106 protein-coding genes and 1 pseudogene (1 of these 107 only partly in view) are annotated in these 109,887 nt (G+C 72.5%); 42 read left to right on the top strand and 65 right to left on the bottom strand.

Features of this window, described 5'->3' with window-relative positions; translation table 11 throughout:
* From ACFOY6_RS03315 to ACFOY6_RS03305, 3 genes are all read right to left on the bottom strand, one after another.
* A protein-coding gene (locus ACFOY6_RS03315) for an acyltransferase family protein (protein ID WP_379648934.1) crosses the window boundary here: on the bottom strand, positions 1-998 show its 5' portion. The gene continues 199 nt to the left of window position 1, outside the view; 998 of the gene's 1,197 nt are visible here — the first part of the coding sequence; it begins with the start codon at positions 996-998; the stop codon falls past the left edge of the window.
* Between the two features lie 151 nt (positions 999-1,149).
* Positions 1,150-2,001 (bottom strand): universal stress protein, encoded by an 852-nt coding sequence (locus ACFOY6_RS03310; protein WP_379641323.1) that lies wholly within the window; start codon positions 1,999-2,001, stop codon positions 1,150-1,152.
* 12 nt (positions 2,002-2,013) lie between these two features.
* A complete protein-coding gene (locus ACFOY6_RS03305) occupies positions 2,014-3,495 on the bottom strand; it encodes a SulP family inorganic anion transporter (RefSeq protein ID WP_379641320.1) in 1,482 nt (493 codons plus the stop codon).
* Positions 3,496-3,910: 415 nt separating this feature from the next.
* On the opposite strand from ACFOY6_RS03305, the pseudogene ACFOY6_RS03300 reads away from it, so the two are divergent.
* Positions 3,911-4,112, top strand: a pseudogene (locus ACFOY6_RS03300) (GTP-binding protein); the annotation flags it as partial.
* Positions 4,113-4,200: 88 nt separating this feature from the next.
* Here the strand turns inward: ACFOY6_RS03300 and ACFOY6_RS03295 are convergent.
* From ACFOY6_RS03295 to ACFOY6_RS03260, 8 genes are all read right to left on the bottom strand, one after another.
* Positions 4,201-6,636: a recombinase gene (locus tag ACFOY6_RS03295; RefSeq protein WP_379648932.1), complete on the bottom strand. Its 2,436-nt coding sequence runs from the start codon at positions 6,634-6,636 to the stop codon at positions 4,201-4,203.
* 211 nt (positions 6,637-6,847) lie between these two features.
* Entirely contained in the window at positions 6,848-7,732 is an 885-nt protein-coding gene (locus ACFOY6_RS03290; protein ID WP_109517592.1) for an ABC transporter permease, read from the bottom strand.
* Positions 7,732-8,664 (bottom strand): ABC transporter permease, encoded by a 933-nt coding sequence (locus ACFOY6_RS03285; protein WP_109517591.1) that lies wholly within the window; start codon positions 8,662-8,664, stop codon positions 7,732-7,734. Before ACFOY6_RS03285 ends, ACFOY6_RS03290 begins: the two co-directional genes overlap by 1 nt.
* Positions 8,665-9,666 carry an ABC transporter ATP-binding protein gene (locus ACFOY6_RS03280; RefSeq protein WP_109517590.1) on the bottom strand — a complete coding sequence of 334 codons (1,002 nt, stop codon included), beginning with the start codon at positions 9,664-9,666 and terminating at the stop codon, positions 8,665-8,667.
* Positions 9,663-10,655, bottom strand: coding sequence for an ABC transporter ATP-binding protein (locus ACFOY6_RS03275; RefSeq protein ID WP_379648928.1), 993 nt, complete (start codon positions 10,653-10,655; stop codon positions 9,663-9,665). Before ACFOY6_RS03275 ends, ACFOY6_RS03280 begins: the two co-directional genes overlap by 4 nt.
* A 4-nt stretch (positions 10,656-10,659) precedes the next feature.
* Entirely contained in the window at positions 10,660-12,297 is a 1,638-nt protein-coding gene (locus ACFOY6_RS03270) for an ABC transporter substrate-binding protein (protein ID WP_379641308.1), read from the bottom strand.
* On the bottom strand, positions 12,294-13,826 hold the full coding sequence (pehA, locus tag ACFOY6_RS03265; RefSeq protein ID WP_379648926.1) for a phosphoric/sulfuric ester hydrolase PehA: 1,533 nt from the start codon (positions 13,824-13,826) through the stop codon (positions 12,294-12,296). Before pehA ends, ACFOY6_RS03270 begins: the two co-directional genes overlap by 4 nt.
* 149 nt (positions 13,827-13,975) lie before the next feature.
* Positions 13,976-16,168 (bottom strand): amylo-alpha-1,6-glucosidase, encoded by a 2,193-nt coding sequence (locus ACFOY6_RS03260; protein ID WP_379648924.1) that lies wholly within the window; start codon positions 16,166-16,168, stop codon positions 13,976-13,978.
* A 496-nt stretch (positions 16,169-16,664) separates the two neighbouring features.
* Here ACFOY6_RS03260 and ACFOY6_RS03255 point away from each other — a divergent pair, with 496 nt between their 5' ends.
* Together ACFOY6_RS03255 and ACFOY6_RS03250 are read left to right on the top strand one after the other, a co-directional pair.
* Positions 16,665-18,425 carry a glycosyltransferase gene (locus ACFOY6_RS03255; protein WP_379648922.1) on the top strand — a complete coding sequence of 587 codons (1,761 nt, stop codon included), beginning with the start codon at positions 16,665-16,667 and terminating at the stop codon, positions 18,423-18,425.
* A 5-nt stretch (positions 18,426-18,430) separates the two neighbouring features.
* Entirely contained in the window at positions 18,431-19,405 is a 975-nt protein-coding gene (locus ACFOY6_RS03250) for a glycosyltransferase family 2 protein (RefSeq protein WP_379648921.1), read from the top strand.
* Here ACFOY6_RS03250 and ACFOY6_RS03245 read toward each other — a convergent pair.
* On the bottom strand, positions 19,374-20,441 hold the full coding sequence (locus ACFOY6_RS03245; RefSeq protein WP_379648919.1) for a histidine kinase dimerization/phosphoacceptor domain -containing protein: 1,068 nt from the start codon (positions 20,439-20,441) through the stop codon (positions 19,374-19,376). The genes ACFOY6_RS03250 and ACFOY6_RS03245 overlap by 32 nt on opposite strands.
* 521 nt (positions 20,442-20,962) lie before the next feature.
* Here ACFOY6_RS03245 and ACFOY6_RS03240 point away from each other — a divergent pair.
* Positions 20,963-22,627, top strand: a complete 1,665-nt coding sequence (locus ACFOY6_RS03240; protein ID WP_379648917.1) for an alpha-glucosidase family protein — start codon at positions 20,963-20,965, stop codon at positions 22,625-22,627.
* Positions 22,628-22,668: 41 nt separating this feature from the next.
* On the opposite strand, the gene ACFOY6_RS03235 is transcribed toward ACFOY6_RS03240, so the two are convergent.
* On the bottom strand, positions 22,669-23,286 hold the full coding sequence (locus tag ACFOY6_RS03235; protein WP_109517581.1) for a flavin reductase family protein: 618 nt from the start codon (positions 23,284-23,286) through the stop codon (positions 22,669-22,671).
* A 141-nt stretch (positions 23,287-23,427) separates the two neighbouring features.
* Here ACFOY6_RS03235 and ACFOY6_RS03230 point away from each other — a divergent pair, with 141 nt between their 5' ends.
* Together ACFOY6_RS03230 and ACFOY6_RS03225 are read left to right on the top strand one after the other, a co-directional pair.
* Positions 23,428-25,011, top strand: a complete 1,584-nt coding sequence (locus tag ACFOY6_RS03230) for an ABC transporter substrate-binding protein (RefSeq protein WP_379648915.1) — start codon at positions 23,428-23,430, stop codon at positions 25,009-25,011.
* Between the two features lie 70 nt (positions 25,012-25,081).
* A complete protein-coding gene (locus ACFOY6_RS03225) occupies positions 25,082-26,245 on the top strand; it encodes a M20 aminoacylase family protein (protein WP_379648913.1) in 1,164 nt (387 codons plus the stop codon).
* 59 nt (positions 26,246-26,304) lie between these two features.
* Here the strand turns inward: ACFOY6_RS03225 and ACFOY6_RS03220 are convergent, their stop codons facing one another.
* From ACFOY6_RS03220 to ACFOY6_RS03190, 7 genes are read right to left on the bottom strand one after another with little or no spacing between them, the layout of a single operon-like run.
* Positions 26,305-27,228: an allantoinase PuuE gene (locus ACFOY6_RS03220; protein WP_379641284.1), complete on the bottom strand. Its 924-nt coding sequence runs from the start codon at positions 27,226-27,228 to the stop codon at positions 26,305-26,307.
* Between the two features lie 13 nt (positions 27,229-27,241).
* Positions 27,242-27,718, bottom strand: a complete 477-nt coding sequence (locus ACFOY6_RS03215; RefSeq protein WP_379648911.1) for an ureidoglycolate lyase — start codon at positions 27,716-27,718, stop codon at positions 27,242-27,244.
* A complete protein-coding gene (locus ACFOY6_RS03210) occupies positions 27,715-28,533 on the bottom strand; it encodes an ABC transporter permease (RefSeq protein WP_379641282.1) in 819 nt (272 codons plus the stop codon). The genes ACFOY6_RS03215 and ACFOY6_RS03210 overlap by 4 nt, the downstream gene beginning before the upstream one ends.
* Positions 28,526-29,356 carry an ABC transporter permease gene (locus tag ACFOY6_RS03205; protein WP_379641281.1) on the bottom strand — a complete coding sequence of 277 codons (831 nt, stop codon included), beginning with the start codon at positions 29,354-29,356 and terminating at the stop codon, positions 28,526-28,528. Before ACFOY6_RS03205 ends, ACFOY6_RS03210 begins: the two co-directional genes overlap by 8 nt.
* On the bottom strand, positions 29,353-30,381 hold the full coding sequence (locus tag ACFOY6_RS03200) for an extracellular solute-binding protein (protein WP_379648908.1): 1,029 nt from the start codon (positions 30,379-30,381) through the stop codon (positions 29,353-29,355). The genes ACFOY6_RS03205 and ACFOY6_RS03200 overlap by 4 nt, the downstream gene beginning before the upstream one ends.
* Entirely contained in the window at positions 30,378-31,505 is a 1,128-nt protein-coding gene (locus ACFOY6_RS03195) for an ABC transporter ATP-binding protein (RefSeq protein ID WP_379648906.1), read from the bottom strand. Before ACFOY6_RS03195 ends, ACFOY6_RS03200 begins: the two co-directional genes overlap by 4 nt.
* A gap of 41 nt (positions 31,506-31,546) precedes the next feature.
* Positions 31,547-32,839 (bottom strand): Zn-dependent hydrolase, encoded by a 1,293-nt coding sequence (locus ACFOY6_RS03190; RefSeq protein ID WP_379648904.1) that lies wholly within the window; start codon positions 32,837-32,839, stop codon positions 31,547-31,549.
* Positions 32,840-32,926: 87 nt separating this feature from the next.
* Here ACFOY6_RS03190 and ACFOY6_RS03185 point away from each other — a divergent pair, with 87 nt between their 5' ends.
* Together ACFOY6_RS03185 and ACFOY6_RS03180 are read left to right on the top strand one after the other, a co-directional pair.
* Entirely contained in the window at positions 32,927-33,826 is a 900-nt protein-coding gene (locus tag ACFOY6_RS03185) for a polysaccharide deacetylase family protein (RefSeq protein WP_379641269.1), read from the top strand.
* A gap of 130 nt (positions 33,827-33,956) precedes the next feature.
* Complete coding sequence (locus ACFOY6_RS03180) at positions 33,957-35,315, top strand: serine hydrolase domain-containing protein (protein WP_379648902.1); 1,359 nt, start codon at positions 33,957-33,959, stop codon at positions 35,313-35,315.
* 48 nt (positions 35,316-35,363) lie between these two features.
* Here the strand turns inward: ACFOY6_RS03180 and ACFOY6_RS03175 are convergent, their stop codons facing one another.
* The 5 genes from ACFOY6_RS03175 to ACFOY6_RS03155 form a co-directional block, all read right to left on the bottom strand.
* Positions 35,364-35,555 (bottom strand): hypothetical protein, encoded by a 192-nt coding sequence (locus tag ACFOY6_RS03175; protein WP_109517570.1) that lies wholly within the window; start codon positions 35,553-35,555, stop codon positions 35,364-35,366.
* Between the two features lie 41 nt (positions 35,556-35,596).
* Complete coding sequence (locus tag ACFOY6_RS03170; protein ID WP_109517569.1) at positions 35,597-35,806, bottom strand: hypothetical protein; 210 nt, start codon at positions 35,804-35,806, stop codon at positions 35,597-35,599.
* Between the two features lie 206 nt (positions 35,807-36,012).
* Positions 36,013-36,219: a cold-shock protein gene (locus ACFOY6_RS03165; RefSeq protein ID WP_109517568.1), complete on the bottom strand. Its 207-nt coding sequence runs from the start codon at positions 36,217-36,219 to the stop codon at positions 36,013-36,015.
* A 265-nt stretch (positions 36,220-36,484) separates the two neighbouring features.
* A complete protein-coding gene (gene dinB / locus ACFOY6_RS03160) occupies positions 36,485-37,525 on the bottom strand; it encodes a DNA polymerase IV (protein ID WP_379641508.1) in 1,041 nt (346 codons plus the stop codon).
* Between the two features lie 62 nt (positions 37,526-37,587).
* Positions 37,588-37,872: a hypothetical protein gene (locus tag ACFOY6_RS03155; protein WP_379648900.1), complete on the bottom strand. Its 285-nt coding sequence runs from the start codon at positions 37,870-37,872 to the stop codon at positions 37,588-37,590.
* Positions 37,873-37,984: 112 nt separating this feature from the next.
* On the opposite strand from ACFOY6_RS03155, the gene ACFOY6_RS03150 reads away from it, so the two are divergent.
* Positions 37,985-38,722 carry a maleate cis-trans isomerase family protein gene (locus tag ACFOY6_RS03150; RefSeq protein ID WP_379648898.1) on the top strand — a complete coding sequence of 246 codons (738 nt, stop codon included), beginning with the start codon at positions 37,985-37,987 and terminating at the stop codon, positions 38,720-38,722.
* Between the two features lie 7 nt (positions 38,723-38,729).
* Here ACFOY6_RS03150 and ACFOY6_RS03145 read toward each other — a convergent pair whose 3' ends face one another.
* From ACFOY6_RS03145 to ACFOY6_RS03130, 4 genes are read right to left on the bottom strand one after another with little or no spacing between them, the layout of a single operon-like run.
* Positions 38,730-39,131: a DUF6691 family protein gene (locus tag ACFOY6_RS03145; RefSeq protein ID WP_379648896.1), complete on the bottom strand. Its 402-nt coding sequence runs from the start codon at positions 39,129-39,131 to the stop codon at positions 38,730-38,732.
* A gap of 4 nt (positions 39,132-39,135) precedes the next feature.
* Positions 39,136-39,564 (bottom strand): YeeE/YedE family protein, encoded by a 429-nt coding sequence (locus tag ACFOY6_RS03140; protein ID WP_379641250.1) that lies wholly within the window; start codon positions 39,562-39,564, stop codon positions 39,136-39,138.
* Positions 39,561-39,890: a metalloregulator ArsR/SmtB family transcription factor gene (locus ACFOY6_RS03135; RefSeq protein WP_379641248.1), complete on the bottom strand. Its 330-nt coding sequence runs from the start codon at positions 39,888-39,890 to the stop codon at positions 39,561-39,563. The genes ACFOY6_RS03140 and ACFOY6_RS03135 overlap by 4 nt, the downstream gene beginning before the upstream one ends.
* Before the next feature lies 1 nt (position 39,891).
* On the bottom strand, positions 39,892-40,098 hold the full coding sequence (locus tag ACFOY6_RS03130; RefSeq protein WP_109517564.1) for a YgaP family membrane protein: 207 nt from the start codon (positions 40,096-40,098) through the stop codon (positions 39,892-39,894).
* 239 nt (positions 40,099-40,337) lie between these two features.
* Between ACFOY6_RS03130 and ACFOY6_RS03125 the strand changes: the two genes are divergently transcribed.
* On the top strand, positions 40,338-41,825 hold the full coding sequence (locus ACFOY6_RS03125) for a DUF4403 family protein (protein ID WP_379648894.1): 1,488 nt from the start codon (positions 40,338-40,340) through the stop codon (positions 41,823-41,825).
* Here ACFOY6_RS03125 and ACFOY6_RS03120 read toward each other — a convergent pair.
* The 5 genes from ACFOY6_RS03120 to ACFOY6_RS03100 all read right to left on the bottom strand — a co-directional run bounded on the left by ACFOY6_RS03120 (position 41,822) and on the right by ACFOY6_RS03100 (position 47,431).
* A complete protein-coding gene (locus ACFOY6_RS03120; RefSeq protein WP_379648892.1) occupies positions 41,822-43,360 on the bottom strand; it encodes an aldehyde dehydrogenase family protein in 1,539 nt (512 codons plus the stop codon). The two genes, ACFOY6_RS03125 and ACFOY6_RS03120, sit on opposite strands and share 4 nt — an antisense overlap.
* Entirely contained in the window at positions 43,353-44,243 is an 891-nt protein-coding gene (locus tag ACFOY6_RS03115; RefSeq protein ID WP_379641243.1) for an NAD(P)-dependent oxidoreductase, read from the bottom strand. Before ACFOY6_RS03115 ends, ACFOY6_RS03120 begins: the two co-directional genes overlap by 8 nt.
* Before the next feature lie 105 nt (positions 44,244-44,348).
* Positions 44,349-45,137, bottom strand: coding sequence for a DUF3750 domain-containing protein (locus ACFOY6_RS03110; RefSeq protein WP_379648890.1), 789 nt, complete (start codon positions 45,135-45,137; stop codon positions 44,349-44,351).
* Positions 45,138-45,224: 87 nt separating this feature from the next.
* On the bottom strand, positions 45,225-46,430 hold the full coding sequence (locus tag ACFOY6_RS03105) for a mandelate racemase/muconate lactonizing enzyme family protein (RefSeq protein WP_379648888.1): 1,206 nt from the start codon (positions 46,428-46,430) through the stop codon (positions 45,225-45,227).
* Between the two features lie 17 nt (positions 46,431-46,447).
* Positions 46,448-47,431, bottom strand: a complete 984-nt coding sequence (locus tag ACFOY6_RS03100) for a Bug family tripartite tricarboxylate transporter substrate binding protein (protein ID WP_379641231.1) — start codon at positions 47,429-47,431, stop codon at positions 46,448-46,450.
* A gap of 144 nt (positions 47,432-47,575) precedes the next feature.
* On the opposite strand from ACFOY6_RS03100, the gene ACFOY6_RS03095 reads away from it, so the two are divergent.
* Positions 47,576-48,271, top strand: a complete 696-nt coding sequence (locus ACFOY6_RS03095; RefSeq protein ID WP_379648886.1) for a FadR/GntR family transcriptional regulator — start codon at positions 47,576-47,578, stop codon at positions 48,269-48,271.
* Between the two features lie 10 nt (positions 48,272-48,281).
* Here ACFOY6_RS03095 and ACFOY6_RS03090 read toward each other — a convergent pair whose 3' ends face one another.
* Positions 48,282-49,094, bottom strand: coding sequence for an SH3 domain-containing protein (locus ACFOY6_RS03090; protein WP_379648884.1), 813 nt, complete (start codon positions 49,092-49,094; stop codon positions 48,282-48,284).
* A gap of 77 nt (positions 49,095-49,171) precedes the next feature.
* On the bottom strand, positions 49,172-50,653 hold the full coding sequence (gene hydA / locus ACFOY6_RS03085; RefSeq protein ID WP_379648882.1) for a dihydropyrimidinase: 1,482 nt from the start codon (positions 50,651-50,653) through the stop codon (positions 49,172-49,174).
* A gap of 161 nt (positions 50,654-50,814) precedes the next feature.
* Here hydA and ACFOY6_RS03080 point away from each other — a divergent pair, with 161 nt between their 5' ends.
* Positions 50,815-52,248, top strand: a complete 1,434-nt coding sequence (locus ACFOY6_RS03080) for a M20 family metallopeptidase (RefSeq protein ID WP_379641214.1) — start codon at positions 50,815-50,817, stop codon at positions 52,246-52,248.
* A 3-nt stretch (positions 52,249-52,251) separates the two neighbouring features.
* Here ACFOY6_RS03080 and ACFOY6_RS03075 read toward each other — a convergent pair whose 3' ends face one another.
* From ACFOY6_RS03075 to ACFOY6_RS03050, 6 genes are all read right to left on the bottom strand, one after another.
* Entirely contained in the window at positions 52,252-53,034 is a 783-nt protein-coding gene (locus ACFOY6_RS03075) for an ABC transporter ATP-binding protein (protein ID WP_379641210.1), read from the bottom strand.
* Positions 53,031-53,813, bottom strand: a complete 783-nt coding sequence (locus tag ACFOY6_RS03070; protein ID WP_379648880.1) for an ATP-binding cassette domain-containing protein — start codon at positions 53,811-53,813, stop codon at positions 53,031-53,033. Before ACFOY6_RS03070 ends, ACFOY6_RS03075 begins: the two co-directional genes overlap by 4 nt.
* Positions 53,810-54,625 carry a nickel ABC transporter permease subunit NikC gene (gene nikC, locus ACFOY6_RS03065; protein WP_379648878.1) on the bottom strand — a complete coding sequence of 272 codons (816 nt, stop codon included), beginning with the start codon at positions 54,623-54,625 and terminating at the stop codon, positions 53,810-53,812. The genes ACFOY6_RS03070 and nikC overlap by 4 nt, the downstream gene beginning before the upstream one ends.
* Complete coding sequence (locus tag ACFOY6_RS03060) at positions 54,622-55,560, bottom strand: ABC transporter permease subunit (protein WP_379648876.1); 939 nt, start codon at positions 55,558-55,560, stop codon at positions 54,622-54,624. The genes nikC and ACFOY6_RS03060 overlap by 4 nt, the downstream gene beginning before the upstream one ends.
* A gap of 6 nt (positions 55,561-55,566) precedes the next feature.
* Positions 55,567-57,141, bottom strand: a complete 1,575-nt coding sequence (gene nikA / locus ACFOY6_RS03055) for a nickel ABC transporter substrate-binding protein (RefSeq protein WP_379648873.1) — start codon at positions 57,139-57,141, stop codon at positions 55,567-55,569.
* Positions 57,142-57,261: 120 nt separating this feature from the next.
* Entirely contained in the window at positions 57,262-58,239 is a 978-nt protein-coding gene (locus tag ACFOY6_RS03050; protein ID WP_379648871.1) for a LysR family transcriptional regulator, read from the bottom strand.
* Positions 58,240-58,348: 109 nt separating this feature from the next.
* Here ACFOY6_RS03050 and ACFOY6_RS03045 point away from each other — a divergent pair, with 109 nt between their 5' ends.
* The 10 genes from ACFOY6_RS03045 (at position 58,349) to ACFOY6_RS03000 (ending at position 67,918) form a co-directional block, all read left to right on the top strand.
* A complete protein-coding gene (locus tag ACFOY6_RS03045) occupies positions 58,349-58,756 on the top strand; it encodes a cupin domain-containing protein (protein ID WP_109517549.1) in 408 nt (135 codons plus the stop codon).
* On the top strand, positions 58,753-59,745 hold the full coding sequence (locus ACFOY6_RS03040; RefSeq protein WP_109517548.1) for a Bug family tripartite tricarboxylate transporter substrate binding protein: 993 nt from the start codon (positions 58,753-58,755) through the stop codon (positions 59,743-59,745). Before ACFOY6_RS03045 ends, ACFOY6_RS03040 begins: the two co-directional genes overlap by 4 nt.
* Positions 59,742-60,878 carry a CaiB/BaiF CoA transferase family protein gene (locus ACFOY6_RS03035; RefSeq protein ID WP_379648869.1) on the top strand — a complete coding sequence of 379 codons (1,137 nt, stop codon included), beginning with the start codon at positions 59,742-59,744 and terminating at the stop codon, positions 60,876-60,878. Before ACFOY6_RS03040 ends, ACFOY6_RS03035 begins: the two co-directional genes overlap by 4 nt.
* Positions 60,879-60,881: 3 nt before the next feature.
* The gene (locus ACFOY6_RS03030) at positions 60,882-62,048 is read left to right on the top strand and encodes an acyl-CoA dehydrogenase family protein (RefSeq protein WP_109517546.1); all 1,167 of its coding nucleotides are present in this window, start codon (positions 60,882-60,884) and stop codon (positions 62,046-62,048) included.
* A 19-nt stretch (positions 62,049-62,067) separates the two neighbouring features.
* Positions 62,068-62,532, top strand: coding sequence for a MaoC family dehydratase (locus tag ACFOY6_RS03025; RefSeq protein ID WP_379641197.1), 465 nt, complete (start codon positions 62,068-62,070; stop codon positions 62,530-62,532).
* The gene (locus ACFOY6_RS03020; RefSeq protein ID WP_379648867.1) at positions 62,529-63,386 is read left to right on the top strand and encodes an HpcH/HpaI aldolase/citrate lyase family protein; all 858 of its coding nucleotides are present in this window, start codon (positions 62,529-62,531) and stop codon (positions 63,384-63,386) included. Before ACFOY6_RS03025 ends, ACFOY6_RS03020 begins: the two co-directional genes overlap by 4 nt.
* A 167-nt stretch (positions 63,387-63,553) precedes the next feature.
* Positions 63,554-64,324, top strand: coding sequence for an SDR family NAD(P)-dependent oxidoreductase (locus ACFOY6_RS03015; RefSeq protein ID WP_379648864.1), 771 nt, complete (start codon positions 63,554-63,556; stop codon positions 64,322-64,324).
* Between the two features lie 151 nt (positions 64,325-64,475).
* Positions 64,476-65,438: a sugar-binding protein gene (locus ACFOY6_RS03010; RefSeq protein WP_109517605.1), complete on the top strand. Its 963-nt coding sequence runs from the start codon at positions 64,476-64,478 to the stop codon at positions 65,436-65,438.
* Between the two features lie 6 nt (positions 65,439-65,444).
* The gene (locus ACFOY6_RS03005; protein WP_379648862.1) at positions 65,445-66,965 is read left to right on the top strand and encodes a sugar ABC transporter ATP-binding protein; all 1,521 of its coding nucleotides are present in this window, start codon (positions 65,445-65,447) and stop codon (positions 66,963-66,965) included.
* Positions 66,962-67,918, top strand: a complete 957-nt coding sequence (locus ACFOY6_RS03000) for an ABC transporter permease (protein WP_379648860.1) — start codon at positions 66,962-66,964, stop codon at positions 67,916-67,918. Before ACFOY6_RS03005 ends, ACFOY6_RS03000 begins: the two co-directional genes overlap by 4 nt.
* Positions 67,919-67,973: 55 nt before the next feature.
* On the opposite strand, the gene ACFOY6_RS02995 is transcribed toward ACFOY6_RS03000, so the two are convergent.
* The 5 genes from ACFOY6_RS02995 to ACFOY6_RS02975 all read right to left on the bottom strand — a co-directional run bounded on the left by ACFOY6_RS02995 (position 67,974) and on the right by ACFOY6_RS02975 (position 74,535).
* Positions 67,974-68,945 (bottom strand): tripartite tricarboxylate transporter substrate-binding protein, encoded by a 972-nt coding sequence (locus ACFOY6_RS02995; RefSeq protein ID WP_379648858.1) that lies wholly within the window; start codon positions 68,943-68,945, stop codon positions 67,974-67,976.
* Positions 68,946-68,983: 38 nt separating this feature from the next.
* The gene (locus ACFOY6_RS02990; protein WP_379641182.1) at positions 68,984-69,946 is read right to left on the bottom strand and encodes a tripartite tricarboxylate transporter substrate binding protein; all 963 of its coding nucleotides are present in this window, start codon (positions 69,944-69,946) and stop codon (positions 68,984-68,986) included.
* Between the two features lie 85 nt (positions 69,947-70,031).
* Positions 70,032-71,183 (bottom strand): 2-methylaconitate cis-trans isomerase PrpF family protein, encoded by a 1,152-nt coding sequence (locus ACFOY6_RS02985; RefSeq protein WP_379648856.1) that lies wholly within the window; start codon positions 71,181-71,183, stop codon positions 70,032-70,034.
* A complete protein-coding gene (gene acnA / locus ACFOY6_RS02980; RefSeq protein WP_379648854.1) occupies positions 71,180-73,819 on the bottom strand; it encodes an aconitate hydratase AcnA in 2,640 nt (879 codons plus the stop codon). Before acnA ends, ACFOY6_RS02985 begins: the two co-directional genes overlap by 4 nt.
* Positions 73,816-74,535, bottom strand: coding sequence for a GntR family transcriptional regulator (locus tag ACFOY6_RS02975; protein WP_379648852.1), 720 nt, complete (start codon positions 74,533-74,535; stop codon positions 73,816-73,818). The genes acnA and ACFOY6_RS02975 overlap by 4 nt, the downstream gene beginning before the upstream one ends.
* A gap of 384 nt (positions 74,536-74,919) precedes the next feature.
* Between ACFOY6_RS02975 and ACFOY6_RS02970 the strand changes: the two genes are divergently transcribed.
* From ACFOY6_RS02970 to ACFOY6_RS02955, 4 genes are all read left to right on the top strand, one after another.
* Positions 74,920-76,308, top strand: a complete 1,389-nt coding sequence (locus ACFOY6_RS02970; protein WP_379648850.1) for an ABC transporter substrate-binding protein — start codon at positions 74,920-74,922, stop codon at positions 76,306-76,308.
* Between the two features lie 71 nt (positions 76,309-76,379).
* On the top strand, positions 76,380-77,552 hold the full coding sequence (locus tag ACFOY6_RS02965) for a CaiB/BaiF CoA transferase family protein (protein WP_379648848.1): 1,173 nt from the start codon (positions 76,380-76,382) through the stop codon (positions 77,550-77,552).
* Positions 77,553-77,622: 70 nt separating this feature from the next.
* Positions 77,623-79,266 (top strand): ABC transporter substrate-binding protein, encoded by a 1,644-nt coding sequence (locus ACFOY6_RS02960; protein ID WP_379648846.1) that lies wholly within the window; start codon positions 77,623-77,625, stop codon positions 79,264-79,266.
* An 84-nt stretch (positions 79,267-79,350) separates the two neighbouring features.
* Positions 79,351-80,478 (top strand): ABC transporter substrate-binding protein, encoded by a 1,128-nt coding sequence (locus ACFOY6_RS02955; protein ID WP_379648843.1) that lies wholly within the window; start codon positions 79,351-79,353, stop codon positions 80,476-80,478.
* Between the two features lie 4 nt (positions 80,479-80,482).
* Here ACFOY6_RS02955 and ACFOY6_RS02950 read toward each other — a convergent pair whose 3' ends face one another.
* Positions 80,483-82,639 (bottom strand): TonB-dependent siderophore receptor, encoded by a 2,157-nt coding sequence (locus ACFOY6_RS02950; protein WP_379648841.1) that lies wholly within the window; start codon positions 82,637-82,639, stop codon positions 80,483-80,485.
* Between the two features lie 55 nt (positions 82,640-82,694).
* Entirely contained in the window at positions 82,695-83,720 is a 1,026-nt protein-coding gene (locus tag ACFOY6_RS02945) for a Bug family tripartite tricarboxylate transporter substrate binding protein (protein WP_379648839.1), read from the bottom strand.
* 224 nt (positions 83,721-83,944) lie between these two features.
* Between ACFOY6_RS02945 and ACFOY6_RS02940 the strand changes: the two genes are divergently transcribed.
* The 3 genes from ACFOY6_RS02940 to ACFOY6_RS02930 all read left to right on the top strand — a co-directional run bounded on the left by ACFOY6_RS02940 (position 83,945) and on the right by ACFOY6_RS02930 (position 87,778).
* On the top strand, positions 83,945-84,922 hold the full coding sequence (locus ACFOY6_RS02940) for a LysR substrate-binding domain-containing protein (protein WP_379648837.1): 978 nt from the start codon (positions 83,945-83,947) through the stop codon (positions 84,920-84,922).
* Positions 84,923-85,046: 124 nt separating this feature from the next.
* Positions 85,047-86,786 (top strand): IlvD/Edd family dehydratase, encoded by a 1,740-nt coding sequence (locus ACFOY6_RS02935; RefSeq protein ID WP_379641158.1) that lies wholly within the window; start codon positions 85,047-85,049, stop codon positions 86,784-86,786.
* A gap of 68 nt (positions 86,787-86,854) precedes the next feature.
* Complete coding sequence (locus ACFOY6_RS02930) at positions 86,855-87,778, top strand: dihydrodipicolinate synthase family protein (protein WP_379648835.1); 924 nt, start codon at positions 86,855-86,857, stop codon at positions 87,776-87,778.
* 19 nt (positions 87,779-87,797) lie between these two features.
* On the opposite strand, the gene ACFOY6_RS02925 is transcribed toward ACFOY6_RS02930, so the two are convergent.
* Together ACFOY6_RS02925 and ACFOY6_RS02920 are read right to left on the bottom strand one after the other, a co-directional pair.
* Complete coding sequence (locus ACFOY6_RS02925; protein WP_379641156.1) at positions 87,798-88,364, bottom strand: Uma2 family endonuclease; 567 nt, start codon at positions 88,362-88,364, stop codon at positions 87,798-87,800.
* Positions 88,365-88,449: 85 nt separating this feature from the next.
* A complete protein-coding gene (locus ACFOY6_RS02920; RefSeq protein WP_379648833.1) occupies positions 88,450-89,517 on the bottom strand; it encodes an alkene reductase in 1,068 nt (355 codons plus the stop codon).
* A gap of 94 nt (positions 89,518-89,611) precedes the next feature.
* Between ACFOY6_RS02920 and ACFOY6_RS02915 the strand changes: the two genes are divergently transcribed.
* A complete protein-coding gene (locus tag ACFOY6_RS02915; protein ID WP_109517527.1) occupies positions 89,612-89,932 on the top strand; it encodes an ArsR/SmtB family transcription factor in 321 nt (106 codons plus the stop codon).
* Positions 89,933-89,994: 62 nt separating this feature from the next.
* Here ACFOY6_RS02915 and ACFOY6_RS02910 read toward each other — a convergent pair whose 3' ends face one another.
* On the bottom strand, positions 89,995-90,339 hold the full coding sequence (locus tag ACFOY6_RS02910) for a RidA family protein (RefSeq protein ID WP_379641152.1): 345 nt from the start codon (positions 90,337-90,339) through the stop codon (positions 89,995-89,997).
* A 269-nt stretch (positions 90,340-90,608) separates the two neighbouring features.
* On the opposite strand from ACFOY6_RS02910, the gene ACFOY6_RS02905 reads away from it, so the two are divergent.
* Positions 90,609-91,613, top strand: coding sequence for an MBL fold metallo-hydrolase (locus ACFOY6_RS02905; protein ID WP_245906399.1), 1,005 nt, complete (start codon positions 90,609-90,611; stop codon positions 91,611-91,613).
* A gap of 157 nt (positions 91,614-91,770) precedes the next feature.
* Here ACFOY6_RS02905 and ACFOY6_RS02900 read toward each other — a convergent pair whose 3' ends face one another.
* The 3 genes from ACFOY6_RS02900 to ACFOY6_RS02890 all read right to left on the bottom strand — a co-directional run bounded on the left by ACFOY6_RS02900 (position 91,771) and on the right by ACFOY6_RS02890 (position 93,642).
* On the bottom strand, positions 91,771-92,433 hold the full coding sequence (locus ACFOY6_RS02900; protein WP_379648831.1) for a 3-oxoacid CoA-transferase subunit B: 663 nt from the start codon (positions 92,431-92,433) through the stop codon (positions 91,771-91,773).
* Positions 92,430-93,107 carry a 3-oxoacid CoA-transferase subunit A gene (locus tag ACFOY6_RS02895; RefSeq protein WP_379648829.1) on the bottom strand — a complete coding sequence of 226 codons (678 nt, stop codon included), beginning with the start codon at positions 93,105-93,107 and terminating at the stop codon, positions 92,430-92,432. The genes ACFOY6_RS02900 and ACFOY6_RS02895 overlap by 4 nt, the downstream gene beginning before the upstream one ends.
* Before the next feature lie 70 nt (positions 93,108-93,177).
* On the bottom strand, positions 93,178-93,642 hold the full coding sequence (locus ACFOY6_RS02890) for a PaaI family thioesterase (protein ID WP_379641144.1): 465 nt from the start codon (positions 93,640-93,642) through the stop codon (positions 93,178-93,180).
* 190 nt (positions 93,643-93,832) lie between these two features.
* Between ACFOY6_RS02890 and msrB the strand changes: the two genes are divergently transcribed.
* The 6 genes from msrB to ACFOY6_RS02860 all read left to right on the top strand — a co-directional run bounded on the left by msrB (position 93,833) and on the right by ACFOY6_RS02860 (position 98,909).
* Positions 93,833-94,240: a peptide-methionine (R)-S-oxide reductase MsrB gene (gene msrB, locus ACFOY6_RS02885; protein ID WP_109517522.1), complete on the top strand. Its 408-nt coding sequence runs from the start codon at positions 93,833-93,835 to the stop codon at positions 94,238-94,240.
* 118 nt (positions 94,241-94,358) lie between these two features.
* Positions 94,359-95,324, top strand: coding sequence for a Bug family tripartite tricarboxylate transporter substrate binding protein (locus ACFOY6_RS02880; protein ID WP_181378158.1), 966 nt, complete (start codon positions 94,359-94,361; stop codon positions 95,322-95,324).
* A gap of 118 nt (positions 95,325-95,442) precedes the next feature.
* Positions 95,443-96,435: a LacI family DNA-binding transcriptional regulator gene (locus ACFOY6_RS02875; RefSeq protein WP_379648826.1), complete on the top strand. Its 993-nt coding sequence runs from the start codon at positions 95,443-95,445 to the stop codon at positions 96,433-96,435.
* 65 nt (positions 96,436-96,500) lie between these two features.
* Entirely contained in the window at positions 96,501-97,652 is a 1,152-nt protein-coding gene (locus ACFOY6_RS02870; protein WP_379648824.1) for an acyl-CoA dehydrogenase family protein, read from the top strand.
* Positions 97,649-98,428, top strand: a complete 780-nt coding sequence (locus tag ACFOY6_RS02865; protein WP_379648822.1) for a 3-ketoacyl-ACP reductase — start codon at positions 97,649-97,651, stop codon at positions 98,426-98,428. The genes ACFOY6_RS02870 and ACFOY6_RS02865 overlap by 4 nt, the downstream gene beginning before the upstream one ends.
* Before the next feature lie 25 nt (positions 98,429-98,453).
* On the top strand, positions 98,454-98,909 hold the full coding sequence (locus tag ACFOY6_RS02860; RefSeq protein ID WP_379648820.1) for a MaoC family dehydratase: 456 nt from the start codon (positions 98,454-98,456) through the stop codon (positions 98,907-98,909).
* 16 nt (positions 98,910-98,925) lie between these two features.
* Here ACFOY6_RS02860 and ACFOY6_RS02855 read toward each other — a convergent pair whose 3' ends face one another.
* Positions 98,926-99,114 carry a hypothetical protein gene (locus tag ACFOY6_RS02855; RefSeq protein ID WP_146201903.1) on the bottom strand — a complete coding sequence of 63 codons (189 nt, stop codon included), beginning with the start codon at positions 99,112-99,114 and terminating at the stop codon, positions 98,926-98,928.
* A gap of 226 nt (positions 99,115-99,340) precedes the next feature.
* Positions 99,341-100,132, bottom strand: coding sequence for an IclR family transcriptional regulator (locus ACFOY6_RS02850; protein WP_379641126.1), 792 nt, complete (start codon positions 100,130-100,132; stop codon positions 99,341-99,343).
* A gap of 97 nt (positions 100,133-100,229) precedes the next feature.
* On the opposite strand from ACFOY6_RS02850, the gene ACFOY6_RS02845 reads away from it, so the two are divergent.
* From ACFOY6_RS02845 to ACFOY6_RS02830, 4 genes are read left to right on the top strand one after another with little or no spacing between them, the layout of a single operon-like run.
* On the top strand, positions 100,230-100,994 hold the full coding sequence (locus ACFOY6_RS02845) for an SDR family NAD(P)-dependent oxidoreductase (RefSeq protein WP_379648818.1): 765 nt from the start codon (positions 100,230-100,232) through the stop codon (positions 100,992-100,994).
* Complete coding sequence (locus ACFOY6_RS02840; protein ID WP_379641121.1) at positions 100,987-101,271, top strand: hypothetical protein; 285 nt, start codon at positions 100,987-100,989, stop codon at positions 101,269-101,271. The genes ACFOY6_RS02845 and ACFOY6_RS02840 overlap by 8 nt, the downstream gene beginning before the upstream one ends.
* Positions 101,272-101,283: 12 nt before the next feature.
* Positions 101,284-102,114, top strand: coding sequence for a polysaccharide deacetylase family protein (locus tag ACFOY6_RS02835; protein ID WP_379641120.1), 831 nt, complete (start codon positions 101,284-101,286; stop codon positions 102,112-102,114).
* A gap of 19 nt (positions 102,115-102,133) precedes the next feature.
* The gene (locus tag ACFOY6_RS02830; RefSeq protein ID WP_379648816.1) at positions 102,134-103,528 is read left to right on the top strand and encodes an amidase; all 1,395 of its coding nucleotides are present in this window, start codon (positions 102,134-102,136) and stop codon (positions 103,526-103,528) included.
* A gap of 128 nt (positions 103,529-103,656) precedes the next feature.
* Here ACFOY6_RS02830 and ACFOY6_RS02825 read toward each other — a convergent pair whose 3' ends face one another.
* Both ACFOY6_RS02825 and ACFOY6_RS02820 read right to left on the bottom strand, forming a co-directional pair.
* Positions 103,657-104,268 carry an alpha/beta hydrolase gene (locus ACFOY6_RS02825; protein WP_109517513.1) on the bottom strand — a complete coding sequence of 204 codons (612 nt, stop codon included), beginning with the start codon at positions 104,266-104,268 and terminating at the stop codon, positions 103,657-103,659.
* A gap of 11 nt (positions 104,269-104,279) precedes the next feature.
* The gene (locus tag ACFOY6_RS02820; protein WP_109517512.1) at positions 104,280-105,203 is read right to left on the bottom strand and encodes a ring-cleaving dioxygenase; all 924 of its coding nucleotides are present in this window, start codon (positions 105,201-105,203) and stop codon (positions 104,280-104,282) included.
* Positions 105,204-105,394: 191 nt separating this feature from the next.
* On the opposite strand from ACFOY6_RS02820, the gene ACFOY6_RS02815 reads away from it, so the two are divergent.
* Entirely contained in the window at positions 105,395-106,285 is an 891-nt protein-coding gene (locus tag ACFOY6_RS02815; protein WP_379648813.1) for a LysR family transcriptional regulator, read from the top strand.
* 16 nt (positions 106,286-106,301) lie between these two features.
* Here the strand turns inward: ACFOY6_RS02815 and ACFOY6_RS02810 are convergent, their stop codons facing one another.
* The 6 genes from ACFOY6_RS02810 to ACFOY6_RS02785 form a co-directional block, all read right to left on the bottom strand.
* On the bottom strand, positions 106,302-107,360 hold the full coding sequence (locus tag ACFOY6_RS02810; protein WP_379648811.1) for an EscU/YscU/HrcU family type III secretion system export apparatus switch protein: 1,059 nt from the start codon (positions 107,358-107,360) through the stop codon (positions 106,302-106,304).
* A gap of 10 nt (positions 107,361-107,370) precedes the next feature.
* Positions 107,371-108,147 (bottom strand): flagellar biosynthetic protein FliR, encoded by a 777-nt coding sequence (locus ACFOY6_RS02805; protein ID WP_379648809.1) that lies wholly within the window; start codon positions 108,145-108,147, stop codon positions 107,371-107,373.
* Entirely contained in the window at positions 108,144-108,419 is a 276-nt protein-coding gene (locus ACFOY6_RS02800) for a flagellar biosynthetic protein FliQ (protein ID WP_379648807.1), read from the bottom strand. Before ACFOY6_RS02800 ends, ACFOY6_RS02805 begins: the two co-directional genes overlap by 4 nt.
* 103 nt (positions 108,420-108,522) lie before the next feature.
* On the bottom strand, positions 108,523-108,831 hold the full coding sequence (locus ACFOY6_RS02795) for a flagellar hook-basal body complex protein FliE (protein WP_379641104.1): 309 nt from the start codon (positions 108,829-108,831) through the stop codon (positions 108,523-108,525).
* The gene (gene flgC / locus ACFOY6_RS02790; protein ID WP_109517506.1) at positions 108,828-109,238 is read right to left on the bottom strand and encodes a flagellar basal body rod protein FlgC; all 411 of its coding nucleotides are present in this window, start codon (positions 109,236-109,238) and stop codon (positions 108,828-108,830) included. Before flgC ends, ACFOY6_RS02795 begins: the two co-directional genes overlap by 4 nt.
* A 15-nt stretch (positions 109,239-109,253) precedes the next feature.
* The gene (locus tag ACFOY6_RS02785) at positions 109,254-109,649 is read right to left on the bottom strand and encodes a flagellar basal body rod protein FlgB (RefSeq protein ID WP_379648805.1); all 396 of its coding nucleotides are present in this window, start codon (positions 109,647-109,649) and stop codon (positions 109,254-109,256) included.
* Positions 109,650-109,887: the final 238 nt, after the last annotated feature.

Genomic DNA, 109,887 nt, shown 5'->3' with positions numbered 1-109,887 from the left:
ACCACGCCGAACACGATGAAAACCTGGTGCACCAGGTAGACGGTGAAGGAAGAGTCCACCGCGATCTGCACCAGCCTGTTGGCGCCCTGAAAGCAGGCCCGCATCCCCGACATCAGGATATGGGCGAACAGGATGCCGACGACGGGCATCAGGAAAAAGGTCACGGCCCGGTAGATGTCCTCGTCCCGCCACTGCACAGCGGCCAGTGCCGCCGCCAGGACAAGCCCTGCCGCCCACATCCACCAGTGGATGCGCGTGAAGCGGTCCAGCCAGTCGCGGCGCAGCGCAAGGGCGGCACCGCACAGGAAGACGGGCAGATGGGCCGAGGTGCGCGCCAGCACCAACATGCCATGAAGGGTCGAGTTGAGGCCCAGGACACTCAGCGCCACCACCGTGCCCAGCGCAGCGACCCCGCTGAACAGCAGCAGGCCAGGCGCCACCCACCAGCGCGAAGCCATCAACCCGGCAACCCTGTCGGCGCGGCGCGCCAGCGCAGGCATCCAGCGCAGGCGCAACAGCACCGCCAGGATCGAGGAATAGATCAGCAGATCGATCAGGAACCAGAGGTGCGACACCCAGGGCTCGCCAGGTGTCGCCAGCATGCTGAGCCACAGATCCAAGACCTGGCTGGGTTCAGCCTGCCAAAGCGCCCTTCCCAGCATGAGCAGCGGATTGATCAGGATCGTGGCGGCAGCCAGAGGCACGCCGAGGCGGACCAGGCGGCTTCGCCACCAGGACCCGGGACGCCGCTGACAGAGCATCATTGCAAAGAACCCGGCGATCAGGAGGAACACCGGCATGCGGAAGGTGTGGCTGAGCTGCGCCGCCCAGCTCAGCAGGGCCGAGTCCCGCTCCGCTTCGACGATCCAGGCCTGATGGGACGAGAAGGCCAGCGCCGCATGGTAGGGAATGCCCAGGAACATCAGAATGGCGCGCAGATAGTCCAGGTAGTGATGGCGCTCATTCTTGGATGGTTCGCAACTTCGATCAGCTGTCATTCCCACTCGATCCGCCAGGGCTGTTGTGCAGGGCGCTGTTGAGCAGCGCGGTGAAGATAGGTCTGCCCGAAACCGGACAGCAGCATCAGCAGGACGCCGGGAGGGCTGGCGAAAGCCGTGCAGGCTCTTCCCTCCCATGCCGGCGCGGGGCCTAGCGGAAGACCAGAGCCGGCACGCGGCACTCGCGCAGCAATGTGGAGGTGACACTGCCGAGGAACATCCGCGTCAGCACACCATGGCCATAGGCGCCCATGACAAGCAGATCAGCCCCGCTTTCGGCGACCACGCGGGCTATGACGTCTTCCGGCCTTCCGGGCAGGATCTGCATACGAACGTCCAGGCCAGCCTCACCAAGCCTGAAGCGCGCCTCAGCCAGCCCCTCCTCGTCGGTACCGGCATTTCCGACGGTGAGTAGATGAACCGAGACACCATGCAGGAGCGGCTGCCGCGCCAGATATTCGACGGCCTTGCGGGAGGCGGCGCGGCCATCATAGGCGATCACCGCCCGGCTGATCGGCTTGAAGGCGCGTGAGGCGACCAGGACCGGGCAAATGCTGGTGCGCAGCACCCGCTCCAGGTTGCTGCCCAGATGGCCCTTGGCAAAGTCTGCCGCCTCGCCGCGCTTGCCGACGACAACCAGATCGGCGGCTTTCTCGAACTCCGGCAGCGCCTCCACCAGCGCCCCATGGCGGAGGGTGAGGGTGACCTCGGCAATGCCCGCAGCGCGCAACACCCGCTCGGCGTCTTCCAGGATGGCTCTTGATCGCTGCTGTGCGAGGCGCCCCTGAGCCTCGTCCAGCTCGACCATCTTCCGGAGAAGATCCTGTGAGGCGTCAAATCCGATGGCACCGCTCAACTCCGCTTCCCTGGCTGCGCCGGGGTGACGGTCCAGCATGTGCAGGACCTCCACGGCCGCGTTCAGGCGGGAAGCCGCCCAGGCGGCATGCCCATAAATACTCGGCGCATAGATCGAGCCGTCGGTGCAGGCGAGTATTCTGGCCATATGATCCCCCCCTCAGTGTGCCGAGAGTTGCTCGAGCGCATCCGGCTTGTCGTGCATTGCCAGGCGGTCGACGAGTGAGATGCTCTCCTCGTTCAGCCCGACGATTTCCACCTGTGTGCCTTCGCGGCGGAATTTCAGCACCACACGATCCAGCGCGGCAACGCCTGTCAGATCCCAGAAGTGGCCTTGCGTGACGTCGATAGTGACGCGCTCCAACACTTCGCGGAAGTCAAAGGCGTCGCCAAAGGAGGCTGCCGAAGCGAAAAAGATGTTGCCGCGGACGTAGTATGTACGCGCCTTGCCATCGGCTGAGAGTTCCGACCGGACGCGGACAATGCGCGCCACCTTCCGGGCGAAGAAGAGGCCGGAGAGCATCACGCCGACGAGAACGCCCTGGGCCAGATCATGCGTGGCGACCACCACGGCGACCGTGGCCAGCATCACGGTGCTGGAGCTCTTGGGATGCACGCGCAGATTGGCAACCGAGCGCCAGTTGAAGGTCCCGATTGCGACCATGATCATCACCGCGACCAGGGCGGCCATCGGGATCTGCCGCACCCATTCGCCGAGCACCAGGATCAGGAAGAGCAGGAAGACGCCGGCGAACAGCGTCGAAAGTCGTCCGCGTCCACCGGATTTTACATTGATGACGGATTGGCCAATCATTGCGCATCCCGCCATGCCGCCAAAGAAACCGGAGACGATGTTGGCGATGCCCTGGCCGTTGCACTCGCGATTCTTGTCGCTGGGCGTATCAGTAAGATCATCGATGATGGACGCCGTCATCAGCGATTCCAGGAGGCCGACCACGGTTAAGGTCACTGCTGTGGGCAGGATGATCCGCAGCGTCTCGAGGTTGAGCGGTATATCGGGAAACAGAAAGAACGGCAGCTCGGCCGGAAGCTCGCCCATGTCGCCAACCGTGCGCAGCGGCATGCCGCTGGCGATGGCGAGGATGGTCAGCACGACGATGGCGATGAGCGGCGACGGCACCGCCGTGGTCAGACGCGGCAGCAGATAGATGATGGCCAAGCCCAGCGCTGTCATGGCGTAGGTCTGCCAGCCATGCCCCACCAGTTCCGGGATCTGCGCCATGAAGATCAGAATGGCCAGGGCGTTGACGAAGCCGGTCATCACTGAGCGTGAGACGAAGCGCATCAGATCGCCGAGCCGCAGAAGACCCGCGATGATCTGGAGGATGCCGGTGAGAATGGTGGCAGCGAGCAGGTATTGCAGGCCATGGTCCCGCACCAGCGTGACCATCACCAGCGCCATGGCGCCAGTGGCCGCGGAAATCATCGCTGGGCGGCCACCCGTGAATGCGATCACTACGGCAATGCAGAAGGAAGCGTAGAGGCCAACTTTCGGGTCCACGCCCGCGATGATGGAGAAGGCGATTGCCTCTGGAATGAGGGCGAGAGCCACGACCATGCCCGCGAGAAGATCCCCGCGGATATTGCCGAACCACTCGGCCCTTATATTGGCCAAGCTCATGGCAGCAATGCTCCAAGGCGGCGCCGGTGGGGCGCGCGGCGGCAGAGAGGCGACGCTCAACGTCGCTCACGGCAACTCATGTGGAATCGGGGGCAGATACGCGACAGAACGCGCTTGCCGATGGCAGCAAGGTGTCTCGAAACGAAGGCTTTGCCTTCGTGATGGGTCTCTGAAGACCTACATCGGACTGATCGCTGGACCTTGTTGCATGGCCTCCGCCTCAGCGAGGGCTCGGTAATGCTCCCGGGAGACGATCTCCCGTCGAATTGGTCAATTCCAGTATCCAAGTTCCTCGCATCGCACAACCCACAAAAGGGTTAGCGCGAGCGGCTCTCCACTCCTGACCAGGGGCGCGATGTCCACGCTTATTTCGGCCGCAGCCGAGACGGAGGCCTCGCGGCGGTGAACCTTTGCCATCGCCGCCCGCCCTGATGCGGGCAAGACCACACTCACAGGCAAGCTGCTGCTCGGAAGGGGGAGCGATCCAGTGTGCCGGGCAGGTCCGCGCCAAAGGCAACCGGCGCCGCACCCGCTCCGATGGGACCAGGGTCAAGCAGGAACGCGGCCTCTCTGTCGGCACCAGCGTCATGGCCTGCGACCCGATAACCTTTGATTATCGTGCTGAATGAATTGCGTAGAGGCCGATGCCTTCACGCTGGGGCTAGAGCCCTTGGGAGGAGGATTCCTCCTCCCAAGGGCAAGCCTTCAGATGGGGCAGACACCGCTGGCGCATTGCAGATGCGCCCAGTCCACCGCCTCCTGCACCGCGCCGTCGTGGATGTTTTCCACCATTGCGGCGAAGCGGGCGGTGGAGACCTCCTCCTCGGGCAGATACTCGTAGCCCAGCTCACTGTCCGGCCGGCTCGGCAGCACGGAACAGCAGCGCACCTGCGGCTGGTGCTCGCGCACCATGGCGCGGAAGGATTCCAGGTCGTGCCGGTCGGTGTAGACCTTCAGCGTGTAGCTCACCTGGTTGCCGCGCTCGGCGCCGATCCAGAAGGCCTCCAGCAGCTGCAGCCAGCGATACTGCTCCTCCGGTGTTGCCTCGGGCGCGGTGACGAGCGCCTCGTCCATGCCCAGGCGCTGCGCCAGCGGCACGGTGGGAAAGCCCACGATGGTCATGCCGGGAAAGCTGCGAAGCTCGCGCAGCGGGTAGCCGCGCGCCTCGTACTCAGCCAGCAAGGGGTCGGAACCCACCGCCCAGCCCCCGGCCGCCGCATCCCGCGTGCCCTTGAACTGCACCCAGCGGAGATATTGCCGCCGCGCCGGGAGATGCGCGCCCTCGGTCAGGCCGAACAGCTTGCTGGTGGTGCCGGCGGGCTTCACCGTGGTCACCGTCACGGGATCAGCCATGCCGAGGCTGGCCGCGTACTCGGCCGCTTCCTGCTTGGCTGCATCCGAGAGCCGACGCAGCGCCTGCCAGAAGGGGGCGGAGCGGCGCTCGTCCAGCAGGTCCTGGAAGCCGAGGCCGAAGCGCATCCAGGCCCATTCATGCAGCCCGGTGGGGCCGATGCCGATGCGGTTGGTGCGTGCGACCTCCTCGCCATAGAGCGCATCCATCCGGTTGGCGCGGATCAGGAAGCGCACGCCGAGCCGGACCGAATCCTCCACCCGCTCGTCCCACAGCCGCGCCACATCCTCCGGCGCCGTGCCAGGGCGGAACTGCTCGAACCCCACGGGGCAGGCCATCAGCGGCGCGAAATCGGCGATGACGCAGTAGCCGCCCGTGACATGCAGGGTGATCTCGCCGCAGGGGTTGGTGGTGACGGGGAAGCGCGCCTGTGCGGCGCGGCGGGATGCCTCGGCCAGCAGCCCGGCGGCGGCGTCCACCTGGTAGCGGGCGGAGCGGAAGTCGCGGCCATCCTCGTGCACCGGCTTGTCCCAGGCGCTGCCGGTGCGGTGGTCCTCCAGCAGGTCGCCGTTGATGAAGCCGGGCTCGCCATTGATGTAGGCGCAGGCCGTCACCTCCTCGAACACCATGCGGGCCTGGGCGGTGAGCGGGTCCGCCCCGTCGCCCTCGCGCAGGCGCTGCCAGAACTCGCGGTCCACCATGACGGAGTGGTTCGCCGTCCAGAGCCCGCCCTCCGACTTGGCGCGGATGAAGCGGCGGATGCCCGGGTCGCGCCAGGACTTGGTGGCCATGCGCGCGGCGCGGCGGGCGCCGCCCACCTGCACCTCCACCGAGAGGTGGTGATCGACCAGCAGCGCCTGCTCCCAGGGCTGCAGCGCCTCACCCTCCGGGTCCCGCGTCCGGGCCGGCTCGATAACGTGGCGGCGGATGTTGATCAGCCCGCGCAGCAGCGAGATGGGGCCGGAGGAGGGGCGGCCCTGCATGCCCTTGATCGGGCTGCCGCCGGGGCGGATGCCCGAGAGGTCGATCACCAGGGTGCGGCCGCGCTCGGCGCGGAAGGCCATGGCCTCCAGCACCTCAATCGCCTTGGCCCAGCCCTCGCGGCTGTCCTCCACCCGGTGCAGCACGGCGCCTTCGGGGAGGCCGTCCAGCGAGGGCAGCAGCGTCTCGGCCAGGAAGCCGCGCACCGTGGCCTCGGCCTCGGGGCCGAACTGCTCGGGGCCGGTGCCCCAGGGCAGCAGGTTCAGCTCGATGCCGAAGCGGCACAGCGCCGCCGCGTCCTGCGGATAGTCGGCATGGTCCGGGGCCAAATAGAGGCCGAGCGCGGGAGCCTGGCCCCAATCCGTGGTGATCAGCGCGTCGTCATAGGCGCGGCCGACGCCGGAGCCGTTCAGCAGCAGGTAGAATTCGGCGAAGGAGGCGATGGCCGTCGCGCAGTTGGTGAACACCTCCATGTTGCGGCCGGGCTGCGCGGCATCGCCATGCTGGAGGTGGCGGCCGGAGGTGAGCAGTGCCCCGGTCGCGATGGCGTTGCGCAGCCGGGCGCGCTCCACCTCCAGCGCCCCGCCGGCGCCGAGCAGGCCGATATTGCCGGTGGAGACACGCTCCGCCACCCGGCCGAAATCCTCCTGGTCCTCCGGGCGGAACACGGTGCGGCGGCCGACCGCCAGTCCCATGCCCCTGTCCAGCGGGCGGGCAGCCAGTGCTTTCTCGCCAAAGCTCTCCCCCGGAATCCGCGCTTGTGGGCGCGGCCGGGCGAGGGCGTGAATCGGCTGGCTGAATCCATCCATGGGAAAGGCTCCGGTAGACTGTTCGCGGCGGCCCCGAGTTGCGAATCGGTCTCAGGCGCCACACCAGATATGGTATGACCGAAAACCGCTATACACTAAATAGGGTTTCTGGGGTGTGAGTTCACGCCCTCAGGAAGCGCCATGAAAACAACGGCCCGGCGGAGTTTCCTCCGCCGGGCCTGAGGCCGGCCGCGCAAGGGGCTGGAATGATTCAGCGCAGGGTGGGGTCCAGCCGGTCCCGCAGCCAGTCGCCCAGCAGGGAGACGGAGAGGGTGGTCAGCACGATCACCAGCGAGGGCGAGAGCAGGATCCAGGGCGCCCGCGTCAGATATTCCCGCCCGTAGCCCACCATGTTACCGAGCGAGGTCTGCGGCGGCTGCACGCCGAGCCCGAGGAAGGAGAGGCCGCTCTCCAGCAGGATGATCTCGGGGAAGGCCAGCGTCATCGAGACGATCAGGGTGGAGGCGATGTTGGGCAGCACGTGCCGGCCATAGACCCGCCAGGGCGTGGCGCCGAGCTGCTTCACCGCCGCGGCATAGCCCTGCGCGCCCGCGCTGACGGCCAGGCCGCGGGCGATGCGCGCGTAGCGTTCCCACCCGTGCAGCCCGAGCAGGCAGACGAACAGGGTGAGCGAGTTGCCGAAGAAGGCCAGCACCGAGAGCGCCAGGATCAGGAAGGGCATGGCCGCCTGGAAATCTACCAGCGCCAGCACCGCCTGCTCGGCGAGGCCGCGGAAATGCGCGGCGAGGAAGCCCATCGTCACGCCCAGCGCCGCCGAGATCATCGCCGCGCCGAAGGCGATCAGCAGCGAGATGCGGATGGAGACGATGAGGCGGCTCAGCACGTCCCGCCCCAGCTCGTCCGTGCCCAGCGGGTGCAGCCAGGTGCCGCCCATGAAGACGGGCGGCGCGAGGCGGCTGCGCAGGTCGAGCGCGGTGATCGAGTAGGGGGTGATCCACTCCGCCAGCAGCGCCACGCCCAGCATCAGCGCGATCCAGCACAGCGCGAAGATGACGAGAGGCGGCAGCCCGGCGCGCTTCGGCTTCGGCGGGGCCACCGCCGGCGCGGCGGCGTGGTCCATCGTGGCGTCGGACATCAGGCGGTCCCCCGCGCGCCGTTCCGCAGCCGCGGGTCCAGCACGCCATAGAGCAGGTCCACCACCAGGTTGGCGGTGACCATGGTGGCGGCGACCAGCAGCAGGATGGCCTGCACCACCGCCAGGTCCCGGTTGGCGACGGCCACCACCAGCAGCCGCCCCACGCCGGGCCAGGAGAAGACGCTCTCCACCACCACCGCACCGGCCAGCAGGCTGCCGATCATGAAGCCGACGATGGTGACGGTGGGGATGGCGGCGTTGGGCAGGGCATGGCGGCGCACCGCCACCTGCCAGGGCACGCCCTTGGCCAGCGCGGTGCGCATGTAGGGCTGGCCCAGCACCTCCAGCATGGCGGAGCGTGTGAACCTTGCCAGCACCGCCGCGCCGCCCAGCCCCAGCGTGATGACGGGGAGGATAGCGTGGCGCCAGCTTTCCTGCCCGCCCGAGGGCAGCCAGCCGAGCTGCACCGCGAACAGCAGCACCAGCATCAGGCCGAGCACGAAGGAGGGCACCGTGAAGCCGGCCACGGCCAGCAGCATCACCGCCCGGTCGGCCCAGGAATTGCGGTGCAGCGCGGCATAGACCCCGGCCGGGATGCCGAGCCCGATCTTGATGAACAGCGCCGGCACGGTGAGCGCCAGGGTGGCGGGAATGCGCTCGCCCACCAGGCTGACCGCGCTGCGCCCGTCGCGCATGGAATTGCCGAGGTCGCCCTGGAAGATGGCGGTGAAGTAGCGGAGATACTGCGCCCAGAGCGGGTCATCGAGGCCCCAGGCGCGGCGGAAGGCGGCGATCGCCTCCGGCGGCGCGTCGGCCGACATGATGAGCAGCGCCGGGTCGCCCGAGAGGCGCAGTACGACGAAGGCGAAGGTCACCACCAGCACCAGGGTCAGCAGGGCGCGCGCGAGGCGCAGGCTGAGGAAGCGCAGCATTCAGGCGGCCTTGGCAAGCGTGGTTTCGGAAAGGCCGGTGCCGGGCGCGGTCTCGCCCTGCGCCACGTGGCAGGCGACCAGCCGGCCATCGGCGCGCGGCTTCAGCGCGGGGGTCTCGGCGGCGCAGCGGGCGCTGGCCACCGGGCAGCGGGGATGGAAGGCGCAGCCGGCGGGCCGCGCCGCCGGGTTCGGCGGGTCCCCCTGCAGCACGATGCGCTGCCCCCGCCGCTGCGGATGCGGGATGGCCGAGACCAGCGCCCGCGCATAGGGGTGGGCCGGGTCGTGCAGCACCGCGTCCGGCTCGCCTTCCTCGACGATGCGGCCGAGATACATCACCGCGACCCGGTGGCTCATCTGCCGCACGGCGCGCAGATCATGGCTGATGAACAGCAGCGAGACGCCGCGCTCGGCCTGGATCTCGGCCAGCAGGTTCATCACCTGCGCCTGGATCGAGACGTCGAGCGCGCTGATCGGCTCGTCGCACACCAGCAGGGCGGGGTCGGTGGCCAGGGCGCGGGCCAGCACGGCGCGCTGCCGCTGGCCGCCCGAAAGCTCGTGCGGGTAGCGCGCCGCATGGTCCGGCCGCAGCCCGACGCTCTGCAACAGCGCCGCCACCTGCGCGGGCGAGGAGGCCCGGCCATGGATAGCCCAGGGCTCGGCCACCTGGGCGCCGATCGTCAGGCGCCGGTCCATGGCGCCGAGCGGGTCCTGGTAGACCATCTGCATCCGTGCCCGCAGCCGGCGCCATTCGGCGGTGCCGGGGGCCGGGAGGGGCTGGCCCTCGAAGCGGACATGGCCCTCGTCCGGCGTCTCCAGCCCCAGCACCAGGCGGCCGGTGGTGGACTTGCCGCAGCCGGATTCGCCCACCAGGCCCAGGGTGCGCCCATGCTCCAGGGTGAGGGAGACGCCATCCAGCGCCCGCACCTCGACCGGCCGCCCGAGCCAGCCGCGCCGCATGGTGTAGCGGCGGACCAGCCCTTCGGCCTTCAGCAATTCGCTCATGCCGGCATCAGCGCCGGCGCGGGGGAGACCATGGCGGCGGCTCCGGGATAGAGGCAGGCGGCGCGGTGATCAGGGGCCACCTCGGCCAGGGGGGGTGGCGCCGCCTCGCAGGCGGCGGCGCGGCGCGGGCAGCGTGGCGCGAAGGCGCAGCCGCGCGGCATCGCCCAGGGCTCCGGTACGCCGCCGGGAATGGCGGCGAGCGGCCGGCGCGGCCCGTCCATCGGCGGCAGCGCGGCCAGCAGCCCTTCCGCATAGGGGTGGGCCGGGCCGGCGAAGAGCCGCTCCGCCGCCGTCTCCTCGACGATGCGCCCGGCATACATGACGCAGACCCGCTCGCAGGTCTCGGCGACGACGCCGAGATCGTGGCTGACCAGCACCAGCGCCATGCCCGTGTCGCGCCGGATTTCCGCCAGAAGCTCCAGGATCTGCGCCTGGATGGTGACGTCGAGCGCGGTGGTCGGCTCGTCCGCCACCAGCAACTCGGGGCGGCCGGCCAGCGCCATGGCGATCATCACGCGCTGGTTCTGCCCGCCCGAAAGCTCGTGCGGGAAGGCATCGAGCCGGCGCCGGGCATCCGGCATGCCGACCTGGTCGAGCAGCCGCCGCGCCTCCTCGCGCGCCGCGGCGCCGGAGAGGCCCCGGTGCAGCCGCAGCGCCTCGATGATCTGCTTGCCGATGCGGTGCACCGGGTTGAGGCTGCTCGCCGGGTCCTGGAAGATCATGGCGACGCGGCCGCCGCGGATACGGTCCAGCGCCGCGGCGGGGGCGCCGATCAGCTCGGCGCCCTCCAGCGTCACGCTGCCGGAGACCCTCGCCTTGCCCGGCAGGAGGCCCAGCGCCGCCAGCCAGGTGACGGACTTGCCGCAGCCGGACTCGCCCACCAGCGCCACGGCCTCGCCCCGCCCGATGGCGAGGTCGACGCCGCGCAGCGCCGGCAGCCCGTCGAAGCTGACGGTGAGGCCGCGGATCTCGACGAGAGGCTCCGCCATGCCCTCAGCTCTTCCAGTTGCCGGCGCGGAAGTCCATCGCGAAGGCGGGCGCCGCCTTCCAGCCGATGTCGCGCCGCTTGGCGGTGAAGGTCGCGTTCTGGTGCAGCACGGTGTAGGCGGGGTCCTCGCGCTCGCAGATCTCCAGCATGCGGCGGAACACCTGCTTGCGGCGGGCGCGGTCCGTGCTCGTCTCCAGCTCGACGGAGAGGCGGTTCATCTCGTCGTTGCTCCACTCGCCAACCTGCTGCTGCTGGCCGTTCGGCCCGTGCTGGTTGACGATGGAGGAGACGGGATCGTTGAAGGGCGCGCTGTTCGACCAGTCGCGCACCGCCCGGCCCGGCTCGCGGGAGAGGATCTGCGACCAGTTCTCCTTCATCTCGATCTGCACGTTGAGGCCGACCTGCTTCCACATCTCCACCAGCACCTGCGCCGTCGGCGTCTGGTTGGTGTAGTAGTTGTTGAGCAGGCGGTAGGGGATCGGGTCGCCCTTGTAGCCGGCCTCCTTCAGCAGGCGCTGCGCCTCGGCCGGGTCATACTTCGGCACGCTCCAGTCGGAGACGAACATGTCGCCGTAGTATTCCCACTGAAGCCCCTTCGGCACGACCGTGCGGCCGGACCACAGGCTGTCCACGATCGCCTGGCGGTCGATGGCGTGGGTGAAGGCGCGGCGGATGCGCGCATCGGCGAGCTGCGGGTGGTTCTTGTCGAAGACGGTGAGGCGGTGGTTGAGGATGGTGCCGCCCTGCACCTCGAAGCGCCGGTCGCCCTCGATGCCGCCGATCTGGTCGGGCGGGATGTCGCAGGCGAACTGCACCTCGCCCGAGCGCAGCATGTTGACGCGCGCCGAGACCTCCGGCACCTCGATGAAGCGGATCTCGCGCAGCGGCGGGCGGCCGCCCCAGTATTCATCGTGCGCGACGAGGCGCAGCAGCTGGTCCGGGCGGAACTCGGCCACCTTGTAGGGGCCGGTGAGGATGGGCTTGCGCGCCCACTCGAACCAAGTCTCGGCCTCGATGTAGCCGCGCTTGCTGATGATCTGGCTGCCGTAGCGGGAGAGGCGGCCCTCCAGCGTCACGTCCGGCGTCGCGTTGTGGAAGCGCACCGTGTACTTGTCGACGATCTCGACGCGCTCCAGCGCCGGCCAGGAGCGGCGCGCCACGGCGGGCACCTCCGCCGGCAGGTCGCGCCCGGCGCGGGTCGGGATGCGGTCGCCCGAGACGCTGATGGTGCGGCCCTGCGCCGTCGGGTTGGTGTCGCCGAACATGCGCTCGGGGCCGAAGGTGAAGACCACGTCCTCGGCGGTCATCTCGTCGCCATTGTGGAACTTCACGCCCTGGCGGAGCTTCAGCTCCACCACCTGGTCGCTGATGCGGCGCCACTCGGTCGCCAGCTCCGGCACGGCGCCGAGGCCGCCCAGCCAGTCGCGCCCGATCAGCCCTTCCCACAGCGAGGAGAACAGCACGCGCTCGCCGACATTGGACTGCTCGCGCAGCACTTCCAGCGTGTTGCTGTTGCTGATCTTCTGCACCGCGATGGCGATGCTCGGGCGGTTGTCGGCCTGCGCGACGGCGAAGCGCGGCAGGGCCGAGAGACCCAGCGCGCCACCGGCGCCGAGCAGGAGGGAACGGCGGGGCGTCATCATGGATTGCGCTCCTCAAGGCCACCCGGGGTGGCGCGGAAATGCGTCAGGGTGCGCTCGGCGTGCCGCATCCGGTGCGACAGCGCCTTCTGCGCGTATTCGGCGACGACCGCGGCATGCGCGGGATCGTTCGCCAGGTTGTCGAATTGCTGCGGGTCGCGCTGCAGGTCGAAGAGCAGCGGCGGCAGGCCGGAGAAATGGACGTATTTCCAGTTCTCGTCCTGCACCACGCAGAGCGACGCATCGTCCAGGCCGAGGCCGAGCGCGGTCTCGGGCTTGGAATAATGCACGTCGCGGAAATCGTATTCGTAGAACAGGTGCTCCCGCCAGTCGGCCGGCCGGCCGTCCTGCAGCAGCGGCAGGATGGAGCGGCCGTCGCAGGCGCGCGGCGCCTCGCCGCCGAGCCATTCCAGGATGGTCGGCAGCACGTCGACGCTCTCGGTGAAGGCGCTCTCGATCTCGCCCGCGCGGGGCGAGGCACCGGCTTCCTTCACCACCAGCGGAATGCGGAAGCTCTCGTCGTGGTAGCCGATCTTGCCGAGCAGGTAATGGTCGCCGAGCTGCTCGCCATGGTCGGAGGTGAAGATGACCATGGTGTCATCCCACTGCCCCGTCGCGTCGAGATAGTCGAAGACCTCGCCCAGCGCGTTGTCCACCTCGGTGATCAGGCCGGCATAGGTGGCGCGCATGGTGCGGATGGCCGCCTCGTCCAGTGCGCTCGCGGCACCGCCGGCGCCGTGGAAGAAGGAGCCCTGGCTGATCCCGCGCAGGTAGAAATCCAGCAGCGGGTGCTGCGCCGCCTCCTCCTGCCAGGTGGGGCGGCGGTGCAGCGCCGGCATATCGGCCGGGCTGTACATGGTGTTGTAGGGCGCAGGCGCGATGAAGGGCGGGTGCGGCCGCCAGTAGCCGAGATGCAGGAACCAGGGCTTGTCGCCCTTGCCCTTCAGGTAGGTCAGAGCGCGCTCGGTGAAATAGGCGGTGTCCGACAGCTCGGCCGGGATGCGGCAGGGGCGGTCGGTGGCACCCGGCACGCTGTCCTCGCCCTCGGGCAGCCAGATGTCCTCGCGCTTCTCGGGCAGGGCGTAGCCCTTCTGGGCGAGCCAGCCGAAATAGCCGTCCATGCTGGGCTCGAAGGCGCCGACGGCGCGGAAGCCCTCCATCAGGTCGCCCAGCGTGGTGAAGCGCGGGTCGCGCGCGCCGGTGGTGCGCGGGTCGGGGGTGGAGGTGGTGTAGCCGATCAGCGCCGGGTCGTAGCCGATATGCCGCAGCGCCTTGCCGAGGTTCATGTGGCGCGAATCCAGCGGCACGGTGTTCTGCACCGCCCGGTGGTTCATCAAATAGAGGCCGGTGAGCAGGCTGGCGCGCGCCGGGCCGCAGGGCACGGCGTTGGTCACGTGGTTGCGGAAGGTGACGCCCTCCCGGCACAGCCGGTCCAGGTTCGGCGTCCGCAGGAATCCGGCCCCCAGCGCGGGCACGAAATCCGCCCGCCACTGGTCCACAACGATCAGCAGAACATTTTTCCGTCGCGCCATGCGGCAATCCGTCCCGTCATACTCTTCGGGCGGAGCGCTTAGGCTGTGTGCCGCGACGGGCGGATGACAGGGTTATGGCAGTGTCGTGACACTCGACGGCAACGGCCGGCCCCGCTCGACGAGGCCGGCCCGGCCCGCGCGGCCTGGCTTCAGCCGCTGCGGAGCACCGCCTGCAGCCCGCCGGAGCGGTGCAGCACCTGCATTCCCACCTCCTCCCCCGCGCGGTGGAAGGCGATGTCCAGATGGCCTTCTCCCAGGCGGAGGCTGCGCAGGGTCAGCCTTTCCAGGAAGCGCGGCAGCACCGGCTGGTCGAAGCGGATGCAGTGGGCTTCGGCGTCGAATCCGAGCCCCAGGCAGGCACCCAGCAGGGCGAAGGGTGCCGTGGCCGCCCAGGCCTGCGGCGCGCAGGCCACCGGGTAGAGCGTCGGCCCCTGGCCGCGGCGGCGCGGGAAGCCGCAGAACAGCTCCGGCAGGCGGCGCAGCTCCACATAGGTGGCGGCGTCGAACAGGGCGGAGAACACCTTCGCCGCCTGCCGCCGGAAGCCGTAGCGGGCCAGCCCCTCGGCCACCAGCGCGTTGTCGTGCGGCCAGACGGAACCGTTGTGGTAGCTCATCGGGTTGTAGCGCGACTGGCCGGCGGCGATGGTGCGGATGCCCCAGCCGGAGAAGGAATCCGGCTCCAGCAGCGTGTGCGCCACCCGCGCCGCGCGCTCCGGCAGGGCGATGCCGGCGAACAGCGCGTGCCCGGCATTGGAGCTGCGCACCCGGCAGGGCTGCTTCCGCCCGTCCAGCGCCAGGATGTAGGTGCCCAGTTCCTCGTCCCAGAAGCGGGCGTCGAAGGCCAGGCGCAGCGCGTCGGCGCGGCGGTCCAGTGCCTCGGCGGCGAGCGGGTCGCCCAGGCGGCGGAAGATGCGGGCGGCGGCGCGCCAGGCGCCATAGACATAGGCCTGCAGCTCCACCAGCGCGATCGGCCCCTCCGCCAGCCGGCCATCGGCGTGGAAGATGGCGTCGTGGCTGTCCTTCCAGCCCTGGTTCAGCAGCCCGTCCGGCCGCTTGCGGCTGTATTCGACGAAGCCGTCCCCGTCCGTGTCGCCGTGCCGGTCGATCCAGCCCAGCGCCGCCTCGATGTTCGGCCGCAGGACGCGCAGCGTGGCCAGGTCGCCGGTTCGGTCGAGATAGGCGCCGGCCAGCATGACGAAGAGCGGGGTGGCGTCGGCGCTGCCATAGTAGCGGCGGAACGGCACCTCGCCGAGCAGCGCCATCTCGCCCTGCCGCGTCTCATGCAGGATCTTGCCGGGCTCGGCATCGGTCGCCGGGTCTTCCTCCGTCGCCTGATGGGCGGCCAGGAAGCGGAGCACGCCGCAGGCCAGGGCGGGGCTGTACCAGAGGGTGTGCCAGGCGGCGATCAGCGCGTCCCGCCCGAAGGCGGTGCTGTACCAGGGGATGCCGGCATAGGGGTATGGGCCCTCCGGCGTCTCGGTCACCAGCATGCTGAGATCGGCCGCGGCGCGGCGCATCGTCTCGTTGAAGATGTCGTTGCTGCTGTCGAGGCCGGCCCGCAGCGTGGCGTCGCGCCGCTGCGCCCGCCGCGCCTCGCGCAGCGCCAGGCCGAAGGCCTGCCGCGCCGTGCAGGGCGCCGGTTCGCGGTTGCAGCCGATTTCGATGAACACCGCCTGCCGGGTGCGCGGCGGCAGGGTGAGCTCGTAGATGGCCCGCTGCGCCTCCAGGCGGCTGGGTGCGGGATCGAAGCGCAGCACGGTCTGGCGCCGCTGGGCATCCAGCCCGGTGTAGGAGAGGGTGACGTGGTCCCGCTCCTGCAGGGGCGCGTGCAGTGTGCCACGGCGCTCGCGCCGGGCGCCGCGTGCCTCGAACAGGTCGGCGAAATCGGCGGCGAAGCGGAGCTCCAGCCGCAGGCGGTGCGGACGGTCGTCGAAATTCCGCAGCGACAGGCGCTCGTGGCAGGCCCCCTTCCAGAGGAAACGGCTGCGGCGCAGGTGCAGGAGGTCGTTCGGCACCGCCTCCAGCTCGCCGCCGGCGGGCAGGTCGGGGTTCGTCAGGTCGCAGGTGAGGGCGGCGTTGTCGTCCTGCACGGCGGCGCTCAGCAGCAGCGGCCGTGCGCCGTTCAGCCACAGCGAGAGGTGCGACAGGTGGCGCGTGTCGTCGTGGTAGAGGCCTTCCGGGCCGCCGCCGAGGTCGCCCGCATGGTCGAAAAGGGCGAAGGTGTCGCCATGCTTCAGGGTGGTGGAGCGCCCTTCCTGCAACGAGGCCGTGGCCGCGACGGGGAAGCCATCGTCATCCGGATGGGGTGCGCCGGGAGCGGAGATGTCTATGGGGCGGTCCATCAGGTGCCGGCCGCAAGGCGACGGGGCGGGGTGCGGGCGAACATCAGGGGTGATCCTCCAGCCTCGGTTGCCTTGTTTATGCGTTGGGACCCGTCACCACTTGGTCAAGTGGCCGCCAGACGGCGACGGGCCACGTCCACCTGATTTCCGGCGGATGCAACGGGCTGGCGGGTCGGCAGGGGCGCGACGGAGAGGCCAGCAGCCGGCGACCTGAAAAATATCGGGTTAACGCCCAAAAAAAGCGAAATATTTCGTAATATGTCAGGATATCCGGAGAAACGTGGTCCTGCTCCTGGCCTCCGCTGTCGCGCAGATGATTTGCGTCGCTCGGGGGCGCTTGCCATAACCGGCCGATCGCATGGTGCAAACACGACAAGACACGGGTTCGGGGCCGGTTCTGCCGCTGGTTCCAGGCCGCCCTTCCGCGGACATCGCCGGCCGGCTGCGGAGCTGGCTGCGGCGTCATCCGCGTATCCTCAACCCACTCCGGCGCCTGATGCTGGATTCCGCGCCCTATCTGCCGGGCATGGCGCAGCTGATGACGCGCATGGGCGGGCGCTGCTGGGGCCCTTCGCCCGCCGCCTACCAGCGCTGGGTGGCCGAGCACGACACGCCGTGCCCGGAAGCCCTGGCGGCCATGGCCAGCGCCGCCCAGGCCATGCCGGACCCGCCGCTGATCTCGGTGGTGATGCCGGTCTACAACACGCCGGAGCCCTTCCTGCGGGCCGCCATCGCCTCCGTGCGGGCGCAGGCCTACCCGCACTGGGAGATGTGCATCGCCGACGACGCCTCGCCCGCGCCCCATGTGCAGGCGGTGCTCGCCGAGGCGGCGGCGTCGGACCCGCGCATCCGCACCGTGCGCCGGAGCCGCAACGGCCATATCAGCGCCGCCAGCAACTCCGCCCTGGAACTGGCGCGCGGCGAGTTCGTGGCGCTGATGGACCATGACGACCTGTTGCCGCCCCAGGCGCTGTTCGTGGTGGCGCAGCACATCCGCGCCTGCCCGGAGGCCGACCTGTTCTTCTCGGACGAGGACAAGGTGGACGGGCAGGGCCGGCGCTATGGCCCCTATTTCAAGCCCGGCTGGAATCCGGAGCTGCTGCTGGGGCAGAACCTGGTCAGCCATCTCGGCGTCTACCGGCGGGAGCTGCTCCTCCGGCTGGGCGGGCTGCGGGAGGGGCTGGAGGGCAGCCAGGACTGGGACCTCGCGCTGCGGACCGTGGCGGCGGCGGGGGTGGAGCGGGTGCGCCATATCCCGGCCATCCTCTACCACTGGCGGCAGGGCGCGGAGGCGGCCTCCTTCTCGGAGGGGGCGCTGGATCGCTGCGCGGCCGCAGGGCGCCGGGCGGTGGTCGAGCACCTGGAGCAGAGTGGCCTCCCCGGCGCCAGCGTCACCCCGCAAGGCGACCTGCCCGGCTGGTCGCGCGTGCGCCACGTCATGCCGCAGCCGCACCCGATGGCCAGCCTGGTCCTGGCACTGCCCGCCGCCCCGGCCGCGCCGGAGGACTTCCTTTCGCTGCTGGAGATGGCCGGGCATGCCCCGGCGGAGCTGCTGCTGACCTGGCCGGGCGGCACGGCGCCGGCCGTTGCGGATGCGCGGTTGCGGTTGCTGCCGGGCCAGGCCGGAGCGGGGCGGGCGGCGCTGCTCAACGCCGCGGTCGCACAGGCGCGGGGCGAGGTGCTGGTGCTGCTGGAGCCGGGGGTCACGCCAGCCGGCGAGGGCTGGCTGCGCGAGCTCGTGGCCCAGGCGCTGCGCCCGGAGATTGGCGCCGTCGGCGCCATGCTGCTGGGGCCGGGGCGGCGGATCCGCCACGCGGGCTATGTGCTCGACGGCGTGACGCCCGCCAGGAGCTGGCCCGCGCTCGGCCGGGCGGTGGAGAACGAGTCCGGCTATGCCGGCCATCTGCGGCTCCCGCGCGATGTCTCGGCCGTCAGCGGCGCCTGCCTGGCGGTGCGCAAGGCCAGCTTCGAGGCCGTCGGCGGCCTTGCGCCGCTGCCCTGCTGGTCGGACCTGGATCTCTGCCTCAAGCTGCGCGCCGCCGGGCTGCGGGTGCTGTGGACGCCGTTCGCGCGCCTCCGGCAAGAAGGGGAGGACAGGCGGGTGGACCGCACCGGGCAGGCCGAGGCCCTGTCCTGGCTGCGCACGCGCTGGGGGCGGCGGCTGGGGGAGGAAGCCTTCTTCAGCCCGCTGCTGCCGCTGGCGGAGGGAGAGCCACCCATTCTCCCCAGGCCGCGCCTCGCGGTCAGCGCCGGCTGAAGCGGATGCCACCCCTGCATGTCCTGCTCGCCACCTACAATGGCGCGCGCTACCTGCCAGAGCAGCTCGACAGCCTGGTGTCGCAGCGGGAGGCGGCATGGAGCCTGCTGTGGCGCGACGATGGCTCCACCGATGGCACGCCGGCGCTGCTGGAGGCATTCGCCCGCCGCACCGGCCGCGCCGCCGAGGCGGTGACGCCGCCAGGGCGTGCCGGCGCCATGGGCAGCTTCATGCGCCTGCTCGCCGCGGCGCCGGAGGGCGGCCACTATGCCTTCTGCGACCAGGACGACGTCTGGCTGCCGGGCAAGCTGGCGCGGGCCCAGGCGGCGCTCGCCGAGATGCCGGAAGCACGGCCGGCGCTCTACTGCAGCCGTCAGCAGCTTGTGGACGCAGCGCTGCGGCCGACCGGCCTCTCGCCGCTGCCGCGCCGTCCGCTCGGCTTCCGCAACGCGCTGGTGCAGAATGTGGTGACGGGCTGCACCCTGGTGCTGAACGATGCCGCGCGCCGGCTGGTGCTGGCGGCGCCGCCGCCGCCGCCCGGCACGATGCATGACTGGTGGTGCTACCTGCTGGTCAGCGGTGCGGGCGGAGCGATGCGGTTCGATCCCGAGCCGGGCCTGCTCTACCGCCAGCACGGCGCGAATGCGGTGGGAACCCAGCCATCCCTGCTGCGGCGTGGCCTGGCGGCGTTCACGCGCGGGCCGGAGCGGTTCCTGGCGGTGTTCAGCGGACATCTGGAGCGCCTGCGGCCGGCCGCCCCGCTGCTCACCGCCGAGGCCCGGGAGACTCTGGCCCTGGTGGCGCCGCTGCTCACCCTGCCGCGGCGGGAGCGGCTGCGCCGGCTGCGCCGGGCCGGCCTCTACAGGCAGGGAGCCGCGGAAGATGCGGTGCTGCGCGTCTGGCTGCTGATGCCGCCCGGCATGGCGGCCCCGGCCAGCCTGCCGGGAATCAGCCCGCCGGGCGGCGCAGGCTCACGGTGATGGCGACTCCGGGGGGCGGGCCGGGGTCGACATTCGCGGCGTTGCCGCCCGCGATCAGCCGGATCAGCCCCAGCCCCGAGCCCTGGCTGCCGCGCCTGCTGGCCGCCGCGACCGTGGCGGCATCCGGTCCCGGCCCTTCATCGCGCACGATGATGCGCAGCTGGCTGGCCTCCGGCAGGGGCTGAAGCGCAATCTCCACATGGCCGCGGCCATGCCGCAGCGCGTTGGCGAGCAACTCCCAGGCGATGATGCCGATGCGCGGGGCATCCAGCGCGCTGATCGCCAGGTCCGGCGCCGGCTGCAGCGTCAGGGTGCGCCCCGGCTCCGGCCTGCACTCCTGCAGGCGGCGCAGCAGCAGCGCCACGTAGTCGCGGACGGAAACCTGGCCTGTCGCCGGGCGGCGCTGAAGATGGGCATGCGCCTCGGCCACGGCCTGCACCCGGCCGGCGGCGGCGTCCAGCCGGGCCGCCGCCGCCGTGTCCCCCAGCGAAAGGGCCTGGAGGGACAGCATATCGTTCACCATCTGCAGGCCGTTGCGGATGCGGTGGTCGATCGCCCGCACCAGCCCCTCCTGATCCTGCTGCGACCGTTCGAAGCGGGCCTTCAGCGCCTCCGCCACCTGCCGCGTCTCGGCCAGCTCGCGCCGCAGGGCCAGCTCGCTGCCCAGCAGGTCGGCCACCGCCTGGAGGCGGCGCAGCTCCCCCACGCCCGGCGCCTGCTGGTGCCCCTTGGAGCTCAGAACGGCCAGGATGCCGCGCTGCGCGCCATCCGGCTCGCGCACCGCCACGGCGGCGCAGGTGCCGCCGGCACGGCCGGCCGCCCCTGCGCCGCTTCCCCCGCCATGGACCGGCAGCACGACCGGCAGCGGCCGCCCCTGCAGCATCTTCAGCACCGCATCGAGCTCGGCGGCCGCGAGGCCGGAGGTGGCCCGGCAATGCCTGGAGCGTGCACCCGGCGCTTCGGACAGAAACAGCATGGCCGCGTCGGCGCCGGCGCCATCCAGGACCAGCCCCAGAATGCGGTCCAGCGCGGCCATGTCAGGCCAGGCACCCCCGGACTGCAGCAGGGCGCCTGAGGTCGCCCTGCTGCAGTCCGGGGCAAGGGAGGAATGATCCATGCGATGGTCCCGCGCCGCCTCCCGCTCCTTTGTCATGCTGAGCCTCATGAAGTTCGCCGAGCCCCACAACCGTAGCGGGTCGCAGGCATGTAGGCACGGCAGATTGGAGGTCGTCCCAAAAATATGCAATTGTTGATTTTTAGGTTTGGCGGGGTGCCTCAACAAAGGGCTCGGAAGGAGAATCGATAATTTTCGATGGTTTACCCCTGAACTCTCTTCCGAGGAGCGCCTTGCTCCGGATTTCGGTCACGATCATTGCGGCGTGTAAAATATACTTATGGTTGCATAAGCCGCTTCCACTGTGCCGAAAATCCCACGCCCCTTCCTAAAGCCACGAAGAGCAGGTTTTTGTCATTGAGTTGACATCACGAAATCGCGACCATCGCCTTGGCCCCACCGGCGGCCCAAGCCTAGAGCGGAATAATCAGGGAGATGGTGCGATGGTTGCGGGAGCGGAATGGTGGCGCGGCGCCGTACTCTACCAAGTCTACCCACGTAGCTTCGCGGACAGCAACGGAGACGGCATCGGTGACCTGCGCGGCATCGAGGCCAGGCTCGACCACATCGCCGGCCTCGGGGTCGATGCCATCTGGATCTGCCCCTTCTACGCCTCGCCCGGGCGGGATTTCGGCTATGACGTGTCGGACCACCTGGCCGTCGATCCGCAATTCGGCACGCTGGAGGATTTCGACCGGCTGCTGCGCGCCGCCCATGCCGCCGGGCTGAAGGTGCTGGTTGACCTGGTGGGCGGCCATACCTCCGACCGGCACCCCTGGTTCCAGCGCAGCCGCGCCAGCCGCCAGGCGCCGGAGGCGGAGTGGTATGTCTGGGCCGATCCGAGCCCCGACGGCACGCCGCCCAACAACTGGCTCAGCGTCTTCGGCGGCGCCGCCTGGACCTGGGAGCCGCGCCGGCGGCAGTACTACCTGCACCACTTCCTCTCCAGCCAGCCCAGCCTGAACCTGCACAACCCGGCGGCGCTGGAGGCCGTGCTGGCGGTGGGCGAGTTCTGGCTCCAGCGGGGCGTCGACGGCTTCCGCCTCGATGCGATCGACTTCCTGGCGCACGACCCGGCGCTGCGCAGCAACCCGCCGCGCCCCGCCGCCGACGGGCAGGTGCCGGCCAAGCTGTTCGCCCTGCAGGAACACCGGCACGATATGATCCAGCCGGAGCTGTTCGACATCCTGCGCCGCATCCGCGCGCTGACCGACCGGTATCCGGGCACCGCGACGCTGGGCGAGGTGTCGAGCCAGGACGGTGCCTTCGACCGGGTCCGCCGCTACAGCGCCGGGCAGGACCTGCTGCACATGGCCTACACCCTGCGGCCCCTGCGCGGTGGCTTCGACCACGCCACGGTGCGCGACCTGCTGGCCGAGGCGGGGCGGGAGGCGGATGGCTGGCCCTGCTGGTCCTTCTCCAACCACGACGCGGAGCGGGCCGTGACCCGCTGGAACCCGGCGGGGCGCGATGCGCCGCCCGACCCGCGCTTCGCCCGGCTGCTGGCGGCGCTGATGGTCTCGCTGCGCGGCAGCCTCTGCCTCTACCAGGGCGAGGAGCTGGGCCTGCCGGAGGCGGTGCTGAGCTTCGAGCAGATCCGCGACCCGTTCGGCCTGACCTACTGGCCGGAATTTCGCGGCCGCGACGGCAGCCGCACGCCGATGCCCTGGCAGGCCGGGGCGCCGCATGCCGGCTTCAGCAGCGCCGAGCCCTGGCTGCCGGTGCCGGAGGCCCACCACCCCCTGGCGGTGGACCGGCAGGAGCTGGACGATGACAGCCTGCTTCAGGTGTGGCGCCGCGCGCTCGGCATGCGGCGGGCCTACCCGGCGCTGGCGCGCGGCGGGCTGCGGCCGCTCGACCTCGGCGCGCCGCTGGTGGGCATGGTGCGGGAGTATGGCGGGCAGCACATCCTGGTCGTGCTGAACCTCTCCGACACGCCGCAATCCTTCCAGGACGCGCGGCTCGGCACCGCCCGGCTGCTGCCGGACTTCACCGGCCAGGGCGCGTGCCGGGAGGGCGACACCGCCACATTGCCGCCCTATGGCGTGCTGTTCGCGGCGCTGGAGGCGGTGGAGCAGCCCCGCTTCGCGGCGGCGCTGACGGCCTGAGGAGGGCCGGGCCGGGGGGATCTTCCCGGCCCGGTGCAGCCTTACGCGGTGGGGCGGATCATCTCGAACAGGCCCGTCACCTCGGTGTAGTCGCCGCGGTAGCCGCAGCGCGCCACGGGCCGCGCGGCCACCGTGTCGAACCGGCCTTCCTTCAGGAATTCGTGCCGGATGTGCACGCCGATCACCTGGCCGATCATCAGCCAGGTGTTCAGGCCGCGCCCCGTCACGTCCTTCATCTCCACCACCTGGGTCAGCCGGCACTCGAAGGCGGCCGGGGAGCGCGCCACGCGCGGCGGCTTCACCAGCGTGGAGGGCGCGGCCTCCAGCCCGGCGCGGAGCATCTCGTTCTCGCCGGGAGCGAGCGGGGCGCAGGTCTCGTTCATCGCCTCGGCCAGATCGCGGGAGACGAGGTTGCAGACGAACTCGCCCGTCTCCTCGACGTTGCGCATGCTGTCCTTCCGCCCCTCGACCGAGTAGCCGACCATGGGCGGGCTGGTGTTGAGCCCGGCGAAGAAGCTGTAGGGCGCCAGGTTCACCCGGCCCTGGCCGTCGAGGCTGGTGATCCAGCCGATCGGGCGCGGGGCGAGGATCGCCTTGAAGGGGTCGTGCGGCAGGCCGTGGCCCTGGCGGGGGTCATAGAAATAGGTGTCTTGGGTCATGCGGCGCATCAAGCCCGGCGGGATGGGCGCTGTCGAGAGTGCCGCCTTGCCGCCAGCGCCCGGCCGGTGTTTGCTGGCAGCGCAAAAGGGCCCGCAGAGGCCCGCCAGCCCGGCTTCACCCCCATGCGGAGCGTCCTCCCCATGCATCGCCGCACCCTGCTGACGGCCGCCGCAGCCGCCCCCTTCCTGTCCCGCCCCTCCCTGGCGCAGCCGGCCTCGGCGCGGGTGCTGAAATACGTGCCGCAATCCGACCTGACCATCATCGACCCGGTGATGACCACGGCCTACATCACCCGCACCCACGGGCTGATGATCTGGGACCAGCTCTACGGCCTGGATGCCGAGCTGCGGCCGCAGCCGCAGATGGTCGAGGGGCACACGGTCGAGGATGACGGCCGCCGCTGGACCTTCCGCCTGCGCGAGGACCTGGTCTTCCACGATGGCGAGCCGGTGCGGGGGCGGGACTGCGTCGCCTCGATCCGCCGCTGGGCACAGCGGGATTCGCTCGGCCAGGCGCTGATGGCCCGGCTCGACGAGATGAGCGCGCCCGACGACCGCAGCTTCGTCATCCGCCTCAAGCGCCCCTATGGCGCCATGCTGGAGACGCTGGCCAAGGTCGGCCCCTCGGCGCTGTTCGTCATGCCGGAGCGCATCGCGGCCACGGAGGCCACGCGGCCGATCACCGAGATCGTCGGCTCCGGCCCGTTCCGCTGGAAGTCGGATGAGCGCGTCGTCGGCGCTCGGGTGGTTTATGAGAAGTTCGGCGGCTACCGCCCGCGCGAGGGCGGCGCCTCATCCTGGGCGGCCGGCCCCAAGCGGGTGCATTTCGACCGGGTGGAGTGGCATGTGATGCCCGACCCCGGCACCGCCACCTCGGCGCTCACCAATGGCGAGGTGGATTGGTGGGAGAACCCGACCAACGACCTGCTGCCGATCCTGGAGCGCAATCGCAACATCGCCACCCAGCTGGCCACGCCGCTCGGCACCATGGGCACCGGCATCTTCAACCACCTGCACCCGCCCTTCGACAAGCCGGCGGTGCGCCGCGTGGTGATGGAGGCGATGTCGCAGGAGGACTGCATGATCGCCGCCGCCGGCACCGACCCGGCCCTGCGCCGCACCGGCATCGGCTTCTTCACGCCCGGGACGCCGATGGCGAGCGATGCCGGGCTGGAGCCGCTGACGAAGCGGCGCGACATGGAGACGCTGAAGAAGGCGCTGGCCGAGGCCGGCTACAAGGGCGAGCGCGTCATCCTGATGATCCCGACCGACCAGGCGGTGCTGGCCGCCATCGGCGAGGTCTGCCTCGACACGCTGCGGCGGCTGGGCATGAACGTGGAGCCGGCCGTCTCCGACTGGGGCACGCTGGTGCAGCGCCGCGCCAGCAAGGCGCCGCCGGAGCAGGGGGGGTGGAACATGTTCAACACCACCTGGGCCGGGCTCGACATGATCAACCCGGTGGTGCAGCAGGTACTGCGCGCCAATGGCGAGCGCGCCTTCTTCGGCTGGCCCACCATCCCGCGCCTCGACGAGCTGCGCGAGGCCTGGCTGGACGCGCCGGACGTGGCGGCGCAGCAGCGCATCTGCGCCGAGATCCAGAAGGTGGCGGTCCAGGAGGTGCCCTACGTCCCCACCGGCCAGTATCTCTACAAGACCGCCTATCGCCGCAGCGTGACGGATGTGCCGAACGGCCTGTTCGTCTTCTGGGACATCCGCCGCGCCTGACGCGCCCGCCGGCCGGGCGCGCGCCGCGCACCGGCCGGTACCTGCCTGCCCATACCGGAGTTTCCGCCTGATGCCTGCCCTCGACCATATCCGCCGCTACCATGGCGAGCTGACCGCCATCCGCCAGGACCTGCACGCCCACCCCGAGCTTGGCCTGGAGGAGCACCGCACGGCCGAGATCGTGGCGCGCCGCCTGGAGGAATGGGGGGTGGACGAGGTGCATCGCGGCATCGGCGGCACCGGCGTGGTGGGGGTGCTGCGGGCGGGCCGTGGCAACCGCGCCATCGGGCTGCGCGCCGACATGGACGCGCTGCCGATGGCCGAACTGACCGGCCTTCCCTACGCCTCCACCGTGCCCGGCAAGATGCATGCCTGCGGGCATGACGGCCACACCACCATGCTGCTCGGCGCCGCGCGCTACCTCGCCGAGACGCGCAATTTCGACGGCACGGTGCACCTGATCTTCCAGCCCGGCGAGGAAGGCTGCGGCGGCGCGCTGGCCATGCTGGAGGACGGGCTGCTGGAGCGCTTCCCCTGCGATGCGCTCTACGGCATGCACAACGCCACGGGGCTGGATGTGGGGCGCTACGCCATCGGCGCCGGGCCGTTCATGGCGGGCGGCGCCTTCTTCGACATCACGGTGCACGGCAAGGGCTCGCATGGCGCGCGGCCGGAGGCGAGCATCGACCCGGTGCTGACGGCCTGCCACATCGCCACGGGGCTGCAATCCATCGTCTCGCGCAACCTCTCCCCGCGGGAGACGGCGGTGGTGAGCGTGACCAAGGTGACGGGCGGCGACGCCTACAACGTCATCCCGCAGACGGCGGTGCTCTCGGGCACGGCGCGCTTCTTCAGCAAGGAGGTCGCCGGGCAGATCGAGGAGGCGATGCGCCGCATGGCGGAGGGCGTGGCGGCCGGCTTCGGCGCCACGGCGGAGGTGGATTTCCGCCTGATCTTTGCGCCGCTGGTGAACCAGGCCGAGCGCACCGCGGAGATCGCCGACGCCGCCGCCGACCTCGTGGGCGAGGAGGCCGTGCGCCGCGACCGCGCGCCGGTGATGGGCTCGGAGGATTTCAGCTTCATGCTGGAGAAGGTGCCCGGCGCCTACATCCATGTCGGCAACGGCCCTGGCGCCGCCGCGCACAACCCGCACTACAACTTCAACGACGAGGCCACGCCCTTCGGCGCCGCCCTCTACGCCCAGGTGGTCGAGCGCGTCCTGAAGCCCGCCTGAAACGGCCAGAAAAAAGAAGTGGGGGTCCGGGGGAGAATTCATTCTCCCCCGGCCTTTCCCTACTCGTTGAGACCCTTCCCAACATAGGGATGCTCCTGCATCCAGTGCCGCGCGATGTCGATGCGCCGCGTCACCCAGGCCCCTTCGCGCTTCTGGATATGGTCGAGCAGCCGCGCCAGCCCGGCGGCGCGCGCCGGGTGCCCGATCAGCCGCATGTGCAGCCCGATGGACATCATCTTCGGCGTGCGGGCGCCTTCCTCGTAGAGCATGTCGAAGGCGTCGCGCACGAAGGAGAACCATTGGTCCGAGGTGCCGACCGAGCCCGCGTATTTCCCGTCATTGTTGGTGAGGGAATAGGGCACGACGAGATGCGGCTTCCCCTCCACCGTCACCCACCAGGGCAGCTCGTCGGCGTAGCTGTCGCTGTCGTAGAGGAAGCCGCCCTCCTCGGCGACGAGGCGGCGGGTGTTCACGCTGGGCCCGTAGCGGCAGTACCAGCCGAGCGGCCGGTTGCCGACGGTGCGCTGCAGCGATTCCACGGCCAGGCGGATATGCTCGCGCTCCTCGGCCTCGGTGAGTTCAAAGTGCTTCACCCAGCGCCAGCCATGGCAGCAGACGTCGAAGCCGCTCTCGCGGATGGCGGCGGCGGCCTCCGGGTTGCGCTCCAGGGCGAGTGCGCAGCCGAACACCGTCATCGGCAGATTGCGCTCCTGGAAGAGGCGCATCAGCCGCCAGAAGCCGACGCGGGAGCCATATTCGAACATGCCCTCGGCGGCGAGGTCGCGCCCCTTCACGCCCTGGCCGAGGCCCATCGCCTCGGTCAGCCCCCATTCGGAATAGCCCTCGCCATCCTGGATGGAAGGCTCGGAGCCTTCCTCGTAGTTCATGACGAAGTTGACGGCCACGCGCGCCCCGCCCGGCCAGCGCGGATCGGGCGGGTTGGCGCCGTAGCCGATGAAATCGCGCTTCACCTGGTAGGTCATGCCTGCCTCCCTCTCAGCCCAGGGCCAGATCGAACGGGGCGACGGAGACGAATTCCTCGTCCGTCGCCGTGCCGTCGCGCCACATCACCACGGCGAAGCGGCCGGGCGCGTCCAGCACCGTCAGCGGGTGGTGCCAGACATCGGCGCCATAGGTGACGCCCTGGCCGTGGCTGGCGATGAAGGCCTCGGCGCGCGCCATGTCCGGCCCGCCCTCCGCCGCGTGCGGCGCCACGATCACCAGCCAGCGCACGGGCCCGAGCGGGATGAAGCTCTGCGAGGAGAATTCATGCCGTTCCATCTGGTGCACGCGGAGCGGCCCGCCGTCATGCGGCTCCTTCATCGAGAGGGAGAGGCTCGGCCAGGCGCTGGGGCGGGAGGTGGCGAGGGCGCGCTCGTAATAGAGGCGCCCGGCTTCCGCCGGCACCTCTAGCACCTCGCCGAAGGGCGAGAAGGCCGCTGACGTGAGCGGGCGGGGGGTCAGCATCGTCATCCGGCCATCCTTCGGACCAGCCCCACGGCGCGGTCCATCAGCAGCAACAGGAGGAAGGCCACCGCCACCAGCACGCCCGAGGCGGCGGCGACGCGGACATCCAGCGAGGTTTCCATCATGCCCCAGAGGCGGATGGGCAGCATGTCCGTCTCCGCCGAGGAGAGGAAGAGGGAGACGGGCACATTGTCGAGCGAGGAGATGAAGGCGAGGAAGCCGCCCGAGGCGACGCCCGGCATGATCAGCGGCAGCACGACGCGGCGGAAGGTGCGCCAGGGCGAGGCGCCGAGGCTGGCGCTGCTCTCCAGCAGGGCGGGGTCGAGCCCGGCGGCGGAGGCGCCCACGGTGCGCAGCGCGAAGGGCGCCGCGATCATGGCATGCCCCATCACCAGCAGCGCGAAGGAGGGCGGCTGCCGCAGCCAGGAGAAGAACATCAGTGCAGCGAGGCCGAAGGCGATGCCGGGCAGCACCAGCGGCGCCAGGAAGGCGCCCTCGGCCAGCCGCGCCCAGCCGGCGCGGGAGCGGGCGATGGCCAGCGCCGCGCCGGTGGCCAGCGCCGTGGAGAGCACCGCCGTGCAGAAGGCCACCAGCAGCGAGTTGCCCGCCGCCTTGTGGATCTGCGCCGAGCGCACCGGGTCGAACAGCTCGGCGTACCAGCGCAGCGTCAGCCCCGGCGGCGGGAAGCGCAGCGCCTGGGAGGTGGTGAAGGAGGTGAGCAGCACGATCAGCACCGGCCCCACCAGCACCAGCAGGGCGATGACGGCCAGTGCCAGGATCAGCAGCGCGAGCGGCCGGTCGGCGGGGGCGAGCCTATGCATGGGCGGCCCTCCGGCCGAGCATGGAGAGGGCGGCGGCGACGGTGAGCACCGAGCCCATCAGGGTGAGTGCGAGCGCCGCGGCCAGCGGCCAGTTGAACACCACCATGGCCTGCTGCCAGACCAGCATGGGCAGATAGGCCAGCCGCCCGCCGCCGATGACGGATTGCGAGATGAAGGCGGTGGAGGCGCTGGCGAAGACGAGGGTGCAGCCCGCCAGCAGCCCCGGCAGCGCCATGGGCAGCACCACCTTCCGCAGCGTGCGCGCCAGCGAGGCGCCGAGCGCCGAGGACGCGTCGAGCAGCGACGGGTCGATCCGCCCGAGCGCCGCGATCAGCGGCAGCAGCATCAGCGGCATTTCTATTTGCGTCAGCGCCAGGACGAGGCCGTGCTCGGTCTGCAGCAGGGGGATGGGCGCGGCGATGGCCCCGGTCGAGAGCAGCGCGTTGTTGATGACACCCTCCCGCCCCAGGATGACGATCCAGGCGAAGGTGCGCACCACCACGGAGGTCAGCAGCGGCAGGATGGCGGCGAGCAGGATCAGCCGCCGCAGCCCCGGCCCCGCCACCAGGTGCAGCAGCGCCAGCGGCACGGCCAGCAGCAGCGTCGCCAGCACCGTGACGGCGCCGAGGCGCAGCGTGTTCAGCACGGCCTGGAGGTGGAAGGCATCGCCCAGCACATCGGCCCAGGCGGTCAGGCTGAGGCTGTCGAGGTTCTCGTCTGTCGCGAAGGAGGTCGCCGCCAGCAGCAGCAGCGGCGCCAGGAAGAACGCCGCCTGCGCCAGGGCGAGTGGCAGCGCGAGCCGCCACGCGCCCTGCTCGGTCACTTCGCCATCTCGCGGTTGAAGCGGTCGATCCAGCGCGGGCGCTGCGGGTTGATCTTCGTCCAGTCATGCGTGACGAAGCTCTTGAGGTCGTCGATCGACTTCATCGGCACGTCGGGGCCGGGCTTCACCTCGGTGTTGACCGGCACGAAGGAGTAGGGGGGCGCCGCCAGCGCGGTCTGCACCGGCGTGCTGATCATGGTGTCGATATACTGGTAGGCGGCGTCGATGTTCCGGCTGCCCTTGGCGATGTGCATGGTGGTGCCGAAGGCCGCGGCACCCGTCTCCGGCACGGCGAACTCGATGTCCACGCCACGGGATTTCAGCAGCGTCACCGTGTAGGTGTTGGTGTACATGATGTCGATCTGCCCCTGCTGGAACAGGCCGGGCATCGCCGCCGGCTGGGCCACGGCGGGCACCAGCGACAGGATTTTTCTCAGTTCGGTGAAGAGCGGCTCCATGTCCGCCTCGGAGCCACCGACGGACTTCGCCATCTCGATCAGCGAGATGGTGCCGAAGGTGGTGCCGAAGCCGGTCAGGCCCAGATGCTTCGCGAATTCCGGCTTGAACAGGTCGCGCCAGCCGGCGGGCCTGGCCACCTTCTTCGGGTTGTAGGCGATGCCCACCACCTGCGCGGCCACACCCGCGCCCACCTCGTCCGAATAGCCGGCGGGCAGCCTGGCGCGGTTGGAGAGGCGCGCGGGGTCGAAGGGCTCGAACAGCTTCAGGTCCATGCCGCTGACGCGCGGCCCGGGGTCGAGCACGAACACGTCGAACGGCGCCACGCCGCGCGCGGCGCGGGCCTTGGCGATCTGGTCCACCGCGAAGAGCGGCTCGAAGGCCACGTCCACGCCGTGCGCCTGCTTCAGCGCGGGGGCGAGCACGGCGCGCAGCGCCTCGTCCCAGCCGCCGGGATAGACGGCGGCGGTCATGCTGCCGGCGGCCTGGGCGGCGCGGAAGGGCAGGCCGGCGGCGCCGAGCGTGCCAAGGGCGGCGCCCATCAGGGTGCGGCGGGAAAGGGCGGTCATGCGTCGTCTCCGGCGGGGAAGAGGGCGGGTCGGGCGGTGGGCAGCAGGGCGACGCGCACCGGCCCCGGCGCGGGGGGCTGGCCGTGCCGCGCCTCGTGCAGCTTGAGCTCCGTGGCGCCGGCCTCGACGTCGTGCACCAGGGCCGGGCCGAGCGGCAGGGAGATGCGCAGCCGGGCGGGCCAGCTCTCCGGCGTCTCCGCCGCGGCGTCGTGCAGCGCCAGGTGCTCGGGGCGGGCGCAGAGCAGCACCCGCTCCCCCACCGCGAAGCCGCGCGGGCTGGCAAGGATCACAGAGGCGCCGACATCGAGCCGCACGCGGTAATCGGCCCCCTCGCGCGCCTCGACGCGGCCATGCAGCCGGTTGCTGGTGCCGACGAAGCCGGCGACGAAGGGCGTGGCCGGGCTGTCATAGACCGTGGCGGGCGCGTCCACCTGCTCGACCCGTCCACCGCGCATCACCGCCATGCGGTCGGCCATGCTCATCGCCTCGTCCTGGTCGTGCGTGACCAGCACGGCGGTGACGCCGAAGCGGCGCTGGATGCGCTTGATCTCCAGCTGCAGATCCAGCCGCAGCGCGCGGTCGAGCGCGGCGAAGGGTTCGTCCAGCAGCAGGATGGCGGGCTCGATGGCGAGCGCGCGGGCCAGCGCCACGCGCTGCTGCTGCCCGCCCGAGAGGGCGCGGGGGCGGCGCGCGGCGAAGCCCTCCATGCGCACGGCGGCCAGCGCGGCCTCGACGCGGCGGATGACCTCCGCCTTCGGCCGGCCGCGCGCCTCCAGCCCGTAGGCCACGTTCTCGGCCGCGCTCATGTGCGGGAACAGGGCGTAGGACTGGAAGACGATGCCCACCCCCCGCTTGCCCGGCGGCAGGTGGCCGATCGGCGCGCCATCGACCAGCACGCGCCCCGCCTCGGGGCGGATGAAGCCGGCGACGGTGCGCAGCAGCGTCGTCTTGCCGCAGCCGGAGGGGCCGAGCAGCGCCAGGATCTCCCCCGGCTCGACGGAGAGGGTGACGCCATCGACGGCGGTGGCCTGCCCGTAGCGGACACGGATGCCATCCATGTCCAGGCGGTGGCCGGCGGGCGCGGCGGGGGCGAGGGCGGCGGGGGTGTCCGTTCGGTCGAGCATGTGCGCCGAATTCTGCAAGGGGCGTGCCATGCGGCACGGCCTCAGCCGAGCCACTCCTCCAGCGCGCCCGTCAGCACGGCGAGGCCGGCGCCGAAATCGGCCATGTCCATCGCCTCGCGCGGGTTGTGGCTGCCATGGTCGTTGCGCAGGAACAGCATGGCGGAGGGGATGCCGAGCCCGGCGAAGGTGGCGCAGTCATGCCCGGCGCCGGAGGCCATGCGGCCGAGCGGAATGCCGGCGCGCTCGCCCGCGCGGCGCAGCGCCGCCTGCAGGCCGGCATCCATCCGCGCGGGCGCGGCATGGGTGCCGGCGCCGAAGTCGAAGCGCACGCCGCGCTCCGCCTCCAGCGCCGCCGCCTCGCTGCGCAGCCAGGCGTCCACGGCGCCGAGCAGCGCGGCATCCTCGCTGCGGATGTCGAGGCTGAAGCGGAAATGGCCGGGAATCTTGGTGGTGGCATGCACCGAAGGGTCGGTGGAGAGGATGCCGGCGGTGCAGACCAGGTCGGCGCCCGAGGCCTCCAGCTCCGCCCAGCGGCGGTCGAGCGCCGCGATCAGTGCCACGCCCGCCAGGGCGGCGTCGCGGCGCTGGGCGCGGGGCACGGCGCCGGCATGGGCGTGCTCGCCCGTCACCGTCACCGCCGGGTAGCGCCGGCTGCCGCGAATGCCGGTGACGATGGCGGCCGGCAGCCCCTGCGCCACCAGCGCCGGCCCCTGCTCGATATGCGGCTCGATGAAGCAGGCAACGCGCCGTGGATCGAGCAGGGCGCGGCCGGCGCGGATCGGGGCGGGGTCGAAGCCCTCGGCGGCCATGTGCTCGGCCAGGGTGCTGCCGGTGTCGCCGCGGCGGAGCGTGTCCGGCGCTTCGGGCGGCAGCAGGCCGAACAGGGCGCGGCTGCCGAGGTAGTGCGCCGGGAACCAGCACATTTCCTCGGCACGGATGCCAAGGATGAGCAGATCACGGGCAGATTTCAGCCCTCTGCGCGCCCGGTGGGCAGCGGCCGCCAGCCCCATCACCACGCCGGCGGCGCCATCGAAATTGCCGCCATGCGGCACACTGTCGAGATGCGAACCGATCACCACGGCGGGCAGGGCGGGGTCCCGCCCCGGCAGGGTCATGCGCAGCGTGCCGATGGCGTCCACCGCCACGCGCAGCCCGGCGGCGCGGGCGGCCTCGGCCAGCAGGGCATGGGCCGCGCGCTCAGCGGGGCCGTAGGAGGCGCGGGTGACGCCCGGCTCGTCGCGCGAGGCGGCGCGCAGCCGGTCGAACAGGGAGGCGGCCAGGTCCAGCGCGGGCCGCAGCTCCGGCGCCAGGGCAGGGAGGGAGGAGGCGGTCATGCCCGGCCTCCCAGCAGGCGGCATGCCAAGGGGCTGGCCCCGCGCTTGCCAGGGGCGCGGCAGACTCTCGGAGGGAAGGAACCCGGCATGACGCGCGACCTCATCGGCTATGGCGGCGAATGGCCCGATCTGCGCTGGCCCAATGGCGCGCGGCTGGCGGTCTCGGTGGTGGTGAACCTGGAGGAGGGGGCCGAGCAGCAGGTGGGCGATGGCGACCCGCAATCGGAGCGGATGGGCGAGGTGCTGAGCGTGGTGCCGCCCGGGGTGCGGGACATGGGGCAGGAGCAGATCTTCGCCTACGGCACCCGCGCGGGTCTGTGGCGGATGCTGGAGGCGCTGGACCGCCACGCCATCCCCGCCACCTTCCTGATGTGCGGCCGCGCCGTGCAGCGCGCGCCCGCTTTGGCCGGCGCCGTGGCGGCGGCGGGGCACGAGGCCGCCGTGCATGGCTGGCTGTGGCGCCCGCATGCCGACTACACCAGCCGAGAGGCCGAGGCCGCCGACCTCGCCCGCTGCGCCGAGACCATCGGCGCCGCCACGGGGCAGCGGCCGGAGGGCTTCTTCTGCCGTGGCGCGGAAAGCGCCTGGACGCGCGGCCTGCTGGAGGAGCAGGGCTTCACCTACACCTCCAACGCCTTCGACGACGACCTGCCCTACCGCGACCCGGCGCATCCCGGCTTGGTGGTGGTGCCCTACGCGCTGGATACCAACGACATGAAGTTCTTCCACCCCAACGGCTTCGTCCGCGCCGGCGAGATGGTGGAGTATGTGTCGGACGCGCTGGACGTGCTGCTGGCCGAGGCGGAGCGTGGCCGGCCGCGCCTGCTGAACATCGGCTATCACCTGCGCATCGCCGGCCGCCCCGGCCGCTTCCGCGCCTTCGAGGGCGTGCTGGAACGACTGGCCGCGCTGCGGGACCGCCTCTGGCTCGCCCGGCGCGCCGAGATCGCCCGCGCCTTCGCCGTGGCCGTGCCGGCCGGAGGCTGAGCGGCTGGCCGATCAAGAAAAGGATGGCGGCCCGGCGGAATGCCGCCCGGCGGATTTCGTTCCGGCTGAAGCCGCGTTAGCCTGCCCCCGGCCCCGTCAGGAGGCCCAAGATGCCAAGGGCAGGAAACGCATGAACCAGTTCACCACTTCGCGCCGCGCGGCCTTCGCCGTGGGCATGACGGGCCTTGCCGCCGGGCTGGCAGGCCCGGCCCTGGCGCAACCGTCCACGCAGCCATCCGGCACCCCGCCGCACCCGCATCGCGGCCCGATGCGCCCCCGCCCGCCCGGCGGGCCGGACCTGATCCGCGGCTTCTCGCGGGAGCGGCTGGCGCGCATGGAGCGGGCCTTCGCCGACGAGGCGGAGCGCGGCTCCTTCGCCGGCTGCGTGGCGCTGGTGGCGCGCGAGGGCGAGATCATCCACCACGAGGCCTATGGCCACCAGGATGCGGCGCGGACGACGCCGATGCCGCGCGACGCCATCTTCCTCCAGGCCTCGATGACCAAGCCGATGACCTCGGCGGCGGCGATGATGCTGGTGGAAGAGGGGAGGATGAAGCTCAGCGACCCCATCACCCGCTGGATGCCGGAACTGGCCAACCTGAAGGTGGAGCGCCGCCGCGACGGCCAGCCGCCCGAGGAGGTGGCGCTGGAGCGGCCGATCACGGTGCAGGACCTGCTGCGTCACACCTCCGGCTTCGCCTATTCCAACGCCGTGCCCTCGGAGCGCATCCGCGACGCCTACCGGGAGCAGAACATCGAGGCCGGGCGCGAGGCCATCACCGGCGACGAGATGCTGCGCCGGCTGGGCGGCATCCCGCTCGCCTTCCAGCCGGGCACGATGTTCTTCTACTCCATCTCCACCGACGTACTGGGGCTGCTGATCGAGCGCGTGGCCGGGCAGCGGCTGGACCGGCTGCTGCAGGAGCGACTCATCGGCCCCCTCGGCATGCGCGACACGGCCTGGTTCGTCGAGCCCGGCAAGCGCGGGCGGCTGGCGGAATCCCCCACCACCGACCCGCAGACCGAGCCGATGTGGCGCGCCTACCGCATCCTGGAGGACGATGCGGGGCGTTCCTACCTGAAGGGCGGCGCCGGGCTGGTCTCCACCGCGGCGGACTACTTCCGCTTCGCGCAGATGATCGCCAATGGCGGGCATTTCGAGGGGCGGCGCTACCTGGCGGCGCCGGTGGTGAACTACATGCTCTCCAACCACATCCAGGGCATGGGCGGATCGCCCACCGCCTCCACCGGGCCGGGCTACGGCTTCGGGCTGGGCTTTGCGGTGCGGTTGCAGGACGGGCTCGGCGTGGCGCCCGGCAGCAGGGGCGACGCGATGTGGGCCGGTGCCTGGGGCACCTCCTTCACCATCGACCGGGCGGAGGGGCTGGTCGGCATCCTGATGGCGCAAGGCCCGAGCGCGCGCGGGCAGACCCGCATGCTGTTCAAGAACCTCGTCTATGGCGCCATGGTGGAGAGCCGCCGCGCCTGAGCAGGCGCGGCATCCCGCCCCGGCAGCGATGCCGGGCGGGGGCCCGGCTCAGCGGCGGGCCTTGCTCTTCTGCAGCTCGCGCTCGATCGAGGATTTCTCGCTGGAGCCCGAGCGGCGGATGATCTCGCGGATGATGGCGGGCGAGACCCGGTGCCGCTTCGCCAGGGAGGCAATCTCCTGCTCCAGCCTGGCTTCGGCCTCGGGGTCCTGGACCGCCGCTTTCTGAGGATTTGGCGGCACGACACGTCTTTCCTGGTTCTGGGCCGCGGGCGGCGCGGGCTTCAGCCCGGCATCGCGGCGCTGCCGCGGATCTGGCTTTCGCGCACCACGCGCTCATGGCCGTCGCGGAGGTTGCGGACGCGGTATTCGCGGTCTGTGGCATCGTTGGGCAGTTGCCGCAGCACCGTGTAGGTGCCGCGCGGCGCCGAGCCGTCGAAGCGGCCGGGCACGAATTCGACGCTCTGGCCGATGGTGAAGCCGTGAGGGGGCATGCGGAACTCCTGGGCGGGCCGGCGAAGGGTCACGCGAGCCAGATGGGAGCGGCAGGCCGGCGGCCCGCGCGCGGCATGGCCCTCAGCGGCTCCCACAATGCTTCCGGAGGCCGGAACAGGCCCGGCCTCCGCTGCCATTGCGCGGGCATGCGCCCGCGCCTCTTCCAGGCCGACGTTGCCCCGAAAGGCAGCCCCGGCGGGGAGGATCAGGCCATCTTGAGGTTGGTGGCCGAGGTCTTGCCCTGCTGGCCGCGCTGCAGGTCGTACTCGATCTTGTCGCCCTCACGCGGCTCGCGCAGGCCCGAGCGCTGCACGTCGGAGATGTGCAGGAAGACATCCTTGCTGCCGTCATCCGGCTGGATGAAGCCAAAGCCCTTGGTCGCGTTGAACCACTTGACGGTGCCGGTGGACATGATGGTGTTCCGTTCATGAATGAGAACCGCTCCGCAAAACCGCAGAACGGATCAAGCTGCGAGGGGAAACGGACACCAGGCTCGGCGCTCAAGCATGAGCAAGGAGAACAGGCCGAACCAAACGAGTTTGACGGTTAACATATGGACGCTTGAACCGCTTTCCGCAAGCATCGATGGCGGAATTGTCGAAGCGCAGGCGCCCTCTGCGGCGCGCGGCCCGGCCCGCGCCGCGTCGCGCCGGAACGGGCCTTTCCTTGCCGGACGGCTAGAACGCCAGCGTCATCTGCTCCGCCGCGCCGTCCCGCTCGCCGCCCAGCGCGGAGAGGGTGACGCCCAGCAGACGGATGCCACGCGGCGGCGGCAGCACCCCGCCCAGCAGCTGCGTGGCGATGCCCTCCAGCTCCGCCAGGCTGCCGACCGGCAGGGCGGAGGACTGGCTGCGGGTGATCTGGCGGAAGTCGCTGAACTTCACCTTCAGCGTCACGGTGCGGCCCTGCAGGCTGTGGCGCGCCACATGCTCCCACACCTTGGCGGTGAGCGGGCGCAGCGCCTCGCGCAGGGCGGCGAACTCGGCGAGGTCCTGGCTGAAGGTGGTCTCGGCGCCGACCGACTTGCGCAGCCGGTGCGCCTGCACCGGGCGGTGGTCCTCGCCACGCGCGATGGCGTGGTAGAAGGCGCCGGCCTTGCCGAACTCGGCCTGCAGCGCCGCCAAGCTCTGCTGCCGCAGGTCGAGCCCCGTCTGGATGCCGAGGCGGTTCATCCGCGCCGCCGTCTTCGGCCCGATGCCGTGGAAGCGGCCCACGGGCAGGTCCTCCACGAAGCCCGGCCCCATGCGCGGGGTGATGACGAACAGCCCGTCCGGCTTGCGGTGGTCGGAGGCGAGCTTGGCCAGGAACTTGTTGTAGGAAACGCCGGCCGAGGCGGTGAGGCCTGTGCGCTCGCGGATGGCGGCGCGGATGCGCTGCGCGATCTCGGTGGCCGAGGCGATGCCCTGCAGGTTCTCCGTCACGTCGAGATAGGCCTCGTCGAGCGAGAGCGGCTCGATCTGCGGCGTGTGCTCGGCGAAGACGGCGCGGATCTGCTCGGAGACGGCGCGGTAGACCTCGAAGCGCGGGCGGACAAAGACGAGGTCGGGGCAGAGCCGCCGCGCGGTGAGCGACGGCATGGCCGAGCGCACGCCGAAGCGTCGCGCCTCGTAGCTGGCCGCCGCCACCACGCCGCGCGCGCTGGAGCCGCCCACCGCCACGGGCAGGCCGCGCAGCGCCGGGTCGTCGCGCTGCTCGACCGAGGCGTAGAAGGCATCCATGTCCACATGGATGATCTTGCGCACGGGCACGGGCACCGGCGCGGGCGGGGCCGCTTCCCGCGTCACGGCGCGCGGCGCGTGGCGGTGGGCGGCAGAGAGGGCAGCGGCGCCGCCGCGATGGCCGCCAGCATGCCGTCCTCCACCGGGCCGGAGAGCAAGGTGGCGGCGGGGAAAGCCGGGAACAGGGCGTCGGTGACGTCGCGCATGAGCGCAGGAAGGTAGGAGATTTCATGGTCATGGTCACGCGCGGCCGCCCGCCGCGCCCGGCTCGCACACGCGGCGGGACGCGCCATGGCCGGGCTGTTCGGCGGCCCCCTCGGCGCCGCGGCCTCGGCGGCCAGCGCCATGAGCGGCGGCTTCCTGCCCTGCGGGCGGCCGAGGGCCGGCAGAGAGGAGGGGAATTGCCAGCACGCGCATTCTCCGGTCTCCTGGCCGGCGCCTGAGGCTGAGGAGGACCGAGTGACCGTGAGCAAGCGCATCCTGCTGGGCATGCTGACCCCCTCCTCCAACACCGTGCTGGAGCCGGTGACGCAGGCGATGGTGGCGGCGCTGCCGGAGGTCTCGGCGCATTTCGGCCGCTTCCGGGTGACCGAGATCGCCCTCTCCGACCAGGCGCTGGGCCAGTTCGACGATAGCGAGATCCTGCGCGCCGCCGAATTGCTGGCGGATGCGAAGGTGGATGTGATCGCCTGGAACGGCACCTCCTCCGGCTGGCTCGGCTTCGAGGCGGATGAGCGGCTCTGCCGCCGCATCACCGAGGCCACCGGCATTCCCGCCACCACCTCGATGCTGGCGCTGAACGAGATCCTCGCCCGCACCGGCGTGCGGCAGCTCGGGCTGGTGACGCCCTATCTGGATGATGTCCAGGCGCGCATCGTCGGGAACTACGCGGCGCTCGGCTTTCCCTGCGCGGCCGAGCGGCATCTCGGCCTGCGCGACAATTTCTCCTTCTCCGAGGTCTCCGCCGCCACGCTGCACGGCATGGTGCGGGAGGTGGCGGCGGCGGGGCCGGACGCCATTGCCGTGGTCTGCACCAACCTGCGCGCCGCACCCCTGGTGGCGGCGCTCGAGGCGGAGACCGGCCTGCCGGTCTACGACACCATCGCGACCGTGGTGTGGAAGAGCCTCCTCATGGCCGGCGCCGACCCCGGCCGGGTGCAGGGCTGGGGCGGGCTGTTCCAGGCGCTGCGGGGCTGAGCCGGGCTCAGAGCCGCCGCGCCAGCGCCATGCCCGCCAGCATGGCCGGCAGGAAGGCCAGCGTGCCCGGCGCGCCGAGGCCGAGCGAGGCCAGCGCCGGGCCGGGGCAGAAGCCGCCCAGCCCCCAGCCGATGCCGAACAGCGCCGCGCCGAGCAAAAGGCGCCCATCCACCGCGCGGCGGGTGGGAAGCTGGAAGGCTTCGGCCAGCAGCGGCCGGGGTCGCCGCAGCACCAGCCGGTAGCCCAGCGCCGTGGTCAGCACCGCGCCCGCCATGACGAAGGCCAGCGAAGGGTCCCAGGCGCCGCCGAGGTCGAGGAAGTTCAGCACCTTCGCCGGGTCGGCCATGCCGGAGACCAGCAGGCCCAGGCCGAACAGCAGCCCGAGGCCGAGATTGACCAGGAAGGACATGGGCTCAGCTCCCGAGGCCGTGCCGCATCAGCGCGACGGTGAGGAATCCGGTGATCATGAAGGTCAGCACCGCCGCAAGGGAGCGTGGCGAGAACCGGGCCAGCCCGCACACCCCGTGCCCCGAGGTGCAGCCATGGCCGAGCACCGCGCCGAACCCCACCAGCAGCCCGGCGAGCGCCATCAGCGGCAGGTTGCCCGGCACGCTCTGGGCGGGGGCGTCGCCGGTGGCCAGCCAGGCCGCCAGCGGTGCCGCCACCAGCCCGAGCACGAAGCCGAGCCGGCCCTTCCAGGCGGCGTCCGGCCAGGGTGGCAACAGCCGGCTGGCGATGCCGCTGATGCCGGCGATGCGGCCTTCCAGCGCCATCATGCCCACGGCGGCGAGGCCGATCAGCACGCCGCCCAGCAGGGCGGACCAGGGGGTGAACGCGGTCATGGGGCAGGCGCCTCCGGGACGCAGAACAGCTGGTGCAGGGTGGCGATGAAGGTCTCGGTCCGCGCATCGGCCAGGCGATAGAACACCGCCTTGCCCTCGCGGCGGGTGGCGACCAGCCCGGCCTCGCGCAGTGCGGCGAGCTGCTGCGACAGGCCGGGCTGGCGGATGCCGAGCAGCGCCTCCAGCCCGCTGACGGGCTGCTCCCCTTCCACCAGGGCGCAGGCGATCATCAGCCGGTCCGGATGCGCGAAGAGCTTCAGGAAGGCGGCGGCCTCGGCCGAGCGGGCCTGCATCTCGGCGGTGGTGAGGGAAAGGCCGCCCGCCATCTCAGCGCCGCGTCCCGGCCGGCGGGGCGGTGGACAGGCCCAGCAGGGGATAGGCCGGGCAGTGGCGGAGCAGGCCCGTGGCCAGCGGCACCAGGCCGATCAGCCCGAGCCAGCGGGCATTCCCCTCCATCCAGAAGGGCAGGGAGAGCAGGGCGAGGCCGAGGACGATGCGCAACGCGCGGTCGAGGCCGCCGACATTGGGAGTCATGCGAGGAGTCCTTCTGGGTGCCAGGCGGGAATGCCGCATGGCGGCTGCATCTACGGGCGAAGCCTAGCTTCAATTACGTAAAAACGAAATAGAAAAATTGCAACTGAAGTAAGGTTGCCCTGTTCCGCCGAGGGGCCGCATTGCCGTGGCGGGCTGGCCTGCCTATCAGGCGCGGCGGCGAAACCGGCTTCAGCACGGCGGCGTTGCTGGGCGCGGGCGGGCAGCAGGGGAGAGACGCGATGGTTCAGGCCCGGCCATGGCTGCGGCGCGTCCGGCTGGCCCTGGCGCTGCTGCTCGGCGCGGCGGCGCTGGCGGCCGCCGTGGCGGGGGTGTTCTGGGTGCAGGCGCGCGAGGGGCAGCTCAGCGAGGCACCGCCGCGCCGCTCCAGCACCCTTGCCCTGCCGGAGCGCGAGAGCCGCATGGTGCTGCGCCTGCGCGTGCCCTTTGCCCTGCTTCGCCAGGCGGCGCAGGAGGCGGTGCCGGGCAGCTTCACCCTGCGCAGCGGGCCCGAGGCCTCCACCCGCCACGAGGTCACCATCCGCCGCGTCGGCGAGATCGGCCTCTCGGCCGCCGGGGAGCGGCTGCGGGTGACGGTGCCGCTGGCCGTGGAGGGCACCGTGAGGCTGGGCGGCGCGCTTGCCGAGCTGCTCTCCCTCGGCCGCAAGAACATCGACGCCGCGGCCGAGGTGCAGGCCGACCTCGGCCTGACGCTGGACGATGGCTGGTGCCCCGCCTGGAGCGTGGCGGTGCAGTACCGCTGGCTGCGCCTGCCGAGGCTGGAGGTGATCGGCGGCGTCTGGGTCGGCATCGAGCAGCAGGTGCGGGCGCAGGTGGAAGCCGCGCTGCGCGACCTTCCGGCGCAGCTGGCCGCGCTGCTGCCCTGCCGGGCGGTGCGCGAGCAGGCACTGGCGCTGTGGCAGCCGCGCAGCCTGACGGTGCAGCTCCCCGCCGCCCCGCCGCTGCACCTGACGGTGCGGCCGCAATCCATCGGCCTCTCGGAGATCACCGTGGCGCCCGGCGATCTCAGCGTGATGCTCGGCCTGCGCGCCACCACCGCCATGGCCTCCCGCCGCCCGCCGGAGGCGCCGCCCAGCTTCCTGCCGCCGCTGCACGCCCTGCCCGAGCGCTGGCAGGAGCGGGACGGGCGGCTGCGCGTCGCCATCCCCGTCCGCGCCGGCTACGACATGATCCGCGACTGGCTGATGCGCGAGTTCGGCGGGCGGGACATCCCCTTCGAGACGCCGCTCGGGCCGGTGCGGCTGCGGGTGCGGGAGATCTTCCTCTACCCCAGCGCCCCGGCGCTGGCGGCGGCCGTCACCTTCGACGCCAGCCTGCCCGGCCTGCTGCCCGACACCACGGGGCGGGTGGTGTTCTACGCCCGGCCGGTGCTGAGCCAGGGCGGCACGCGCGTCGGGATCGAGGAGCTGCGCTTCGCGCGCGACCTGGACAGCCGGCTCTGGTCGCTGGCGACGCTGGTCTTCGAGCAGCAGATCCGGGCGTGGCTGGAGGGCATCGCCGTCTATGATTTGCGCGAGGTGATGCAGGGCGCGCTCCAGGCGCTGCGAGACCTGGCCGCCGACCCGGCCAACACCGGCGGGCTGCGCCTGACGCTGACGCGCCCCAGCCTGAAGCTGGAGCGCCTGGTGCCGGAGCTGGATGCGCTCACCGTGCTGGGCAGCGCCGAGGCGGGGGTGGAGGCGGAGCTGACCGCCCTGCCGCTGCCCTAGCCGACATAGCCGAAGGCCACCGCCGGGCTGGCGGCGGTCTCCACCCAGACGCTTTTGGTCTGTGTATAGGCCGCCAGGGCCTCCCGCCCCGAGGAGCGGCCATAGCCGCTGCGGCCGAAGCCGCCGAAGGGCGAGGCGACGTTGATGGTCTTGTAGCTGTTGACCCAGAAGGTGCCGGCCCGCACCGCCGCCGCCACCCGGTGGGCGCGGCCCACATCCTGCGTCCACACCGCGCCGGCCAGGCCGTAGGGGGTGGCGTTGGCCAGGGCCACGGCCTCCTCCTCCGTGTCGAAGGGCAGCACCGCCAGCACGGGGCCGAACACCTCCTCCCGCGCGATCAGCGCCCCGGGCGCCACGCCGTCCAGGATGGTGGGCGCGTAGTAGAAGCCGCCCGTGCCGCGCAGCGCCTCCGGGCAGCCGCCGCCCGTGGCGAGGCGCGCCCCTGCATCCGCCGCCGCCCGCACCATGCCGGCGATGCGGTCGAGCTGCCGGCGGTTGTTGATCGGGCCGATCTGCGTCGCCGGATCGGTGGGGGCGCCGAAGGGGATGCGCGCGGCAGCATGGGCCAGCCGCTCCACCACCGTGCCGTGCACGGCGCGCTGCACCAGCAGGCGGGAGCCCGCCACGCAGCTCTGCCCCGCGCCGCCGAACACCGCCGCCTGGGCGCCGAGGATGGCGCGGTCCAGATCCGCGTCGGCGAAGACGATGTTGGCCGACTTGCCGCCCAGCTCCAGCACGCTGGGCACGATGTTGCGCGCGGCCTCGGCGGCGATGCGCGCCCCCGCCTCGGCCGAGCCCACGAACACCACCAGCCGCGTTTCGGGATGCGCCACGGCGGCGGCGCCGGTGCTCGGCCCCGCGCCGGCCAGCACGCTGACGAGGCCGCGCGGGATGCCCTCCGCCCGGTGGCACAGCGCGGCAAGGGCGAGGGAGGTGAGCGGCGTCAGCTCCGAGGGCTTCAGCACCACCGCGTTGCCGGCGCAGAGGGCGGGGGCGACCTGCCAGCCGGCGGTGAAGAGCGGCGCGTTCCAGGGCGTGATCTGCACCACCGTGCCGAGCGGCTCGTGCCGGGTGTAGTTCAGGTGGCTGCTGGGGACGGGGATGACGTCGCCATGCAGCTTGTCCGCCCAGCCGGCGTAGTATTCGAACATCTCGGCCACCTTGGCCACCTCGCCGCGCGTGTCGCGGATCGGCTTGCCGGCGGAGAGCGTCTCGATCCGGGCCAGCGCCTCGGCCTCGGCGCGCACCAGCCGCGCCACCTCCCACAGGGCGCGGCCGCGCGCGGCGGCACTCATGCCCCACCAGGCGCGCTGCGCCGGGCGGGCGGCGTCCATCGCCGCCTGCACCACGGCGGCGCCGGCATCGGCGTAGTCCAGCAGGGGCAGGCCGTCGGCCGGGTTCACCAGGGTGAGCCGCTCGCCGCCGCCGGGCAGGATCTCGCCGGCCACGAAGCTGCCCACCGCGCCTTCGGGCAGGAAGCGTTGCAGCAGCGGTGCCAGGGCGGCGGCGTCCGGGGAAAGGCGGGTCTCAGCCATGCGGGGCCTCCTCGGCGGCGCGGTAATCGGCCATGCGGGTGAAGTCGGCGGCGTCGGGCAGGGTGGGGGCCGCCGCCTCCCACAGGCGGCGGACCTCGGCGGCCAGCGGCAGGTCGAGACCCACCGCTTCGGCCAGCTCGGCGGCGAGGCGCACATCCTTGCGCATCAGCCCGGCGGTGAAGCCGCTGTCGAAGCCGCCGGGCAGCACCCAGCGCGGCACCATCACCTCGGTGGCCGCGCTGCGGCCCGTGGCGGCGTTGATCACGGCCAGCGCCTCGGCGGCCGGCAGCCCGGCGGCCTCGGAGAGGCGCAGCGCCTCCCGCGCCGTCACCAGATGCGCCGCCACCAGCATGTTGTTCACCAGCTTGGCGATGTTGCCCGCGCCCGAGGCGCCGACATGCACCACCCGCGCCGCCATCGCCTCCAGCACCGGGCGCACCGCGGCGAGATCCCCGGCCGTGCCGCCCACCATCATCGTCAGGCTGCCGGCGGCCGCGCCGGCGGGGCCGCCGCTGACCGGCGCGTCCAGCAGCCCGTGCCCCGCCGCCTCCAGCCGCGCGGCGAGGCGGCGGGTGGTGACGGGGTCGGAGGTGGAGGTGTCGATCAGCACCACCCGCCGCCCCGGGCGCGCCAGCAGCCCGCCCGGCGCGGTGGCCACCGCCTCCACGTCGCGCGCATAGGGCAGGGAGAAGACCAGCGCGTCGGCCTGGGACAGCACCTCCTGCTGCGCCGCCGCGACCGCGATGCCGGCCGCGCGGGCGGCCTCCTGCCGTGCCAGGCTGATGTCGTGGCCCAGCACGGCGAAGCCGGCGCGCAGCAGGCTCGATGCCATGCCGAAGCCCATCTGCCCCAGCCCGACCACGCCGATGGTGGAGAGTTCCATGCCTGCCTTCCCCTGCGGTTGGGCGCAGGGTGGCGGCGGGCCGGCATCGCAACAAGACGCAGTTTCCGAACGAGGCGTTGCCGTTCCGGCAACGCTCCTCCTGGTTCAGCCGGTGGCCGCGCGGTGCGGCGCCTCCGGTGTCTCCAGCGTCTGCGCCGGCAGGCCGAAGCGCCCGAGGCCCGGCAGCTTGATGGCCGGCCGCCGCAGGTCGAGCCCCGCCACGGCGCCGAGCAGGTTCAGCTCGATCCCCTCCACCCAGCCGAGGGTCAGCCCCGCATAGCCGGCGAGCGAAAGGGTGAACCCGGTGCCCGAGCCGGTGGGCCGCAGCCAACGCCCGTTCCAGGGGTAGTCCTTGCCGATGGCGGTGGGCGGCAGCACGATGCCGAGCCCCGGCACGGCGCCCATCACGGCGGCGACGAAGGTGTTGGAGTTGGGTCCCGGCCAGGCGCGGTAGTCGCCGCGCTCGCGCCAGGCGTAGCTGGCGATGGCATCGCGCAGCGCCGGGATCATCGCCGCCGCCTCCGCCCCGTCGAGGGCGAAGACCGTCTCCGGCGCGTGGCCGAACCAGCGGCCATCGGCCTCGAAGCCATTCATGCGGATCGGCTCGCCCCAGGCGGTGTAGTCGTAGCGGGTGTAGGCGGCGGCGCCTTCCGGCTTGAAGACGATCCAGCAATGGGTGGCGAAGATGCCGCGCCAGCGCACCGTCTGCGCGGCGAAGACGCGGACCAGGGCAGGCCGGTGCGCCGCGGCGGGCGGCAGCAGCCCGGCGCTGGAACGGTCGGCGATGCGCCAGCCGGCGCCGCTGCCGCTGTTGAAGTAGAGCCCCGCCGAGATGGCCAGCGGCAGCAGGTAGGCGAGGGCGAAGAACCAGAGGAAGAGGCGGAGGAGGGTCATGCACGGTCCCTGGCGGGGGGCGGCGCCGGCGGCGCGGTCCAGGCCAAAGTTCCAGGGATGGGGGCGCCGGCCGCCCTCCGCAAGGCTTCAGCCGGCGCGGCTCTGCCGCACCACCGCGTCCTCCCGCCGCCGGATCTCGGGCCGCAGCGCGGTGCCGAGGCCCGGCGCGGTGGGTGCCTGCACCATGCCCTCGCGGATGACGGGCAGGGCGGTGACGAGGTCGCGGTACCAGGTGGCGAGCGTCGCGCGCACCACCTCCTGGAAGATGGCGGTGGGGGCGTGCAGGGCGAGGTGCAGCCCGGCCATCAGCGTCACCGGCCCGGTGCAGTCATGCGGGGCGACGGGCTTGGCATGGCTCTCGGCCAGGGCAGCGATCTTGCGCCCCTCCGTCAGCCCGCCGCACCAGGCGAGGTCGAGCATGACGATGTCGATGGCGTCCGCCGCCAGGAGCTGCCGGAAGGGCACGGTGCCGGCGAGCGTCTCGCTGCCGCAGAGCGGCGTGCGGGTCTGCCGGCGGAGGTCGGCCAGCCCGCCGATGTCGTCCATCTTGTTCAGCGGGTCCTCGGCCCAGAACACGCCGTAATCCTCCAGCGCGCGGCAGATGCGCGCGGCGGCATGGGCGCCCCACAGGCTGTGCAACTCGCACATCACCTCGATCCGGTCGCCCACGGCGGCGCGGACCTTGCGGAAGGGCTCGAGCCCGGCCTTGAGGTTCTCCAGCGTGATCAGGTGGCCGCCGGAGGCGGGGGCGTAGATGTCGAAGGGCCAGATCTTCATGGCCGAGTAGCCCTCGGAGAGCAGGCTCTCGGCCAGGGCGCCCGCGTCGCGCATGAAGGCCACCTGATCGTCATAGGGACCGGCCGGCCGGTCCTCAGTGCCGATGTCGCGCCGCCCGACGCCGCTGGTGTTGTAGGCATAGCCGGCGCAGGTATTGTAGGCGCGGATGGCGAGGCGGCTGGCGCCCCCCAGCGCCTCGTGCACCGGAATGCCGTGGCGCTGGCCCATCAGGTCCCACAGGGCAAGGTCCACGGCGCTGGCCGCGCGCACCTCGGCGCCGGCGCTGTGGAAGCCGAGATAGGGCGTCATCAGGTGGCGCGAGACGGCCTCGATCTGCCGCGCGTCGCGCCCGAGCAGCCAGGGGGCCACCTGCTCGTGCAGGGCGGCCTCCACCGCCTGGGCGCCGCGGAAGCTCTCGCCCAGGCCGGTCAGCCCCTCATCGGTCTCGATCTCCACCCAGATCAGGTTGGGCCGCTCGGCGATGCGGATGGTGCGCAGGCAGGTGATGCGGGACATGGGCCAGGCTCCTCGGGTTACTCGGCGCGGATGTCGTTGGCGCGGATGACGGCGCCCCAGCGGGCGGTCTCGGCGCGCACATGCTCGCCCATCCGCTCCGGCGGGCCGCCGAGCGGCACCACCGCCGCCTCCTGCAGCCGGCGGCGGATGGCGGGGTCGTCCAGCGCCTTGTTGAAGGCGGCGTTGAGCGCGGCGACGGCCTCGGGCGGCGTGCCGGCGGGCGCCAGGAAGCCGAACCAGCTGTCGATGACGATGCCGGGGATGCCGGCCTCGGCGAAGGTCGGCACCTCCGGCAGCTCGGGGATGCGCTCGGCCGAGACGGCGGCCACGGCGCGCACCGCGCCGGCGCGGATCTGCGGCAGGATGGAGGGCAGGTTGTCGAAGAACACGTCGATGCGGCCGGCGATCAGGTCGGTGATGGCGGGGCCGCTGCCGCGATAGGGCACGTGCACCCATTTCAGCCCCAGCCGGCCGCGCAGCAGCTCCGGCGTCAGGTGGTTGGAGGCGCCGACGCCGGAGGAGCCGAAGCTCAGCCCGTCCGGCCGCTTCGCCAGTTCCAGTACGCCGGCGAGATCGCTGGCCGACAGGCCGGGCCGCACCGCCATGACGTTGCGCACCGCGCCGGTGAGGATGACGGGGGTGAAGCTGCGCGCGAGGTCGTAGCCCGGGTTGGCGTAGAGCGAGGGGTTCGCCCCGCAGGTGCCGATGGTGCACTGGATCAGGGTGGTGCCATCGGGCTGGGCGCGGGCCACCTCGGCGGTGCCGATGTTGCCGGCGGCGCCGGCCTTGTTCTCCACCACCGCGCCGGCGGGCAGGTGCGGCGCCGCGCCCTGGGCCAGCAGGCGGGCAACGATGTCGCTGGTGCCGCCGGGCGCGAAGGGCACGACGATGCGCACGGGCCGCTCCGGCAACTGCGCCAGGGCCGGGCGCGGCAGCGCGGCGGGCAGGCTGGGAAGGCCGAGGGCGAACAGCAGCGCCAGGGCGCGGCGGGGCTTGGGCATGGCGTCCTCCTTCCCCTCTGGCGGGGGTCGGCGGCAGCTTCGCCGCGCGGCGGGATTTGTCAAACAGATTCGCTGGTACGGTCAGAAGATTATGACAGATATTTACAGCTTGCCGGCCGCTTCCCGGGCTTCCATAACCGCGCCATGGAGACGGACCCTGCCCCCTCGCTCAGCGACACCGTCTATGCCCGGCTGACCGAACTTCTCGGCACAGAGGCCTTTCCGGAGGGTGCCCGGCTGCCGGGGGAGAACGAGCTGGCGCGGCGCTTCGCCGTCTCCCGCCCCGTGCTGCGGCAGGCCCTGGCGCGGCTGCGGGCCGAGGGGCGGCTGGAGTCGCGCAAGGGGTCCGGCACCTATGTGCGCCAGGTGGCGCTCCCGGCCCTGCCGCCGATCGGCTTCGGGCCGCTCGGCAACATCCCCGATGTCCGGGCCTTCCTGGAATTCCGCTGCGGGGTGGAGAGCGCCATGGCCGCCGAGGCGGCGCGCCGGGACGACGCGGCGGCGCTGCGGCACTTGGCGCGGGCGCGCGACGCGCTGGCGGCGGAAACCCATGCCGGCCGCCCCTCCATCGAGGCCGACATCGCCTTCCACCAGGCTGTCGCGGAGGCCAGCGGCAACCGCTTCTTCGTGGCGGTGATGGCGGCGCTGGCCGAGCAGACGCGCTTCAGCATCCGCCTGACGCGGGAGCTCTCCGACACGCCGGACGCGGAGCGCTTCGCCACCATCCGGCGCGAGCATGGCCGCATCGCCGAGGCCATCCTGGCCGGCGATGCGGAGGCGGCCGGGGCCGCCATGGCCGAGCATCTGCGCGGCGGCATCCTGCGCCTGTTCGGCGGCTGAGGCGGCGGCCTCAGCGCTCCAGCACGGATTCGTGCACCCAGCCGAAGGGGGCGTCCTCGCCCACCTGCAGCCAGCCGCCCGGCGCCTCGCCGAAGACGCGGAGGGCGGAAGCCCGCGGCACGACCCGCACCACCGCGCCGCCGCCGCCCGGGCTGCTGCGGATGTTGACCGGATGCGCGGCGGTGGTGGTGACGCTGCCCGCCCCCGCCGGCACCTGGGATGGAGCCGCCTGTGTCGCCGGAGCCTGGGCCGCCGGAGCCTGTGCCGCCGGCGCCTGGGCGGATGGCGCCTGCGCCCCGGACGGCGGGGCGGCATGCGGTGGTGCCGCCGGCGCGGGGGCCGGGCCGGATTGCTGCATCAGCGCCGTGTCGGAGGGGAGGGGAGGCAGGGCGCCCACACCCTGGCCCTGGCCGCTGCGCGGCCCGCCGCCCTCGAAGCAGCGCTCGATGCTCTCGATGTAGACGCGGCTGGCCTCGACATTCGACATGCCGATGACGAGGCTGGCGCGGCCCGCCTTGCCATCCTGCACCGTCACGGCCGCCACCCAGGGGATGTACGGGTCGTTCACGGCGCCGGTCGGGTTCACCTGGCCGCAGACGGCGTAGGTGCCGGGGATCTGCTGGCCATAGACCTGGATGGCCCGCAGCCGCATCTCTCCGGTGGCCCGCAGGCGGGCGCGCACCTGCTCCTCGGCGGCCTGGCGCGCGGCGGCGATGCCGGCGCCCTGGCCGGCCTTCGCCTCGGCGGAGGTCTTTTCGGCGTCGTCGCAGCCGGCGAGGCCGAGCAGGGCCAGCAGCGTGAGCGGGGCAAGAAGCTTGGGCATCACAGGAGCTTAGCATGCCCCGGCCGCCTGACGAAGCCGCGGCCGGCGCGGCCCTGCCCCGCCGGCCGCGTCGTCTCTCAGGCCAGGGCGGCGTCGAACCCGTCCGGCACCACGCCGCGCGGCCGGGCCAGGGCATAGGGCCCGCGGGCCAGGAACCGGCCGGAGCCGGGCTGCGCCAGCACCTCGCCGTCGCGCACCGCCACCTCGCCACGGCGGATGGTGACGCTGGGCCAGCCCTTCACCGCCATGCCCTCCCAGGGGGTGTAGTCGATGGCGTGGTGCAGCGCCGCGTTGCGGATCACCCGCTCCGCATCCGGGTCCCACAGCACCAGGTCGGCATCGGCGCCGGGGGCGAGGCTGCCCTTGCGCCCGGCCAGGCCGAACAGCGCCGCCGCATTGGCCGAGGAGAGGCGCACGAAGGTCGGCAGGTCGATGCGGCCCTTCGAGACGCCCTCGGAGAACAGCACGGGCAGCCGCGTCTCGATGCCCGGCACGCCGTTGGGGATGGCGTTGAAGGCCGGCGTGCCGTCCGGCCGCTGCACGGCGGCGCCGGTGCCATAGGCGCTGCCGCCGGCCACGCGCTTCTGCGTGGCGAAGGAGAAGCCGCAATGGTCGGAGGTGACGACATCCAGCGTGCCGTCCTGGATGCGGCGCCAGATGCGCGCATTCTCGCCCTTCTCGCGCAGCGCGGGGGAGCAGACCGCCTTGGCGCCGGCGAAATCGGCGCCGGTCAGGTCGTCATGGTCGAGGGTGAAGTATTGCGGGCAGGTCTCGCCCCACACCTTCAGGCCGCGGCCCTTCGCGCGGGCGATCTCGGCCGCCGCCTCCTCGCAGGAGACGTGGAAGACCTGGATCGGCTGGTCCACCAGCTCGGCCAGCGCGATGGCGCGGTGCGTCGCCTCGCGCTCCACCACGGGGGGGCGGGACCAGGCGTGCTGCAGCGGGTCGGTGAGGCCGGCCTTCAGCAGCGCCTGGATGCGCCAGCCGATGGCGTCGAAATTCTCGCAATGCACGGTGACGAAGGCGCCGAGCCGCTTCGCCGCCGCCAGCACCTCCAGGAACTCGGCATCGGTCAGGCGCAGCGGGTCGTAGGTGAGGAACACCTTCAGGCTGCGGATGCCGCGCGCGACGAGGGCGGGCACCTCCTTCTGCATCACCTCGGGCGTCGGGTCGGTGATGATCTGGTGGAAGGAGTAGTCGGCGCGGGAGGCGGCGGCGCGCGCCTCGTAGCCGGGGGCGGAGGCGGCGAGGCTGTGCCCCTTCCACTGCGGCAGGAAGCAGATGAAGGCGGTGGTGCCCCCCGCCAGCGCCGCCGCCGAGCCACTGGCGAAGCTCTCCTCGTGCAGCGAGCCGTCCTGGCCCATTTCCTCGAGATGGCAATGGGAGTCGAGGCCGCCGGGGGTGACAATCATCCCCTTGGCCGAGATCTCCTCCCGCCCGCGCCCCAGCCCGTGGCCGAGGGCGGCGATGCGGCCGTCGCGGATGCCGATATCCGCCTCGAACACCTCCGCCGCCGTGGCCAGGGTGCCGCCGCGCACCACCAGATCGAACCCGTCCATGCCTGTCTCCCTCAAGCCCCGCCCGCGCCGCAATGGCCTCCCCCAGCTAGCAGAGCGGCGCCGGGGCGGATAGCGCCGCCCGCCGGGACCGCGCGGTGACAGGGCGCGCGCGCCCGTGCATCCTGCGCCGCCTTCCCGAACCGCACGAGGCCCCGCCCGCCATGTCCCGAGACGCCGCCATCGCCGCCGCCCGCCAGACGCTGGAGGACGGTTCCCTGCTGGAAACCCTGGCGCGCCGCGTGGCCTTCCCCACCTCCAGCCAGGACCCGGAGAGCGCGCCCCACCTGCTGGCCTATCTGGAGCGGGAGATCGCGCCGGACCTGGAGCGGATGGGCTTCGCCTGCGCCATCCACCCCAACCCCAGCGGGCAGGGCGGCCCGTTCCTGATCGGCCGCCGCATCGAGAACCCGTCCCTGCCCACGCTGCTGACCTACGGCCATGGCGACACGGTGCGCGGCATGGAGGGGCAATGGCTGGAGGGCCTCTCCCCCTGGGTGCTGACCCAGCGCGGCGAGCGGCTCTACGGCCGCGGCATCGTCGACAACAAGGGCCAGTTCACCAGCAACCTCGTGGCGCTGGACGCGGTGCGGCGGGTGCGCGGGCGGCTCGGCTTCAACGTCGTCGTGCTGCTGGAGATGAGCGAGGAGGTCGGCTCCCCCGGCATCGACGAATTCTGCCGCGCCCATCGCGAGGAACTGGCGGCCGACGTGCTGATCGCCTCCGACGGCCCCCGCCTGGTGCCGGAGGTGCCGACGCTGAGCCTCGGCACGCGCGGCGCCATCAGCTTCGACCTGCGCGTGCGCTACCGCGAGGGCGGGCACCATTCGGGCAACTGGGGCGGCGTGCTGGCCAATCCGGGCGTCCGGCTGGCGCATGCGCTGGCCAGCATCATCGACCGCGACGGCAAGGTGCTGGTGCGCGAGCTGGTGCCGGAGGGCATCTCCGACAGCATCCGCCGGGCGCTGGCCAAGTGCCGCGTCGATGGCGGGCCGACGGGGCCGAAGATCGACCCCTGGTGGGGCGAGCCGGGCCTCTCGGCGGCGGAGAAGGTGTTCAGCTGGAACACCTTCGAGGTGCTGGCCTTCAGCACCGGCAACCCGCTGGCGCCGGTGAACGCCGTGCCGCCCGAGGCCTTCGCCCGCTGCCAGATCCGCTACACGGTGGACCGGCCGGTGGAGAGCTTCGTTCCCGCCATCCGCCGCCACCTCGCCGCCCAGGGCTTCAACGACGTGGTGGTGGAGGAGGTGAAGGAAGGCGCCGACTGGGCCGCCACCCGCATGGACCCCGAGGGGCCCTGGCCGACGCTCGTCGCCGCCTCGGTGGAGCGCAGCCTGGGCAAGGCACCGATGATCGTCCCCAATGCCGGCGGCTCGCTGCCGAATGACAGCTTCGCCCTCACGCTGGGGCTGCCCACCGTCTACATCCCGCATTCCTACAGCGGCTGCTCGCAGCACGCGCCGAACGAGCACGCGCTGCTGCCGCTGGTGCGGGAATCGCTGGAGCTGGCCGCCGGCCTGTTCTGGGATCTGGGCGAGCAGGGCTGGCCGGGGCGGCAGGGCGCGCCGCCGGCCTTCCTGCCCGCCGCGGCGGGCTGAGCCTCAGCCGGGGCGCGGCCGGGCCGGCAGGATGGCGGCCCGCAGCGCCGCCAGGGTGGTGGGCAGTGGCCCCGGCCCGAAGGGGTCGGGCACCTCTACCGGCCGGCGCTCCTGCATCACGTAGCAGCGCCCGGCGAAGCCGCGTACCAGCCGCAGATCGTGCGTGACGAAGAGATAGGCCACGCCCGTCTCCCGCCGCAGCCGGTGCAGCAGGGCGAGGACCTGCGCCTGCGTCTCCAGGTCCAGGCTGTTCACCGCCTCGTCCAGCAGCACCAGGCGCGGCGCGGGCGCCAGGGCGCGGGCGATGCAGAGCCGCTGCAACTGCCCGCCGCTGAGCCGGTGCGCCAGCCGGTCCATCATCGCGGGGTCCAGCCCCACCGCCCGCATCAGCCCGGCCACCCGCTCCCGCAGCGCGGGGCGCGGCAGGCGCTCCGCCAGCAGCGGCTCCGCCACCACCGCGAAGGCGGAGAGGCGCGGGCTGGTGGCGGCGAAGGGGTCCTGGAACACCGCCTGGATGGCACGCCGCGCCGCCGGCGCCACCCGGCCGCGCGCATCGCGCAGCGGCTGCCCCTCGAACAGCACCGCGCCGGCATCGGGCGGCTCCAGCCCCAGCATCAGCCGCCCCAGCGTGCTCTTGCCCGAGCCGGTGGGGCCGAGCAGGGCGACGCATTCCCCGGCGCCGATCCGCAGCGCCGCATCCTCCAGCACCGGCAGGCGGCGGCGGGAGAGCAGCCCGCCCTGGCGGTAGGCGTGGTGGATGCCGCGCATCTCCAGCAGCGGCGTCATGCCGGCAGCGCCTCGCCATAGAGCGCCAGATGCGTGGCCAGCAGCGCCCGGCTGTGCGGGTGGCGGGGAGCGTCGAAGAAGCCCCGCACCTCCTGCTCCTCGACGAGCCGCCCGCCCTGCATCACCGCCACGCGGTCCGCCAGCCGCGCCACCACGGAAAGGTCGTGCGTCACCAGCAGCAGGCCGAGGCGCCGCCGCGCAACCAGCCCTTCCAGCAGCGAGAGGATCTGCGCTTGCACGATCAGGTCGAGATCGGTGGTGGGCTCGTCGGCCAGCAGGAAATCCGGCGTGCGCGCCAGGGCCAGGGCCAGCATCGCCCGCTGCAGCATGCCGCCGCTGAGCTGGCCGGGGTAGAGCGGCAGCAGCCGCGCCGGCGCATCGAAGCCCACCTCGCGCAGCAGCCCCTCGGCCCGCGCCGTGGCGGCGGCGCCGCGCAGCCCGTCGCAGGCCAGGGTCTCGCGGAAATGCCGGCCGAGGGTGACGAGCGGGTTGAAGCCGCCGCGCGGCGCCTGCTGCACGAAGCCGATCCGCCGGCCGTGCAGCGCCGCCTGGGCGTCCGCGTGCAGCACCGCGCCGTCCAGCCGCAGCACCCCGGCCACGCGCCGCACGCCGCGCGGCAGCAGGCCGAGCAGCGCCAGCGTCGTCAGGCTCTTGCCGCCGCCGCTGGTGCCGACGAGGCCTAGCACCTCCCCCCGCCGCAGGGCGAGCGAGACGCCATCGACCAGCGCCACGCCGCCCGCCTCCAGCCGCAGCCCCTCCAGCGCGAGGCCGGCACTCAATGCGCGTGCTCCCGCAGCGTCGGGTCCAGCCGGTCGCGCAGCGCGTCGCCCAGCAGGTTGAAGGCCAGCACGGTGAGCAGGATGGCCGCGCCCGGCAGCAGCACCAGCATCGGCGCGCTGCGGAAGAAGGGGCGGGCGTCGTTGATCATGATGCCCCATTCCGGCGCCGGCGGCGCCACGCCGAGGCCGAGGAAGGACAGCCCCGCCAGGTGCAGCATCCAGTGCCCGAGGTCGAGGCTGGTCAGCACGGCGAGCTGCCCCGCCAGCGCCGGCAGCACGTGCCGCCGCAGGATGGCCAGCCGCGAGAGCCCCGCCACGCGGGCGGCCAGGATGTGGTCGCGCTGCCGCAGCGAGAGGGTGAGGCCGCGCACCAGCCGCGCATACCAGGCCCAGTGCGAGAGGGCGATGGCCACCACCACATTGCCGAGGCCCGTGCCCAGCGCGCCGATCATGAACAGCGCCAGCACCAGGGTGGGCACGGTCATGAAGGCGTCGCACAGCCGCATCAGCACCGCGTCCACCACCCCGCCCAGCATGCCGGCGAGCATCCCCACCGCGCAGCCCAGCGCCAGCACCAGCGCCAGGATGGCGGCCACCGCGCCGAAGGAGGCGCGCGCCCCCCAGAGCAGGCGGGAGAGCAGGTCCCGCCCCAGATGGTCGGTGCCCAGCCAGTGCGCCGCCGAGGGCGGCAGCAGGCGGCGGGCGAGGTCGGTGGCCGCCGGGTCGTGCGGCGCGATCCAGGGCGCCAGCAGCGCGGCACCCAGCAGCAGCGCGACCAGCCCGAGCGCCAGCGGCAGCAGGAGGCGCCTCACGCCGCACGCTCCAGCCGGATGCGCGGGTCGAGCCAGGCATAGGCGAGATCGACCAGCAGGTTGCCCAGCACGAACACCGTGGTCAGCACCATGACGAAGCCCTGCAGCACCGGGTAGTCGCGGTTGGCGATGGCCTGCAGCGCCCAGCGGCCGAGGCCGGGCCAGCCGAACACCGTCTCCACCACCATCGCGCCGCCGATCAGCTCGCCCAGGTGCAGCCCCATGGCGGTGAGCGGCGGCAGCATGGCGTTCAGCGCCACGTGTCGGCCGAGCAGGGTGCGGCGCGGCAGGCCGCGCGCGGCGGCGAAGCGCAGATGCGGCTCGCCCAGCGCCCCCAGCACCGAGGCGCGCACCAGCCGCAGCATGACGCAGGCGGACATGGTGGCGGTGGCCAGCGCCGGCAGCACCAGGCTCGCCGGCCCGTCGCGTCCCATCGCCGGCAGCCAGCCCAGGGTGACGGCGAAGAGCAGCACCAGCAGGAAGGCCAGCCAGAAATTCGGCACCGAGACGCCGAGGAAGGCGATGAGGCGCGTCGCGTGGTCCGGCCAGCGGTCGCGCCGCAGCGCCGCCCACAGGCCGAGCGGGATGCCGAAGGCCAGCGTCACCAGCATGGCGGTGCCGGCCAGTTGCAGCGTGGCGGGCAGGAACTCGGCGATCTCGGCGGCGACGGGCCGGCGGGTGAACCAGGAGGTGCCGAGGTCGAGCCGCAGCGCATCGGCCAGCCAGGCGCCGTACTGCGCCAGCAGCGGCCGGTCGAGGCCCAGCTCCGCCCGCGCCAGGGCCAGCGCGGCGTCGGTGGGCGGGATCTGCGCCAGGCGCAGATAGTCCAGCGCCGGGTCGCCGCGGCCGAGGCGCAGCATGGCGAAGAAGCCGAAGGATACCGCCAGCAGCAGCGGCGGCAGCGAGAGCAGGCGGCGCAGCGCGAAACCCGTCATGGCGCCTCAGCCGCGCGGGAGGATGCGGTCGAACGGGATCTCGTAGCGCGTGTCGCCGAAGGGGACGGTGCCGAGATCCGCGCGGTGCACCAGCTTGTTGGTGAGGAAGGAGATGGGGAAGTACACCGCCTGCTCGTGCAGGGTGGTGAGCAGCCAGCGGTATTCCTCCGCCCGCGCCGCCTCGTCCGTGCCGGCCAGCGCGGCGCCGATGCGGCGGTCGATCTCGTCCTTCATCGGCAGGCCCCGCTGTGCCTGGTAGTCGGCATGGGCGGGCTGGCGCATGGCGGCCAGGAAGGCGTGCGGGTCGTAGGGCGCGCCCCAGGTCTCGGCGAAGATCAGGCCGAAATCGCCGGATTTCTGCCGGCCGAGATAGGTGGCGCTGTCCTCGCCCAGCAGCCGCGCGCCGATGCCGATGCGCGCGAGGTCGCCCTGGATGGCCTCGGCCAATGATTTCTGCAACGCGTCGCTGCCGGTGAAGCAGAGGTCGAGCACCAGCGCGCGCCCGGCCCGCCGCCGCACGCGCTCGCCGGGGGCGAGGTGCCAGCCGGCCTGCTCCAGCAGCGCCGCGGCGGCCGCCCGGTCGAAATCCGGGGCGCGCAGGCCGAGATCGGCATGGGGGAAGTTCTCCGCGAACAGCGTTCCGGCCGCCGGCTCGGTGTCCAGCAGCACGTGCCGCACCAGCGCCGCCCGGTCCACCCCGCGCGCGATGGCGTGCCGCACCGCCGGCGCGTCGGTGGGGAAGCGCGCGGAGTTCACCGCCAGCAGCCGCGTGGCCAGCGGCGGCGAGACGGCGGCGGTGAAGCGGCGGTCGGCGGCGAAGCGGCGGAAGGTGTCGGCGTCGAGCTGGTCGGTGCCGTAGGCGAGGTCGATCTCGCCCGCCTCCAGTGCCAGGGCGCGGGTGTTGCTGTCAGCCGCCACCCGTACCAGCACCTGCTCCAGCGCCGGGGGGCCGTCCCAGTGATGCGGGTTGCGGCGGAACAGGTCGTGCTGGCCCGGCCGCGTCTCGGCCAGCATCCAGGGGCCGGTGCCGATGGGCGCGCTGATGCCGCCATCCGGCCGCAGCACGGCGGGCGAGGCAAAGCGCAGCGGGCGGATCAGCGCCAGCTCCATCAGCGCCGGAGGGTAGGGGCCGCGCAGCCGGAGCCGGACCGTGCCGGGGCCGAGCGCCTCGGCATCCTCGATCTGCGCCACCAGCGCCAGCCAGTCATGCCGCTCGGGCCGCGCCAGGAGGGCGCGGATGTTGGCCACCACGGCGGCGGCGTCGAAGGGCGCGCCGTCGGTGAAGCGCACGCCCGGCCGCAGGGTGAGGACATGGCCGCGCCCATCCGGCTCCGCCCGCCACGCCGTGGCCAGCGCGGGCGCGAGCTGCCCGCCCTCCACATAGCGCAGCAGCGGCTCGTAGAGCATGGCCTGCGCGTACATCTGGTTCGGCGCGTAGAGGTGCGGGTGCAGCGGCCCGGCATTGGCGGGCCAGGAGAAGCGCAGCGTGCTGCGGGCCGGCGCGGCCGCCCCGGCGGTTCGGACCAGGGCCGGCAGGGCGGTAAGCGCGGGCAAGGCCCGCAGCAGGGAGCGACGCAGCATGGGGCCGGCCTCGCGGGCATGGAGTATGAGGTTTCTGGCGAGACCTCATACGGTTTCCGGCCGGCGGGTGTCCAGCCGGGCGCGGGCAGGGCGCCAGGTCCGCTGCCGGCGCGGCGCTTCTCAGCCTTCCTGCGGCGGAACCGGCCTGGGGCGGCCGGTCCGGCGGGGCGCGGCGGGCGGCGGGCCGGAGGGCTGGCCGGATGGTGCCAGCAGGGCGGCCTCGGCGCGCAGCGCCTCGGCCAGCGCCGCGGCGGCCGGCGGCAGGGAGCGCCCGCTGCGCCGCACCAGCCCCACCATGCGCCGGATGCCGGGCGGCCCCAGCGGCCGCGCCGCCAGCTCCGGCGCCATGCGCAGCTCCGCCGCCGTGGAGGGCACCAGCGCGATGCCCAGCCCGGCCCGCGCCATGCCCACCAGCGTGCCGGTGTGCACCGCCTCCTGCGCGGGCGTGACCATCCGCCCCGTGCGCGCGAAGGCCTCGTCGACCAGGCGGCGGATGCTGCTGTCGGGCTCCAGCAGCAGCAGCCGCTCCTTGGCCAGCCGCGCCAGCGGGATGGCCGCCTGGCCGGCCAGGGCGTGGTCCGGCGGCAGCAGGGCCAGGATTTGGTCGCGGAACAGCGGATCGACCGACAGCTCGCCGCCTGGGGCCAGGTCCGTGGCGATGCCGAGATCCACCTGCTCGGCCCGCACCATCTCGTAGATCTGCCCGGTCACCGCCTCATGCAGCCGCACGCGCAGCTCGGGGTGGGTGGCGCGCAGCCGCGCCATGGCGCCGGGCAGCAGGCCGGAGGCCACCGAGGGCAGCGCCGCCAGCCGCACCGCGCCGCGCCGCCGCGCCGCCAGGTCCTGCAGGCTGCTCACCGTGTGGTCCAGCTCGCGCAGCAGCGGCTCCAGGCTGCGGGCCAGCTCGCGCCCGGCGGCGGTGGGCTCGGCGCCCTGCGGCGTGCGGTCCAGCAGGCGCAGGCCAAGCGCCGCCTCCAGCTGCCGGATCTGCACCGTCAGCGCCGGCTGGGTGATGTGCAGCAGCCCGGCGGCACGGGTGAAGCTGCCGTAGCGCAGGACGGTGTTGAAGGCGCGCAGGCCCTTCAGGGTAACGGTCATAAAAAATATCTATAGGGAGAGCAAAAATTTTCAATTGATTTATGACCTCGCAGGGTCCGGAATTTCCAGCGAAGACAGCCGGCGGCAAGCCCGGCGCCAGGAGGAACCGATGCCCGAGACCCCGCAGCGCAGCTATTTCGTGCGGCCGGAGGATGTGCCCGGCTACAGCCCCGCCAACCACACCGGCACGGTGAACCGCCGCCTGATCGCCCCCGAGACGGTGGGGGCGACGCGGATGGAGGTGCTGCTCGGCACCATCGAGGGCGGGCAGGGGGCGCTGCCGCACGCGCATCCCGGCATGGAGCAGGCCTGCTACATGCTCGCCGGCCGCGCCCGCGCCGAGGTGTGCGGCCAGAGCCGCGAGATCGGGCCGGGCGAGATGTGCTTCTTCCCCGCCGGCGAGGAGCACATCTTCACCGTGGTGAGCGAGGAGCCGGTGCAGGTGCTGGTGATCTACTCGCCGCCCTATGGCGAGGACCCGGCCAAGGTGGTGCGCCGCGCGGGAGGCCACGCATGAGCGCCGCCCCCCTGGCGCGCCGCCGCGCCCTGCTGGCCGCCGCCGCCGCGCTGCCCGCCCTGCCCCTGCTGCCCCGGCCCGCCCGCGCGGAGGCGTGGAAGCCGCAGCGCCCGGTGACGCTGCTGGTGCCCTTCGCCGGCGGCAGCGGCACCGACGCCGTGGCGCGCATCCTGGCTGAGCTGCTGGGGCCGACGCTGGAGGTGCCCGTGGTGGTGGAGAACCGCGCCGGCGCCAACGGCACCATCGCCGCCATGGCGGCGGCGCGCGCCGCGCCGGACGGCCACACCCTGTTCATGACCACCAACACCAGCCATTCCGCCAACCCCTCGCTGATGAAGCGGATCGACTACGACCCGGTGGCCGACTTCACCCCCATCGCGCGCATGGGCAACCTGCCCTTCATGCTGGTGGTGGGGGAAGCGGTGCCGGCGCGCAGCGTGGAGGAATTGCTGGCGCTGGCGCGGCGCCAGCCCGGCCGGCTCTCCTACGCCAGCGGCAACAGCACCGGCATCGTCGCCGGCGCCACCATGGCGCGGATGGGCGGCGTGGAGATGCTGCACGTGCCCTATCGCAGCACGCCGCCCGCCATGACGGACGTGATGGCCGGCCGCGTGACCTGCATGTTCGTCGACCTCGCGGCGGGGCTGCCGCATGTGCAGGCCGGCAAGCTGCGCGCCCTGGCGATGAGCACGAAGGAACGCTCGGCGCTGATGCCCGACATGCCCTCGATGGCCGAGGCCGGGCTGGCGGGGTTCGACATCACCTCCTGGAACGGCGTGTTCGGCCCGGCCGGGCTGCCCGCGCCGGTGGTGCAGACGCTGAACGCCGCCATCCGCCGCGCGGTGGAGCGGCCGGAGGTGCAGAAGCGCTTCGCCGCCCTCGGCTTCGAGGCCTTCTCCGGGCCGCCCGAGACGCTCGACGCCTTCGTCCGCGCCGAGCTGGTGAAGTGGCGCGAGCTGATCGAGGCCGCCGGGATCGAGAAGGAATGACCGCGCTCGCCGGGCTGCGGGTGCTGGATGCCAGCACCGTGGTGATGGGCCCCTATGCCACGCGGCTGCTGGCCGACCTCGGCGCCGAGGTGCTGAAGGTGGAGCCGCCGGAGGGCGACGTGCTGCGCCGCGCCGGGCAGGGGGGCGCGATGTTCGCCCACCTCAACCGCGGCAAGCGCGGCGTGGTGCTCGACCTGAAGTCGCCGGAGGGCCAGGCGGCGCTGCGCGGGCTGGCGGCGGAGGCGGACGTGCTGGTGCACAACATGCGCCCCGACGCCGCCGCCCGGCTCGGCCTGCGGCGGCAGGACCTGGCGGAGGCCAACCCCCGCCTGATCGTCGCCTGCGCCTATGGCTACGGCGCGGGCGGCCCCTACGCCGCCCGCCCGGCCTATGACGACCTGATCCAGGCGGCGGGCGGGCTGGCCGCCACCATCGGCGCGGCGCGCGGCGGCGACCCGGCCTATGTGCCGCTGACGCTGGCGGACCGCGTGGTGGGCGCGCATCTCGCCTTCGCCGTGATGGCGGCGCTGGCCTGCCGCGAGCGCACCGGCATCGCCCAGGAGGTGGAGGTGCCGATGTTCGAGACCTTCGCCGACCTCGTGGCCGGCGACCATCTCGGCGGGCTGAGCTTCGACCCGCCCGAGGGCGGGCCGCACTATGCCCGGCTGATGTCGCCGCAGCGCCGCCCCTACCGCACCGCCGATGGCTGGATCGCCGTGCTGCTCTACACCGACGCGCACTGGCGCCGCTTCTTCGCCCTGGTGGGGCGCGAGGCGGAGCTGGCGGAGGATCCGCGCCTCGCCACCCACGCCGCGCGCCAAGCCCATATCGACCACGCCTATGGCCGCGTGGCCGAGGCGCTGCTGGAGCGCGGCACGGCGGAATGGATGGCGTGCCTTTCGGATGCCGACATCCCCGTGGCCCCGGTGAACGACATCCCCGGCCTGCTGGAGGACCCGCACCTGGCGGCCACAGGCTTCTGGCGGCGCGTGGAGATGCCGGATGGGCGGGTGTTGCGCAGCCCGGCGCCGCTCGGCCGCTGGTCCGGCACACCGCCGGCCGAGCCCGGCCCGCCGCCGCCGCTCGACCCCGCCGCCCCCGCCCTCTGGTCGCAACCCGCCGGGAGACCCTGAGCCATGGACTTCACCCTGACCGAGGCGCAGGAGGCGGTGCGCGATGCCGCCGCCCGCATCTGCGCGGGCTTCGGCGACGAATACTGGCTCAGGCACGACCGCGAGGGCGGCTTCCCGCAGGAATTCTACGAGGCCATGGCGCGGGATGGCTGGCTCGGCATCTGCATGCCGGAGGAATATGGCGGCGCCGGCCTCGGCATCACCGAGGCGGCCATCATGATGCAGGCCATCTCGCAATCCGGCGCCGGCATGAGCGGCGCCTCCGCCGTGCACATGAACATCTTCGGGCTGAACCCCGTGGTGGTGTTCGGCAGCGAGGCGCAGAAGCGGCGGATGCTGCCGCCGCTGATCCAGGGCAAGGAGCGGGCCTGCTTCGCCGTCACCGAGCCGGATGCGGGGCTCGACACCACCCGCCTGCGCACCCGCGCCGAGCGGCGCGGCGACCGCTACGTGATCCATGGGCAGAAGATCTGGATCTCCACCGCGCAGGTGGCGGAGAAGGCGCTGATCCTGGCGCGCACCACGCCGATCGAGCAGGTGAAGCGCCGCACCGAGGGCTTGAGCCTGTTCTACACCACGCTCGACCGCAGCCGCGTCTCGGTGCGCGAGATCGAGAAGATGGGCCGCAAGGCGGTGGATTCCAACGAGGTGTTCTTCGACGGGCTGGAAGTGCCGGAGGAGGACCGCATCGGCGAGGAAGGGCGCGGCTTCGAGTACATCCTGCACGGCCTGAACCCCGAGCGCATCCTGATCGCGGCCGAGGCGGTGGGGCTCGGCTTCGTGGCGCTCGAGCGGGCCACCGCCTATGCGCGGGAGCGGCGCGTGTTCGGCCGGCCGATCGGGCAGAACCAGGCGATCCAGCACCCGCTGGCCGCCAACTGGATGGAATTGCAGGCGGCGCGGCTGATGATCCTGCAGGCGGCCTGGCGCTACGACCGCGGCCTCTCCTGCGGGGCCGAGGCCAATGCCGCCAAGTACCTCGCCGCCGAGGCCGGCTTCCGCGCCTGCCAGCAGGCGGTGATGACGCATGGCGGCTTCGGCTACGCCAAGGAATACCATGTGGAGCGCTTCCTGCGCGAGGTGATGATCCCGCGCATCGCGCCCGTCAGCCCCCAGCTCATCCTCTGCTTCATCGCGGAGAAGGTGCTGGGGCTGCCGAAATCCTACTGAAGCGCGGGGAGGAAGACCGATGGGCGGATTGTGGTTCGAGGAGCTGACCGAGGGGCTGGAGATCGACGCCGGCTGGCGCCGCACCCTGACGGAGGCCGACAACGTGCTGTTCTGCGGCATGACGATGAACGTGGCGCGGCTGCACCTGGACGCCGAGTTCATGAAGGACAGCGAGTTCGGCCAGCCGCTGATGAACTCGCTGCTGACGCTCGGGCTGATGATCGGCATGAGCGTGCACAACACCACCAACGGCACCGCCATCGCCAATCTCGGCATGACGGATGTGCGCTTCCCCGTGCCGGTCTTCGCCGGCGACACGCTCGGCGTGCGCAGCACGGTGGTCTCGGCGCGGCCCAGCCGCTCGCGCGCCGATGCCGGCATCGTCACGCTGCGGCACGAGGCCTACAATCAGCGCGGCGAGGTGGTGGCAAGCTGCGAGCGCGCCGCGCTGATGCGCCGCCGCCCGGCGGAGGGCGCGGCATGAGGCTGCGCAGCCTGCTCTTCGCGCCCGGGGATTCGCCGCGCAAGATCGAAAAGGCGCTGGACGGCCCGGCCGACGGCGTGGTGCTGGACCTGGAGGATTCCGTCGCGCCCGCGGCCAAGGAGGCCGCCCGCGCCGCGCTGGCGGCGATGCTGCCGGGGCTGGCGGGCCGCCCGGTGGTGGTGCGGGTGAATGCGCGCGGCACGCCCTGGTACCTGGAGGATCTGGCGGCGGTGCTGCCGGGCGCGCCGGCGGCGGTGATGCTGCCCAAATGCGCCGGCATGGCCGACATCCTGGCGCTCGACCACCACCTGGAGGCGCTGGAGGTGGCGGCGGGGCAGGCACCGGGCCGCACCGCCGTGCTGGCGCTGGTGACGGAGACGGCGGCCTCGCTGCACGGGCTGGATTACCGCGGCGCGCCGCCCCGCCTGCGGGCGCTGTGCTTCGGCGCGGAGGACCTCTCCTCCGACATCGGCGTCACCCCGCGCGACGCGGCGGGGGCCTATGCCGCGCCGGTGCGGCAGGCGCTGGCGGCGATGCTGCTGGCCGCCGCCGCCGCCGGCCTGCCCGTGCTGCGCACCCCCCACCCCGACCCGCGCGACGCCGAGGGGCTGGCGCGCGAGGCGGCGGAGGCGGCGCGCGACGGCTTCGCCGGCAAGCTCTGCATCCACCCCGCGCAGATCGCGCCGGTGAACGCCGCCTTCACCCCGGATGCGGAGCGGCAGCGCTGGGCCCGCGCGGTGGTGGCGGCCTTCGCGGCGAGCCCGGACCAGGGCGTGCTCTCGCTGGAGGGGCGGATGATCGAGGGGCTGCACCTGCGGCTGGCCCGGCGCATCCTGCAGAGCGCGGAGGGCTGAGGCGGGCGCCGCGCCGCCCTCTCCACCCTGTCATGGCCGTGGGCGAGATCGCCCTGGCCTGAAGCGGCGCGCGGACGCATGCTGCCGGCGACCCCCGCCAGGAAGCGGCGCCGCCCGAAGGGGCGCCGCCTCCGGGCGCCGGGGCAGCAGCGCCGGCAGGAGACGCCATGATCCCCAATGCCATCTATCCCGACCTGCGCGACCGCAGCGTGTTCATCACCGGCGGCGGCAGCGGCATCGGCGCCGCGCTGACCGAGGCCTTCGCGCGGCAGGGCGCCCGCGTTGCCTTCGTCGACATCGCCGAGGAGGCGAGCCGCGCCCTGGCGGAGCGGGTGGCCGCCCTGCCCGGGGCCGTGGCGCCGCTGTTCCTGCCCTGCGACATCCGTGACATCGCCGCGCTGCGCGCCGCCATCGCCGAGGCCGCCGCGGCGCATGGCGACATCACCGTGCTGCTGAACAACGCCGCCAACGACCAGCGCCACGAGCCGGAGGCGGTGACGCCGGAATACTGGGACGACCGCATGGCCATCAACCAGCGGCCGCTGTTCTTCGCTGCGCAGGCCATCCTGCCGCAGATGCAGCGGGCGGGCGGCGGCTCGATCGTCAATTTCGGCTCGGTGAGCTGGAAGCTGCGGCAGGGCGGCATGCCCGCCTACACCATGGCCAAGGCCTCGGTGCACGGGCTGACCCGCGGCCTGGCGCGGGACTACGGCAAGCAGGGCATCCGCGTGAACACGCTGGTGCCGGGCTGGGTGATGACCGAGCGCCAGCTTTCGCTCTGGGTGACTCCGGAGGCGGAGCGCGAGATCGAGGCCGGGCAGGTGCTGGCCGGGCGGGTGATGCCGGCGCACATCGCCGACATGGCGCTGTTCCTCGCCTCCGCCGCCTCCGCCATGTGCTCGGCGCAGGAATTCGTCGTCGATGGCGGCTGGACCTGAGGTCATTCGCGGAAAGGTGATGATGCCGCCGCCAGCTTCGGCTGGCGGCGCGGCTGGGCCTCGGGGCCAAATTCCTCCGCTGGCCTGACCGGCCCGAGACTCCCCCGCCGAACGAGAGGGAGCCGGGCCTCAACGTCCTGGGAGGGACATGATGCAACGCCGCAGCCTGCTGGCCGCCCCGGCCGCCTTCGCGCTTTCCGCCGCCGCCCTGCCGCGCGGCGCGGCGGCGCAGGACAAGAAGACCCTCGCCTTCGTCGTCAACGTCTCGGCCGATTTCTGGACCATCGCGCGCCGCGGCATCGAGAAGGCGAACCGCGAATACCCGCAATACAACATGGAGATGATCGTCCCCGCCCAGGCGAGCGCCGCCGAGCAGCGCCGCATCGTGGACGAGCTGCTGGCGCGGCGTGTCGCCGGCATCGCCATCTCCGCCATCAACCCCGGCAACAGCACGGACATGCTGAACCGCGCCGCCGCCCAGGCGGTGCTGTTCACCACCGACAGCGACGCGCCCAACAGCAACCGCGCCGTCTATATCGGCACGGACAATGTCGCCGCCGGGCGCGAGGCCGGGCGGCAGATGAAGGCGGCGCTGCCGCAGGGCGGCAAGGCCATGCTCTTCGTCGGCACCATGGACGCCGACAATGCGCGCGAGCGCGTGCAGGGCATCCGCGAGGCGCTGCAGGGCGGCAACATCGAGGTGGCCGACATCCGCACCGATGAGAGCGACATGGCGCGCGCCAAGCGCAATGTCGAGGACACGCTGGCCCGCCGCGACGACATCGACCTGATGGTCGGGCTGTGGGCCTACAACACGCCGCAGATCTACCAGGCGGTGAAGGGCGCGGGGCGCGAGGGCAAGGTCCGCATCGTCGGCTTCGACGAGGACGGGCTGACGCTGCGCGGCGTGGCGGACGGCACCATCCATTCCACCGTGGTGCAGCAGCCCTACGAGTTCGGCTACCGCAGCATGGTCGGCATGGTGAAGTACCTGGAGGGGGACCGCTCCTTCATCCCCGAGAACAAGCAGATCATCGTGCCCACCCGCATCATCGACAAGAGCAACGTGCAGGAGTTCCAGGCGCAGATGCGCGAATTGCTGCGGAGCCGGTAGGCCGCCATGGACGGGGTGGCCCCGATCCTGTCGCTCGAGGGCATCAGCAAGAGCTATCCCGGCGTGCGGGCGCTGGATGATGTGAGCCTGCGGCTGAGGCCGGGGGAGGTGCTCGGGCTGATCGGCGAGAACGGCGCCGGCAAGTCCACGCTGATGAAGGTGCTGGGCGGCGTCGTCGCCCCCAGCGCCGGGCGCATCGTGGTGGGGGGGCGGGAATGGCCCCGCCTGACCGTGCCCGACGCGCAGGCCGCCGGCATCGCCTTCGTGCACCAGGAGCTGAACCTCTTCGACAATCTCGACGTGGCGGCCAACGTGCTGTTCGGGCGCGAGCCGCTGCGCGGCGGCCCGCTGCGCCTGCTCGACCGGCGCGCGGCGGCGGCGCGGGTGCGGCCGCTGCTGGCGCGGCTCGGCGCCGATTTCGCGCCCGAGACGCCGCTGGCCGCGCTCTCCATCGCGCAGCGCCAGCTCGTCGAGATCGCCAAGGCGCTGGCGGCCGAGGCGCGCATCATCATCTTCGACGAGCCGACCTCCTCCCTGACGCTGTCGGAGACGGCGCGGCTGCTCGCCGTGGTGCAGGAGCTGCGCGCCGCGGGCACCGCCATTATCTACATCACCCACCGCCTGGCCGAGATCGTCGACTGCGCCGACCGCGTCGTCTGCCTGCGCGACGGAAAGCTCGCCGGCACGCTGGAGCGCGGCGAGATCGGCCATGCGGCGATGATCCGGCTGATGATCGGGCGGGAGCTGCGCGCCCTCTACACGCCGCCGCGCCGCGCCCCCGGGCCGGGCGGGCTGAAGGCGGAGGGGCTGGTGACGGAAGCCTTCCCCCTGGCGCGGGCGGATCTGGAGATCCGCGCGGGCGAGATCCTGGGGCTGGCCGGGCTGGTGGGGGCCGGGCGCACCTCGCTGGCCCGCGCCCTGTTCGGGCTCGACCCGCCGCGCGGCGGACGGGTGCTGCTGGACGGGCGGCCGCTGCGCCTGGCCTCGCCGCGCGACGCGGTGCGCGCCGGCCTCTACCTGGTGCCGGAGGACCGCAAGGCGGCGGGCCTCGTGCTCTCCATGCCCATCGCCGAGAATGTCAGCCTCGCCTCGCTGCACAGCTTCGCGCGGCTGTTCCTGCTGGACCGGAGGAAGGAGGCCGCCACGGCGGAGCGGCAGGCGCGGGCGCTGCGCATCAAGGCGCCGCATGTCGGCGTCGTCGCCGCCACGCTCTCGGGCGGCAACCAGCAGAAGGTGGTGCTGGCCAAGTGGCTCAGCATGGCGCCGCGGGTGATCCTGTTCGACGAGCCGACGCGCGGCATCGATGCCGGCGCCAAGGGCGAGATCTACGCGCTGATGCGCGCGCTGGCCGATGAGGGGGTGGCCATCCTGATGATCTCCAGCGACATGGAAGAGGTGATCGGCGTCTCCGACCGGATCGCCGTGATGCATGAGGGCCGCATCAGCGGCATGCTGGACCGCGACCTGTTCAGCGAGCAGGCGGTGCTGCGCCTGGCCATCGGCCAGGGCGAGGAGGCCGCCGCGTGAACCGCAAGGATCTCGGCCTCGGCGCGCTGCTGGTGGTGATCGGCGCCATCACCGCCTTCCTCAACCCGCTCTTCCTCTCCACCGTCAACCTGCTGAACATGGCCAACCTCATCGGCCTGTTCGGCATCTTCAGCATCGGCCAGGGGCTGATCATCATCACGGCGGGCATCGACCTCTCGGTGGGGGCGATGCTGGCGCTGCTCGGCGTCGTCTTCGTCGACCTGCTGGTGAATTACGAGCTGTTCTGGCCCTTCGCCGTGCTGGTGGTGCTGGTGGCGGGGCTGCTGCTCGGCGCGCTGCACGGGGTGCTGGTGACGCGGCTGGGGCTGCAGCCCTTCGTCGTCACCCTCTGCGGTCTGCTGATCTACCGCGGCGCCGCCCGCTACTACACGCAGGACGGCACGATGGGCTTCGGCTATGCCGGCGACCTCGACACGCTCACCTGGCTCGCCTCCGGCCGCAGCTTCGGCATCCCGCACCCCTTCCTGGCGCTGATCGTGGTGGCGCTGGTGGTGGGGGTGCTGCTGCACCGCTCGGTGTTCGGCCGCTACCTCTACGCGGTGGGGCGCAACGAGGAGGCGGCGCGGCACTCGGGCATCGACACGCGCGCGGTGGTGGTCGGCGCCTACCTGCTGGGCGGGCTGCTGGCGGGGCTCTCCACCGTGCTGCTGGTGTTCTACACCAGCTCCGTCTCGCCCTCCTCCTTCGGCAATTTCTACGAGCTCTACGCCATCGCCGCGGCGGTGCTGGGCGGCTGCTCGCTGCGCGGGGGGGAGGGCAGCGTGCTCGGCATCGTGCTCGGCACGGTGCTGCTGCAGATCCTGCAGAACCTGGTGAACATCCTCGGCATCCCCTCCTCGCTGAACTTCGCGGTGATGGGCAGCGTCATCCTGCTCGGCGTCCTGGCCGACCAGCAATTCGGCCGGCGCAAGGCGGCGCTGGCCGGCGCCTGAAGGGCCAGCATCTGGAGGCCAGGAGGGAAGCGCACGGCCTCCCCCCTGGCGGCCTTCAGTTGGCCGAGATCTTCTTCTCGCGCACCACGGCGGTCCAGATCTTCGCCTGTTCCGCCAGGAAGGTCTCGAACGCCTCCGGGGTGGAGGCCACCACGTCCACCCCCTGGCTCTCCAGCGGCTGGCGCAGGGCGGGCTGGCGCAGCGCCTCCTGCAGGGCGGCGTGGAAGCGGCCGATGACCGCGTCCGGCACGCCCGCCGGCGCCAGCAGCCCCCAGAAGGCGCGGGCGGAAACGCCGGCCACGCCGCTCTCGATCAGGGTGGGGATGCCCGGCCGCAGGGGGGAGCGCGCCTCGCCCGTCTGCGCCAGGGCGCGCAGCGTGGTGCCCACCTGCCCGCCCAGCCCCACCACGCTGGCCACCGCCAGATCCACCTCGCCCGAGGAGGCGGCGGCGCTCATCGGGCCGCCGCCGCGATAGGGCACGTGCACCATGCGGCAGCCCGTGGCGTCCTGCAGCCGCTCCATGGTCAGGTGCGCCAGGCTGCCGATGCCGACGGTGCCGTAGCTGACGCTCTCCGGCGCCCGCTTCGCCTGGGCGATGACGGCCTCCAGCGTCGCCCAGGGCTTGGCCGTGGTGGTGGCCACCAGCATCGGCGCCGTGGCCACCAGCATCACCGCGCGCAGGTCCTTCGCCGTGAAGCCGAGGGTGGGGTTGAGGGCGGGGTTCACCACATGCGTGTCGAACACCAGCACGAAGCTCTGCCCGTCCGGCGCGGCGCGGGCCACGCTGGCGGTGCCCAGCGCGCCGCTGGCGCCCGGCCTGTTCTCCACCACCACCGGCACGCCGAGCGATTGCTGCAGCGGGGTCTGCAGCAGGCGGCAGATCAGGTCGGCGCTGCCGCCGGGCGGGAAGGGCGCGACGATGCGGATGGGGCCATCCGGCCAGGGGCGCTGCGCCCGCGCCATGGCGGGCGCGGCGAGGGCGAGGCCGGCCGCCAGGGCGGCGCGGCGGTGGAGGAGGGGTGGCATGGGCTGTTCCTGTCCCTGTGAGATCGCTGGCGCGGGCCTCAGGCGAGGCCCATCTCCTTCAGCACGCCCTCGGTGTCCGCCTGGTCCTTGGCGATGAAGGAGGCGAAGGCCTCGCCGGTGAGGAAGGCATCGTCCCAGCCGCGCTTGCGCAGCATCTCGCCCCAGGCGGGGGTGGCGTGCAGCGCCTCGGCGAAGGCCACGAGGCGGCGCCGCGCCTCCTCGGCCACGCCGGGGGCGGCGAACAGGCCGCGCCAGTTGGTGGCCGTCACGTCGTAGCCGCTCTCGCGCAGCGTCGGCACCTCGGGGTGCAGGCGGCGCGTGCCGGTGGTGGCCAGCGCCCGCACCCGCCCCGCCGCCACCTGCTCGGAGAACTCGCCCCAGCCGGCGACGGCGGCCTTCACCTGCGCGCCGATCACCGCCGATTGCGTGGCGCCGCCGCCGGGGAAGGAGACGAACTGCGCCTCCAGCGGCTTGCGCCCCAGCGCCTGGAACAGCAGGCCGAGCGCCACATGGTCCACCGTGCCGCCGCCGGCACCGGCGATCGGGATGCCGCGCGGCTCCTGCCGCAGCGCCTCGGCGAACTGCCGGATCTCGCGGAACTCGCTGCCGGCGGGCACGACGATGACGGCGGCTTCCTCGGTCAGCCGCGCCACGGGCACCACGTCCTTCAGGCTGACCGGCGATTTGCTGGCGATGGCCGAGCCCACCACGCTGGCGCCGCAGACCAGCAGGCTGTCCGCCCGGCCGCGCCGGCTGGTGACGAAGCGGGCCAGCCCCACCGTGCCCGCGCCGCCCGGCAGGTTCTCGAACTGGCAGCGCCCGACGAGCCCGGCCCCGACGCCGACATGCTCGATGGCGCGGCCCAGCCCGTCCCACCCGCCGCCGGGCGCGGCGGGGATGAACAGGGCGAGGCTCTGGATGATCTCGGCGGCGCGGGCACGGGCGCCCAGCCCCAGGAAGGGCAGGGCGGCCGCGGCGGCCAGCAGGGGGCGGCGTTGCATGATGGATGTTTCCTCGTTGCTTCTGGCAGGCGCGCGCCCCGTCGCCGGTCTGCCGCCGGCCTGGCGGGGCGCGCGGAAATCCGGTTCAGCCGGGGGTAGGGTAGACCACCATCCCCTCCATCAGCCGGCGCGCGGTGCGGTAGACCACCGTCTCCTCGGCCAGCAGCGCACCATCGCGCAGGGACGTGCGCGCCGTCACCGGCAGGATGCCGGAAGGGTGCGCCACGCGCAGATCCTCCGCCGCGCCGCGCGGCCGGGCCAGACGCTGCGCCAGGCTGCCGGGAATGCGCGCCGCCACGGCCAGGCACATGGCGCCGGTGAGCGGCGTGGCCTTGTGCGGCTGCCCGGCGGAGATCATGCGCACCAGGATGTCCATGGCCCCGGCCGGCAGGGTGGAGCCATCGGCGGCGGGGGCGTCGCGCGGCGCGGCGAGCAGCGCCACCTGCGGCAGGTTGCGCAGCCGGGTGCGCGCCTCCTCCAGCGTGTCCACCAGCCCCATCGCCAGCGCGGCGGCGGCGCGGACCGCCTCGAAGCGCCCGATATGCTCCGGCGTGGAGAGGGCGGCGGGGCTTTCCGTCCCCTCCAGCCCCAGCGCGGCGGCGGCGACGAACACCACCGGGTTGGCCGCATCCACCAGCGAGGCCTCCAGCGCGCCGAGGCCGGGGATCTCCAGCGTGTCCGTCACCCGTCCGCTGGGCAGCAGGCGCCCCGTGGCGGCGCCGCCCGGATCGGTGAAGGCGAGGCGGATGGGCGCCGCCGTGCCGGCCACGCCCTGCAAGGCGAAATTCCCCTCCAGCCTCGGCAGCCCGCCCTCCAGCGGAAAGCGGGCGACGATGATCTTGCCGGTGTTGGTGTTGTGGATGCGCACCACCGCCTCGTCGCCCGTGGCGGGCACCAGACCTTCCTCCACCGCGAAGGGGCCGACGGCGGAGGAGATGTTGCCGCAATTGCCGCGGTAGCCGACCACCGGCGCGTCCACCTGCACCTGGGCGAAGGTGTAGTCCACATCGGCATCGGCGCGGCTGGGCGGGCCGATCACCGCGATCTTGGAGAGGGAGGAGATGCCGCCGCCCATGCCGTCGAGCTGCCGCCCGTTCGGGTCCGGGCTGCCGAGGGCGGCGAGGAAGATGGCATCCCATTCGGCGCGTTCGGCCGGCAGGTCGCGGCTGTGGAAGAACAGGGCGCGGCTGGTGCCGCCGCGCATGTAGACGGCCGGCAGCCTGGCCAGGCGCCTCACGCCGCCACCCCCCGCGCCACCAGGGCGCGCAGCATGAAGGGCAAGATGCCGCCCGCCCGCCAGACGCGGCGGTCATAGGCGCTGTCCAGCCGGCAGCGCAGCGGCAGGATTTCCGTCTGTCCGTCGGCCCGGTGCAGCGTGGCGCGCAGCAGCGCGCTGGGCTGCGCCTGCTCGTCCAGCGCCTCGATGCCGAAGCGCTCCGTGCCGTCCAGCCCCAGGCTGCGCCGCGTGGCGCCGCCGGTGAATTCCAGCGGCAGGATGCCCATGCTGACGAGGTTGGAGCGGTGGATGCGCTCGAAGCTCTCGGCGATGACGGCGCGCACGCCGAGCAGCGCCGGCCCCTTCGCCGCCCAGTCGCGCGAGGAGCCGGCGCCGTAGTCGCGCCCCGCCACCACCACCAGCGGCACGCCCTCCTCACGGTAGCGCAGCGCGGCGTCATAGACGCTCATCACCGTGCCGCTCGGCGCGTGGCGGGTCAGGCCGCCCTCCTGGCCGGGCAGCATCTCGTTGCGGATGCGGATGTTGGCGAAGGCGCCGCGCATCATCACCTCGTGGTTGGCGCGCCGCGCGCCATAGGCGTTGAACTCGCCCGGCGGCACCTGATGCGCCGCCAGGAAGCCGCCCGCCGGAGAGCTGGCCGGGATGGCGCTGACCGGCGAGATGTGGTCGGTGGTGATGCCGTCGCCCAGGATCAGCAGCGGGCGGGCGCCGGAGAGCTGCGGCGCGGCCTCGGCGGCGGGCAGCCCGTCGAAATAGGGCGGGCGGCGGATATAGGTGCTGCCGGGCGCCCAGGCGAAGCGCGTCTCGCCGGCCACGGGCAGGGCGCGCCATTCGGCATCGGCGGCGAAGAGGCTGGCATATTCGGCGCGGTAGGTCTCGGGCGAGACGGCGCCGCGCAGCACGGCCTCGATCTCCGCCGCCTCCGGCCACAGCTCGCGCAGCATGACGGGGCGGCCCTCCCGGTCATGGCCCAGCGGCTCCGCGGTCAGGTCCAGCGTCACCCGGCCGGCCAGCGCATAGGCCACCACCAGCGGCGGCGACATCAGGTAGCCCGCCCGCGCCTGCGGGTGGATGCGCCCCTCGAAGTTGCGGTTGCCGGAGAGCACCGCGCAGGCCACCAGCCCCTTTTCGCGGATGCGTGCCGCCACCTCCTCCGCCAGCGCGCCGGAATTGCCGCCGCAGCTGCCGCAGCCGAAGCCGGTGAGGTGGAAGCCCAGCGCGTCGAGATCCTGTTGCAGCCCGCTGCTCTCCAGGTAGCGCGCCACCACGCGGGAGCCGGGGGTGAGCGAGGTCTTCACCCAGGCGGGCACCGTCAGGCCGCGCGCCACGGCGTTGCGGGCCAGCAGCCCGGCGCCCACCATCAGCGCCGGGTTGGAGGTGTTGGTGCAGGAGGTGATGGCGGCCAGCACCACCGCGCCATCGCCGAAGCCATCCTCCCAGCCATGCGCCGCCGCGCGCCCCGAGAAATCGGTCAGGCTGGTGGGGAGGGCGGGCAGCGCCACGCGGTCCTGCGGCCGGCGCGGGCCGGCGGCGCAGGGCTCCACCGTGCCGAGGTCGAACTCCACCAGCGTGGCGAAGCGCGGCTCCGGCGCGCCCGGCTCCCGCCACAGGCCCTGGGCCTTGCAGCAGGCCTCCACCAGATCGAGCTGCGCCGCCTCCCGCCCCGTGGCGGCGAGGTAGTCCAGCGTCACCCGGTCGACGGGGAAGAAGCCGCAGGTGGAGCCGTATTCGGGCGCCATGTTGGCCAGCGTCGCGCGGTCGGCCAGGGTGAGCGCGCCATCCAGCGCCGGGCCGGTGAACTCGACGAACTTCTCCACCACGCCGACCGCCCGCAGCCGCTGGGTCAGCGCCAGCACCAGGTCGGTGGCCGTGGTGCCGGCGGGCAGCCGCCCGGTGAGCCGCACCCCCACCACCTCCGGCAGGCGGAACACCAGGGGCTGGCCGAGCATCGCCGCCTCCGCCTCGATGCCGCCCACCCCCCAGCCCAGCACGCCGAGGGCGTTGACCATGGTGGTGTGGCTGTCCGTGCCCACCAGCGTGTCGGGGTAGGCCAGGCTGCGGCCGCCCTCCTCCCGCGTCCAGACCACGCGGGCGAGGTGCTCCAGGTTCACCTGGTGCAGGATGCCGCCGCCCGGCGGCGCCACGCGCAGATTCCCGAAGGCGCCCTGCGCCCAGCGCAGGAAGGCGTAGCGCTCGGCGTTGCGGCGATACTCGTTGGCGACGTTGCGCGCCATGGCATCCGGCGCGCCGGCATGGTCGACGATCAGCGAGTGGTCCACGATCAGGTCCACCGGGATGCCGGGGTTCACCTGCCGCGGGTCGCCGCCGCGCGCGGCGAAGGCATCGCGCAGCGCGGCGAGGTCGACAAGGCCGGGGATGCCGGTGAAGTCCTGCATCAGCACCCGGGCGGGGCGGAAGGCAATGTCGGCCGGGCGGGCCTCGCCCCCGGCGGCGGCCAGCACGGCGCCGATCTCGGTCTCGGTGACGGTGTCGCCATCCTGGTGGCGCAGCAGGTTCTCCAGCAGCACGCGCAGGCTGTAGGGCAGGGCGCGCAGCCGGTCCTCGCCGACGATGGCCGGCAGGTCGATGATGGCGTGGTCGCGGCCGCCCGCGTGCAGGGTGCGGTAGGGGGTCATTCGGCAATGTCCTCGGAGGCGGCGGGGCCCAGGAGCGGCGCCAGGGCCGTGTAGGAGGCGGCGATGTGGCGGCGCATCTGCCACTCGGCCATCTCGGGGTCGCGGTCCTCGATGGCGTCGAGGATGCGGCGGTGCTCGGTGACGGCGCGCCGCCCGCGCCCCGCCACCTTGCGCAGCTGCGAGCGGTAGAGGCGGAGCTGCTGGTAGAGGTCGCCGCAGAGCAGGCCGATCAGCAGCCCGTTGCCCGCGGCGCGGGCGATGGCGACATGGAAATCCTCGTCCATGCCGCCGAGGGCATTGGGGGCGTGCTCGCCATCCCCCTCCAGGCTGGCTTCCTGCCTGGCTAGGATGGCGCGCAGCCGAGCAAGGTCGGCCTCGCCCATGGCATGGGCGGCGGCGCGCGCGGCCAGGCCCTCCAGCGCCTCGCGCACGCCGTAGATCTCGCGGAAGGTGGTGGCCGAGAGGCTGACGACGCGGGCGCCGAGCCGGGGCGTGCGCTCCACCAGCCGGCGCTCCTCCAGCCGGTTCAGCGCCTCGCGCAGCGGCCCGCGGCTGACGCCGTACTGGCGCGAGAGCGCCGGCTCGCTGAGCTTGGCACCGAGCGGGATCTCGCCCCGGATGATCGCCTCGCTCAGCCGCTGGAACAGCGCCCGCTCCAGCGCCCCATCCGCGGGAAGGGATACCTCTGGCGCCCTGGTGTCGACAATCTCTTCCATGATCGACCGAGAATGGCACGTATTCCCGAAGTGGCCCAGCACATCGACGCAGATTGTCGACAGATTTTTCGGGAGGATTCCGGCCCTTCCCAGGGCCGAACCTGCAGGCCCGGCCGAGCTACCGCCCGCGGCCTTGCCAGTGGCGTCTGTGGCAGGAAGCGGCCCGCCGGCCCTGTGGTGCCGGGCGGCCGGTGCGGCATCCTGGCCTCGGGGGCCAGGAGGCTCCCTCGCCGCAGCCTGGCGCCGCAGCTTGGCGCCGCAGCCTGGCGCGGGTGCCTGGCGAGGGCCGCCGGAGCGAAGCCGCGCCGATGGACCGGCGGGCGGTTTGATGCCAGTCTGGGCCGGTAGAGCCGTGAAACGGCCGCATCCGGAGGAGATCAGTTCATGACCAAGCCGCCTGCCCGGACGGAGCCCGCCGAGGTGTCCGCCGCCCTCGCGACCGCCCCGGCCACCACCCCGTTCTCCCGCCGCGGCGTGCTGCTGGGCGGGCTCGGCATCGGTGGCCTGGCGCTGGCCGGCCGCCCCGCCCATGCCCAGGGCGCCGCGCAGAAGCCGGCGGAGATCAAGCTCGGCATCGCCACCTACCTGTCCGGCCCCGCCAGCGTCTTCGGCGTGCCGGCGCGGCAGGCGGCCGACATGCTGATCGAGGAGCTGAACGCCGCCGGCGGCATCGCCGGGGTGAAGGTGCGGCCGATCTATGTCGATGAGGGGCCGGGCGTCGACCACTTCGTCGGCGAGTACCGCCGGCTGGTGCAGAGCGAAGGCGTGCAGATGATCTTCGCCGGCATCTCCTCGGCGGACTGCCTGGCCTGCGCGCCCCTGGCCGACGAGCTGAAGCGCCCCACCCTGCTGTGGGATTGCGGCACCCAGCGCGTCTTCGAGGATGGCACCTACGGCTATGCGCACCGCCCGCAGGCCAATGCCACGCCGGAGGTGCTGGCGGCGCTGCTCTACCTGCTGAAGGTGAAGCCGGATTTCCGCAGCCTCGCCGTGGTGAACCAGGATTATGCCTGGGGCCGCGATTCCTGGGAGATCTGGCGCACCGCGATGAACGCGCTGAAGCCCGGCGTGCGCGTCTCGGCCGAGCTGTTCCCGCGCTTCGGCGCGACCGACTTCTCGAGCGAGATCACCCGCCTGCTGGCGCTGCGGCCGGATGTCATCTTCTCCACCACCTGGGGCGGCGACCTCGACACCTTCATCCGCCAGGCGGCCGACCGCAGGCTGTTCGAGCGCAGCACCTTCGTGCTGCCGCTGGCGGAATCCTCGCTGGAGCGCGTCGGCAAGGCGCTGCCCGCCGGGCACATCATCGGCGCGCGCGGCGACCACTGGTTCCTGCACCCGGCGCCGAAGGACGCCGACAAGCTGAAGAGCTTCACCGAGAACTACCGCAAGCGCTTCGATAGCTACCCGATCTACTCGACCCACCACATGGCGCAGGCGATCAACGCCATGAAGGCGGGCTATGAGAAGGCGATCGCCGCCAAGGGCGGCCAGTGGCCGACCGACGCGGAGCTGACCGCCGCCTTCCGCGGCCTCACCTTCCCCTCGCTCACCGGGCAGGTGACGATCCGCGAGGACGGGCAGGGGCTGGAGGACCAGCTGATCGGCACCACCCTGCACAGCGACCGCTACCCCTTCCCGGTGATGACCGACATGGTCGTCTTCCCCGCCGCCTCGGTGACGACGCCGGTGGGACAGAAGAGCACCGAGTGGCTGAAGACCCTGAAGCCCGACATGCTGGAGAAGCTGCCCCAGCCCGTGGCCTTCCGCTGAGGCCAAGGCGCGGGGGCGCCGCCGCGCCCCCGCGCATCCCGACCGCGACAGCAACAGGAACCGTCCCGCTCATGACCGCTCAGACCGCACCCGACCGCGCCACCCCCCGCAAGCCGCTCGAGGGGCTGCTGGTGGTGACGCTGGAACAGGCGGTGGCCGCCCCCTATTGCAGCTCCCGCCTCGCCGATGCCGGGGCGCGGGTGATCAAGATCGAGCGGCCGGAGGGGGATTTCGCGCGCGGCTACGATGCCGCCGTGCACGGGCTGTCGAGCTACTTCGTCTGGCTCAACCGCGGCAAGCAGAGCCTGGTGGCCGACATCAAGGCACCGGAGGACGCGGCGCTGCTGCACCGGGTGCTGGAGCGCGCGGATGTGTTCATCCAGAACCTTGCCCCCGGCGCCGCCGCCCGCGCCGGCTTCGGCTCGGAGGATCTGCGGCGGCGCTACCCGCGCCTCGTCACCGTGGACATCTCCGGCTACGGCGCCGGCCATGCCTATGCCGGCATGAAGGCCTACGACCTGCTGGTGCAGGCGGAGAGCGGGCTGGCTGCCATCACCGGCCACCCGGCGGGGCCGGGGCGCGTCGGCGTCTCGGTCTGCGACATCGCCTGCGGCATGGCCTCCTACGCGGCGGTGCTGGAGGCGCTGATCGCCCGCTCCCTCACCGGCGAGGGGCGGCGCCTCGAGGTCAGCCTGTTCGACGGCATGGCCGACTGGATGAACGTGCCGCTGCTGTATTTCGAGGGCACCGGCCAGGCGCCGAAGCGCGTCGGCCTCGCCCACCCCTCCATCTGCCCCTATGGCGCCTTCGAGACATCCGACGGCTCGCTGGTGCTCTTCTCCATCCAGAACGAGCGCGAATGGCAGAAATTCTGCACGACGGTGATGCAGGAGCCGGAGCTGCCGAAGCAGCCGGGCTATGAGAGCAACAATGCCCGCGTCGCCAACCGCGCTGTGGTGGACGGGCGCGTCGCCGCCGTATTCGCGGGGCTGACCCGCGCCGAGGTGGCGGCGCGGCTGGATGCGGCCGGCACCGCCTATGGCTTCGTCAACGAGGTGGCCGACCTGGTGAACCACCCGGCATTGCGCCGGGTGAACGTGGCCACGCCGGGCGGCATGGCGTCCATCGTCGCGCCGCCCGCCATCCATGACGGCGTGGCCAGCCCCGCCTTCGGCCCGGTGCCCGCCATCGGCGAGCACACCGCGGCGATCCGGGCCGAGTTCGCGGTGACGCAGCCGGCCTGAGAGGGCCGCCCGGCACGCGAATTGCTCAAGCCTCCGGCAGAGACCTTTCTCATTCTGCCGGAGCACCGAGATGAGCTTCTCCCGTCGTGGCCTGATGGCGGCTGGCGCCAGCGGCATGATTGGCGGCCTGGGCGGCCTGCCTCTCCCTGGTGCAGGGCGGGCGGCCCTTGCGCAAAGCCCGGGCAGCGGCCGGACGCTGCGCTACGGCATCTCGATGGCCGACATCCCGCAGACCACCGGCCAGCCGGACCGCGGCGCCGGCGCCTACCAGTTCACCGGCCACACCCTCTACGACCCGCTGGTGGCGTGGGAGATGGACGTGGCCGACCGCCCCGGCCGGCTGGTGCCCGGCCTCGCCACGGCCTGGGAGACCGACCCGGCCGACCGCCGCCGCTGGGTCTTCACCCTGCGCCAGGGCGTCACCTTCCACGATGGCAGCGCCTTCGACGCGGATGCCGTCATCTGGAACTTCGAGAAGGTGATGAACCCGCAGGCGCCGCATTTCGACAACCGACAGGCGGCGCAGGTGCGGCCGCGCCTGCCCTCCGTCGCCGCCTGGCGCAAGCTCGGTGACATGACGGTGGAGGTGACCACCAAGGCGGTGGACAGCCTCTTCCCCTACCAGATGCTCTGGTTCCTCATCTCCTCGCCGGCGCAGTACGAGAAGCTGGGGCGGGACTGGCAGAAATTCGCCTTCGAGCCCTCCGGCACCGGCCCGTTCCGCCTGGCCCGCCTGGTGCCGCGCGCCAGCGCCGAGCTGGTGCGCAACACGCGCTACTGGAACCCCGCGCGCATCCCGAAGGCGGAGCGCGTCATCCTCGTCTGCGCGCCGGACGCGGTGATGCGCACCAACGCCCTGATCAGCGGCGCGGTGGACATGATCGAGACCCCCGCTCCGGACCTTGTGCCACAGCTCAAGGCGGGCGGCATGCGGATCGTCGAGAACGTCACGCCGCATGTGTGGAACTACCATCTCTCGCAGCTGGAGGGCTCGCCCTGGCGGGATCTGCGGCTGCGCAAGGCGGCCAACCTCGCCATCAACCGCGAGGAGGTGGTGGCGCTGATGAACGGGCTGGCCAAGCCGGCGGCGGGCGTGGTCGATCCCTCCTCCCCCTGGTTCGGCAAGCCCTCCTTCCAGGTGACGTACGACCCCGACGCTGCCCGCAAGCTGGTGGCCGAGGCCGGCTTCGGCCCGCGCAACCCGCTGAAGACCAAGTTCCTGGTGGCCACCGGCGGCTCCGGCCAGATGCTCTCCATGCCGATCAACGAGTATTGCCAGCAGGCGATGCGCGAGGTGGGGCTGGAGATCGAGCTGGTGCCGGTGGAGCTGGAGGTGCTCTACACCGCCTGGCGCCAGGGCGCGGCGGGGGAGCTGGCGAAGCAGAACGGCGTGACGGCCAACAACGTCGCCTATGTCACCTCCGACCCGCTCTACGCACTGATCCGCTTCTTCCACTCGAAGCAGGTGGCGCCCACCGGCGTGAACTGGAGCCACTACAACAGCCCCGAGGTGGACCGGCTGATCGACGAGGCCGTCACCAGCTTCGACACCGAGGCGCAGGACCGGCTGATGGCCCAGGTGCACCAGCGCGTGGTGGACGAGGCGCTGCTGGTCTTCGTGGTGCACGACACCAACCCGCACGCCATGAGCGGCAAGGTGGCCGGCTACACCCAGGCGCAGCACTGGTTCCAGGACCTGACGACGCTGGGCTGAGGCGGCGGCGGCGAGGGGCCGGCCCCTTGAGGGCGGGCGCCCGCGCTGCTAGGGGCGGCCACACCGCGAGGAGGCCGCCCGACCATGCTCCACCGCCGCAGCATCCTGGCCCTGCCGCTGGCGACAGCCCCCCTGGCAACCGCCACCCTGGCCCGCCCGGCGCTCGCGCAGGCCGGCTGGCCGCGCAGCGTCACCGACATGGTGGGGCGCGGCGTGACCCTGCCGCGGCCGCCGCGCCGCGTGGTGGCCGCCGAGAGCGCCGTGCTGCTGAACCTGTCGCTGATCCACCCCGACCCGGTGCCGCTGCTGGTGGGCATGGGCGGCGACCTGCGGCGCATCGACCCCGGCGCGATGGCGGCGCTCGCCGCCCGCTTCCTCGGGCTGGACGCCGTGCCGGAGCTGACCCGGCAGGTGGGCGAGGACCTGCCGCTGGAGCGGCTGATCGCCCTGGCGCCGGACCTGGTGCTGATGGCCGCCTGGCAGCACCGCCGCCCCGGCACGGCGGAGGCGCTGCGCACGCTGGAGCGGGCGGGCATCCCCGTGGTGTTCATCGACTTCTTCATCAATCCCCTCAGCCGCGCGCTGCCCTCGCTGCAATTGCTGGCCGAGGTGCTGGACCGGCGCGAGGCCGCCGCCGCCTATGCCGCCTTCTACACGGCGAAGCTGGAGGCGGTGCGCCGCGCCGTGGCCGGCCGGCGCGGCCCCGCCGTGCTGCTGCAGGCCTTCCCCGGCCGCTGGCCCTGCTGCTGGGTGGCGGGGGACCAGGGCGGGGGGGAGCTGGTGGCGGCGCTGGGCGGGCGCAACGCGGCGGAAGGCCAGCTTCCCGGGCCCTCGGGCGGCAACCTCTCGGTCGAGCAGGTGCTGGTGACGGAGCCGGAGGTCTATATCGGTACCGGCATGGCGCAGCCGCCGGAGGGCAGCGCCGCGCTGCGCCTGGGCTGGGGCGTGGCGCCGGAGGTGGCGCGGCGCAGCCTTGCGCAGGCGCTGCGCGCGCCGGAACTGGCGCACCTGCCGGCGGTGCGCCAGGGCCGCGCCTTCGGCCTGTGGAACTACCTCGGCGGCACGGCGCTGAACGTGGTGGCGCTGGAGGCGATGGCGGGCTGGCTCTACCCCGACCTCGCCGCCACGCTCGATCCGGCGGCGACGCTGGCCGAGATCAACGCCCGCTTCGCCGCCGCCCCCTGGCAGGGCACCTTCTGGACGGCGGCGTGACGCCTCACCAGCGATAGGCGAGGTTGGCGATCACCGTCCGCCCGGGGCCGTAGTAGCAGTAGTTGGCGCCGGTGCAGGAGGAGACGTACTCCTTGTCCGCCAGGTTGCTGCCATTCACGGAGACCTTGTAGCGGTCCCACTCATAGCTCACCGAGGCGTCGAACAGCGTGACGGACGGGGTGCGGTAGGCATTGGCGTTGTCGCCGTAGAAATTGCCCATGTAGCGCACGCCGCCGCCGAGGCCGAAGCCGGCGAGGCGGCTGCCCTCCTGGAAGCGGTACTGGCCCCAGAGATTGGCCATGTGCTCCGGCACCAGCGCCGGGCGGTTGCCCTGGCTGCCGCCGTTGTCGCTGGTGATCTCGGCGTCCATGTAGGTGTAGCTGGCGATCAGGCTGAGGCCTTCGGCCAGGCTGGCCACCGCCTCCAGCTCCAGCCCGCGCACGTTGATCTCGCCGGTCTGCACCTGCGCGGCGGGCACCACCGGGTCGCGGGTGGTGACGTTGGTCTGCGTCAGGTCGAAGGCCGAGGCGGTGAAGAAGCTGTTCATCCCCGGCGGCTGGTACTTCAGGCCGATCTCGTACTGCCGGCCCTCGGTGGGGCGGAAGGCCTCGCCGCCGGCGGTGGAGCCGGCGATCGGGTCGAAGGAGGTGGAATAGCTGACATAGGGCGAGAGGCCGTTCGGCGCTGCGTACATCAGCGCGGCGCGGCCGGTGAAGGCGTTGTCGTTCTGCGTGACGCGGTCGCCGTTCAGGCGGGAGGTCTGCTCGCTGCCGGCCCAGTCCTGCCGCCCGCCCAGCAGCAGGATCCAGTTGTTCCAGCGCATCTGGTCCTGGAGGTAGAGGCCGAGCTGGTGCAGGTCGTCGTTGCGGTTGAGGGCGTAGAAGGGGGCGCGGCGCGAGTCCGGCACCGCAAGGCCCCGGGCCGGGTTGAAGATGTCGACCGACGGGCCGGTGCCGAAATAGGTCTCGTAGCGGCCCCAGTACTGCCGCACATCGACGCCCGCCAGCACCTTGTGCACCACCGGGCCGGTGCTGAAATCGGCCTGCAGGCCGGTGTCGAGGTTGATCGTGTCGGATCGCTCGCGCTGCACCAGGGTGCCGCGGTTCAGCGTCCGCAAATCGGGCTGGAAACCGGTCGCGTACACGGTGTCGTACTTGACGGTGTTGTGCGTGTAGCGGGTGTTCTGCCGCAGCGTGAAGACGCTGTTCAGGCGCTTCTCGATATCCCAGCCCAGCGTGGTGGTGGTGACGTCGGAGCGGCTGAAATCCTCCTCGCCGGCATAGCGGCTGCGCGGGATCTTGCCGTTCGGGTTGTAGAGCAGCGTGCCTTGCGCCGGCAGGCCGATGGGCGAGCCGCCCTGGTCGTACTGGTAGGAGCCGAGCAGGGTGACGCGCGTCTCGCCATCCGGCCGCCAGGTGAGGGCGGGGGCGAAGAAGTAGCGGTCGTCGCCGACATGGTCCACATCGGTGTCGCTGTTCCGCACCAGCCCGGTTGCTCGGTAGGAGAACTGCCCGGCATCGTCCAGCGGCCCGCCCAGGTCGAAGGCGCCCTGGAAGCGGTCATTGTTGCCGGCGGAGAGGTTGACCTCGCCGAAGGGCGTCTCGGTCGGCCGCTTGCTCACCAGGTTGATCAACCCGCCCGGCACGGTCTGCCCGTAGAGCACCGAGGAGGGGCCGCGCACGATCTCGATGCGCTCCAGCCCGTACTGCTCGATGCTGGTGGGGCCGAACTGGCGCAGCAGGCGCAGCCCGTTGAGATACTGGCTTGGCCGCGCGTCGAAGCCGCGGATGCGCGCGGAATCGAAGCGCGGGTCGAAGCCGGAGAGGCCGGCGGTGACGCCGGGGGCGTAGCGCAGCGCCTCCTCCACGCTGCGCACCGCCTGGGCGTCGATGCGGTCCCGCGTGATGACGGTGATGGCCTGCGGTGTCTCGATCAGCGGCGTGTCGGTCTTGGTGGCGCCGGCGGCGCGGCCGGCGACGAAGCCCTGCACCGGGCCGGTGGCCGTCTCCCGCTGGCCCTGCACGTCCACCGTGGGCAGCAGGATGGCGCCGCCCTGGGCCAGCGGGGAGGGGCCGGCCTCCTGCGCCAGGGCGCCGGCCGAGAGCGCCAGCAGCACCGGGGCCAGGGAGAGAAAACGGTAGCGACGCAAGGACATGGCCATCGGCTCGGCACCTGGGAAAGGGTCGGAGATGCCGGCGCTTTAATTCAAGTGATAATTAATCGCAAACAATTGCGGCGCGAAGCCCTGCATGGCGCCGCCATTGATGCGGAAAAGGCACGCCGTCCCGGGGCCGCAACGGCACCGGGACGGCGGGCGCGCCGCCGCCCGGCTCGTCGCCCTGGCCGGTGATGCGCTCGCGCACCGCCGGGTCCTGCAGCGCCTTGTTCAGCGCCTCGTTGACGCGCTGGACGATCTCGGGCGGCGTGCCGCGCGGGGCCGAGATGCCGATCCAGCTGGTGATGGTGAAGTCCTGCACCCCCTGCTCGGCGGCGGTGGGGATGTCGGGGAAGGCGGGGGCGCGCTGCTCGCCCGTCACCATCAGCCCGCGCACCTGCCCAGCCTTGAGGAAGGGCGCCACCACCGAGGCGGCGTCGAACAGGCAGGAGAAGCGGCCGGCGATGAAATCCTGCATCGCGGGGCCGGAGCCGCGATAGGGGATGCTCTCCATGGCCGGGTTGCCGATGCGGGTGCGGAACAGCTCCATCGCGCAATGCGACATGCTGCCGGCGGCGGCGGTGCCGTAGTCGATGCCCTTGGGCTGCGCCTTCACCCAGGCGGCGAACTCGCTCACGGTTCTGGCCGGCACGGAAGGATGCACGCAGAGCACCAGCGAGCTCTGCAGCGCGAGGCCGACCGAGACCAGCTCCAGCGGGTTGATGGTCATGCCCGGGAAGGTGTGCGGGTTGATGGCCATGGAGCTCGAATTGGCGGCGAGCATGGTGTAGCCGTCGGGGCGCGCGCGCAGCACCGCCTCGGTGCCGATGTTGCCGCCGGCGCCGCCGCGGTTCTCGATCACCACCGACTGGCCCAGCGCCGCGGACATGCCGGCCTGGATGACGCGGGCGGCGAAATCGGTCTGGCCGCCGGGGGGGAAGCCCACCACCAGCGTCAGCGGCCGGGTGGGCCAGGCCTGCGCCAGCGCCAGGCGCGGCGCCGCCAGCCCGGCGGCCGTGGCGCCGAGGCCGGCACCCAGCACGGCGCGGCGGGAAAGGGCAGGAGGGGCGTCGTTCTTCTCGGTCATCCCGGTGTTCTTTCTTGGAGGCATGAGGCGGCGCGGCGGGCAGGCCGGCCGGTGCCGCTGGATGCGCCGCCGGAGGACCATGCCGGTCCTCCCGCGCGCGCCATTCCGGCGGCAGGCCGGCCCGTGCGGGGCCGATTCATGAGCGGCATGACTAGAAGGGCGGGGGCATCAAGGTCCAGCGCAATAAATGGCGGGTGACATATCCATTCTGGTATATCGCGCCCATGCCCCGCACCCCGCCCCCGCCCGCCGCGCCACGCCGCCTGCCGCCGGACTGGTACGCCCGCAGCCGGCTGAAGCTGCGGCATCTCCAGCTGCTGACGGCGATGGACGACCTGCGCAACCTGAACCGCGCGGCGCAGAGCCTGGGGCTGACGCAGCCCGCCGCCTCCAAGCTGCTGGCCGAGATCGAGCAGATCGTCGGCGTGCCGCTGTTCGAGCGCCGGCCGCGCGGGGTGGAGCCCAACCTCCAGGGCGAGGTGCTGCTGCGCCGCGCCCGCACCGTGCTGGTGGCGCTGGAACAGGCCGGGGAGGAGCTCAACTCCCTGCGGAGCGGCGCGGGGGGCACGGTGGCCATCGGCGCCGTCACCGGCCCGGCGGTGGATGGCCTCGCGCGTGCCGTGGAACTGGCGCAGCAGCGCAGCCCGGCGCTGCGCATCTCGGTGGAGGTGGAGACCAGCGCGCCCCTGGTGGAGCGGCTGCGCGCCGGGCGGCTGGATTTCGTGCTGGCGCGCATCCCGCAGGGCGCCAGCGCCGCCGGGCTGGAATACCGCGAGGTGGGGGAGGAGCCGCTCTGCTTCCTGGTGGGGCAGGGGCACCCGCTGCTGGCCGGCCCGCCGCCCGGCCTGGCGGCGCTGCTGGGCTACCCCTGGGTGCTGGAGCCGCCCGGCAGCCTGCTGCGGCAGGCGGTGGGGACCATGGTGGCCCGCCACGGGCTGAGCCTGCCGGGGCGGGTGCTCAACACCGCCTCCGCCCTGCTGGCGCTCTCCGTGCTCGGGCGTGGCGAGGCGGTGTGCGTGGTGAGCGAGCCGGTGGCCGCGCTGTTCGACGGCGCCGGCCGGGTGTGCCGCCTGCCGCCGCCGCCAGAGGAGCCGCATCTGGCCGTGCCGCCCTTCGGGCTGATCCGGCTGAAGGACCGGCCTCTCTCCCCTGCGGCGCAGGGGTTTTTCGGGCTGCTGGAGACGGTGCTGTTTCCCGCCTGAGATATTGAAAATGGCATGTCGGAGGCCGCTCTTGTCATTGGCCCGGCATGTCTCTCCGCCCTACACTGCGCGATGGCCGGGGCGCCGACACTGCCGCCGGCGCACAGGGAAGGGGACGGGGCCGATGGCCGGGGACGACACCAAGAAAAGCACGCTGCGCAGCCAGGCCTGGTTTGGCCGGCAGGACAAGATGGGCTTCTACTACCGCTCCTTCCTGAAGAACCGCGGCATCCCGCAGGACCAGTTCGAGGGCCGCCCGGTCATCGGCATCTGCAACACCTGGTCCGAGCTGAACCCCTGCAACAGCCATTTCCGCACCATCGCCGAGCATGTGCGCTACGGGGTGCTGGAGGCGGGCGGCTTCCCGCTGGAATTCCCCGTCTCCTCGCTGGGCGAGGTGACGATGCGGCCAACCGCCATGCTCTACCGCAACCTCGCCGCCATGGATGTGGAGGAGGGCATCCGCGCCCATCCGCTGGACGGCGTGGTGCTGCTGATGGGCTGCGACAAGACGACGCCCGCGCTGCTCATGGGCGCAGCCAGCGCCGACCTGCCCGCCATCGGCGTCTCCGGCGGGCCGCAGCTGCGCGGCGTGTACCAGGGCAAGATGATCGGCTCCGGCACCAACATCATCTCGATGAGCGAGCAGCTCCGTGCCGGTGAGATCACGCTGAAGGAGTTCCACGAGGCCGAGGCAGGGATGAACCGCAGCCACGGCTCCTGCATGACCATGGGCACCGCCTCCTCCATGGCCTCGATGGTGGAGGCGCTGGGCATTGGCCTGCCGACCAATGCCGCCATCCCCGCCGTCGATGCCCGCCGCAACGAGCTGGCGCGCATGGCCGGGCGCCGCATCGTGCAGATGGTGGCCGAGGACCTGACACCGACCAAGATCCTGACGCGCGCGGCCTTCGAGAACGCCATCCGCACGCTCGCCGCCATCGGCGGCTCGACCAATGCGGTGGTGCACCTCATCGCCATCGCCCGCCGCATCGGCGTGGACCTGACGCTGGACGATTTCGACCGGCTTGGCCGTGGCGTCCATTGCCAGGTGAACCTGATGCCCTCCGGCGAGTACCTGATGGAGGATTTCTACTATGCCGGCGGCCTGCCGGTGGTGCTGCGCGACCTGGCCGAGCAGGGGCTGCTGCACAAGGACGCGCTGACGGTGAACGGCCGCACCATCTGGGAGAACGTGCAGGACGCGCAGTGCTGGAACCGCGCCGTCATCACCACGCCGGAGGCGCCGTTCAAGCCGGATGCCGGCATCGCCATCCTGCGCGGCAACCTCGCGCCCGATGGCGCGGTGATCAAGCCTTCCGCCGCCTCGCCGCACCTGATGAAGCACACCGGCCGCGCCGTGGTGTTCGAGAGCATCGAGCACCTGCACCACGCGGTGGACGATGACAGCCTCTACATCGACGCGGACTGCATCATGGTGCTGCAGAATTGCGGCCCGCGCGGCTACCCCGGCATGGCCGAGGTGGGCAACATGCCGCTGCCGCAGAAGCTGCTGAAGCAGGGCGTGCGGGACATGGTGCGGATCTCCGATGCCCGCATGTCCGGCACCGCCTATGGCACGGTGGTGCTGCACGTGGCGCCAGAGGCGGCGGCTGGCGGCCCGCTCGCCCTGGTGCGGAACGGCGACCTCATCACGCTGGACGTGAAGGCCGGCACGCTGCACCTGCATGTGGAGGAGGCGGAACTGGCCGCCCGCCGCGCCGCCTGGACGCCGCCCGCGCCGCCGATGGACCGTGGCTACACCCGGCTTTATGTGGAGCATGTGTTGCAGGCCGATCAGGGCGCCGATTTCGACTTCCTGGTCGGCAAGAGCGGCTCCCCCGTCCCCCGCGACAATCACTGACAGAAAAAAGATGGGGGTCCGGGGGAATTCCTTCCCCCGGCCTTCTTTTGTTTGAGGGAGTAAAAGAAATGCCCACCCCCCCCCGCTACCGCGGCGTGTTCCCCGTCGTGCCGACCATCTTCGACGAGAGCGGCGCGCTCGACCTGCCTGGCCAGCTCCGCGCCGTGGACTTCATGATCGATGCCGGCTCGGATGGCCTGTGCATCCTGGCCAATTTCTCCGAGCAGTTCGTGCTCTCCGACGAGGAGCGCGAGGTGCTGACGGCGGCGATCCTGAAGCATGTGGCGGGCCGCGTGCCGGTAATCGTCACCACCACGCATTTCAGCTCGCGCGTCTGTGCCGAGCGCAGCCGCCGTGCCGAGGCGCAGGGCGCGGCGATGGTGATGGTCATGCCGCCCTATCACGGCGCCACCATCCGCGTCGGCGAGGCGGGCGTGCAGGCGTTCTTCCAGGCTGTCTCGGATGCCATCGGCATTCCGATCATGATCCAGGACGCGCCGGTGGCCGGCACGCCGCTTTCCGCCCCCTTCCTGGCGAAGATGGCGCGGGAGATCGAGCAGGTTTCCTACTTCAAGATCGAGACCGCCGGTGCCGCGACCAAGCTGCGCGAGTTGATCGCGCTGGGCGGCGACGCGATCGAGGGGCCGTGGGATGGCGAGGAGGCGATCACCCTCTTCCCCGACCTGGAGGCGGGAGCCACCGGCAGCATGACCGGCGGCGGCTACCCGGACGGCATCAAGCCCATCCTGGAGGATTACCGCGCCGGCCGGCGCGAGGCGGCGATGGCCGGCTATGCCCGCTGGCTGCCGCTGATCAACTATGAGAACCGCCAGGCCGGGCTGCTGGCGGCCAAGGCGCTGATGCAGGCGGGCGGCATCATCGGCTGCGACGCGCCGCGCCACCCCGTGGCGCCGCTGCACCCCAAGGTGCGCGAGGGGCTGCTGGAGACGGCGCGGGCGCTGGACCCGATGGTGCTGCGCTGGGGCCGCTGACCAGGGCCGGGGAGGGGGCCTACCCCTCCTCCGCCTCGCCGAAGCTGAGCCCCTCGTAGAGCTCGGCGAGCGGGATGGAGAGGCCGATCTCGGGCATCTCCAGCACCGCATCGGCGCGCAGCACATGGCCCACCCAGTCCTCGCCCATGCGGGCGAAGACGGTCGCGGCGATGCGGTCCTGCTCCAGCATCACGTAGCGGCGGATGGAGGGGGTGGCGGCGTATTCGTGGTTCTTGGTGATGCGGTCCGTGCCGGCGGTGCTGTTGCTCAGTACCTCGAACACCACCACCGGGTCCCGCACCAGGGTGCTGTCATTGGCGGCGGGGGTGCAGGTCACCAGCCCGTCCGGGTAGCGGATGCTGCCCGCCACCAGCACCTTCAGGTCCGACCCCGCGAACTGGCAGGGCTTCCCGCGCAGCCGCCCGCCCACCGAGATGGCGAGGTTGCGCTGGATGAAGGCGTGCGCCCGCGTGCCGCCCACCATGGCCACGGGCCGGGCGCCGTCGAACTCGAAGCGCAGCTCCTGGCCTTCCTCCCAGTCGAGGAACTCCGACAGGCTCATCGGCTTGCGATAGGCGAGGTTCATGGCGGCCAGCCTAGCATGAAGGGGCACCGGGACTTCCAGCCCGGAGATGGGGCGGCGGGCGCGGGCCCGCCAGCCCCCGCCCCGCTCAGGCCGCCTTGGCGGCGTCCAGCGCCGGATAGTCCACATAGCCCTCGGCGCCGCCGGCGTAGAGGGTGTCGCGGTTCACCTCGTTCAGCGGCGCGCCCAGGCGCAGGCGCTCCGGCAGGTCCGGGTTGGCGATGAACTTCAGGCCAAAGCTGATGGCATCCGCCCGGCCCTCCGCCAGATCCGCCGCCGCCTGCTCAGGCGAGAAGCGCTCATTGGCGATGAAGGGGCCGCCGAAGGCCGCACGCAGCTGCGGGCCGATGCGGTCCGGCGCCTCGTGCTCGCGGGCGAAGAGGAAGGCGATCTTCCGCCGGCCCAGTTCGCGCGCCACGTAGCCGAAGGTAGCGAGGCGGTCGCTGTCGCCCATGTCGTGGCTGTCGGCGCGGGGGGCGAGGTGCATGCCCACCCGGTCGGCGCCCCAGACGCCGATGGCGGCGTCCGTCACTTCCAGCATCAGCCGGGCGCGGTTCTCGACCGGGCCGCCATACTCGTCGGTGCGGCGGTTGGTGGAATCCTGGAGGAACTGGTCGAGCAGGTAGCCATTGGCGCCATGGATCTCGACGCCGTCGAAGCCGGCGCGCTGCGCGTTCTCGGCGCCGCGGCGGTAGGCGGCGACGATGCCGGGGATCTCGTCCGTCTCCAGCGCGCGGGGCGTCACATAGGGGCGCTGCGGCCGCACCAGGCTGACATGGCCGGCCGGCTGGATGGCGCTCGGCGCCACGGGCAGGGCGCCGTCGAGGAAGATGGGGTCGGAGATGCGGCCGACATGCCAGAGCTGCAGCATGATCCGCCCGCCGGCCGCGTGCACGGCGTCGGTGATCATCTTCCAGCCCTCGACCTGCGCCTCGGACCAGATGCCGGGGGTGTTGGCATAGCCCACGCCCATCGGCGTGACCGAGGTGGCCTCGGACAGGATCAGCCCGGCGGAGGCGCGCTGCACGTAGTAGTCGCGCATCATCGGCGTCGGCACCCGGTCCGGCGTGGCGCGGGAGCGGGTGAGGGGGGCCATGATGATGCGGTTGGGCGCCTCGATCGCGCCGAGGCGGATGGGGTCGAACAGTGTGGGCATTGCGCTATATCTCGTCCAGGCGTGACGGGAACCGGGAGGGTGCCCGTTGTTCGATGATCGTCGAATATCGAACAACTAGGAGGAGACGAGCCGGATGCAAGACCCCTATCCGCATCCCGAGATCGGCGCGGTGCCGCTGACCGAGGTGCTGCACGCGCTGAGCGACCCGCTGCGGCTGCGCATCCTGGCCGCCCTGGCGGCGGAAGGGGAGCGCGGCTGGGGCGCGTTCGAGGCGGGCGTCTCGCCCTCCACCCTCTCGCATCACATGAAGGTGCTGCGGCAGGCGGGGCTGGTGCGGCACCGCCGGGAAGGCACGCGCTGCGTCGTGGCGCTGCGCGACGAGATGGCGGAGCGCTTCCCCGGCCTGCTGGACACGGTGCTGGCGCTGGAATCCCGGACCAGCCCGGCTTCCTGACAGGCCCAGATGATGGGAGTGCCGGGGGGAGGAGTTCCGTCGCCCTCCCCCGGCGCTGCCGCTCAGCGGGCTGCGGTGAACACCACCTCGATCAGCGTGTTCGGCCCGAGATCGGCGACGCCGATGGTGGCGCGGGTCGGCAGGTCGTCGCCGAAGAAGGCGGTCCAGGCCGCGTTCATCTCGTCCTTCAGCGCCATGTCGGTGATGTAGATGGTGGCGGCGAGCACCTTGCCGCGATCGCTGCCCACCTCGTCCAGCAGCTTGCCGAAGCGCGCCAGCACCTGCTCGGTCTGGCTCTTCATGCCCTGGCTGCGGTCCTCCGCCACCAGCCCGCCGACATAGAGCACGCCGTTGTGCTCGACGAAGCGGTGCATGATGGGGGTGCGGCCGTGGCGCTGAATGGTCATCCGTCAGGTCTCCTGGAGGTTCGGCGCGCGGCGCGTGCCGGCGGCGCGGGTGGCATAGTGCGGCAGGCCGGCCCGGCCTGCCAGAGGGGCAGGGCGCCCCCTGTTCAGCCCGCGCCGGATTCGATACGGTCTTGATGTGGCGCCGGGATCTCCCGCGCCTCGCTCCTCCGGGCCAGGCGAAGGGCCCGCGGCGTGCGCGGCCCCGCTGCCTCAGAAACATGCCTCAGCGAAAACAACATCAGCAAAAACAACACCGGAGGAGTACGACCATGACGATGGATCGCCGCACCCTGTTGCGCGCCGCCACGGGCCTTGCCGTCGGTGCCGGGCTGCTGCCCGCCGCCAGCTGGCACGCCGAGGCCGCCGCCCCGTTCCGCAACGACGTGCCGCCCGCCTGGTACCGCTTCCGCCTCGGCGGCTACGAGGCCACGGTGATCTCCGACGGGCGCCTGCCGCTCGGCAAGCCGGAGCCGGCCTTCCCGGCCTCGCCGCCGGAGGAGATCGTGGGCCTGCTGCGCGGCAACTTCCTGCCCCCCGACGCCGCGACGCTGGAGCAGAACGTGCTGGTGCTGAACACCGGCCGCCAGCTCATCCTGTTCGACACCGGCATGGGCGAGAGCATGGGGGCGGACAGCAAGATGTTCGGCCCCACCACGGGGCGGATGCTGGCCAACATGCGCGCCGCCGGCATCCAGCCGGAGCAGATCGACCTCGTGGTGCTCAGCCACGCGCATTGCGACCATTGCTGGGGCCTGGTGGACGCCGCCGGCAACCGCGTCTTCCCCAACGCGCAGGTGGCGCTGAGCGAGGCCGATCTCCGCTACTGGACGGATGACAGCAACAAGCGCGGCCCGGCCTTCATGACCAGCTTCATCGATGGCGCGAAGAAGAACCTCTCCGCCTATCGCGACCGCATGGTGATGGTGAAGGACGGGGCGGAGGTGGTGCCCGGCATCACCGCCATCTCCACGCCGGGCCATACGGTCGGCCACACCTGCTACACCATCGAGAGCGATGGCCAGAGCATGGTCTACACGGGCGACCTGGCGCACCACCACATCCTGCTGCTGCAGCGGCCGCTGTGGGAATTCTCCTTCGACACCGATCCGAAGCTCTCCGCCCAGTCGCGCAGCCGCATGCTCGACCGGCTGGCGACGGACCGGCAGGCGGTGCTGTCCTACCACTTCCCCTGGCCGGGGCTCGGCCATGTGGCGAAGGCCGGCGAGGGCTATGTCTGGGTGCCGGAGCCGATGGACCTGACAAGCGCCGGCTGATGCGTCCGCACCCCGGAGCAGGACGCTCCGGGGTGCTTCACCATGCCGTCCGTCTATGACTTATAATGAACATTATGACAAATATTGGCCGACGTGGCGCCTCACCCGGGGCGTGGCGCCCGCCGCCGCCCCGGCCGGACGGCTCGCCGGGCGCCGCTCAGGCTTCCAGCGGCCGCATGGCGCCCGCGCGCAGCGTGGCCTCCGTGCGCGCCTGCAATTCGTCCAGGCCGAGGCCGGGCAGGATCTCCTCCACCTCCAGCCCCTCCGGCCGCACGGCGATCACCGCGAGGTTGGTGAAGATGCGCTTCACCACGCCGGTGGCCGTTAGCGGGTAGCGGCACTGGCGCAGGATGCGTGGGCTGCCATCCCGCGCCGTGTGCTCCATCATCACCCAGATCTGCCTGGCGCCCACGGCGAGGTCCATCGCCCCGCCCACCGCCGGCACGCCTTCGCCGAGGCCGGTGGACCAGTTGGCGAGGTCGCCCGCCTCGGAGACCTGGAAGGCGCCCAGCACCGAGACGTCGAGATGGCCGCCCCGCATCATCGCGAAGCTCAGCGCGCTGTCGAAGAAGCTGCCGCCGCTCCGCAGGCTCACCGGCTGCTTGCCGGCGTTGATCAGGTCCCAGTTCTCCTGCCCGGCCGGCGGGCGCGCCCCGACATGCAGGATGCCGTTCTCGCTGTGCAGGAAGATCTCGTTCTCGGGCGGGATATGGTCCGGCACCATGTCCGGCAGGCCGATGCCGAGGTTGACGAAGGCGCCGTCTGGAATGGCGCGGGCCACGCGGCGGGCCATCTGCTCGCGGTTCAGCGGCGTGCTCATTGCGGCGCCTCCCTCTGCACCACGCGGTCCACGAAGATGCCGGGCGTCACCACCGCCTCCGGGTCCAGCGCGCCGAGCTCGACAAATTCCTCCACCTCGACCACCACCAGCTTCGCGGCGGTGGCCATCACGGGGGCGAAGTTGCGGGCGGTCTTGTTGTAGGTGAGGTTGCCCAGGCGGTCCGCCTGCCGGCCGCGCAGCAGCGCCACGTCGGCGGAGAGCGGCATCTCCAGCACATGCTCGCGCCCGTCGATCATGCGCGTCTCCTTGCCCTCGGCCAGGGCGGTGCCGGCGCCGACGGGGGTGTAGAAGCCGCCGAGCCCGGCGCCGGCGCAGCGCATCCGCTCCACCAGCGTGCCCTGCGGCACCAGTTCCAACTCGATCTTGCCGGCCATGTAGAGGGTGGTGAAGCTCGCCGTCGTGTGCAGCTTGGACTTGGGGTAGGAGCAGACGAGCTTGCGCACCTGCCCCGCCTCCAGCCAGATGCGCAGGTCCGGCTCCGCGCTGCCGCCATTGTTGGCGATCACCGTCAGGTCGCGCAGCCCGGCGCGATGCACCGCGGCGACCAGCCCGAGCGGCGTGCCGGCGCCGCCGAAGCCGCCCAGCATGATGGTGGCGCCATGGCCGATGCCGGCGATGGCCTCCGTGAACGATGCGACGCGCCTGTCCAGCATTGCGCTGCCGGTCCTCCCTGTGTTTGCGGCCCTGCGGCCGTCTTCTCGCCTGGTGGCGCGCGGCGGGCGGTCAGCGCGCGCCGAGCAGCTTCCAGATCCCGTCCGCCGCCAGCACCATGCGGTCTCCCACGGTCAGCGTGCCGCGCACGAACATCACCGAGCGGCCACGCCGCATCACCTCGCCGCGCGCCTCGACGAACTCGCCCGGATGCGCCGCGGAGAGGAAGTGGGTGTTGAGCTGCATCGTCACGGCCGGCTGGCGCCCCGACGCCTCGTGCACGACGAGGCCGAGCGCGTTGTCGGCCAGCGTCACCAGCATGCCGCCATGCACGATGCCGCGCGCATTGCTGTGTTGCGGCCCGGCGAGGAAGCCATAGGCCCAGCTCTCGCCCTCGCGCCGGGCCCAGAGCGGGCCGACCAGGGTGGAAAAGTTGGAGTTGCCCCGGGGTTGCCAGCCGGCGCCGGCGGGGTCGAAGGCGCCCGTGCCGGAGGAGGGCGGGCTGGCGGTGGAGATGTCTGCGCCCGGAGGGGGCATGGGATCGTTCCTCTTGGCGCCATCATTTCCGCTAAGCGGAATAACGTTCCATTTTTGCTGGCCGAGTATGCGCGCCCGCCACGGCCCGTCAAGCCATGCGCCCGGGGCCTCGACAGCACCCCCCCGCCACCCGATATGCGGGTCCGCGGCCCGGGCCTGCCGGGCCACCCGCATCCGAGGGAGACGCCGCATGGATACCAACACCATCACCTACCCGGTGACGCGGACCGAGGCGGAATGGCGCGCCCGCCTGACACCCGAGCAGTACCGGGTGATGCGCGCCCACGGCACGGAGCGCCCGGGCAGCTGCGCCCTGCTGCACGAGAAGCGCGCCGGCACCTTCACCTGCGCCGGCTGCGACCAGCCGCTGTTCAGCACCGAGGGGAAGTTCGAGAGCGGCACCGGCTGGCCGAGCTTCGGCGCGCCGCTGGAAGGCGCCGTCGGCGTCAGCCGGGACATGAGCCACGGCATGGTGCGCACCGAGGTCCATTGCGCCAGCTGCGGCAGCCATCTGGGCCATGTCTTCCCCGACGGCCCGCCGCCCACGCATCTGCGCTACTGCATCAACGGCGTGGCGATGGACTTCCACCCCGCCTGACACCCCGCCTGAGGGGGCGGCGCGGATGGCGGCGGGCGCCCCGGGGTTGCCTCCCCGCCCCGCTGGCGGAATGATGAACCTGAAGGCGCCGGTACGGGCGCCGCAAGGGAGGTTCATCATGCAGAACTGGTCGAGGCGCGCCATCCTGGGCGGGCTGGCGGCACTGCCCGCCATCCGCGCATCCGCCGACACCTGGCCATCCGGCACCATCCGCATCGTCGTGCCCTTCGCGCCCGGCGGTTCCACCGACGCCGTGGCGCGGCTGGCGGCGCCCGGCCTGCAGCAGCGCCTCGGCGTGCCGATCGTGGTGGAGAACCGCAGCGGCGCGGCCGGCAGCATCGGCACCGATGTCGCCGCCAAGGCCCGGCCCGACGGGCAGACCTGGCTGCTGACCTTCGACTCTCATGCCGTGATGCCGGTGCTGGTGCCCAGCCTTCCCTTCGACATCCAGCGCGACCTGGCGCCCGTCACCCAGATCGGCCATGCGCCCTATGTGGTGGCCTGCCAGCCGGGCAAGCCCTACAAGACCATGGCCGACGTCCTGGCCGCGGCCAAGCGCGGCGGCGTCACCTTCGGCTCCACCGGCAACGGCACCATCGGGCACCTCGCCATGCTGATGCTGGCCCGCCGCGCCGGGGTGAGCATGACCCACCTGCCCTATCGCGGCGGCGGGTTGGCGGTGAACGACGCGGTGGCCGGCCATATCGACATGATGATCGGCAGCAGCGCCCTGCTCGCGCCGCACATCTCCGCCGGCTCGCTGCGGCCGCTGCTGCAGCTGGGCGAGCAGCGGCTGGCCGGCCTGCCGGAGGTGCCCACCACCGCCGAGGCCGGCTTCCCGGGCCTGACCGCCGTGGCCTGGTGGGGCGTCTTCGCCCCGGCGGGAACGCCGGAGCCGGTCATCCAGCGCTTCCGCGCGGCGCTGGTCGAGACCTACCGGGAGCCGCGCATCGCCAGCCAGTTCGCCGAGCTGAACCAGGCGGAACTCGTGCTCTCCGAGCCCGCGGATCTCGCCCGCTTCGTCGGCACGCAGATCGACAGCTGGGGCCGGGTGGCGCGGGACAACGGCGTGCGCCCCGACTGACGGCCAGGCCAGGGGCACCGCCCCTGGCCCTCCCCCGCGCCTTGCCTCGCCTTGACAGGGTAATTGGAACGTTCCAATCCTGCCATGGCACAGCGAGACGCGGGCGCGGATGCAGCGGGTGAGGATCAAGGACGTGGCACGTGAGGCGGGGGTGGCGCTGTCCACCGCCGCCCTGGCGCTGCGCGACGATTCCCGGCTGCGCCCGGAGACCCGCCGCGCCGTGCGCGAGGCCGCCGAGCGCCTCGGCTATGTGTATGACCGCTCCGCCGCGCTGATGCGCTCCGGCAAGTCGCACACGGTCGGCCTGCTGGTCTGCGAGCTGACCAACCCCTTCTACGCGGAGCTGACCGCCGGCGTGGAGGAGGCGCTGGACGAGGCCGGCTACGCCACCATGCTGGCCAACACCTCCGAATCCGTGCTGCGCCAGCGGCGGATGCTGGAGCGCTTCCGGGAGCAGCCGGTGGACGGCGTGCTGCTGATGCCCGCCACGGGCACGCCCCCGGCGCTGATCGGCGAGCTCCAGGCCTGGCGCGTGCCGCATGCCACGGTGGTGCGCGGCTTCCGCGCCGGCGCCCATGCGGGGCCGGACAACCGCGCCGGCACGCGGCTGGCCACCGAGCATCTGCTGGGCCTCGGCCACCGCCGCATCGCCTTCCTGGGCGGCGCCGCGCGCAACTCGGTCAGCACCGGGCGGTGGGACGGCTATGCGCGCAGCATGGCGCGGGCCGGGCTGGCGGCGGAGCACCTCCCCTGCTCCACCGATATCGGCGCCGCCGCCGCGATCGCCCAGGCGCTGCCGCCGGAGGGGCCGACCGCTCTGGTCTGCTTCAACGATTCCGTGGCCTTCGGCGCCACGCTCGGCCTGCTGCGCGCCGGCCGCATGCCCGGCCGCGACGTGGCCGTGACGGGCTTCGACGATGTGCGGGAGGCGGCGCACTGGTACCCGCCGCTCACCACCATCCGCGTCGCGCCGCGCGTCATCGGCCAGGCGGCGGCGCGGGTGCTGCTGCACCGCATGGAACAGCCGGAGACGCCGCCGCTGCGCGAGATCCTGCCGCCGGCGCTGGTGGTGCGCGAATCCTGCGGGGCGGGCCTGCGCCGCGCCGACTGAACCGGACCGACGCGGCCCCGCCTCGAAGAAGGCCGCGCGGACCAAGCAAGAGGGAAGAACGCCCGGTGTTGGAAGACGCCCTGCCTGCCGGTGCCACGGAATGGCACGCCGCCCTGCGCGATGCCGCGCGCCGCTTCGCGGAGGCGGAGGTGGCGCCGCTCGCCGCCGCGCTGGATGAGGAGGAGCGCTACCCCGAGGCGCTGTACCGCCGCCTCGCCGGGGCCGGGCTGTTCGGCGTCAGCGTGCCGGAGGCGCTGGGCGGCGCGGGGGCCGATGTGCTGGCCTATGCGCTGGTGATGGAGGAGCTTTCGCGCGGCTATGCCTCGGTGGCCGACCAGGTGGGGCTGGTGGAACTGCTCGGCACGCTGCTCACCGAGCATGGCACGCCCGCCCAGCAGGAGCGCTACCTCCGCCCCCTGCTGCGCGCCGAGCGCCGCTGCGCCTATGCGCTGACCGAGGCCGAGGCCGGCTCCGATCTCGCCGGCCTGCGCACCCAGGCCCGGCGCGACGGCGATGGCTGGCTGCTGGAGGGCGCCAAGCTGTGGATCCACAATGCCCCTGTGGCCGATTTCGCCGCCGTGCTGGCACGCACCGACCCGGCGGCGGGGCATCGCGGCATGTCGATCTTCCTGGTCGACCTGGACAACGCCGGCGTCACGCGCGACCGCAAGGAACGCAAGATGGGCCAGCGCGCCTCCCCCGTCGGCGGGCTGCACTTCGAGGACGTGCGGCTGCCGGCCGGCGCCATGCTGGGCCAGGAGGGGCGCGGCTTCCACATGATGATGTCGGTACTGGACAAGGGCCGCGTCGGCATCGCCGCGCTGGCGCTCGGCATCCTGCGCGCGGCGCTGGAGGAGAGCATCGATTATGCCAGGCAGCGCCGGCAGTTCGGCCAGCCCATCGCCGATTTCCAGGCGGTGCAGTGGATGATCGCCGACATGGCGAAGGATGCGCACGCCGCGCGGCTGATGGTGCACCACGCCGCCCGCGTGCTCGACGAAGGCCGCCGCGCCACGCTGGAGGCGAGCATGGCCAAGTGCTTCGCCTCCGATGCCGCGGTCGCCCGCACCGCCGATGCGGTGCAGATCCATGGCGGCAGCGGCTACATCCGCGGCGTGCGGGTGGAGCGGCTGTACCGCGACGCGAAGATCACCCAGATCTACGAAGGGACGAACCAGATTCAGCGCATGATCATGGCGCGGACGCTGCTGGCATGAGCGCGCTTCCGCAGAGGCGCCCCGTCGCCCTGGTCACGGGCGGGCGGCGCGGCATCGGCCGGGCCTGCTGCGTGGCGCTGGCGGGCCGGGGCTTCGACATCCTGGCCGCCGACATCGCCGAGGAGGGCGCCGAGGAGACGGCGGCGCTGGTGCGGGCCGCCGGTGGCCGCTTCGCCTTCCGCCGGCTGGACGTGGCGCGGCTGGAGGAGCACGACGCCTTCGTCCAGGCGGCGTGGCAGGACCAGGGCGGCATCGACTGCCTGGTGAACAATGCCGGCGTCGGCGCGATGCAACGCGGCGACCTGCTGGATGTCTCGCCGGAATCCTGGGACCGCGCCTTCGGCGTCAATGCGCGCGGCACCTTCTTCCTCACCCAGGCCGTGGCGCGGCGGATGCTGGAGGTACCGCCGGCGGCGCAGCCGCGCAGCATCATCTTCATCTCCTCGGCCAATGCGCAGCTCGCCTCGCCCGACCGTGGCGAGTACTGCGCCGCCAAGACGGCGGTCTCCATGCTGGCGCGGCTCTTCGCGCTGCGCCTGGCGGAGGCGGGCATCGCCGTGCACGAGATCCGCCCCGGCGTCATCCGCACCGACCTGACGGCGCCGGTGGCCGAGGCCTATTCCCGCCGCATCGCCGAGGGGCTCTCGCCCATCCGCCGCTGGGGGGAGCCGGAGGATGTGGGCCGCGCCGTCGCCATGCTGGCGGCGGGCGACCTGCCCTTCAGCACGGGTGACGCGCTGCACATCGACGGGGGTTTGCATGTCGGCCGCCTCTGAGCCTGCCACGCCGGGAGCCGCGCGCATGACCGACCGCCGCCTGCATTTCGAGGAGATCGAGCCCGGCCTCGAATGGACCACCGGCGGCATCCAGGTGACGGAGGCGCACCTGCTGGCCTTCGCCGGCCTTTCCGGCGATTTCTACGACATCCACATGGACGATACCTATGCGCAGGCGCTGGGCTATCCGGGTCGGGTGGCGCATGGGCTGCTGGGGCTGGCCCTGGCGGACGGGCTGAAGAACCGGGCACAGACCCAGCTCGCCGCCATCGTCTCGCTGGGCTGGCGCTGGCGCTTCACCGGGCCGATCCTGGTGGGCGACCGGCTTCAGGCGACCATCCGCGTTGTCGGGCTGCGGGAGACCCGCCATGCCGACCGCGGCATCGTCACCCTTGCCTTCGCCCTGCGGACGCAGCGCGGCGACACGGTGCAGGAAGGCGAGAACGACATGATGGTGCACCGCCGCGCCCCGCGGGCGTGATGGCGCGGGAACCGGATCAGAAGGTGACGAAGAAGCCGATGATCGCGGCCCAGAGCAAGGAAGAGAAAAGCAGGCCGATCATCAGGCCCTTGGAAGGAGAAAGCCGCCGCGGCACGGGCAACCGAAGTTTCCGAACCCAACCCTTCAAAGAGCTCCGGCGCAGGTCACGAAGTTCATTCGCGTGGATATCCGTACGAGATTCCATTTCTCTGACCAGGCTTTGTCTGAGGGAGGTGGATTTCGGAGTTTAGTGGAGGAAATATTAAGCTCGCGAAAAGCTCGCTGGGCCGAATCTCTCTCCTCACGGAGAGGTTATAATGCTTTCGGCAGGGTGGAAAGGGATTAAATCCACTTCCTGGTAGGCTTCCCTGCCTCAAAACAACCATGAATTGTAAGCTACTGTCCCGATTCGCTGTGGCAGGCGGAGGCGCTCAGCCACTGAGGGCGCGTGCAGCCTCCATGGCCAGCGGCGCCATCCGGCGGCGGAAATCGGCCTCCTCCCATTCCGAGAGGGAGGCGGCGATATGGATGGCCGCAACGGGCCTGCCCTGCCGGTCCCGCACCGCCGCCGCCAGCACGATCTCGCCCAGCAACCCTTCCTCGCAGGCCAGCGCGTAGCCATCGGTGCGGGCCTCGGCGATCTTGGCGCGCAGGGCCGGCAGGGCGATTATGGTGCGGGGCGTCAGCGGCCGCCGGTCCGAACGGGCCAGGATGTCCTCCACCACCGCATCCGGCAGCGCCGCCATCATCGCGCGCCCGCCCGAGGAGCAGAAGGCCGGCAGGCGGCGGCCGACCAGCGTGGCGAAGAAGGTCTCCCGCTTGCTCTGCAGCCGCACCGCATAGACGATGCTGAGGTCATCCGGCAGGCTCAGATCCACCCGCTCCTGGGTGGCGCGGCGCAGTTCCATCAGGGCCGGCGTGGCGCGTTCCACCAGGGGGTGCATGCGCAGGAAGTCGAAGGAGCGGTCCATCAGCCGCAGGCCGGGCCGCAGCCCCTGCCCGCCCGGATCGGCCTCCAGGTATCCCAGGTGGCGAAGGGTATGGCAGAGCCGTTGCGCGCCGCTCTTGTCGATGCCGACGGCGGCGGCGATCTCGGCCAGGGACAATGGCCGCGGGTCATGGCCGAACACCTCCAGCACGCGCATCGCCCGCTCCACCGCCTGGACGTAGAGCCGGGGGTCGGGTGTGCCCGCCTGGGCCGGCAGGCCCTTCGCCTTTGACATCGGCGGAAAACTCCTCTTAGCTTTTCGATATAATTCGATCGTATTGAACAAAAATACGGAAGCTTCGGATCATGGCAATCTGTCAGGCTGTTCCGGCATGAGCGCCGGGCGCTTCGCGGGGCGGATGGGCGTCGTCACCGGCGCCGCCTCGGGGCTCGGGCGGGCCACGGCGGAGGCCCTGGCGCGCGAGGGCGCCGGCCTTCTCCTGTTCGACCGCGACGAAGCCGGGCTGCGCCGCACCGCCGAGGCCTGCCCCGGCGCCGAATGGCTGGCCGGCGACGTGACCCGCGCCGCCGACCAGCAGGCGCTGGCGGAGCGCGCTGCGGCGCTGGGCCCGGTGACGCTGGTGGCCACCGCCGCCGGGCTGCTGGGCCCCACCCGGCCGGTGACAGCGCTGGAAGAGGCGGAGTGGGACCTGCTTTTCGACGTGAACGTGAAGGGCACCTGGCTCACCCTGCGCGCCCTGCTGCCGCTGCTGCGTGAAGCGGGGGGCGGCGCGGTGGTCACCTTCGCCTCCACGGCCGGCCTCACCGGCTCCGCCACCATGCCCGCCTACTCCGCCAGCAAGGGCGCGGTGGTGATGCTGAGCCGCAGCCTCGCCGTCGCGCACGCCGCCGAGGGCATCCGCGTCAACTGCGTCTGCCCGGGCTCGATCGAGACGCCGATGCTGGAGGCGACCTTCGCCGGCGCCGGCAGCCCCGAGGCGCGTGCCCGGCGCGAGGCGGAGTTCCGCGCCCGCCATCCGCTCGGCCGCTTCGGCCAGGCGGCGGAGGTGGCGGAGAGCGTGCTGTTCCTGCTCAGCGATGCCGCCAGCTTCACCACGGGCGTCTGCCTGCCCGTCGATGGCGGGCGGCTTGCCTGAGGCGGAGCGCCTCGCCGGGCGCGTCGCCCTCGTCACCGGCGCGGCGGGCGGCACCGGCGCCGCCACGGCCCGCCGCTTCGCCGCCGAGGGCGCCTCCTGCTGGCCGGCCGCAACCCGGCGATGGCCGAGGGGCATCTCGCGCAACCCCGACTGCCGGCGCGCGATGCTGGCGCCCATGCCGCTGCGGCGCGCCGGGCAGCCGGAGGAGGTGGCGGCGGTGATCGCGGTGGAAGGCGGCTGGCTCCTGGCCCGCAACCCGCCGCCTGGCAATGATTGAGAGGAGACCGGCATGATCGACAAATCCGTCCGTTGGCCCGGCGGCGCGCGCATCGCCGTCATGCTCACCTTCGACTTCGACGCGGAGACGCTGTGGCTCTCGCGCGACCCGGCCAATGCGCGCCGCCCCGGCACGCTGAGCCAGGGCACCTACGGCGCCAAGGTCGGCGTGCCGAAGATCCTGGAGCTGCTGCGGGAGGAGGAGGTGCGCGGCACCTTCTTCGTCCCCGGCTGGACCGCCGAGCACCATGCCGGCCGCGCCGAGATGATCGTGGCCGGCGGGCACGAGGTGGCGCACCACTCCTATTCCCACGCCTGGATCGACCCCGACTTCCCCGAGAAGGAGGTGGAGGAGATGGAGAAGGGGCTGGAGGCGCTGAAGCGCGTGCTGGGCGTGGTGCCGCGCGGCTACCGCTCGCCCGCCGGCGAATCCAGCGACAACATGCTGAAGCTCCTCCAGAAGCACAATTTCCTCTACGACAGCTCGCTGCTGGATGACGTGGTGCCCTATCGCCTCACCCTGCCGGATGGCGGGCGCGGTCCGGTGGAGCTGCCCTGGCACTGGAGCACGGACGATGCGCCGCACGCGCTGTTCTCCATCAAGTCGCCCCGCCCGATCTTCCCCAACAGCCACCTGCTGGAGATCTTCCAGGACGAGTTCCGGGAGCTCTACCGCTGGGGCGGGCTGTTCAACCTGGTGATGCATCCGCAGATCATCGGCCGCCCCAGCCGCATCGCGCTGCTGCGCGAGATGATCGTCTGGATCAGGAGCTTCCCCGATGTCTGGTTCGCGACCGGAACCGAGGTCGCCGAGGCCTGGATCGCCGCGCATGACGCCGCCTGACGCGAAGGGAGACCAAGCCATGACCGCCTCCACCTACGATCCCGCCACCTTCCGCCCGATGACCTTCCACGACGCCGTGCCCGGCTTCGTGGAGGGGCGGGATACGCCGCGCGCCTATCTGGAGCGCTGCCTGGAGGTGATCGCCGCGCGCGAGCCGGTGGTGCGCGCCTGGGTGACGCTGAACGAGGAAGGCGCCCGCGCCGCCGCCGACGCCGCGACCGCGCGCTACAAGGCGGGCCGCGCCCTCTCGCCGATCGACGGCATGCCGGTCGGCATCAAGGACATGCTGCAGACCAAGGACATGCCGACCGAGCAGGGCACCCCCCTGTTCAAGGGCGCGCAGACGAAGATGGACAGCGCCAGCGTCGTGGCGCTCCGGCAGGCCGGCGCGGTGATCCTGGGCAAGACGGTGACGACCGAGCTGGGCATGTCCCATCCTGGCCCCACCACCAACCCGTTCAACGCGGCGCACACGCCGGGCGGCTCCTCCTCCGGCTCGGCGGCGGCGATCGGCGCGGCGATGGTGCCGGCGGCGCTGGGCACGCAGGTGGTAGGCTCCATCATCCGCCCCGCCGGCTTCTGCGCCAACACCGCCATCAAGCCCACCTTCGGCGCCATCCACCGCGGCGAGCGGCTGGCCTTCAGCCAGAGCCATATCGGCGTGCATGCCGGGTGCCTGGAGGATATGTGGCGCGTCACCTACGAGATGGCGCAGCGCTCGGGCGGCGACCCCGGGCATCCTGGCCTGTTCGGCGAGGCGGCGCCGCGCCCGTCGGCAAAGCCCGGGCGGCTGATCGTCATGGAGAGCGAGGGCTGGGCGCAGACCGACCCGCGCACCGCCGAGGCCTTCGACCGCGTGCTGCGCCAGCTCCGCGATGCTGGGGTGACGCTGCTGCGCCGGGGCGACAGCCCGCTGATCGAGGCCTTCGAGCAGGCGATCGGCGAGAGCCTCGCCCTCTGCCGCGACCTCTGCGGCTACGAGCTGCGCTGGACGCTGGAGAACCTGGTCGAGCGCTTCCCGACCGGCCTCAGCGACAGCATGATGTCCCGCCTCGCCCTCGCGCGCAGCATGACGATCGACGACTACCGCCTCGCCCTGCAGAAGCGGGACTTCGCGCAGCAGGCCTTCGCCGCGCTGGCGCCGCTGGCGGATGGGCTGGTCAGCCTCAGCTCCGTCGGCCCCGCGCCGCCGATGGAGAACACGGCGAAGGATTCCGGCGTCACCCACACCACCGGGCTGCCGGCCTACAACGCCGCCACCTCGGTGCTGGGCTCGCCCGCCATCACCCTGCCGCTGATCGCCATGGAGGGGCTGCCGGTGGGCGTGCAGGTGATCGGCCAGCGCCATGGCGATGCGGCGCTGACCGGGCTCGCCGCCTGGATGACGGCGGCGGTGCGGCCCGTAATCGTGTAAAGAGAAGCGTTCTTTTTTGGAAAAAAGAACCAAAAAACTTTTTCGGGTTTGGCCGGCATGTTGAAATGCCCCGCGCCAAACTCGAAAAGTCTTTTTGCTTCTTTTTCTTCAGAAAAAGAAGGAAGCTTTCACTTCAGGCCGTTCTCCAGCCACTCCCGTGTCAGCACGAGATCGGTGCGTGTCAGCCCGTGCCCGGTGGGCAGGCTGCGGTGCATCACAGCCGCCCCCGCGCCCTCCAGCGTGGCGGCCAGCGCCGCGCTGCCCTGGGGCGGAATGATCGGATCCGCCTGACCCGAAAGCATCAACACCGGCGTGCCGGGCAGCGCCACCTCGGGCGGCTGGCGCAGCGGCGGCATGGCGCGCAGCAGCGCGGCGCCCGCCAGCGTGCCGGGGTGCAGCAGCAGCAGCGCCGCCGCGATGTTCGCCCCGTTCGAGAAGCCGAGCGCGACGGGCGCCGCCAGCCCGTGTTGCTCCCGCGCCGCCGCCACGAATCCGGCCAGCGCAGCCGCCTGCGCGCGCAGGTCGTCCTCGTCGAACACGCCCTCCGCCAGCCGGCGGAAGAAGCGCGGCATGCCGTGCTCCAGCACCCGCCCGCGCGGGGAGAGCAGCGCCGCGCCCGGCGCCACCTCCCGCCCCAGCGGGATCAGGTCATGCTCGTCGCCGCCGGTGCCGTGCAGCAGCAGCAGCGGGGGGAGAGCCGGGTCGGTGCCCGGCTCGAAGCGGTACTGGAAGCCTTCCATCCTCTCCTCCTTCAGCCGAGCGCCGGCAGGGCGGATTCGATGGCCACGCGATGGCCTTCGAGGAAGCCCGGCAGCTTCAGCGCCTGGCCCAGCGCGGCCGGGGCCTCGTCCACCGCGAAGCCGGGCACGTCGGTCGCGATCTCGAACAGCACATGGCCCGGCTCGCGGAAATAGACCGAGCGGAAGTAGTTGCGGTCCTTCTGCTCGGTGGTGTGGATGCCGTGGTTCTCGGCCAGGCGCCGCACCATGTCCATCTCCGCCGCGTCATCGGCGGCGCGGAAGGCTAGGTGGTGCACCGAGCCGCGGCCCAGCCGCGCCGGCGCCGCCCCCGCCGCCACGCGCAGGTCGACGATGCCGCCCAGCGCCATGCCCGGCACCTGGAAGCGGTGCGTCTCCCCTTCCCGCCCCGCCGCCGCGAAGCCGAAGACGTCGGAGAGGATGGCGCCCGTCGGCGCCGCGTCGCCCACCAGCAGCGAGACGCCGTGGAAGCCGCGGATGGCGTGCTCGGCGGGGATCTCGCCATTCTCCCAGGCCGGCTCGGCCTCGATGCCGGGCAGGCCGACGAGCGCCAGATGCATGCCATCCGGGTCGCGGAAGGCGAGCAGCGTCTCGCCGAGGCGCCCCGTCCGCTGCACCCCGTGGTTGACCAGGCGCTGCGTCCAGTAGCCGAGCGAGGCCTGCGGCACGCGGAACACCGTCTCCTGCAGCTCGCCCGTGCCGGCGCGGCCGGGGGCGGCGTTCTCCCAGGGGAAGAAGGTGAGGATGGTGCCGGGGCTGCCCGCCGCGTCGCCGTAGTAGAGATGGTAGGCGCCGGGGTCGTCGAAGTTCACCGTCTTCTTCACCAGCCGCAGCCCCAGGGTGCGGGTGTAGAATTCCAGGTTCTGCCGCGCCTTTCCGGCGATGGCGGTGACGTGGTGGATGCCGTTGCGGGTCATGGTCCGGGTCTCCTTGGCGGTGCGGGATGCACCGGGTTGACCCCAGAATGGGTGGCGGAAGGCCCGGGCGAAAGCGAAACCCGGTTGCACTAACGCAATCGGAACCTTGCGGCTTGTGCCCTGGAATTGCATCGTGGCGCGGGCTAGCCTGCCGGCCCCGGCCCAGAATCCCGGCCCGCGAAGGATGCGCCATGACCGAACCGCCGCGCGGCGTCGCGTGGGATGATGTCCGCCTGATCGACGCCATCGCCCGCACCGGCAACCTGCCGGCGGCGGCGGCGCGGCTCGGGGTGCACCACTCCACCGCCTTCCGCCGGCTGGGGCAGATCGAGGCGCTGATCGGCTGCCCGCTCTTCGAGCGCCGCCGCGCCGGCTATGTGGCGACGCCGGCGGGCGAGGAGATGGCGGCCCTGGCCGCGCGGGTGGAGGCGGACATCACCGCCGTCACGCGCCGCCTGGCGGGGCAGGTGCCGCTGCCCTCGGGCGAGGTGCGGCTGGCCACCAGCGACCTGCTGCTGGCCGGGCTGCTGCTGCCCATGCTGGCCACGCTGCGCGCCGCGCAGCCGGCGATCCGGCTCGATATCGTCACCGGCAACGCCGCCGCCAACCTCTCCCGCCGCGACGCCGACGTGGCGCTGCGCGCCAGCGACGCACCGCCGGAAACGCTGGTGGGCCGCCGCGTGGCGCGCATCGGCTGGGCGCTCTATGGCCCGGCCGGCGCCGGTCTGGCGCCGGAGACCGCCCCCTGGGTGCTGCCGGGCGAGGCCCTGGCCGGCCTGCGGCGCCAGCGCCGCGCCGCCGCGCGCGTGCCGCCGGAGCGTATCGCCGGCCGCTTCGACAGCGTGCTGGCCATGGCGGATGCGGTGCGGGCGGGGCTTGGCATCGGCCACCTGCCCTGCTTCGCGGGGGATGCCTGGCCGGGCCTCGCGCGGCTCTCGGCGCCGGTGCCGGAGATGGCCGGCACGCTCTGGCTGCTCACGCATCCGGACCTGCGGCAGACGCCGCGCATCCGCGCCGTGATGGACCATCTGGGCGAGGCGATCTCGGCCGAGAAAGCGCGGATCGAGGCGAGCGGGGCGTGACCCGGCGCGGCGTGCCTCAGCGCGCCGCCGGGCCGCGCATCCGCCACACCAGCGCGATCAGCTCCGCCACGGCCTGGAAATGCTCGGGCGGGATCGGCGCCTCCTCCTCCAGCCGGTAGAGGGCGCGGGCCAGGGGCGGGTTGGCCACCAGCGGCACGCCATGCGCCTCGGCGATGCGGCGGATGCGCGCGGCGGCGGCGTCCACGCCACGCGCCACCACGCGCGGCGCCGCATCCGCCGCGCGGTCATAGGCCAGGGCGACGGCATAGTGCGTCGGGTTGGTCACCACCACCGTGGCCTTCGGCACCGCCTCCTGCACGCGGCGGCGGCGGCGGCCGAGCATCCTGGCGCGGCGCTTGGCGCGCAGATGCGGGTCGCCGTCGCTCTCCTTCATCTCCTCCTTCATCTCCTGCAGGCTCATCCGCATCCGCCGCGCGAAGCGCAGCCGCACCCACAGGAAATCCGCCGCCGCCAGCACGGCCAGCGCCGCCAGCGCCGCCATCACCAGCCGCCCCAGCAGCTCGGCCAGCAGTGCCGTCATCGCCTCGGGCGGCTCGGCCAGCACGCCGCGCAGCGCCGGCAGCGCATCGGCCGCCACCCACCACAGCGCCAGCCCCGTGGCGCCGAGCTTCAGCAGCGCGCGTGCCAGCTCCTGCAGCCCATGCGGGCCGAACAGCCGCTTGGCGCCGGCCAGCGGGCTGATCTTGGAGAGCTTCGGCGCCATCGCCTGGGCGGAGACCAGGAGGCGGGTCTGCAGCAGCGTCCCGGCCACGGCGCCGAGCGCCGCCATGGCGGCCACGGCCAGCATCAGCGGCAGGGCGGCGCGCAGCAGCGAGGCCGCCGCCGCATCCGCGCGCAGCATGTGCGCGCCGGCGAAGATCGCCCGCGTCTCCTCGATCAGGCTGCGGCCCAGCGCCGGGCCGAGCAGGCCGAGCGCCAGCGCGCCGCCCGCCAGGCTGGCGAGCTGCACCGCCTCGCGCGCCAGCGGCACGTCGCCCTGCTCGCGCGCGCGGTCCAGCCGGCGTTGCGAGGCGTCGAGTTGCTTGTCGTCGGCATCGCCCTGCTCCTCGGCCATGGCGCCCGCCTCAGCCCAGCCCGGGCAGCACGGAGAAGGCGGCCTGGGCGGCGGCCAGCCAGTGCTCCAGGATCAGCGGCAGCAGCGCCGCCAGCAGCGCGCTGCCGGCGAGCGTCTGCGCCGGCGCGGCGATGACGAAGATCTGCGCCTGCGGCGCGGCGCGGGCGAGCAGCCCGCTACCGGCCTGCAGCAGCACGGCCAGCAGCAGCAGCGGCGCCGCCAGCCGCATGGCCAGCGCGAAGCTGCCGGCGGTGGCCGCCACCACCGCCTCGGCCGCCGGGCCGGCAGGCAAGGGCGCGCCGGCCGGCAGCAGCGCGTAGCTCTCGGCCAGCGCCCGCAGCGGCAGGGCGTAGAGGCCGGTGCTCAGCGCCAGGATGGCGGCGGCCATCCCCATCAGCCGCCCCGTGGCGAGGCCCTGCGCGCCCTGCACAGGGTCCTGCCCCAGCAGGCTGGACAGGCCGATGAGGAAGCCGATGGCCTGCCCCGCCGTGACCAGCGCGAAGCTGGCCAGCCGTGCCAGCCAGCCCAGCCACAGCCCCACCGCCACCTCGGTGGCCACCAGCGCGGCCAGGCCGCCGATGCCCGCCGGCTCCGGCGGCAGGCCGGGTGCCAGCACCGGCAGCAGCAGCGCCACCACGGCGAGCGCCAGCCCGAGCCGCAGCGTGGCCGGCACATCGGCCTCGCCCAGCCCTGGCAGCACCATGCCGCAGGCGCCGATGCGCGCCATCAGCAGCGCCGCCTGGAAGGCCAGCAGCGGCAACTGGCCGAGCCACTCGGCCTCGCTCACCGCAGCCCGCCGACGGCCACGACCTGCGCGAAGATCTCCTCGGTGAAGCCACGCAGCGCGCCGGCCGCCATCGGCCCGCCCACCAGCAGCACCACCGCCAGCGCCACCAGCTTCGGCACGAAGGCCAGCGCCGCCTCCTGGATCTGCGTCAGGGCCTGCAGCACGGCCACGGCCAGGCCGACCACCAGCAGCACCACCAGCATCGGCCCGCCCACCAGCAACGCCGTCCAGAGCGCCTGCTGCCCGGCCAGGGCCACGATATCGCTGTCCATCGCCTGTGCCGCCTCCTGCGGCTGCCGGCCGCGTCCTGCGGCCCGTGCGAAGGGGTAGGGGCGCCGGCAGGAGACCGGCGCCGCGGGACGGGCCCGTGGCCCGTCAGATCGGCATGCGCATGATCTCCTGGTAGGCGGAGACCACGCGGTCGCGCAGCGCCACGGTGGTCTGCAGCGCCAGCTCGGCGCGGGAGACGGCCAGCACCACGTCGGTGACGCCCGCCTGGCCGGTCAGCGCCTGCACGCTGGTCGCGTCGGCGGTCCGCGTGGCCTGCACGGCGCCTTCCATGGCGCGCTCCAGCATGGCGCCGAAGCTGCCGCCCTGGCCCGGCTGGGATGGAACGGCCGGCGCCGCGCCGGCCTGTGCGCCCAGGGCGCGGTAGGCGGCGAGGCCGGAGAGCGGCGCGCTCACGAGCGCAGCGCCTCGATGGTGCGCATCAGCATCCCGCGCGTCGTCTCCAGCACGGAGAGGTTGGCGCTGTAGCTGCGCTGGGCCTCGCGCATGTCCATCACCTCGATCAGGCTGTCCACGTTCGGCGTGCGGACATAGCCGCGCGCATCGGCGGCCGGGTGGTGCGGGTCGTAATGCTCGGGGAACTCGCCCGGCGCGGTGCCGGTGCGCCCGGCCCGCACCGTCTCCACCCCCGTCGCGCGGTCGAGCGTGCGCTCGAAGGTGAGGGTCTTGCGCCGGTAAGGATCGGCGCCAGGCGTGGTGCCGGTGCTGTCGCGGTTGGCGAGGTTCTCCGCCACCACCCGCAGCCGGGCCGACTGTGCCGCCATGCCGGCGGCGGAGACGTTGAGCGCGCGGTCGAGATCCATGCTGCCCGGTCCTTATCAGCTGCGCCCGAGGGCGGTGCGGTACAGCCCGGCCCAGCTGCGGTGCAGGCCGAGCGCCAGGGCGTGCGCCTGGTCGGTCTCGGCCACCTTCAGCGCCTGCTGGTCCAGCGCCACGGCATTGCCGTTCGGGCTGCGCTCGGCCGCGGCGCGGTCGGTGCGCGCGGTGCCGCCGGTGGAGGAGACCATGTGGCGCGGATCGGTGCGCGCCAGGCCGCCCGACGCGGTGGCCCGCCCCAGCGCCTGCGCGAAGGGCGTGAGGTCGCGCGGCTGGTAGCCGGGCGTGTCGGCATTGGCGATGTTCTGCGCCAGCACGCGCTGCCGCTGCTCCAGCCAGTGCAGGCGCTGCCCGGCCAGGGCCAGCGGATCGGCGGGGATGGGTCGGGAGACGCTCATGGCGGCACGCTGCCCCGGCTTTGCGACCGCCATGTTAACGGGATGGTGATTGCCGGCTCGGCGCGCCGCCTCAGCGCAGGCTGCGCAGCTGCTCGGAGAGCGCCTGCCCCATCGCCACCTCGCGGCGGAGCCGGTCGAGATCGGGCAGGCCCGGGCGCGGCGCCTCGGCGGCGAGGGCCGAGAAGGCCTCGGCCAGCGGCCCGCCGGCCAGGCGCGGGCCATAGCTGGCGCGCAGGGC

Source organism: Teichococcus aestuarii, from assembly GCF_042651065.1.
In the GTDB taxonomy this organism is placed as follows: Bacteria; Pseudomonadota; Alphaproteobacteria; order Acetobacterales; family Acetobacteraceae; genus Pseudoroseomonas; species Pseudoroseomonas aestuarii.
Note: the sequence above shows the minus strand (reverse complement) of the source record. Positions and strands in the feature narration are given on the sequence as shown.

Bases quoted from the DNA above. Each gene is read 5' to 3' on its own strand.
- ACFOY6_RS02820 (WP_109517512.1), bottom strand. From the start codon at position 105,203: ATGACCCGCAACGGCATCCACCACGTCACCGCCATCGCCGGAAAGGCG.
- ACFOY6_RS03130 (WP_109517564.1), bottom strand. From the start codon at position 40,098: ATGACTCCCAATGTCGGCGGCCTCGACCGCGCGTTGCGCATCGTCCTC.
- ACFOY6_RS02915 (WP_109517527.1), top strand. From the start codon at position 89,612: ATGCAAGACCCCTATCCGCATCCCGAGATCGGCGCGGTGCCGCTGACC.
- ACFOY6_RS03120 (WP_379648892.1), bottom strand. From the start codon at position 43,360: ATGGCTGAGACCCGCCTTTCCCCGGACGCCGCCGCCCTGGCACCGCTG.
- nikA (WP_379648873.1), bottom strand. From the start codon at position 57,141: ATGCTGCGTCGCTCCCTGCTGCGGGCCTTGCCCGCGCTTACCGCCCTG.
- ACFOY6_RS02960 (WP_379648846.1), top strand. From the start codon at position 77,623: ATGAGCTTCTCCCGTCGTGGCCTGATGGCGGCTGGCGCCAGCGGCATG.
- hydA (WP_379648882.1), bottom strand. From the start codon at position 50,653: ATGGACGGGTTCGATCTGGTGGTGCGCGGCGGCACCCTGGCCACGGCG.
- flgC (WP_109517506.1), bottom strand. From the start codon at position 109,238: ATGGATCTCGACCGCGCGCTCAACGTCTCCGCCGCCGGCATGGCGGCA.
- ACFOY6_RS03090 (WP_379648884.1), bottom strand. From the start codon at position 49,094: ATGCCCAAGCTTCTTGCCCCGCTCACGCTGCTGGCCCTGCTCGGCCTC.
- ACFOY6_RS02835 (WP_379641120.1), top strand. From the start codon at position 101,284: ATGATCGACAAATCCGTCCGTTGGCCCGGCGGCGCGCGCATCGCCGTC.
- ACFOY6_RS03245 (WP_379648919.1), bottom strand. From the start codon at position 20,441: ATGGCCGCGCTGGACCGCATTCTGGGGCTGGTCCTGGATGGCGCCGGC.
- ACFOY6_RS03095 (WP_379648886.1), top strand. From the start codon at position 47,576: ATGGAGACGGACCCTGCCCCCTCGCTCAGCGACACCGTCTATGCCCGG.
- ACFOY6_RS02890 (WP_379641144.1), bottom strand. From the start codon at position 93,642: ATGCCCCCTCCGGGCGCAGACATCTCCACCGCCAGCCCGCCCTCCTCC.
- ACFOY6_RS02850 (WP_379641126.1), bottom strand. From the start codon at position 100,132: ATGTCAAAGGCGAAGGGCCTGCCGGCCCAGGCGGGCACACCCGACCCC.
- ACFOY6_RS02895 (WP_379648829.1), bottom strand. From the start codon at position 93,107: ATGCTGGACAGGCGCGTCGCATCGTTCACGGAGGCCATCGCCGGCATC.
- ACFOY6_RS02845 (WP_379648818.1), top strand. From the start codon at position 100,230: ATGAGCGCCGGGCGCTTCGCGGGGCGGATGGGCGTCGTCACCGGCGCC.
- ACFOY6_RS03045 (WP_109517549.1), top strand. From the start codon at position 58,349: ATGCCCGAGACCCCGCAGCGCAGCTATTTCGTGCGGCCGGAGGATGTG.
- ACFOY6_RS03165 (WP_109517568.1), bottom strand. From the start codon at position 36,219: ATGTCCACCGGCACCGTCAAGTGGTTCAACGCGACCAAGGGCTTTGGC.
- ACFOY6_RS02800 (WP_379648807.1), bottom strand. From the start codon at position 108,419: ATGGACAGCGATATCGTGGCCCTGGCCGGGCAGCAGGCGCTCTGGACG.
- ACFOY6_RS03075 (WP_379641210.1), bottom strand. From the start codon at position 53,034: ATGACGCCGCTGCTGGAGATGCGCGGCATCCACCACGCCTACCGCCAG.
- ACFOY6_RS02965 (WP_379648848.1), top strand. From the start codon at position 76,380: ATGACCGCTCAGACCGCACCCGACCGCGCCACCCCCCGCAAGCCGCTC.
- ACFOY6_RS03115 (WP_379641243.1), bottom strand. From the start codon at position 44,243: ATGGAACTCTCCACCATCGGCGTGGTCGGGCTGGGGCAGATGGGCTTC.
- dinB (WP_379641508.1), bottom strand. From the start codon at position 37,525: ATGGATGCCTTCTACGCCTCGGTCGAGCAGCGCGACGACCCGGCGCTG.
- ACFOY6_RS03305 (WP_379641320.1), bottom strand. From the start codon at position 3,495: ATGAGCTTGGCCAATATAAGGGCCGAGTGGTTCGGCAATATCCGCGGG.
- ACFOY6_RS03060 (WP_379648876.1), bottom strand. From the start codon at position 55,560: ATGACGGGTTTCGCGCTGCGCCGCCTGCTCTCGCTGCCGCCGCTGCTG.
- ACFOY6_RS03240 (WP_379648917.1), top strand. From the start codon at position 20,963: ATGGTTGCGGGAGCGGAATGGTGGCGCGGCGCCGTACTCTACCAAGTC.
- ACFOY6_RS02825 (WP_109517513.1), bottom strand. From the start codon at position 104,268: ATGGAAGGCTTCCAGTACCGCTTCGAGCCGGGCACCGACCCGGCTCTC.
- ACFOY6_RS03190 (WP_379648904.1), bottom strand. From the start codon at position 32,839: ATGACCGCCTCCTCCCTCCCTGCCCTGGCGCCGGAGCTGCGGCCCGCG.
- ACFOY6_RS02910 (WP_379641152.1), bottom strand. From the start codon at position 90,339: ATGACCATTCAGCGCCACGGCCGCACCCCCATCATGCACCGCTTCGTC.
- ACFOY6_RS02865 (WP_379648822.1), top strand. From the start codon at position 97,649: ATGAGCGCGCTTCCGCAGAGGCGCCCCGTCGCCCTGGTCACGGGCGGG.
- pehA (WP_379648926.1), bottom strand. From the start codon at position 13,826: ATGGCGCGACGGAAAAATGTTCTGCTGATCGTTGTGGACCAGTGGCGG.
- acnA (WP_379648854.1), bottom strand. From the start codon at position 73,819: ATGACCCCCTACCGCACCCTGCACGCGGGCGGCCGCGACCACGCCATC.
- ACFOY6_RS02785 (WP_379648805.1), bottom strand. From the start codon at position 109,649: ATGAGCGTCTCCCGACCCATCCCCGCCGATCCGCTGGCCCTGGCCGGG.
- ACFOY6_RS03250 (WP_379648921.1), top strand. From the start codon at position 18,431: ATGCCACCCCTGCATGTCCTGCTCGCCACCTACAATGGCGCGCGCTAC.
- ACFOY6_RS02930 (WP_379648835.1), top strand. From the start codon at position 86,855: ATGCCCACCCCCCCCCGCTACCGCGGCGTGTTCCCCGTCGTGCCGACC.
- ACFOY6_RS03210 (WP_379641282.1), bottom strand. From the start codon at position 28,533: ATGCATAGGCTCGCCCCCGCCGACCGGCCGCTCGCGCTGCTGATCCTG.
- ACFOY6_RS03200 (WP_379648908.1), bottom strand. From the start codon at position 30,381: ATGACCGCCCTTTCCCGCCGCACCCTGATGGGCGCCGCCCTTGGCACG.
- ACFOY6_RS03080 (WP_379641214.1), top strand. From the start codon at position 50,815: ATGTCCCGAGACGCCGCCATCGCCGCCGCCCGCCAGACGCTGGAGGAC.
- ACFOY6_RS02900 (WP_379648831.1), bottom strand. From the start codon at position 92,433: ATGAGCACGCCGCTGAACCGCGAGCAGATGGCCCGCCGCGTGGCCCGC.
- ACFOY6_RS02855 (WP_146201903.1), bottom strand. From the start codon at position 99,114: ATGGAATCTCGTACGGATATCCACGCGAATGAACTTCGTGACCTGCGC.
- ACFOY6_RS03285 (WP_109517591.1), bottom strand. From the start codon at position 8,664: ATGCTGCGCTTCCTCAGCCTGCGCCTCGCGCGCGCCCTGCTGACCCTG.
- ACFOY6_RS03225 (WP_379648913.1), top strand. From the start codon at position 25,082: ATGCCTGCCCTCGACCATATCCGCCGCTACCATGGCGAGCTGACCGCC.
- ACFOY6_RS03195 (WP_379648906.1), bottom strand. From the start codon at position 31,505: ATGCTCGACCGAACGGACACCCCCGCCGCCCTCGCCCCCGCCGCGCCC.
- ACFOY6_RS03255 (WP_379648922.1), top strand. From the start codon at position 16,665: ATGCTGGATTCCGCGCCCTATCTGCCGGGCATGGCGCAGCTGATGACG.
- ACFOY6_RS03100 (WP_379641231.1), bottom strand. From the start codon at position 47,431: ATGCCCAAGCCCCGCCGCGCCCTGGCGCTGCTGTTCGCCCTCGGCCTT.
- ACFOY6_RS03010 (WP_109517605.1), top strand. From the start codon at position 64,476: ATGCAACGCCGCAGCCTGCTGGCCGCCCCGGCCGCCTTCGCGCTTTCC.
- ACFOY6_RS02950 (WP_379648841.1), bottom strand. From the start codon at position 82,639: ATGGCCATGTCCTTGCGTCGCTACCGTTTTCTCTCCCTGGCCCCGGTG.
- ACFOY6_RS03235 (WP_109517581.1), bottom strand. From the start codon at position 23,286: ATGACCCAAGACACCTATTTCTATGACCCCCGCCAGGGCCACGGCCTG.
- ACFOY6_RS03215 (WP_379648911.1), bottom strand. From the start codon at position 27,718: ATGACGATGCTGACCCCCCGCCCGCTCACGTCAGCGGCCTTCTCGCCC.
- ACFOY6_RS02860 (WP_379648820.1), top strand. From the start codon at position 98,454: ATGACCGACCGCCGCCTGCATTTCGAGGAGATCGAGCCCGGCCTCGAA.
- ACFOY6_RS02955 (WP_379648843.1), top strand. From the start codon at position 79,351: ATGCTCCACCGCCGCAGCATCCTGGCCCTGCCGCTGGCGACAGCCCCC.
- ACFOY6_RS03170 (WP_109517569.1), bottom strand. From the start codon at position 35,806: ATGCCCCCTCACGGCTTCACCATCGGCCAGAGCGTCGAATTCGTGCCC.
- ACFOY6_RS02905 (WP_245906399.1), top strand. From the start codon at position 90,609: ATGACGATGGATCGCCGCACCCTGTTGCGCGCCGCCACGGGCCTTGCC.
- ACFOY6_RS02920 (WP_379648833.1), bottom strand. From the start codon at position 89,517: ATGCCCACACTGTTCGACCCCATCCGCCTCGGCGCGATCGAGGCGCCC.
- ACFOY6_RS02945 (WP_379648839.1), bottom strand. From the start codon at position 83,720: ATGACCGAGAAGAACGACGCCCCTCCTGCCCTTTCCCGCCGCGCCGTG.
- ACFOY6_RS03040 (WP_109517548.1), top strand. From the start codon at position 58,753: ATGAGCGCCGCCCCCCTGGCGCGCCGCCGCGCCCTGCTGGCCGCCGCC.
- ACFOY6_RS03145 (WP_379648896.1), bottom strand. From the start codon at position 39,131: ATGTCCTTCCTGGTCAATCTCGGCCTCGGGCTGCTGTTCGGCCTGGGC.
- msrB (WP_109517522.1), top strand. From the start codon at position 93,833: ATGGATACCAACACCATCACCTACCCGGTGACGCGGACCGAGGCGGAA.
- ACFOY6_RS03025 (WP_379641197.1), top strand. From the start codon at position 62,068: ATGGGCGGATTGTGGTTCGAGGAGCTGACCGAGGGGCTGGAGATCGAC.
- ACFOY6_RS03270 (WP_379641308.1), bottom strand. From the start codon at position 12,297: ATGATGACGCCCCGCCGTTCCCTCCTGCTCGGCGCCGGTGGCGCGCTG.
- ACFOY6_RS03295 (WP_379648932.1), bottom strand. From the start codon at position 6,636: ATGGATGGATTCAGCCAGCCGATTCACGCCCTCGCCCGGCCGCGCCCA.
- ACFOY6_RS02995 (WP_379648858.1), bottom strand. From the start codon at position 68,945: ATGCCACCCCTCCTCCACCGCCGCGCCGCCCTGGCGGCCGGCCTCGCC.
- ACFOY6_RS02970 (WP_379648850.1), top strand. From the start codon at position 74,920: ATGACCAAGCCGCCTGCCCGGACGGAGCCCGCCGAGGTGTCCGCCGCC.
- ACFOY6_RS02940 (WP_379648837.1), top strand. From the start codon at position 83,945: ATGCCCCGCACCCCGCCCCCGCCCGCCGCGCCACGCCGCCTGCCGCCG.
- ACFOY6_RS02810 (WP_379648811.1), bottom strand. From the start codon at position 107,360: ATGGCCGAGGAGCAGGGCGATGCCGACGACAAGCAACTCGACGCCTCG.
- ACFOY6_RS02975 (WP_379648852.1), bottom strand. From the start codon at position 74,535: ATGGAAGAGATTGTCGACACCAGGGCGCCAGAGGTATCCCTTCCCGCG.
- ACFOY6_RS03030 (WP_109517546.1), top strand. From the start codon at position 60,882: ATGGACTTCACCCTGACCGAGGCGCAGGAGGCGGTGCGCGATGCCGCC.
- ACFOY6_RS03020 (WP_379648867.1), top strand. From the start codon at position 62,529: ATGAGGCTGCGCAGCCTGCTCTTCGCGCCCGGGGATTCGCCGCGCAAG.
- ACFOY6_RS03110 (WP_379648890.1), bottom strand. From the start codon at position 45,137: ATGACCCTCCTCCGCCTCTTCCTCTGGTTCTTCGCCCTCGCCTACCTG.
- ACFOY6_RS03015 (WP_379648864.1), top strand. From the start codon at position 63,554: ATGATCCCCAATGCCATCTATCCCGACCTGCGCGACCGCAGCGTGTTC.
- ACFOY6_RS02830 (WP_379648816.1), top strand. From the start codon at position 102,134: ATGACCGCCTCCACCTACGATCCCGCCACCTTCCGCCCGATGACCTTC.
- ACFOY6_RS03275 (WP_379648928.1), bottom strand. From the start codon at position 10,655: ATGGCGGAGCCTCTCGTCGAGATCCGCGGCCTCACCGTCAGCTTCGAC.
- ACFOY6_RS03005 (WP_379648862.1), top strand. From the start codon at position 65,445: ATGGACGGGGTGGCCCCGATCCTGTCGCTCGAGGGCATCAGCAAGAGC.
- ACFOY6_RS03180 (WP_379648902.1), top strand. From the start codon at position 33,957: ATGAACCAGTTCACCACTTCGCGCCGCGCGGCCTTCGCCGTGGGCATG.
- ACFOY6_RS03125 (WP_379648894.1), top strand. From the start codon at position 40,338: ATGGTTCAGGCCCGGCCATGGCTGCGGCGCGTCCGGCTGGCCCTGGCG.
- ACFOY6_RS03155 (WP_379648900.1), bottom strand. From the start codon at position 37,872: ATGGCGCTGGCCGCCGAGGCCGCGGCGCCGAGGGGGCCGCCGAACAGC.
- ACFOY6_RS03135 (WP_379641248.1), bottom strand. From the start codon at position 39,890: ATGGCGGGCGGCCTTTCCCTCACCACCGCCGAGATGCAGGCCCGCTCG.
- ACFOY6_RS02990 (WP_379641182.1), bottom strand. From the start codon at position 69,946: ATGCAACGCCGCCCCCTGCTGGCCGCCGCGGCCGCCCTGCCCTTCCTG.
- ACFOY6_RS03185 (WP_379641269.1), top strand. From the start codon at position 32,927: ATGACGCGCGACCTCATCGGCTATGGCGGCGAATGGCCCGATCTGCGC.
- ACFOY6_RS03230 (WP_379648915.1), top strand. From the start codon at position 23,428: ATGCATCGCCGCACCCTGCTGACGGCCGCCGCAGCCGCCCCCTTCCTG.
- ACFOY6_RS03035 (WP_379648869.1), top strand. From the start codon at position 59,742: ATGACCGCGCTCGCCGGGCTGCGGGTGCTGGATGCCAGCACCGTGGTG.
- ACFOY6_RS02935 (WP_379641158.1), top strand. From the start codon at position 85,047: ATGGCCGGGGACGACACCAAGAAAAGCACGCTGCGCAGCCAGGCCTGG.
- ACFOY6_RS03220 (WP_379641284.1), bottom strand. From the start codon at position 27,228: ATGACCTACCAGGTGAAGCGCGATTTCATCGGCTACGGCGCCAACCCG.
- ACFOY6_RS03050 (WP_379648871.1), bottom strand. From the start codon at position 58,239: ATGACCGTTACCCTGAAGGGCCTGCGCGCCTTCAACACCGTCCTGCGC.
- ACFOY6_RS03310 (WP_379641323.1), bottom strand. From the start codon at position 2,001: ATGGCCAGAATACTCGCCTGCACCGACGGCTCGATCTATGCGCCGAGT.
- ACFOY6_RS03280 (WP_109517590.1), bottom strand. From the start codon at position 9,666: ATGAGCGAATTGCTGAAGGCCGAAGGGCTGGTCCGCCGCTACACCATG.
- ACFOY6_RS03290 (WP_109517592.1), bottom strand. From the start codon at position 7,732: ATGTCCGACGCCACGATGGACCACGCCGCCGCGCCGGCGGTGGCCCCG.
- ACFOY6_RS03105 (WP_379648888.1), bottom strand. From the start codon at position 46,430: ATGTCCCGCATCACCTGCCTGCGCACCATCCGCATCGCCGAGCGGCCC.
- ACFOY6_RS03140 (WP_379641250.1), bottom strand. From the start codon at position 39,564: ATGACCGCGTTCACCCCCTGGTCCGCCCTGCTGGGCGGCGTGCTGATC.
- ACFOY6_RS02880 (WP_181378158.1), top strand. From the start codon at position 94,359: ATGCAGAACTGGTCGAGGCGCGCCATCCTGGGCGGGCTGGCGGCACTG.
- ACFOY6_RS02925 (WP_379641156.1), bottom strand. From the start codon at position 88,364: ATGAACCTCGCCTATCGCAAGCCGATGAGCCTGTCGGAGTTCCTCGAC.
- ACFOY6_RS03260 (WP_379648924.1), bottom strand. From the start codon at position 16,168: ATGGACCGCCCCATAGACATCTCCGCTCCCGGCGCACCCCATCCGGAT.
- ACFOY6_RS02815 (WP_379648813.1), top strand. From the start codon at position 105,395: ATGACCGAACCGCCGCGCGGCGTCGCGTGGGATGATGTCCGCCTGATC.